The 115343-nt window shown below is 70.4% G+C and carries 101 protein-coding genes and 2 riboswitches (2 of these 103 only partly in view); of the genes, 35 read left to right on the forward strand and 66 right to left on the reverse strand.

Features of this window, described 5'->3' with window-relative positions:
* The 3 genes in view from ACIBK4_RS09160 to ybaK are tightly spaced (at most 15 nt apart) and all read left to right on the forward strand, a layout consistent with a single transcriptional unit that may run on beyond the window.
* On the forward strand, positions 1-24 hold the final stretch of the coding sequence (locus ACIBK4_RS09160; RefSeq protein WP_398993622.1) for a hypothetical protein. It extends 1110 nt beyond the left edge of the window; 24 of the gene's 1134 nt are visible here — the last part of the coding sequence; its start codon lies beyond the left edge, outside the window; its stop codon occupies positions 22-24.
* A gap of 11 nt (positions 25-35) precedes the next feature.
* Positions 36-779 (forward strand): LON peptidase substrate-binding domain-containing protein, encoded by a 744-nt coding sequence (locus ACIBK4_RS09165; protein ID WP_398993624.1) that lies wholly within the window; start codon positions 36-38, stop codon positions 777-779.
* Between the two features lie 15 nt (positions 780-794).
* Positions 795-1295 (forward strand): Cys-tRNA(Pro) deacylase, encoded by a 501-nt coding sequence (gene ybaK / locus ACIBK4_RS09170; protein ID WP_398993626.1) that lies wholly within the window; start codon positions 795-797, stop codon positions 1293-1295.
* A gap of 634 nt (positions 1296-1929) precedes the next feature.
* Here ybaK and ACIBK4_RS09175 read toward each other — a convergent pair.
* The 4 genes from ACIBK4_RS09175 to ACIBK4_RS09190 form a co-directional block, all read right to left on the reverse strand.
* Positions 1930-2661, reverse strand: a complete 732-nt coding sequence (locus tag ACIBK4_RS09175) for a DUF2567 domain-containing protein (protein ID WP_398993628.1) — start codon at positions 2659-2661, stop codon at positions 1930-1932.
* Between the two features lie 34 nt (positions 2662-2695).
* The gene (locus ACIBK4_RS09180; protein ID WP_328683907.1) at positions 2696-3523 is read right to left on the reverse strand and encodes an ABC transporter permease; all 828 of its coding nucleotides are present in this window, start codon (positions 3521-3523) and stop codon (positions 2696-2698) included.
* A 94-nt stretch (positions 3524-3617) separates the two neighbouring features.
* Positions 3618-4589 carry an ABC transporter ATP-binding protein gene (locus ACIBK4_RS09185; protein WP_398994386.1) on the reverse strand — a complete coding sequence of 324 codons (972 nt, stop codon included), beginning with the start codon at positions 4587-4589 and terminating at the stop codon, positions 3618-3620.
* A 152-nt stretch (positions 4590-4741) separates the two neighbouring features.
* The gene (locus tag ACIBK4_RS09190) at positions 4742-5965 is read right to left on the reverse strand and encodes an NYN domain-containing protein (RefSeq protein ID WP_398993630.1); all 1224 of its coding nucleotides are present in this window, start codon (positions 5963-5965) and stop codon (positions 4742-4744) included.
* A 224-nt stretch (positions 5966-6189) separates the two neighbouring features.
* On the opposite strand from ACIBK4_RS09190, the gene ACIBK4_RS09195 reads away from it, so the two are divergent.
* The gene (locus tag ACIBK4_RS09195; RefSeq protein ID WP_019067731.1) at positions 6190-6354 is read left to right on the forward strand and encodes a hypothetical protein; all 165 of its coding nucleotides are present in this window, start codon (positions 6190-6192) and stop codon (positions 6352-6354) included.
* A gap of 83 nt (positions 6355-6437) precedes the next feature.
* Here the strand turns inward: ACIBK4_RS09195 and dnaE are convergent, their stop codons facing one another.
* Positions 6438-9977: a DNA polymerase III subunit alpha gene (gene dnaE / locus ACIBK4_RS09200; RefSeq protein ID WP_398993633.1), complete on the reverse strand. Its 3540-nt coding sequence runs from the start codon at positions 9975-9977 to the stop codon at positions 6438-6440.
* A gap of 178 nt (positions 9978-10155) precedes the next feature.
* Here dnaE and ACIBK4_RS09205 point away from each other — a divergent pair, with 178 nt between their 5' ends.
* The 4 genes from ACIBK4_RS09205 to ACIBK4_RS09220 all read left to right on the forward strand — a co-directional run bounded on the left by ACIBK4_RS09205 (position 10156) and on the right by ACIBK4_RS09220 (position 14902).
* Positions 10156-11481 (forward strand): DUF2252 domain-containing protein, encoded by a 1326-nt coding sequence (locus ACIBK4_RS09205; protein ID WP_366435716.1) that lies wholly within the window; start codon positions 10156-10158, stop codon positions 11479-11481.
* A 68-nt stretch (positions 11482-11549) separates the two neighbouring features.
* The gene (locus ACIBK4_RS09210; RefSeq protein WP_398993635.1) at positions 11550-12239 is read left to right on the forward strand and encodes a hypothetical protein; all 690 of its coding nucleotides are present in this window, start codon (positions 11550-11552) and stop codon (positions 12237-12239) included.
* Positions 12240-12332: 93 nt separating this feature from the next.
* Positions 12333-13151 (forward strand): DsbA family protein, encoded by an 819-nt coding sequence (locus ACIBK4_RS09215; RefSeq protein ID WP_398993637.1) that lies wholly within the window; start codon positions 12333-12335, stop codon positions 13149-13151.
* An 89-nt stretch (positions 13152-13240) separates the two neighbouring features.
* Entirely contained in the window at positions 13241-14902 is a 1662-nt protein-coding gene (locus ACIBK4_RS09220; protein WP_398993639.1) for an alkaline phosphatase D family protein, read from the forward strand.
* A 31-nt stretch (positions 14903-14933) separates the two neighbouring features.
* On the opposite strand, the gene ACIBK4_RS09225 is transcribed toward ACIBK4_RS09220, so the two are convergent.
* Positions 14934-15503, reverse strand: a complete 570-nt coding sequence (locus ACIBK4_RS09225; protein ID WP_398993641.1) for a dienelactone hydrolase family protein — start codon at positions 15501-15503, stop codon at positions 14934-14936.
* 29 nt (positions 15504-15532) lie between these two features.
* Here ACIBK4_RS09225 and ACIBK4_RS09230 point away from each other — a divergent pair, with 29 nt between their 5' ends.
* A complete protein-coding gene (locus tag ACIBK4_RS09230) occupies positions 15533-16639 on the forward strand; it encodes a mechanosensitive ion channel family protein (protein ID WP_398993643.1) in 1107 nt (368 codons plus the stop codon).
* A 201-nt stretch (positions 16640-16840) separates the two neighbouring features.
* Here ACIBK4_RS09230 and ACIBK4_RS09235 read toward each other — a convergent pair whose 3' ends face one another.
* The 6 genes from ACIBK4_RS09235 to ACIBK4_RS09260 all read right to left on the reverse strand — a co-directional run bounded on the left by ACIBK4_RS09235 (position 16841) and on the right by ACIBK4_RS09260 (position 22809).
* Positions 16841-17581 (reverse strand): SDR family NAD(P)-dependent oxidoreductase, encoded by a 741-nt coding sequence (locus ACIBK4_RS09235; RefSeq protein ID WP_398993645.1) that lies wholly within the window; start codon positions 17579-17581, stop codon positions 16841-16843.
* 318 nt (positions 17582-17899) lie between these two features.
* Positions 17900-19486, reverse strand: a complete 1587-nt coding sequence (locus ACIBK4_RS09240) for a Na+/H+ antiporter (protein WP_398993647.1) — start codon at positions 19484-19486, stop codon at positions 17900-17902.
* Positions 19487-19602: 116 nt separating this feature from the next.
* A complete protein-coding gene (locus ACIBK4_RS09245; protein WP_398993649.1) occupies positions 19603-20073 on the reverse strand; it encodes a GNAT family N-acetyltransferase in 471 nt (156 codons plus the stop codon).
* Complete coding sequence (locus tag ACIBK4_RS09250; RefSeq protein ID WP_033284519.1) at positions 20070-21014, reverse strand: RluA family pseudouridine synthase; 945 nt, start codon at positions 21012-21014, stop codon at positions 20070-20072. The genes ACIBK4_RS09245 and ACIBK4_RS09250 overlap by 4 nt, the downstream gene beginning before the upstream one ends.
* 66 nt (positions 21015-21080) lie before the next feature.
* A complete protein-coding gene (gene lspA, locus ACIBK4_RS09255; RefSeq protein WP_398993651.1) occupies positions 21081-21659 on the reverse strand; it encodes a signal peptidase II in 579 nt (192 codons plus the stop codon).
* A 61-nt stretch (positions 21660-21720) separates the two neighbouring features.
* Entirely contained in the window at positions 21721-22809 is a 1089-nt protein-coding gene (locus ACIBK4_RS09260) for a TraR/DksA family transcriptional regulator (RefSeq protein WP_398993653.1), read from the reverse strand.
* A 604-nt stretch (positions 22810-23413) separates the two neighbouring features.
* Between ACIBK4_RS09260 and ileS the strand changes: the two genes are divergently transcribed.
* Positions 23414-26551: an isoleucine--tRNA ligase gene (gene ileS / locus ACIBK4_RS09265; protein ID WP_398993655.1), complete on the forward strand. Its 3138-nt coding sequence runs from the start codon at positions 23414-23416 to the stop codon at positions 26549-26551.
* 203 nt (positions 26552-26754) lie between these two features.
* On the opposite strand, the gene ACIBK4_RS09270 is transcribed toward ileS, so the two are convergent.
* From ACIBK4_RS09270 to rsmH, 16 genes are all read right to left on the reverse strand, one after another.
* Complete coding sequence (locus ACIBK4_RS09270; RefSeq protein WP_398993657.1) at positions 26755-27969, reverse strand: DivIVA domain-containing protein; 1215 nt, start codon at positions 27967-27969, stop codon at positions 26755-26757.
* A 52-nt stretch (positions 27970-28021) separates the two neighbouring features.
* A complete protein-coding gene (locus tag ACIBK4_RS09275; RefSeq protein WP_019062316.1) occupies positions 28022-28312 on the reverse strand; it encodes a YggT family protein in 291 nt (96 codons plus the stop codon).
* Positions 28313-28362: 50 nt separating this feature from the next.
* A complete protein-coding gene (locus ACIBK4_RS09280; RefSeq protein ID WP_019062317.1) occupies positions 28363-29004 on the reverse strand; it encodes a cell division protein SepF in 642 nt (213 codons plus the stop codon).
* 128 nt (positions 29005-29132) lie between these two features.
* Positions 29133-29852 (reverse strand): YggS family pyridoxal phosphate-dependent enzyme, encoded by a 720-nt coding sequence (locus ACIBK4_RS09285; protein WP_398993660.1) that lies wholly within the window; start codon positions 29850-29852, stop codon positions 29133-29135.
* A gap of 6 nt (positions 29853-29858) precedes the next feature.
* Entirely contained in the window at positions 29859-30587 is a 729-nt protein-coding gene (pgeF, locus tag ACIBK4_RS09290; RefSeq protein ID WP_398993662.1) for a peptidoglycan editing factor PgeF, read from the reverse strand.
* Entirely contained in the window at positions 30584-31771 is a 1188-nt protein-coding gene (ftsZ, locus tag ACIBK4_RS09295) for a cell division protein FtsZ (protein WP_318015777.1), read from the reverse strand. Before ftsZ ends, pgeF begins: the two co-directional genes overlap by 4 nt.
* 276 nt (positions 31772-32047) lie before the next feature.
* Positions 32048-32842, reverse strand: coding sequence for a cell division protein FtsQ/DivIB (locus ACIBK4_RS09300; RefSeq protein ID WP_398993664.1), 795 nt, complete (start codon positions 32840-32842; stop codon positions 32048-32050).
* A 25-nt stretch (positions 32843-32867) separates the two neighbouring features.
* A complete protein-coding gene (murG, locus tag ACIBK4_RS09305) occupies positions 32868-33959 on the reverse strand; it encodes an undecaprenyldiphospho-muramoylpentapeptide beta-N-acetylglucosaminyltransferase (protein ID WP_398993666.1) in 1092 nt (363 codons plus the stop codon).
* Between the two features lie 6 nt (positions 33960-33965).
* Positions 33966-35333 carry a putative lipid II flippase FtsW gene (ftsW, locus tag ACIBK4_RS09310; protein WP_398993668.1) on the reverse strand — a complete coding sequence of 456 codons (1368 nt, stop codon included), beginning with the start codon at positions 35331-35333 and terminating at the stop codon, positions 33966-33968.
* Between the two features lie 21 nt (positions 35334-35354).
* Positions 35355-36788 carry a UDP-N-acetylmuramoyl-L-alanine--D-glutamate ligase gene (murD, locus tag ACIBK4_RS09315; protein ID WP_398993670.1) on the reverse strand — a complete coding sequence of 478 codons (1434 nt, stop codon included), beginning with the start codon at positions 36786-36788 and terminating at the stop codon, positions 35355-35357.
* Positions 36770-37843 carry a phospho-N-acetylmuramoyl-pentapeptide-transferase gene (gene mraY, locus ACIBK4_RS09320; RefSeq protein WP_262059888.1) on the reverse strand — a complete coding sequence of 358 codons (1074 nt, stop codon included), beginning with the start codon at positions 37841-37843 and terminating at the stop codon, positions 36770-36772. Before mraY ends, murD begins: the two co-directional genes overlap by 19 nt.
* The gene (gene murF / locus ACIBK4_RS09325) at positions 37840-39255 is read right to left on the reverse strand and encodes a UDP-N-acetylmuramoyl-tripeptide--D-alanyl-D-alanine ligase (protein WP_398993672.1); all 1416 of its coding nucleotides are present in this window, start codon (positions 39253-39255) and stop codon (positions 37840-37842) included. Before murF ends, mraY begins: the two co-directional genes overlap by 4 nt.
* A gap of 4 nt (positions 39256-39259) precedes the next feature.
* Entirely contained in the window at positions 39260-40795 is a 1536-nt protein-coding gene (locus ACIBK4_RS09330) for a UDP-N-acetylmuramoyl-L-alanyl-D-glutamate--2,6-diaminopimelate ligase (RefSeq protein WP_398994387.1), read from the reverse strand.
* A gap of 185 nt (positions 40796-40980) precedes the next feature.
* A complete protein-coding gene (locus ACIBK4_RS09335) occupies positions 40981-42768 on the reverse strand; it encodes a peptidoglycan D,D-transpeptidase FtsI family protein (protein ID WP_398993674.1) in 1788 nt (595 codons plus the stop codon).
* A gap of 200 nt (positions 42769-42968) precedes the next feature.
* Complete coding sequence (locus tag ACIBK4_RS09340; RefSeq protein ID WP_398993676.1) at positions 42969-43598, reverse strand: septum formation initiator family protein; 630 nt, start codon at positions 43596-43598, stop codon at positions 42969-42971.
* A gap of 60 nt (positions 43599-43658) precedes the next feature.
* Complete coding sequence (gene rsmH / locus ACIBK4_RS09345) at positions 43659-44618, reverse strand: 16S rRNA (cytosine(1402)-N(4))-methyltransferase RsmH (protein WP_398993678.1); 960 nt, start codon at positions 44616-44618, stop codon at positions 43659-43661.
* A 428-nt stretch (positions 44619-45046) separates the two neighbouring features.
* On the opposite strand from rsmH, the gene ACIBK4_RS09350 reads away from it, so the two are divergent.
* From ACIBK4_RS09350 to ACIBK4_RS09365, 4 genes are all read left to right on the forward strand, one after another.
* Positions 45047-45595: a beta-class carbonic anhydrase gene (locus tag ACIBK4_RS09350; protein WP_398993680.1), complete on the forward strand. Its 549-nt coding sequence runs from the start codon at positions 45047-45049 to the stop codon at positions 45593-45595.
* A gap of 236 nt (positions 45596-45831) precedes the next feature.
* Entirely contained in the window at positions 45832-46857 is a 1026-nt protein-coding gene (locus ACIBK4_RS09355; protein ID WP_398993682.1) for an AAA family ATPase, read from the forward strand.
* Positions 46857-48212: a DUF58 domain-containing protein gene (locus ACIBK4_RS09360; protein ID WP_366435742.1), complete on the forward strand. Its 1356-nt coding sequence runs from the start codon at positions 46857-46859 to the stop codon at positions 48210-48212. The genes ACIBK4_RS09355 and ACIBK4_RS09360 overlap by 1 nt, the downstream gene beginning before the upstream one ends.
* The gene (locus tag ACIBK4_RS09365; protein WP_398993684.1) at positions 48209-50590 is read left to right on the forward strand and encodes a DUF3488 and DUF4129 domain-containing transglutaminase family protein; all 2382 of its coding nucleotides are present in this window, start codon (positions 48209-48211) and stop codon (positions 50588-50590) included. Before ACIBK4_RS09360 ends, ACIBK4_RS09365 begins: the two co-directional genes overlap by 4 nt.
* 116 nt (positions 50591-50706) lie before the next feature.
* On the opposite strand, the gene ACIBK4_RS09370 is transcribed toward ACIBK4_RS09365, so the two are convergent.
* The 3 genes from ACIBK4_RS09370 to ACIBK4_RS09380 form a co-directional block, all read right to left on the reverse strand.
* Positions 50707-51108 (reverse strand): DUF3040 domain-containing protein, encoded by a 402-nt coding sequence (locus tag ACIBK4_RS09370; protein WP_398993686.1) that lies wholly within the window; start codon positions 51106-51108, stop codon positions 50707-50709.
* Between the two features lie 277 nt (positions 51109-51385).
* A complete protein-coding gene (locus ACIBK4_RS09375) occupies positions 51386-52156 on the reverse strand; it encodes a methyltransferase (RefSeq protein ID WP_398993687.1) in 771 nt (256 codons plus the stop codon).
* Positions 52157-52316: 160 nt separating this feature from the next.
* Positions 52317-52856, reverse strand: coding sequence for an SAV_6107 family HEPN domain-containing protein (locus ACIBK4_RS09380; RefSeq protein WP_033284448.1), 540 nt, complete (start codon positions 52854-52856; stop codon positions 52317-52319).
* 186 nt (positions 52857-53042) lie between these two features.
* Between ACIBK4_RS09380 and ACIBK4_RS09385 the strand changes: the two genes are divergently transcribed.
* The 5 genes from ACIBK4_RS09385 (at position 53043) to ACIBK4_RS09405 (ending at position 59099) form a co-directional block, all read left to right on the forward strand.
* Positions 53043-53735, forward strand: coding sequence for an ATP-binding cassette domain-containing protein (locus ACIBK4_RS09385; protein WP_398993690.1), 693 nt, complete (start codon positions 53043-53045; stop codon positions 53733-53735).
* The gene (locus ACIBK4_RS09390; RefSeq protein WP_398993692.1) at positions 53707-55791 is read left to right on the forward strand and encodes a YhgE/Pip family protein; all 2085 of its coding nucleotides are present in this window, start codon (positions 53707-53709) and stop codon (positions 55789-55791) included. Before ACIBK4_RS09385 ends, ACIBK4_RS09390 begins: the two co-directional genes overlap by 29 nt.
* Positions 55792-55853: 62 nt before the next feature.
* On the forward strand, positions 55854-56483 hold the full coding sequence (locus tag ACIBK4_RS09395) for a TetR/AcrR family transcriptional regulator (protein WP_398993694.1): 630 nt from the start codon (positions 55854-55856) through the stop codon (positions 56481-56483).
* A gap of 389 nt (positions 56484-56872) precedes the next feature.
* Entirely contained in the window at positions 56873-57511 is a 639-nt protein-coding gene (locus ACIBK4_RS09400) for a DUF4126 domain-containing protein (protein WP_398993696.1), read from the forward strand.
* Between the two features lie 46 nt (positions 57512-57557).
* The gene (locus tag ACIBK4_RS09405; RefSeq protein WP_398993698.1) at positions 57558-59099 is read left to right on the forward strand and encodes a phytoene desaturase family protein; all 1542 of its coding nucleotides are present in this window, start codon (positions 57558-57560) and stop codon (positions 59097-59099) included.
* A gap of 60 nt (positions 59100-59159) precedes the next feature.
* Here ACIBK4_RS09405 and ACIBK4_RS09410 read toward each other — a convergent pair whose 3' ends face one another.
* From ACIBK4_RS09410 to ACIBK4_RS09435, 6 genes are all read right to left on the reverse strand, one after another.
* Positions 59160-60161, reverse strand: a complete 1002-nt coding sequence (locus ACIBK4_RS09410; RefSeq protein ID WP_366435751.1) for a hypothetical protein — start codon at positions 60159-60161, stop codon at positions 59160-59162.
* A gap of 56 nt (positions 60162-60217) precedes the next feature.
* Positions 60218-61141, reverse strand: coding sequence for a methylenetetrahydrofolate reductase [NAD(P)H] (metF, locus tag ACIBK4_RS09415; RefSeq protein ID WP_398993700.1), 924 nt, complete (start codon positions 61139-61141; stop codon positions 60218-60220).
* Between the two features lie 110 nt (positions 61142-61251).
* Positions 61252-61911: a thiamine phosphate synthase gene (thiE, locus tag ACIBK4_RS09420; RefSeq protein ID WP_398993702.1), complete on the reverse strand. Its 660-nt coding sequence runs from the start codon at positions 61909-61911 to the stop codon at positions 61252-61254.
* Positions 61912-62029: 118 nt separating this feature from the next.
* The gene (locus ACIBK4_RS09425; protein ID WP_398993705.1) at positions 62030-62401 is read right to left on the reverse strand and encodes an Rv2175c family DNA-binding protein; all 372 of its coding nucleotides are present in this window, start codon (positions 62399-62401) and stop codon (positions 62030-62032) included.
* A gap of 64 nt (positions 62402-62465) precedes the next feature.
* Positions 62466-63695 (reverse strand): NAD(P)/FAD-dependent oxidoreductase, encoded by a 1230-nt coding sequence (locus ACIBK4_RS09430; protein WP_398993707.1) that lies wholly within the window; start codon positions 63693-63695, stop codon positions 62466-62468.
* 44 nt (positions 63696-63739) lie between these two features.
* Positions 63740-64078, reverse strand: a complete 339-nt coding sequence (locus ACIBK4_RS09435) for a hypothetical protein (protein WP_398993709.1) — start codon at positions 64076-64078, stop codon at positions 63740-63742.
* Between the two features lie 51 nt (positions 64079-64129).
* Positions 64130-64241, forward strand: a riboswitch (TPP riboswitch).
* Here ACIBK4_RS09435 and thiO point away from each other — a divergent pair.
* From thiO to ACIBK4_RS09460, 5 genes are all read left to right on the forward strand, one after another.
* Positions 64239-65402, forward strand: a complete 1164-nt coding sequence (gene thiO / locus ACIBK4_RS09440; RefSeq protein ID WP_398993711.1) for a glycine oxidase ThiO — start codon at positions 64239-64241, stop codon at positions 65400-65402. It overlaps the preceding riboswitch by 3 nt.
* Positions 65399-65599, forward strand: a complete 201-nt coding sequence (gene thiS / locus ACIBK4_RS09445) for a sulfur carrier protein ThiS (protein WP_033284436.1) — start codon at positions 65399-65401, stop codon at positions 65597-65599. The genes thiO and thiS overlap by 4 nt, the downstream gene beginning before the upstream one ends.
* A gap of 3 nt (positions 65600-65602) precedes the next feature.
* Positions 65603-66397: a thiazole synthase gene (locus ACIBK4_RS09450; protein WP_398993713.1), complete on the forward strand. Its 795-nt coding sequence runs from the start codon at positions 65603-65605 to the stop codon at positions 66395-66397.
* Between the two features lie 260 nt (positions 66398-66657).
* Complete coding sequence (gene pknB / locus ACIBK4_RS09455) at positions 66658-68592, forward strand: Stk1 family PASTA domain-containing Ser/Thr kinase (protein WP_398993715.1); 1935 nt, start codon at positions 66658-66660, stop codon at positions 68590-68592.
* A gap of 34 nt (positions 68593-68626) precedes the next feature.
* On the forward strand, positions 68627-69553 hold the full coding sequence (locus ACIBK4_RS09460) for a deoxyribonuclease IV (protein ID WP_398993717.1): 927 nt from the start codon (positions 68627-68629) through the stop codon (positions 69551-69553).
* Positions 69554-69595: 42 nt separating this feature from the next.
* Here the strand turns inward: ACIBK4_RS09460 and ACIBK4_RS09465 are convergent, their stop codons facing one another.
* A complete protein-coding gene (locus ACIBK4_RS09465; protein WP_398993720.1) occupies positions 69596-70210 on the reverse strand; it encodes a sulfite oxidase-like oxidoreductase in 615 nt (204 codons plus the stop codon).
* A 160-nt stretch (positions 70211-70370) separates the two neighbouring features.
* Here ACIBK4_RS09465 and bfr point away from each other — a divergent pair, with 160 nt between their 5' ends.
* Positions 70371-70847: a bacterioferritin gene (bfr, locus tag ACIBK4_RS09470; RefSeq protein WP_019062355.1), complete on the forward strand. Its 477-nt coding sequence runs from the start codon at positions 70371-70373 to the stop codon at positions 70845-70847.
* On the opposite strand, the gene ACIBK4_RS09475 is transcribed toward bfr, so the two are convergent.
* A complete protein-coding gene (locus ACIBK4_RS09475) occupies positions 70844-71131 on the reverse strand; it encodes a bacterioferritin-associated ferredoxin (protein WP_398993722.1) in 288 nt (95 codons plus the stop codon). The two genes, bfr and ACIBK4_RS09475, sit on opposite strands and share 4 nt — an antisense overlap.
* 125 nt (positions 71132-71256) lie before the next feature.
* Positions 71257-72612 carry a class II 3-deoxy-7-phosphoheptulonate synthase gene (locus ACIBK4_RS09480; protein WP_033284430.1) on the reverse strand — a complete coding sequence of 452 codons (1356 nt, stop codon included), beginning with the start codon at positions 72610-72612 and terminating at the stop codon, positions 71257-71259.
* 96 nt (positions 72613-72708) lie between these two features.
* Between ACIBK4_RS09480 and ACIBK4_RS09485 the strand changes: the two genes are divergently transcribed.
* Together ACIBK4_RS09485 and ACIBK4_RS09490 are read left to right on the forward strand one after the other, a co-directional pair.
* Positions 72709-72765 (forward strand): trp operon leader peptide, encoded by a 57-nt coding sequence (locus ACIBK4_RS09485; protein ID WP_073735655.1) that lies wholly within the window; start codon positions 72709-72711, stop codon positions 72763-72765.
* Between the two features lie 96 nt (positions 72766-72861).
* On the forward strand, positions 72862-74742 hold the full coding sequence (locus tag ACIBK4_RS09490) for an anthranilate synthase family protein (protein ID WP_398993725.1): 1881 nt from the start codon (positions 72862-72864) through the stop codon (positions 74740-74742).
* Here ACIBK4_RS09490 and ACIBK4_RS09495 read toward each other — a convergent pair.
* From ACIBK4_RS09495 to ACIBK4_RS09515, 5 genes are all read right to left on the reverse strand, one after another.
* Entirely contained in the window at positions 74694-75689 is a 996-nt protein-coding gene (locus ACIBK4_RS09495; protein WP_398993727.1) for a 2-hydroxyacid dehydrogenase, read from the reverse strand. The two genes, ACIBK4_RS09490 and ACIBK4_RS09495, sit on opposite strands and share 49 nt — an antisense overlap.
* An 80-nt stretch (positions 75690-75769) precedes the next feature.
* Positions 75770-76798, reverse strand: a complete 1029-nt coding sequence (locus tag ACIBK4_RS09500; RefSeq protein ID WP_366435766.1) for a 6-phosphofructokinase — start codon at positions 76796-76798, stop codon at positions 75770-75772.
* A gap of 133 nt (positions 76799-76931) precedes the next feature.
* On the reverse strand, positions 76932-77609 hold the full coding sequence (locus ACIBK4_RS09505) for a response regulator (protein ID WP_398993729.1): 678 nt from the start codon (positions 77607-77609) through the stop codon (positions 76932-76934).
* Entirely contained in the window at positions 77606-78826 is a 1221-nt protein-coding gene (gene macS, locus ACIBK4_RS09510; protein WP_398993731.1) for a MacS family sensor histidine kinase, read from the reverse strand. Before macS ends, ACIBK4_RS09505 begins: the two co-directional genes overlap by 4 nt.
* Positions 78827-78858: 32 nt before the next feature.
* Positions 78859-79605 (reverse strand): lysophospholipid acyltransferase family protein, encoded by a 747-nt coding sequence (locus ACIBK4_RS09515; RefSeq protein ID WP_398994388.1) that lies wholly within the window; start codon positions 79603-79605, stop codon positions 78859-78861.
* A 192-nt stretch (positions 79606-79797) separates the two neighbouring features.
* Here ACIBK4_RS09515 and ACIBK4_RS09520 point away from each other — a divergent pair, with 192 nt between their 5' ends.
* Positions 79798-80610, forward strand: a complete 813-nt coding sequence (locus ACIBK4_RS09520; protein ID WP_398994389.1) for an alpha/beta hydrolase — start codon at positions 79798-79800, stop codon at positions 80608-80610.
* Positions 80603-81208: a hypothetical protein gene (locus ACIBK4_RS09525; RefSeq protein WP_398993733.1), complete on the forward strand. Its 606-nt coding sequence runs from the start codon at positions 80603-80605 to the stop codon at positions 81206-81208. Before ACIBK4_RS09520 ends, ACIBK4_RS09525 begins: the two co-directional genes overlap by 8 nt.
* Here ACIBK4_RS09525 and ACIBK4_RS09530 read toward each other — a convergent pair.
* From ACIBK4_RS09530 to ACIBK4_RS09555, 6 genes are all read right to left on the reverse strand, one after another.
* Entirely contained in the window at positions 81205-81951 is a 747-nt protein-coding gene (locus tag ACIBK4_RS09530) for an endonuclease/exonuclease/phosphatase family protein (RefSeq protein ID WP_398993735.1), read from the reverse strand. The genes ACIBK4_RS09525 and ACIBK4_RS09530 overlap by 4 nt on opposite strands.
* 163 nt (positions 81952-82114) lie before the next feature.
* The gene (locus ACIBK4_RS09535; RefSeq protein WP_366435771.1) at positions 82115-83068 is read right to left on the reverse strand and encodes an ROK family glucokinase; all 954 of its coding nucleotides are present in this window, start codon (positions 83066-83068) and stop codon (positions 82115-82117) included.
* Positions 83069-83216: 148 nt separating this feature from the next.
* Positions 83217-83714, reverse strand: a complete 498-nt coding sequence (locus tag ACIBK4_RS09540) for a DUF5304 domain-containing protein (RefSeq protein ID WP_033284420.1) — start codon at positions 83712-83714, stop codon at positions 83217-83219.
* Between the two features lie 81 nt (positions 83715-83795).
* On the reverse strand, positions 83796-84968 hold the full coding sequence (locus tag ACIBK4_RS09545; RefSeq protein ID WP_398993738.1) for an ArsA family ATPase: 1173 nt from the start codon (positions 84966-84968) through the stop codon (positions 83796-83798).
* A 168-nt stretch (positions 84969-85136) separates the two neighbouring features.
* Positions 85137-85580, reverse strand: coding sequence for an SRPBCC family protein (locus ACIBK4_RS09550; protein ID WP_398993740.1), 444 nt, complete (start codon positions 85578-85580; stop codon positions 85137-85139).
* Positions 85581-85707: 127 nt separating this feature from the next.
* Positions 85708-86463 carry a metallophosphoesterase gene (locus tag ACIBK4_RS09555; protein ID WP_398994390.1) on the reverse strand — a complete coding sequence of 252 codons (756 nt, stop codon included), beginning with the start codon at positions 86461-86463 and terminating at the stop codon, positions 85708-85710.
* A 338-nt stretch (positions 86464-86801) separates the two neighbouring features.
* On the opposite strand from ACIBK4_RS09555, the gene ACIBK4_RS09560 reads away from it, so the two are divergent.
* Positions 86802-88598: an AMP-dependent synthetase/ligase gene (locus tag ACIBK4_RS09560; protein ID WP_398993742.1), complete on the forward strand. Its 1797-nt coding sequence runs from the start codon at positions 86802-86804 to the stop codon at positions 88596-88598.
* A 22-nt stretch (positions 88599-88620) separates the two neighbouring features.
* Here the strand turns inward: ACIBK4_RS09560 and ACIBK4_RS09565 are convergent, their stop codons facing one another.
* Positions 88621-90207: a GMC oxidoreductase gene (locus ACIBK4_RS09565; RefSeq protein WP_398994391.1), complete on the reverse strand. Its 1587-nt coding sequence runs from the start codon at positions 90205-90207 to the stop codon at positions 88621-88623.
* Positions 90208-90932: 725 nt separating this feature from the next.
* Positions 90933-92075, reverse strand: coding sequence for a glycosyltransferase family 4 protein (locus ACIBK4_RS09570; RefSeq protein ID WP_398993744.1), 1143 nt, complete (start codon positions 92073-92075; stop codon positions 90933-90935).
* Positions 92076-92206: 131 nt separating this feature from the next.
* Here ACIBK4_RS09570 and ACIBK4_RS09575 point away from each other — a divergent pair, with 131 nt between their 5' ends.
* Positions 92207-93442 carry a glycosyltransferase 87 family protein gene (locus tag ACIBK4_RS09575; protein ID WP_398993747.1) on the forward strand — a complete coding sequence of 412 codons (1236 nt, stop codon included), beginning with the start codon at positions 92207-92209 and terminating at the stop codon, positions 93440-93442.
* On the opposite strand, the gene ACIBK4_RS09580 is transcribed toward ACIBK4_RS09575, so the two are convergent.
* On the reverse strand, positions 93403-94722 hold the full coding sequence (locus ACIBK4_RS09580) for an MATE family efflux transporter (protein ID WP_398993749.1): 1320 nt from the start codon (positions 94720-94722) through the stop codon (positions 93403-93405). The two genes, ACIBK4_RS09575 and ACIBK4_RS09580, sit on opposite strands and share 40 nt — an antisense overlap.
* Positions 94723-94822: 100 nt before the next feature.
* On the opposite strand from ACIBK4_RS09580, the gene ACIBK4_RS09585 reads away from it, so the two are divergent.
* A complete protein-coding gene (locus tag ACIBK4_RS09585) occupies positions 94823-95353 on the forward strand; it encodes a PadR family transcriptional regulator (RefSeq protein WP_398993751.1) in 531 nt (176 codons plus the stop codon).
* Here ACIBK4_RS09585 and ACIBK4_RS09590 read toward each other — a convergent pair.
* The 5 genes from ACIBK4_RS09590 to ACIBK4_RS09610 form a co-directional block, all read right to left on the reverse strand.
* Positions 95341-96498 carry a hypothetical protein gene (locus tag ACIBK4_RS09590; protein ID WP_398994392.1) on the reverse strand — a complete coding sequence of 386 codons (1158 nt, stop codon included), beginning with the start codon at positions 96496-96498 and terminating at the stop codon, positions 95341-95343. The two genes, ACIBK4_RS09585 and ACIBK4_RS09590, sit on opposite strands and share 13 nt — an antisense overlap.
* A gap of 63 nt (positions 96499-96561) precedes the next feature.
* Positions 96562-97584 carry an NlpC/P60 family protein gene (locus ACIBK4_RS09595; RefSeq protein WP_398993753.1) on the reverse strand — a complete coding sequence of 341 codons (1023 nt, stop codon included), beginning with the start codon at positions 97582-97584 and terminating at the stop codon, positions 96562-96564.
* Between the two features lie 235 nt (positions 97585-97819).
* Positions 97820-98857 (reverse strand): NlpC/P60 family protein, encoded by a 1038-nt coding sequence (locus tag ACIBK4_RS09600; RefSeq protein WP_398993755.1) that lies wholly within the window; start codon positions 98855-98857, stop codon positions 97820-97822.
* Positions 98858-99067: 210 nt separating this feature from the next.
* Entirely contained in the window at positions 99068-100411 is a 1344-nt protein-coding gene (locus ACIBK4_RS09605; RefSeq protein WP_398993757.1) for an NYN domain-containing protein, read from the reverse strand.
* Between the two features lie 38 nt (positions 100412-100449).
* The gene (locus tag ACIBK4_RS09610; RefSeq protein WP_033284410.1) at positions 100450-100689 is read right to left on the reverse strand and encodes a hypothetical protein; all 240 of its coding nucleotides are present in this window, start codon (positions 100687-100689) and stop codon (positions 100450-100452) included.
* A gap of 159 nt (positions 100690-100848) precedes the next feature.
* Between ACIBK4_RS09610 and ACIBK4_RS09615 the strand changes: the two genes are divergently transcribed.
* Together ACIBK4_RS09615 and ACIBK4_RS09620 are read left to right on the forward strand one after the other, a co-directional pair.
* Positions 100849-101634 (forward strand): rhomboid family intramembrane serine protease, encoded by a 786-nt coding sequence (locus tag ACIBK4_RS09615; RefSeq protein ID WP_398993759.1) that lies wholly within the window; start codon positions 100849-100851, stop codon positions 101632-101634.
* Complete coding sequence (locus tag ACIBK4_RS09620) at positions 101631-101912, forward strand: Lrp/AsnC family transcriptional regulator (RefSeq protein ID WP_019062383.1); 282 nt, start codon at positions 101631-101633, stop codon at positions 101910-101912. The genes ACIBK4_RS09615 and ACIBK4_RS09620 overlap by 4 nt, the downstream gene beginning before the upstream one ends.
* 10 nt (positions 101913-101922) lie before the next feature.
* On the opposite strand, the gene ACIBK4_RS09625 is transcribed toward ACIBK4_RS09620, so the two are convergent.
* Positions 101923-102888, reverse strand: coding sequence for a helix-turn-helix transcriptional regulator (locus ACIBK4_RS09625; protein WP_398993761.1), 966 nt, complete (start codon positions 102886-102888; stop codon positions 101923-101925).
* Between the two features lie 96 nt (positions 102889-102984).
* On the opposite strand from ACIBK4_RS09625, the gene ACIBK4_RS09630 reads away from it, so the two are divergent.
* Positions 102985-103350 (forward strand): VOC family protein, encoded by a 366-nt coding sequence (locus ACIBK4_RS09630; RefSeq protein ID WP_398993763.1) that lies wholly within the window; start codon positions 102985-102987, stop codon positions 103348-103350.
* Between the two features lie 62 nt (positions 103351-103412).
* Here the strand turns inward: ACIBK4_RS09630 and ACIBK4_RS09635 are convergent, their stop codons facing one another.
* The 6 genes from ACIBK4_RS09635 to ACIBK4_RS09660 form a co-directional block, all read right to left on the reverse strand.
* Entirely contained in the window at positions 103413-104135 is a 723-nt protein-coding gene (locus ACIBK4_RS09635) for a hypothetical protein (RefSeq protein ID WP_398993765.1), read from the reverse strand.
* 10 nt (positions 104136-104145) lie between these two features.
* Positions 104146-105507 carry an aminotransferase class V-fold PLP-dependent enzyme gene (locus ACIBK4_RS09640; RefSeq protein ID WP_398993767.1) on the reverse strand — a complete coding sequence of 454 codons (1362 nt, stop codon included), beginning with the start codon at positions 105505-105507 and terminating at the stop codon, positions 104146-104148.
* A 163-nt stretch (positions 105508-105670) separates the two neighbouring features.
* Positions 105671-105787, reverse strand: a riboswitch (SAM riboswitch).
* A 75-nt stretch (positions 105788-105862) separates the two neighbouring features.
* A complete protein-coding gene (gene trpD / locus ACIBK4_RS09645) occupies positions 105863-106927 on the reverse strand; it encodes an anthranilate phosphoribosyltransferase (protein WP_398993769.1) in 1065 nt (354 codons plus the stop codon).
* Positions 106928-107024: 97 nt separating this feature from the next.
* The gene (locus ACIBK4_RS09650; protein WP_398993771.1) at positions 107025-108215 is read right to left on the reverse strand and encodes a cytochrome P450; all 1191 of its coding nucleotides are present in this window, start codon (positions 108213-108215) and stop codon (positions 107025-107027) included.
* A gap of 18 nt (positions 108216-108233) precedes the next feature.
* On the reverse strand, positions 108234-109448 hold the full coding sequence (locus tag ACIBK4_RS09655) for a cytochrome P450 (protein WP_398993773.1): 1215 nt from the start codon (positions 109446-109448) through the stop codon (positions 108234-108236).
* A gap of 29 nt (positions 109449-109477) precedes the next feature.
* Positions 109478-115343 carry the 3' portion of an alpha/beta fold hydrolase gene (locus tag ACIBK4_RS09660; protein ID WP_398994393.1) on the reverse strand. Its footprint extends 2087 nt past the window's final position, so the window shows 5866 of its 7953 coding nt (coding positions 2088-7953); its start codon lies beyond the right edge, outside the window — the gene reads right to left on this strand; its stop codon occupies positions 109478-109480.

Here is a 115343-nt window from a genome sequence, read left to right on the forward strand (position 1 = left end):
CGTGCGCGCTCCGGCGACCATTAGGCTTTTGCGCCGTGACCACCGTCCGGCTGCCGCTCTTCCCCCTGAACTCGGTTCTGTTCCCGGGGCTCGTGCTTCCTCTGAACATTTTCGAGGAGCGCTATCGCGCCATGATGCGCGAACTGCTCAAGACCCCTGAGGAGGATTCGCGCCGATTCGCCGTCGTGGCCATCCGCGACGGCCACGAGGTGGCATCGACCGCCCCGGGCATGCCCGACCAGACGGCCGTGCCCGAACGCGGCCCCACGGCCGGCTTCGGCCCCGACCCGCTCAAGGCCTTCCACTCGGTGGGCTGCATCGCCGACGCGGCGACGATCCGCGAGCGCGCCGACGGCACCTTCGAGGTCCTGGCGACGGGCACGACCCGTATGCGCCTGCTCTCCGTGGACGCCTCGGGCCCGTTCCTGACGGCCGAGCTGGAGGAGCTGCCCGAGGAGAAGGGCGACGAGGCAGGCGCGCTGGCTGAAGGAGTGCTACGCGCGTTCCGCCAATACCAAAAACGCCTGGCGGGCGCCCGCGAACGCACTCTATCGACCGGCGAAGCCGAACTCCCCGACGAACCAGCAGTGGTCTCGTACCTGGTGGCGGCGGCAATGATGCTCGACACGGGCACAAAACAACGCCTCCTCCAAGCCCCCGACACCGCCTCCCGCCTGCGCGACGAACTGAAACTCCTTCGCTCCGAGACGGCCATCATCCGTAACCTGCCGTCCCTACCGGCATCGGAGTTGACCCGAGGCCCGACAAGCCTGAACTGACGCGGGAGTTCCCTGATGGCCAAGAAGCAGAAACAGCAACAGTCGGGCGGCACCCCGGCCACGGTCGCCCTGACGACCGCGGGGGTGCCGTACGAACTCCACGCCTACGACCACGACCCCTCCCACCCGTCCTACGGCGAGGAGGCGGCCGAGGCGATGGGAGTCTCCCCGGACCGAGTCTTCAAAACCTTGCTGGCAGACGTGGACGGCACTTTGACGGTCGCGGTCGTCCCGGTGTCGGGCCAACTGGACCTGAAGGCCCTCGCGTCAGCGGTGGGCGGCAAACGCGCCACGATGGCCGACCCCACCCTCGCCGAACGCACCACGGGCTACGTCCGAGGCGGCATCTCCCCCCTCGGCCAACGCAAAAAACTCCGCACGGTCCTGGACGCCTCGGCCACCACCCACCCCACGATCTGCATCTCGGCCGGCCGCCGCGGCCTGGAGGTCGAACTCTCCCCCAAGGACCTCACCAGCCTCACGGAAGCGGTACTGGCCCCCATCGGCCGTGCCTGACCCCTCGACGCCGCCTCGGTCCTCGGTTAAGAGGAAGAGACATGTCGAAGAAAACGCGGAAACGAAAGTGGCGCATCAGAAAACACAGGGCAAACCACGGGCGGAGGCCGGCGTAGGCGTTTCCGACGCCCGTCTGGGGTCTCTGGGGGCGGGCGTGACCTCTGAACGCGGGCCGGCAATATGCAGCCCGTCCGGCACCTGAGAACAAGGCTCCGCCATCCCGAACCCCCACCCGCTGGGGGGTAGTGCTCGAAGTGCCGACACCTCTCCAGCGCAGGCCGACACCATCAGCCCGTCTGGCGTTCGAGGACGAGGCTGCGCCATCCCGAACCCTCACCCACCCGCTGGGGGCGATGCCCGAAGTGACGGCACCTCTTCAGCACAGGCCGACACCATCAGCCCGTCCGGCGTTCGAGGACGAGCCCCCGCCATCCCGAACCCCCGCCCACCCACTGGGGGCGATGCCCGAAGTGACGGCACCTCTTCAGCAGAGGCCCGTAATTTCAGCCCGTCCGGCGCTTGAGGACGAGGCCGTTCAGGCCGATGGGGGTCCGGGGGCGCAGCCCCCGGGCGGGGTGGAAGGGGCAGCAGCCCCTGGGGATGGGACGGGTAGGGGCGGCGGGGGCGAGGAAACCTAGGACAGAGGAGCCCCGTACCCATCCGTGGGCCCAACCCCCTGCTGCACATACGCCGGCTCAGGATCCCGAGGCCCGAACAACGCCGTAAGCCCCAGATGAACGACCAGCGCGGCCACCGGCCAGGCCAGCAACGCCCCCTTCGCCCCCAACTTCAGCGGCGCGGAGAACGTAACCCCCTTACCCACAGCCTTGGCATGCGCGAGCACATCCTTGGTGGGCCCGAACCACATCCCCAGCCGCCAGGCGATGAACGCGGCGAGCAACCCACCCAGGGTCATTGCGGCGACGAGCGGCACTCCACCACGCCGCCGCAACAAAAACACGACAAGCGCGCTGACGACCCCAAAAGCGACGGCAAGCAGAGTGAACGTTCCATCCACCCCCACGGCCTGCTCTCCTTCGGAGTCCTTGAGGTAGACGACCCAGCTCTTGTCGACCACGTCCCCGACGAGCGGAACATGCGGCGCCAGCCACCACCACAACACCCCGAGCAACACCCCACCGACCGCCGAGGCAACCGTGACGACCACGGCCTCGATCAGCTCGGTCTTGATCCCGGGCCCGTCCGCCCCGTAGGACGCTTCCTGCGGGGCGTACACGGGATACCCGGCACCCGAGTCACGCAGGGCGTCCGAGGCACCCGGGGAATTCGGGTCACCCGGCGGCTGCCACGCATCGTGCGGGGACTGGTCACGCGGCGGCGGAGGCGGAGTCAGCGGTGCGGTCACAATGCCATCGTGCCAGGCCCGGCTGTGCGGCGCGTCACCGGACGGCAGCCCGACGGTACGCCCAGGCGGCGACGGCGAGCGAAACGACCCCGACCCCGGCACATACGGCGAGGTCACCGAGGACGAGCGCCCAGTCCGGATGCGCCCCGAACGTTTGCGCGAACGCCTCCACGCCGTACGTCGAGGGCACCAGATCCCGCAGGAACCGCACCGCGTCCGGCATCCGATCAGCAGGCAGCACGCCCAACAGCAAAGCCGCGGACATCCCCAACTGCCCGAGCAGCGTGGCGAGTTCGGGCCGAGGCGCGAGCAATCCCAGCGCCGCCCCGAGCCCGGCGAGCGCGGCCCCCGCGAGCGGAATCACCGCCGCCAGGATCCAGATGTTCCCCATCGGCAGCCCGAACAGCACGCACCCGAAGACGGCGGTGAGCGCGGTCCCCGGCACGGTGAAGGAGGCGTACGCCCCCGCCGCGCCCAGCACCACGGCCGCGGGCGGCACCGGCAGGGTGGCGTAGTGGTCGAGCCCGCCGCTGCCGCGCAGCTGCCCGAAGTACTGGGCGAGGAGGTTGAGCCCGACGTAGGCGACGACGAGCACGGACGAGCCGGCGACGACGAACTGGGCGTCGTGGCTGCCGCCGTCGACGACCCCGCGCATCATGATCAGGATGCCGACGGACTGGAAGGTCGCCACGAACAGCAGCGGAATCCGCGCGACCCGCGCCCGGGACAGCTGGGCCCGGTACACGGCGGCCATGGAGGGCCACAGCCTGGCCTTCGGCCCCAGCTCGGCCGCGCCCGAGGCGGTGGCCTCCGGCACGGCCAGGGGACCACTCGGCAGAACATCGGCGGATACGACACTCACGTCGCGCTGCTCCTCTCGACGCCGGAAGTCGTCCTGTCCGCTACGGATACAACGACATTCGCCCTGTCCCATACGGATACGACGGCTCGTGCACTCATGCCTTCACCAGCCCCTGCGCGTTCCCGCCCAGCGTCAGATACACATCCTCCAGGCTGGGCGTGGCCAGGGTGAAGTCGTCCAGGGCCGCGAACGCCGCCCCGCCGGTCACCGTGGCGACCGCGACCCGGGCCTCCTCGGGGGCCAGCCGCAGCGTCCAGCGGCGGCCGGACTCGACGGCCCGGTCCCGCAGCGCGGCGACCTCCGGGACGTCCAGCGGCGGCTTCTCCCGCCACACCAGCTCGACCCGCACCTCGCCCGCGACCTGTTCCTTGAGCCCGGCGGGGGTGTCGCAGGCGATGACCTTGCCCTGGTCGAGGACGGCGACCCGGTCGAGGACGGTCTCGGCCTCGATGACGTTGTGGGTGACGAGCAGCACGGTGGACCCGCGCTCGGCCCGGCGCCGGTCGACGGCGGACCACACGGCCCTGCGCGCGACCGGATCCATCCCGGTGGTCGGCTCGTCGAGCACCAGCAGCGGCCGCTCCCCGACCAGCGCGGCGGCCACACACGCCAGCCGCCGCTGCCCACCGGACAGCTTCTTCAGCGGCCGCCCGGCGATGGCCGTAAGCCCCAACTCGTCGAGTACGGCGTCCCGTTCGGCCCGTGCGTCACGCAGGTCCAGGCCGCGCAGCCGGGCGGTGGTCTCGGCGGCGAGCGACACGGTGAGTTCGTCGAGGGCGGAGGACTCCTGGCCGAGGTAGGCGAGGATCCGCGCGGCCCGCTCGGGGTGGCGGACGATGTCGTGGCCGAGGATCTCGACGCTGCCGGCGTCGGGCCGCATGAGCCCGGTCAGCTGGCGTACGAGGGTGGACTTGCCGGCGCCGTTCGGCCCGAGCAGTCCGAAGATCTCGCCCCGGCGGATGTCGAGGGTCACGTCGTCGGTGGCCCGCACCTCGGGGGTGCCCGGCGCACCGCGCCGGCCGCGCACCGGCGGATAGGTCTTGCTGAGCCCGCGCACCGCGCACACGACATCATCACCGTGTCGAAGTGCCACTCCCGCGCGCGTACTCACGTGACGAGACTACGGGGTCCGGGAGCCCCGCCCGCTCGCGGGTCGGTCGAGAACGGCACATTCGTCGGTAAAGCCGTCCCGCCGGCACGCGGCCCGGCCGGCTGCGATCACTCCCCGGCGGGCGCGTGCTCCGCGGCCGTCCGTACGTCGATCTCGCGCCAGAACCCGGCCCGGATCGCGTACCGGTCGTGCTCGTCGATCTGGTCGTCCTTGTGCGCGAGGAGGCCGAACCGGGCGGCGTAGCGCAGCAGTTCGCCGTCGATGCGGTGCGGGACGCGGGGGTACATCCCGGACAGTTTCTGCAGGTGGCTGCCGTGGTCGCCGAGGCGGCCCATCCAGCGGCGGGCGAAGACCTGGCCCACTTCGTAGGGGTCGCCGCCGACCGTGGTGATGTCCTCCTCGCGGTCGGCCCAGCGCTGCTCGGCGGTGGTCAGCTGGGCCAGCGTCGGCATTGAGGCGACCTCGGGCGGCTCGGCGGCGCCACCCGGCCGGTCGACCCACCCTTTGTCGGAGGACCAGCGCAGGGTCGCGCTCGCGGGCTGCTGTGCGGGCGCGGCGGCACCCGGGGCCTTCAGGCTCGCCAGGTCCTTGGGGGTGGGCACGCCCTTGGGCGCGGGCACCCGCTCCTGCGTGCCGTTCTCCGAACCGGCCTCCGCCGTCGCGTGCTCGCCCTCCTCGACGGGCCGCTCGCGCGCGGCCGGCGCGGACTCGGGCAGCGGCGCGGACAGGATCGCGGCGATCTCCGGCCGCGGCACGGGCGGCGGCGCGCACACGCCACCGAGATCCTTGGCCCGTACGGCCTTGGTGATCCAGGCCCGGTCCAGCACCCGCCGCTCGTCGGCCTCGGCGACCAGGTCCTCGGACTGGTTGTAGTCCCCGTCCGCGGCCTGCACGGCCCACAGGTGTACGGCGACGCCGTGCTCCTTGGCGGCCATCATGCCCGGCAGCAGATCGCCGTCGCCGGTGACGAGGACGACGTCGGAGCAGGCGCGGTTGCGGGCCAGCTCGGTCAGCTCGGCGTGCATGGCGGCGTCGACGCCCTTCTGCGCCCAGCGTCCGTCGCTGCGGGTCAGGGCGCCGAGGCGGACGGTGACACGGGGCATCACACGCAGCCTGCGGTGCTCGGGCTGGGGGACGCGGTCGGGGGCGCCGTCGAACCAGTAGATGCGCAGCAGGGGTCGTTCGGTGTCGGACTCGGCGCGCTCGCGCAGGCCCTGGATGAGGGCGGCGTGATCGACGGTGATCCTGGAACGCGAGGGCTCTCCGGCGAGGAGACTTGCTGCGGCCCCCAGCAGATACCCGGCGTCCACCAGGACGATGCAGCGGTCCACGCGACTCACCCTCTTCCCGGTCGGTTTGCTTCGGGCTTGCTTCGAGTCTGCCCGACCGCGCAGGGGTTAACGGCCCGAACTCGATCTTCGGCGTGGCGTTTCGGGACTTCTCTCTCGTACCAACCATGTCACACACGGTAATTATCCGAAATGCGTTCTTCGTCTGGCTATGTGAATCTGGTCGCGGCCCTGGCCCCTAGATCCCCCTCAGGAGGCAGATCACCATGGCCAAGAACAAGCACCGTGACCGTAAGCAGCCGCAGTCCGAGCGCGCCCAGGAGCAGGCCACGTCGTCCTCGATGGAGGCACAGGCCGAACAGCGCATATCCCAGGCGACGCCGAGCGACATGGCCCGCAAGGGCAAGCAGAAGCGCTTCGGTCACAACTGAGGCCTGCTTTAAGGGTTGTTGAACGACTGAGGGGCGCATCCGTCGACGGATGCGCCCCTCAGTCGTGGCTGTACGCCTGTCGCTCAGCCGGCCAGGCAGGCCGGGCCGAGCAGCACCTTCAAGTCGCCGAACAGGGCCGGGTCCGGCTTGACCCGGTGCCGGTCCAGGCGCAGGACGGTCGTCTTCGTCGGGCCCTGGAGCTTGATGCGGACCTCGCTGTCGCCCCGGTGGTGGCTGAGGATCTCACCGAGCCTGCTGACCATGGGCGGCGTGACCCGGGTCGCCGGGATGGTCAGGATCACGGGTGCGTTGGTGCCCACGTTCGACACGTCCGGGACCTGCATCTCCATCGCGACCAGGCGCGGCACGTCCTCGCGCTTGTCGAGGCGGCCCTTGACGAACACGATGGTGTCCTCGACGAGTTGGGTCGACACCAGCTGGTAGGACGCCGGGAAGAACATGCACTCGATGGAGCCCGCGAGGTCCTCGACGGTGGCGATCGCCCAGGCGTTGCCCTGCTTGGTCATCTTGCGCTGCAGGCCCGAGATGATGCCGCCGATGGTGACGACCGCGCCGTCCCCGTGCTCACCTCCGGTGAGCTGGGCGATGCCCGCGTCGGCCTTGTCGGACAGCACGTGCTCCAGGCCGAAGAGCGGGTGGTCGGAGACGTACAGACCGAGCATCTCCCGCTCCTGGGCGAGGAGATACGTCTTCTCCCACTCGTCGGTGGTGAACTCCACGTCGAGTCCGAAGCCGGGCTCGCTGGTGTCCTCCTCGCCCATGCCCCCGAAGAGGTCGAACTGCCCCTCGGCCTCCTTGCGCTTGACCGCCACCACGTTGTCGATCATCGGCTCGAAGTGCGCGGTGAGGCCCTTGCGGGTGTGCCCCAGGGTGTCGAACGCACCGGCCTTGATGAGGGATTCAGTGGTCCGCTTGTTGCAGGCGGCGGCCTCGACCTTGTCCAGGTAGTCGGGGAAGGAGTTGTACTTCCCCTTCGCCTTGCGGGACCTGATGATCGAGTCGACGACGTTCGTGCCGACGTTGCGCACGGCCTCCAGGCCGAAGAGGATCACGTCGTCGCCCTGGGCGGCGAAGTTGTGCACCGACTCGTTGACGTTCGGCGGGAGCACCTTGATCTTCATACGGCGGCACTCGTTGAGGTAGATCGCGGACTTGTCCTTGTCGTCCTTGACCGAGGTGAGCAGCGCCGCCATGTACTCGGCCGGGTAGTTGGCCTTCAGGTAGGCGGTCCAGTACGAGACCAGGCCGTACGCGGCGGAGTGCGCCTTGTTGAACGCGTAGCCGGCGAAGGGGACCAGGACGTCCCACAGGGCCTGGATCGCCTCGTCGCTGTAGCCGTTCTTCTGGGCGCCCGCCTGGAAGATGGTGAAGTTCTTCGCCAGCTCGTCGGGCTTCTTCTTGCCCATCACGCGGCGCAGGATGTCGGCCTCGCCGAGCGAGTACCCGGCGACGATCTGCGCGGCCTTCTGCACCTGCTCCTGGTACACGATCAGGCCGTAGGTCACCGCGAGGACCTCCTCAAGAGGCTCCTCCAGCTCCTTGTGGATCGGGGTGATCTCCTGACGCTTGTTCTTGCGCTCGGCGTAGTTGATGTGCGAGTTCATGCCCATCGGGCCGGGGCGGTACAGGGCCGAGACGGCGGAGATGTCCTCGAAGTTGTCGGGCTGCATCTGGCGCAGCAGCGAGCGCATGGGGCCGCCGTCGAACTGGAAGACGCCCAACGTGTCGCCGCGGCAGAGCAGTTCGAAGGTCTTGGGGTCGTCGAGCGGGAGGGCGAGCATCTCCAGGTCGATGCTCTTGTTGGACTTCACCATCTTGATGGCGTCGTCCATGATCGTGAGGTTGCGCAGGCCGAGGAAGTCCATCTTCAGCAGGCCGAGCGACTCGCACTGCGGGTAGTCCCACTGTGTGATGGTCACGCCGTCCGTGTGCCGGACCCACACCGGTGCGTGGTCGACGATGGGCTCGCTGGACATGATGACGCCGGCCGCGTGCACGCCCATCTGCCGGACCAGGCCCTCGACGCCCTTGGCGGTGTCGATGACCTTCTTGACGTCCGGTTCGTTCTCGTACATCCCGCGGATCTCGCCCGCCTCGCCGTAGCGGGGGTGCTTGGGGTCGGTGATGCCGGAGAGGTCGATGCCCTTGCCGAGGACGTCGGCGGGCATCGCCTTGGTGAGGCGGTCGCCCATCGCGTACGGGTAGCCCAGCACGCGCGCGGAGTCCTTGATGGCGTTCTTGGCCTTGATCTTGCCATAGGTGCCGATCATGGCGACCTTGTCGGCGCCGTACTTCTCCGTCACGTACCGGATCACCTCGACGCGCCGGCGCTCGTCGAAGTCGATGTCGACATCGGGCATGGAGACGCGCTCGGGGTTGAGGAACCGCTCGAAGATCAGGCCGTGCGGGATGGGGTCGAGGTCGGTGATGCCCATGGCGTACGCGACGATCGAACCGGCCGCGGAGCCACGGCCGGGGCCGACCGCGATGCCGTTGTTCTTCGCCCACATGATGAAGTCAGCGACTACAAGGAAGTAGCCCGGGAACCCCATCTGGATGATGACGTCCATCTCGTAGTCCGCCTGCTTCTGGCGGTCGTCGGGGATGCCGCCCGGGAAGCGGCGCTCCATCCCCCGGCGGACCTCCTCCTTGAACCAGGTGACCTCGGTGAAGCCGTCCGGGATGTCGAACTTGGGCATGAGGTTCTTGGCCTCGAACATGCCCGAGGTGTCGATCTGTTCGGCGACCAGGAGGGTGTTGCGGCAGCCCTCCTGCCAGGCGTCCGAGGAGTCCACGGCGTACATCTCGTCGGTGGACTTCAGGTAGTAACCGGTGCCGTCGAAGCGGAAGCGGTCCGGGTCGGAGAGGTTCTTGCCGGTCTGGATGCAGAGCAGGGCGTCGTGCGCGACGGACTCGTGGGCGTACGTGTAGTGCGAGTCGTTCGTCACCAGGGGCGGGATGCCGAGCTTCTTGCCGATGTCCAACAGGCCGTCACGGACCCGGTGTTCGATCTCGATGCCGTGGTCCATCAGCTCCAGGAAGTAGCGGTCCTTGCCGAAGATGTCCTGGTACTCGGCGGCCGCCTTCAGAGCCTCGTCGTACTGGCCGAGGCGCAGCCGGGTCTGGAGTTCGCCGGAGGGGCAGCCGGTGGAGGCGATGAGGCCCTCGGACCACTGGGAGATGGTCTCCTTGTCCATGCGCGGCCACTTCTGGAGCCAGCCCTCGGCGTACGCGTCCGAGGACAGCTTGAAGAGGTTGTGCAGGCCCGTCTTGTTCGCCGCCCAGATCGTCTTGTGGGTGTAACCACCGGAACCGGACACGTCGTCGCGCTTCTGGTGCGGCTGGCCCCACTGGATCTTGCGCTTGTTGCGCCGCGACTCAGGGGCGACGTACGCCTCGATGCCGATGATCGGCGTGACGCCCGCCTTCTTCGCCGTGTGGAAGAAGTCGTAGGCCCCATGGAGGTTGCCGTGGTCGGACATCGCGATATGGGTCATACCCATCTCGTTGCACGCGTTGAACATGTCCTTGAGCCGCGCGGCACCGTCCAGGAGCGAGTACTGGGTGTGGACATGCAGGTGCGTGAACGGCGGCTTTGACACGGCTTGGCCTCCAGGGGAAACAGTCGACAACAGACAGCGGGCGGTCTGGGGGGACGAGACCGAATCCTATGCCTGACCACTGACACACGGCGGGCACTCCCACGTACCTTCGAGCGTTGGAAGGTGACGACAGACCCGTCACATGTCACGCACCACCCGTACCAGGAGGCACAGAGCGATGTCGGTTCCGCAGCTCAACGACGAGCACCGCGGCGAGGAGATCCTTGCCGTCTTCGACACCGCCTTCGGCGAGCTCCTGGCCGCCGACCCGGCCGCGTTCCGCGTGAAGTTCCGGAAGATGGCGGCTTCGGCCTTCGCCTTCTACCGGGGCACGGCGGCGCTCTTCTACCACGACCTCGATGCCGAGAAGCGGGGCGGCCCGTACCTGGACGACCGCACGTCGCGCGTGTGGATCCACGGCGACCTGCACGCCGAGAACTTCGGCACCTACATGGACTCGAACGGCCGGCTGGTCTTCAACGTCAACGACTTCGACGAGGCCTACGTCGGCCCGTTCACCTGGGACCTCAAGCGCTTCGCCGCCTCCGTGGCGCTGATCGGGTACGCGAAGGCGCTCAGTGACGAGCAGATCACCGAGCTGGTGCAGGTCTACGCGGGCGCGTACCGCGAGCGGATCCACGCGCTGGCGACCGGCGCGAAGAGCGACGAGGTGCCGCCGTTCACGCTGGACACGGCCGACGGCCCGCTGCTGGGCGCGCTGCGCACGGCCCGCTCGCTGACCCGCTTCGAGCTGCTGGACTCGATGACGGAGATCCGTGACTTCGAGCGCCGGTTCGCGTCGGGCGGCGGCTCCATCGAGCTGGACGCGGCGACCCGCTACAAGGTCCTCGCGGCCTTCGACGGCTACCTGGAGACGCTTCCCGAGTCCTCCCTGGACCGCCCCGACTCCTACCGCGTGAAGGACGTCGTCGGCCGCCGGGGCATCGGCATCGGCTCGGCCGGGCTGCCGTCGTACAACATCCTTCTGGAGGGCAACAGCGACGCCCTGGAGAACGATGTGGTGATCTACATCAAGCAGGCCCAGACGCCGGCCGTCTCCCGGCACATCACGGACGCGGCGATCCGGGACTACTTCCAGCACGAGGGCCACCGCACGGTGATCTCCCAGCGTGCCCTCCAGGCGCACGCGGACCCGTGGCTGGGCTGGACCGAGCTGGGCGGGACCGGACAGCTGGTCGCCGAGGTGTCGCCGTACGCGGTGGACCTGGACTGGAGCGACATCGACGACCCGGAGGAGATCGCCGCCGTGGTCGCGGACCTGGGACGGGCCACGGCGACGATGCACGCGGCGGCCGACGACCAGTCCGGCGAGTCCCTGGTGCCGTTCTCCACGGAGCGGGCCATCGACGCGGCGATCGCGGCCGACGAGGACGGCTTCGCGGGCGTGCTCGTCGACTTCGCGCACAGCTACGGCGCACGCGCGCGTGCCGACCACCAGACCTTCGTCGACCTGTTCCGCAACGGCCGGATTCCGGGTCTGTAACCATCCGTACGCTCACAGGAACCCTTTAGGGGTCCCTTACCGGAGCACATGACAGACTCACCTCCGCTATGGACATATCCGGGATCCAGCTCAGGGCCGTACGCGCGGCGCTGTTCACGGCACTGGTCGTGACGCTCAGCACCGCGTCGCACGTGCTGCTGTCCCGGGTCCCGCTTCCCCTCGGCACGGTGGCGGCGATCGCCGCCACCGTGTTCGTCGTCGCCTTCGCCCTCGCGGGCCGCGAGCGCGGCTTCGGCCGGATCGCCGCGCTGCTGATCCCGCTGGAACTGGCCGCCGACACGGTCTTCACCACCGGCCAGCACGCCTGCTACGGCAGGGCGGGCGGCCCGGTCGCCGGACCGCTGCGCGCGGTCGGCCTGGACGTGCTGTGCAGCGGCGGCAGCGTGGGCACCCCGCTGGCCCGGATGACCGACGATCCCCATCAGGCGGCGGCGCTGCTCGCGCACACCGACGCCACCGCCGCCTGGCTGCTGCTCGGCGCGCACATCGGCGTGGGGCTGCTGGCCGCCGCCTATCTGCGCCGCGGCGAGCGCGCGATCTCCGAACTGCTGCGCGCGGCGACGGCGGTGGGCTTCCGCCCGCTGCTCCTGGCCGTCGCCGCGGTGACGGGCCGCCGCACCTCGCCGGTCCGCCGGCTGCCGCGCACCACGCGCCGGGCGGCCACCGTCCGTGAGCGGCTGCTGGTGCACTCCCTGGGACGGCGTGGACCGCCGCGCTCGGTCCTCCTCGCGGTCTGAAGCACCGCGCACCCGCACCGAGCACCCCAGTAGTCAGTCCCCCATACGTATTCCGCGCACGGCACGTGCGCGTCCTTGATGGAGACCACCACCATGAGCAAGCGGAACAGCGCGGCGGCGAAGACGGCGGCCCGTGAGCGGCTGCGCGCCGAGCGCGAGCGCCAGGCCAAGCGCGCGAAGGTCAAGCGGCAACTCATAGTCGCCGGTTCGGTCGTCGGCGTCCTCGCGATAGCCGGCGGCATCGGCTACGCCGTCGTGCAGAACAACAAGCCCAGCTACTGGGAGGGCCTGAAGGACGCCAAGGTCACCGCCCCGGCCAACACCTCGGGCACCAAGGGCACGACGGTGATCATCGGCAAGGCCAGCGCGAAGAAGACCCTCAAGGAGTACGAGGACCCGCGCTGCCCCGTCTGCGCCCAGTTCGAGCAGACCGTGGGCTCGACCGTCGTGAAGGACATCGACGACGGCAAGTTCAAGATCCAGTACATCGGTGGCACGTTCATCGACAACAAGGACAACGGCGTCGGCTCGAAGAACGCGCTGAGCGCCCTGGGCGCCGCGCTGAACGTCAGCCCCACCGCGTTCCTGGAGTACAAGACCGCGCTGTACTCGACGAAGTACCACCCGGACGAGACGACCGACAAGTTCAAGGACGACAGCTACCTCATCAAGGTCGCCGACACGGTCTCCGCCCTGAAGGGCAACACGAAGTTCCAGAACGCCGTCAAGAAGGGCACCTACGACGCCTGGGCGATGGCCATGTCGAAGACCTTCGACAACAACAAGGACGGCGTGACGGGCACCCCGAGCTTCGTCATGGACGGCAAGATGCTCACCGCCGACACCTCGGGCAACCCGCCCATGTCGGTGGCCGACTTCACCAGGGTGGTGGACGCGGCCCTGAAGGCCTGAGCCTTCCCGGACAACGCGCGGTGGAAGAGCGGGCGAACTTTTACGAGTTCGCCCGCTCTCGTTAATACCGATCAGTAACCTGGTCGCTCGTGACCAGTCGATACAGAGCAACCGAGGGCGTCAACTCGCTCTCCCCGCGCCGCCGTACGGTCGTCAAGGCCGCGGCCGCCACCGCCGTTCTGGCCGGCCCGCTCGTCGCCGCGCTGCCCGCAGGGGCCGCCACCGAGACGCCCGCCTTCCTGCACGGGACCGCCTCCGGGGACCCGCTCCCGGACGGTGTCCTGCTGTGGACCCGGGTGACGCCCACCGCCGAGGCGGTCCCCGGTTCGGGGCTCGGCCCTGACACCGAGGTGAGCTGGACCGTAGCCAAGGACAAGGCGTTCACGAACGTCGTCTCCCGGGGCTCCCTCACCGCGACCGCCGCCTCCGACCACACCGTCAAGGCCGACATCCGCGGCCTGGAACCGGCCACCGACTACTGGTTCCGCTTCTCGGCCGGCGGCACCGACTCCCCAGCGGCGCGCACCCGCACCGCGCCGGCGACGGACGCGACCGTGACCGGCCTGCGCTTCGGCGTCGTCACCTGCGCCAACTGGGAGGCCGGCTACTTCTCGTCGTACCGCCACCTCGCGGCCCGCAACGACCTCGACGCATGGCTGCACCTGGGCGACTACATCTACGAGTACAAGTCCGGCGAGTACGCGGCGCGCGGCACGGTCGTACGACAGCACGCGCCGACCAACGAGATCATCACGCTCGCCGACTACCGCACCCGGCACGGCAAGTACAAGACCGACCCGGACCTCCAGGCGCTGCACGCCAAGGCGCCGGTCGTCGCGATCTGGGACGACCACGAGTTCGCCGACAACGCCTGGTCCGGCGGCGCGGTCAACCACACCGAGGGCGCCGAGGGCACCTGGACGGCCCGTCAAGCGGCCGCGAAACAGGCGTACTTTGAGTGGATGCCGGTCCGCCCGGCCATCGCGGGCACCACCTACCGCCGCCTGCGCTTCGGCAAGTTGGCGGACCTCTCCCTCCTCGACCTGCGCTCCTTCCGTTCGCAGCAGGCGAGTTCGGGCAGCGGTTCCGTCGACGACCCGGACCGTACGATCACGGGACGCGCCCAACTCGACTGGCTGAAGGCCGGGTTGAAGGCGTCGGACACCAAGTGGCGGCTTGTCGGCAACTCAGTGATGATCGCGCCGTTCGTCATCGGCTCGCTCACCGCCGACCTGCTCAAGCCGCTCGCCAAGCTGCTGGACCTGCCGCAGGACGGCATAGGCGTCAACACCGACCAGTGGGACGGCTACACCGACGACCGCCGTGAACTCCTCGCGCATCTGCGGTCGAACGCGATCGGCAACACGGTGTTCCTCACCGGCGACATCCACATGTCCTGGGCCAACGACGTACCGGTGGACGCGGGCACCTACCCGCTCTCGCCGTCCGCCGCAACGGAGTTCGTGATCACGTCCGTCACCTCCGACAACCTCGACGACATCGTGAAGGTCCCCGAGGGCACAGTCTCCGCGGTCGCCGCACCGCTGATCCAGCTCGCCAACCGGCACGTCCACTGGGTCGACACGGACCGCCACGGCTACGGCGTCCTGGACATCACGGCCGACCGCGCGCAGATGGACTACTACGTCCTGTCCGACCGCACCTCGGCGACCGCGACCTCGTCCTGGGAGCGGTCGTACCGGACGCGGAGCGGCACGCAGAAGGTGGAGCGGACGTACGACCCGGTGTAGGCAAGGCCTTCAACCGGCGTAGGCAAGGCTTTTAGAGGGTCTCCAGGAAGCCGAGGGCCACTCGCCAGGTGGCCTCGGCGGCCTCCTCGTCGTAGTCCGGAAGGCCGGGGTCGGTGTAGAGGTGGCCGGCTCCGGCGTACCGGTAGATCTCCACATCCGCGCCCGCCCTGCCCATCTGGAGATACCAGGAGCTGAGCCAGTCGTCGGTCTCGAACTGGTCGGGCTCGGCGACGTGCAGCTGGACCGGCAGATCGTCGACGGAGGCGTTGGCCGCGATGTCCGAAGTGCCGTGCAGAAGCAGCAGCCCGCGGGCCTTCTCGTCGCCGAGGGCGAGGGTCTGCGCGACGGAGGCGCCGAGCGAGAACCCGGCGTAGACGAGCCCGCGCTCGGAGTAGGGGGCGGCGGCCAGCACGGCCCGCTTCAACACCTCATCCTTCCCGATCCCGTCGTTGAAGGCCATGCCCTCCTCGACCGTCTCGAACGTACGCCCCTCGAAGAGGTCCGGGGTCCACACCTCGTGGCCCGCGGCGCGCAGCCGCTCGGCGGCGTCCTGCACCGCCGGCCGCAGTCCGTACGTCGAGTGGAAGAGCATGATGTTCATGAAGCCATCGTGCCAGTACGGTCGGACACATGGAGAACGTACTGCGCCCGCTGATCGTCATCGGCGGCTCCGTCGTCCTCACGCTGCTCATCGGCTGGGTCACCGACCTGCTGCTGCGCAAGGCGGACGCCCGGCACGACGACACCACGTTGTGGGGCCTGCTGCGCCGAGGCCGGGTGCCCTACCAGCTGGTGATCTGCGCGGCTCTGCTCAGAGCCTCCTACGACCAGGCACAACTGCTGGAGGAACACCGGGTCGGCATCGGCCAGACCCTGACCCTGGTGCTGATCGGCGCCACGGCCTGGCTGATGATCCGGGTCGCGGCGGCGATCGTGGAGTCCTCCTACGCGCGCTACGCCCGCGCCTCCCGCGACGCGGCCCGGGTCCGCCGGGTCCGGACCCAGGTGACGCTGATCACGCGGGTGGTGGCCGCGGTCGTCGGCGTGGTGGCGGTCGCCGCGATGCTGCTGACGTTCCCGGCGATGCGCGCGGCCGGTGCGTCGCTGCTGGCCTCGGCGGGTGTCCTGGGCATCGTCGCCGGTGTAGCGGCACAGTCGACGCTCGCCAACCTCTTCGCGGGACTGCAGATCGCCTTCGGCGACATGGTCCGCATCGGCGACACGGTCGTGGTGGACGGCGAGTGGGGCACGATCGAGGAGATCACGCTCACCTTCCTGACGGTCCGCACCTGGGACGAACGCCGGATCACCATGCCGGTGTCGTACTTCACGTCCAAGCCCTTCGAGAACTGGTCCCGCGGCACCCCGCAGATGACCGGCATCGTCTACTTCCAGGTCGACCACTCGGCCCCGGTGGACGCGATGCGCACCCAGCTCCGCGAGATCCTCCGCGCATGCCCGGCCTGGGACGGCCGCAGCTACGGCCTCGTCGTCACCGACACCACCCCCAACACCATGGAGGTCCGGGCCCTGGTCACCGCGAAGGACGCGGACGACATCTGGACGGTACGGGTCACCGTCCGCGAGCAAATGATCCGCTGGCTGTATGTGGAGCACCCGTACGCACTGCCCCGCGTCAACACGGCGGACGCGGCGCCGATTCCGGGGGAGGATCCGTCACCGAACGGCGGGGGCGCCCATCCGGCGCATGAGCCTCCGGGTGCCAACCGGGGCTGAGGGCTGGACGGGGCGGGCATACCGGTCGGCTACCGGCCCACGGCTGAATTGCCCGCCTACGCCCACCTGTTCACCGTCGGTTGTGGGGTGGGCGTTTACCGTTAAGGGGCGCTGCTGACGGCTGGCCGGTTCAATGCCTCAACCCCCGCGCCCATCAACGCCGTTGACCGAAACCAACCCCCGCCACTCAGCCCCAGCCCCTCAACGCCCCCGCTCAGCCCCGCCGTTGACCTGGATCACCTGGGAGGTGACGTGGCCGGCTGCCGGTGAGGCCAGCCAGTGCAAGGTCGCCGCGACATCCCCAGGGGTACCCGCCCGCCCGGTCGACGTGTCGTTGATGAGCCGCTCACGCCGGGCCGGGTCGATCTGCGGCCCGAAGAACTCCGTGTCCTCGATGTACCCGGGTGCGACCACGTTCACGGTGATCCCGCGCGGCCCGAGATCCCTGGCCAGGTCATGGGCGTACGGATGCAACGCCGCCTTGGCCCCGCCGTACGCCCCGCTGCCCGAACCCCGGTACGCGGCGATGGAACTGACGAACAGCACCCGCCCACCCGGCTCCGCGAGCCGCGACTTCAGCGCCTCGGTGAGCAGCGCGGCGCTGAGGGTGTTGATACGGAAGTTGACCGTCCAGTCGTGCGCGACACGGTCCAGCGGATCACTGCTCGCGCTCCCCGGCTCCAACGCCCCGGTACCGCCCGCACCGTGCACCAGCACATCCACGGTCCCGAACTCCTCGGCGACGAACCGCCCGACCCCGCGCACCACTTCGGGCTCACTCAGGTCCCCGGCGTACGTCAACGCCCCTGGCACCCCCGCCTTCTCCAACACCTCGCGCCGCCGCCCCAGCAGCAACACCCGATCCCCGTCGGCCGCGAAGACATGCGCCGCAGCAAGCCCAATTCCCGTACCGCCACCACTGATCACAACGTTGCGAGCCATAAATCCGAGCCTACAAAAAGCCAAGACTGAAGGGCGAGGAACGGTACCCGCAGCCGCCAACGACGCCGCACCCCAACGGCAAACGCCCACCCCTCAATCGACGGTGAACGGGCGGTGCGCGGGTGGGCAAACATTGCAACCCGCAGCCGCCAACGGCGCTCGACCCCCAACGAGAAACGCCCACCTCTCAACGAACGGTGAACGGGCGGTGCGCGGGTGGGCAAACATTGCAACCCGCAGCCGCCAACGACGCCCAACCCCCACGGCAAACGCCCACCCCTCAACGAACGGTGAACGGGCGGTGCGTGGGTGGGCGACTCACCTCAGGCTACGAACGTCCAGGTGCCGAAGAACCCGGTCCACGATCTCCGGATCCGCCCCCGGTTCACTCCGCGCCGCCAGCACCTCATGACGCGCCGCACTCATCATCTCCCCCTGAATCCGCCGCATCCGCTTCACCCGCTTCACCCTCTTCTCGTACGCCTCCCGCCGCTCCCCGTCCCCCACCTCGGGAGAGATCCGCACCCCGATGTCGAACGCCCGCCGCAACAACTGCTCGGACACCTCCTCCGGCAGTTCCTCGACATCCTCGATCTCCCGCAACCTCCGCTTCGCGGCCTTCGCCGCCCGCACCGCCAGCTCCTTCTCGAACGCCTTCTCGCTGTCGGTGTCGGCCCGCACCCCGAGCCGTTTCACCAGCCACGGCAAGGTGAGCCCCTGCAGCACGAGCGTCGCCATGATCACCCCGAACGCGATGAACACGATCTCGTCCCGGTCCGGAAACGCCGACCCGTCGTCCATGGTCAGCGGAATCGCGAGCGCCAGGGCCACGGACGCCACCCCCCGCATCCCCGCCCACCACATGATCACGGTCTCCCGCCAGGACGTCGGGATCTCCTCGTCGTAGTCCCGCTTGGCGTGCAGCCGTTTGGTCAGCCAGGTCGCCGGCAACAACCACGCCAGCCGTACGACGACCACGACGCCCACGATCGCCGCGGCCCAGCCGAGCATCTCGCCCCACCGCCCGGACGCCGTACGGATCGCGTTGTGCAGTTCGAGCCCGATGAGCCCGAACGCGACCCCGGTCACCAGCGTGTCCACCACGTCCCACACGGTCGCCCCCGCGAGCCTCGTCAGCACATCATCGGCACCCAGCGAGTACTCGGCGAGGAACAGCGCGGTGGTGAGCACGGCAAGCACCCCGGACCCGTGCAACTCGTCGGCCAGGACGTACGAGGCGTACGGCACCAGCAGCGTCAGCCCGATCTGCAGGGTGGCGTCGTCGAGGGCAGACATCAGCTTGTTCGTGGCCCACCCCAGGGCCACTCCGACCACCACGGCGACGACGGCGGACAGCACGAAGTCGAGCCCGGCACGCCAGAAGTCGAAGCTCCCACTGACGGCGGCGGCGATCGCCACGTGGTACAGCACGATGGCCGTCACGTCGTTGAAGAGCCCCTCGCCCTCCAGGATCGACACCAGCCGCCGCGGCAGCCCGAGCTGGCCCGCGACGGCGGTCGCGGCGACCGGATCGGGCGGCGCCACCAGCGCACCGAGCGCCACGGCGGCCGCGATCGGCAGCCCCGGCACGATCGCGCTCGCGACGACGGCCACGGCAAGAGTGGTGACGAACACGAGCGCCACGGCCAGCAGGAAGATGGGCCGGATGTTCGCCGTGAACTGCCGCCAGGAGGTGCGCCGTACGGCCGCGTACAGCAGGGGTGGCAGCAACAGGGGCAGGATCAGCTCGGGCGGGACGTTCACGTTCGGCACGAAATCGGCCACCGCGAGGACTATCCCGAGGAGCGTCATGAGCACCGGCGACGGCAGACCGAACCGGTCCCCCAGCGGGACGCTCACCACGGCCCCGAGCAACAGGACGAAAAGCAGGGCCAATTGATCCACGGTCAGGGCTCCGGCGGGATCTCGACGTTCACACAACGGACGCCCAAGCCTGCCACGCCGCCCACCGGACCAGCTCTTTCGACGCCCTCAGGTTGTGGAGCCGGTCGCTGAGCTGGTCAGAGAGCGCGCCGCATCGCCCGGTGCGGAATCCCCGCGTCCGGAAACTCCGGCCCGTACGCCTCGTACCCGAGCCGTTCGTAAAACCCCAGCGCATGCGTCTGCGCATGCAGATCCACGGCGGCCAGCCCACGCGCGCGTGCCGCCTCCTCGATGGCCCGCACCAGCGCGACCCCGACCCCGAGCCCCCGCGCCTCCTTGGTCACGGCCAGCCGCCCCAGGGACCCCACGCCGAGGTCCCCGCCGGTCTTCGCCGCGGCCGCCTCGCCGTGCAACAGCCGCCCGGTCCCGAGCGCCACCCCGTCCTCACGAACGGCCAGCACATGCGTCGCCACGGCGTCGTAGTCGTCGTACTCGATCTCCTGGGCCACGCCCTGCTCGACCACGAAGACCTCCTTGCGCACCGCGAAGCAGGCCTCACGGTCGGCCGGATTTTCGGCGACGCGCACCGCGTAGGGCGTCGGACTCATGCGTACGTCTCCTCGCGCACCAGGTCCAGGGCCTGCTGGAGGTCGTCCGGGTAGCCGCTCTCGAACTCGACCCACTGGCCGTCCGCCGGGTGCTCGAACCCGAGCCGCACGGCGTGCAGCCACTGGCGGGTCAGGCGCAGCCGCTTGGCGAGCGTCGGGTCGGCGCCGTAGGTCAGGTCGCCCACGCACGGGTGGCGGTGGGCCGCCATGTGCACGCGGATCTGGTGGGTGCGGCCGGTCTCCAGCTTCACGTCGAGCAGCGAGGCCGCGCGGAACGCCTCGATGAGGTCGTAGTGCGTGACCGACGGCTTGCCCTCGGCGGTGACCGCCCACTTGTAGTCGTGGTTCGGGTGCCGGCCGATGGGGGCGTCGATGGTGCCGCTGGTCGGGTCCGGGTGGCCCTGGACCAGCGTGTGGTACCGCTTGTCGACCGTGCGCTCCTTGAACTGGCGCTTCAAGGAGGTGTACGCCCGCTCCGACTTGGCGACGACCATCAGGCCGGACGTGCCGACGTCGAGGCGGTGCACGATGCCCTGGCGCTCGGCGGCACCGGACGTCGAGATGCGGTACCCGGCGGCGGCCAGCCCGCCGATGACCGTCGTCCCGGTCCAGCCGGGGCTGGGGTGGGCGGCGACGCCGACCGGCTTGACGATCACGATCACGTCATCGTCGTCGTAGACGATCTCCATGCCCTCGACGGGCTCGGCGACGATCTGCACGGGCGCGGGCGCCTGCGGCATCTCGACCTCCAGCCAGGCCCCGCCGTGCACCCGCTCGGACTTCCCGACCACCGAGCCGTCGACCGTGACCTTCCCCGCCGCGGCCAGCTCGGCGGCCTTCGTACGGGAGAAGCCGAACATGCGGGAGATGGCGGCGTCGACACGCTCGCCCTCCAGGCCGTCGGGCACGGGCAGGTTTCGGATCTCGGGAACTGTGCTCACCCGGTCGAGTATGCCGGACGGGTCCGACACCGCCTTACCGGAGCCTGTACGGGCGGGCCCGTGCGCTCAGTCCTTGTGGACGGTGCCGTCCGGGTCCAGGCCGCGGAAGGAGAGCAGCACGATCAGGATGCCGCCGCACACGATCGCCGAGTCGGCGAGGTTGAAGACGGCGAAGCCCTTGGGCGCGATGAAGTCGACGACCTCGCCCTGGAAGATGCCGGGCGAGCGGAAGATCCGGTCGGTGAGGTTGCCGAGCGCGCCGCCCAGCAGCAGGCCGAGCGCGATCGCCCACGGCAGGCTGTAGAGCTTGCGGGCCAGCCGGGCGATCACCACGATCACGGCGGCCGCGATCATCGTGAAGATGACCGTGAAGGCCGCGCCGAACCCGAAGGCCGCGCCCGGGTTGCGGATGGCGTGGAACTCCAGCCAGTCCCCGAAGACCTCGATCGGCGCGTGGTGCTCCAGCTTGGCGACCACGAGCAGCTTGCTGACCAGGTCGAGGGTGTACGCGAAGGCGGCCACCACGAACAGGACGGCGATCCGGCGCTTCCCCCTGGGGGGCGACGCGGTGCCACCCTGCTCCGGCTCGGCCCCCGCCGCCTCTGGGGTATCCGGCGTACCGATGATGCGCTCCGCCTCTGCCACGTGAGTCCCTCGACCTAGGTACCTAACTCAGGATGAGGGTACGGCACACCTGTCGGGGGCTTCAGTACCGGCGTTCCTGCTTCTGCTTGCACTCGACGCAGAGGGTGGCCCGGGGGAAGGCCTGCATGCGGGCCTTGCCGATCGGGTTGCCGCAGTTCTCGCACAGGCCGTAGGTGCCGGCGTCCAGCTTCCCCAGGGCGCGCTCGGTCTGGATCAGCATCTCGCGCGCGTTGGCGGCCAGCGCCATCTCGCTCTCGCGCGTGATGTTCTTGGTGCCGGTGTCGGCGTCGTCGTCGCCCGCGCCGTCCCCGGAGTCCCGCATCAGACCCGCGAGGGCCTGCTCGGTGGACGTGATCTCCTCGCTCAGCCGCGCCGCGTCGGACTGCAGCTCGGTACGGGCCTCCTCGACCTCCTCGGGCGTCCAGGGGTCCTCGCCGGGGCGCACCGCGAGCTCGCCGGGCACCGCCGCGACCCGTGCCTTCGGAACGGCCGTCTTCGCCGCCGTGGCCGTGCCAGGAGTCTTCTTCGCAACCACCGTCGTGGCTCCCGTCTGCTCCGCGGCCTGCGCCGCGCCCGCCTTTGCCTTCTTGGCCGCGCTCTTCTTCGTGCCGGTCGTGCGACTCATCGCCGTGGTGCTCTTCGTGCCGGTCGTGCGATTCGTGCCCGCGGTGCTCTTCGTGGAACCACTCTTCGCGCCGACAGTGCTCTTCGTAGAACCGCTCTTCGCACTGGCGGTGCTCTTGGTAGGGCTGCTCTGCGTCGATACGCCCTCAGGGGCGACGGTCTTCTTCACGGCCGCCTTCTTTACGGCCGCTTTCTTCACGGCGGTCTTCTTCGTTTCCGTCGCCTTCGGAGCGGCCGTCGCCTTCGTGACCGCCGTCTTCGTAGTCGCCGTCTTTTTGGCTGCCGCCTTCGTAACGGTCGTCTTCGTTTCCGTCGCCTTCTTCGTCGCCGTGGATTTCGCGGTGCTCTTCCTGGCCACCGCTTCCTTCGCCACCGCTGCCTTCGTCTCCAGCCCCTCGGTCGCCGCCCCCTGCGCGGCCCCCGGTCTCTCGGCCCCTTCCGCGGTCGCCTTCTTCGAAGAAGCCGCCTTCGTAGCGACCGCCTTCTTCGTCGCGGTCTTCTTCGCTGCGGTCTTCTTCGCCACCATGGCCGCGGCCCCTTCACATTTTGTGATCACGCACGCGAATCGTGCTGGGACGATAAATCGACTTGAGTCCCGCGGCAACGGGGCACGCCGCCCGATTCGTCCACCCCCCTGGCCTCGCGCGGCAAGCCTTCATGCGTTGTGCCCAGCTCCCCGCCGGGTAATCCGCCGAGTCCGACACCCCGAACATCGAACGCGTGTTCAGCGCCATTCGGGTCACACAAAGGCTTGGCAAGCCTCCCGCCGGGACCCCCGGAAAACCGGTCGGCCGCTGTCCGTGCGGCCCCGTACACTGGGCGGAGCGAGAAGCGTGGATGGGGACGAGTAGCGGCGTACGCAGCCCAGAGCGACCCGGGGACGGTGGAAGCCCGGGGGCGAGCGCGACGCGAAGATCACCCCGGAGCCGCCGGAAGAAAGCCGCAGCCCACAAGCCGCGGTGAGTAGACCCGGTATCGCGACCCCAATGAGGGGGCTCACTGGTGTGCAAGGTGCACCGGGGAGCCAAGGAGGGTGGTACCGCGGGAGCGCGCCGCACACGGCGTACGGAAAGTCGTAGCTCTCGTCCCTCCGGACGGAAGGCAGAAAGTCCGCCGGAGGAAGCTCGCTGATGACAACGCCGACGTATCGCCAGGTGCCCGCCCAGGTCGACCTGCCCGCGCTGGAGCACGCCGTGCTCGACTTCTGGCGCGAGCAGAAAATCTTCGCCAAGACCCTGGACCAGTCCGAGGGGCGCCCCGAGTGGGTGTTCTACGAGGGCCCGCCCACGGCCAACGGCATGCCGGGCGCCCACCACATCGAGGCGCGCGTCTTCAAGGACGTCTTCCCCCGCTTCCGGACCATGCGCGGCTACCACGTGGGCCGCAAGGCCGGCTGGGACTGCCACGGCCTCCCGGTGGAGCTGGCGGTCGAGAAGGAGCTGGGCTTCACCGACAAGCAGGACATCGAGGCGTACGGCATCGCCGAGTTCAACGCCAAGTGCCGCGACTCCGTGACCCGGCACACCGACGCCTTCACCGAGCTGACGACCCGCATGGGCTACTGGGTCGACCTCGACGACGCCTACCGCACGATGGACCCCGAGTACATCGAGTCGGTCTGGTGGTCCCTCAAGGAGATCTTCAACAAGGGCCTGCTGGTCCAGGACTACCGCGTCGCCCCCTGGTGCCCGCGCGACCAGACGGGCCTCTCGGACCACGAGCTGGCGCAGGGCTACGAGACGGTCGTCGACCCCTCCGTGTACGTCCGTTTCCCGCTCACCTCCGGTCCGCTGGCCGGCCGTGCCGCACTCCTGGTCTGGACGACGACCCCCTGGACACTGGTGTCCAACACGGCCGTCGCCGCCCACCCCGAGGTCACCTACGTCGTGGCGACGAACGGCGAGGAGCAGCTCGTAGTCGCCGAGCCGCTGCTCGCCAAGGCCCTCGGCGAGGGCTGGGAGACCACCGGCGAGACCTTCACCGGCGCCGAGATGGAGCGCTGGACCTATCAACGTCCGTTCGAGCTCGTGGAGTTCCCGGAGCCCGCCCACTACGTTGTGAACGCGGAGTACGTGACGACCGAGGACGGTACGGGTCTGGTCCACCAGTCCCCCGCCTTCGGCGAGGACGACCTCAAGGTCTGCCGCGCTTACGGCCTGCCGGTGGTCAACCCGGTCCGCCCGAACGGCACCTTCGAGGAGAGCGTCCCGCTGGTGGGCGGTGTCTTCTTCAAGAAGGCCGACGAAAAGCTCACCGAGGACCTCAAGGACCGCGGCCTGCTCTTCAAGCACGTGCCGTACGAGCACAGTTACCCGCACTGCTGGCGCTGCCACACCGCGCTCCTGTACTACGCGCAGCCCTCCTGGTACATCCGCACCACGGCCGTCAAGGACCGTCTCCTCCAGGAGAACGAGAACACCAACTGGTTCCCGGACACCGTCAAGCACGGCCGGTACGGCGACTGGCTGAACAACAACATCGACTGGGCGCTGTCCCGCAGCCGCTACTGGGGCACCCCGCTGCCGATCTGGCGCTGCGAGGACAACCACCTCACGGTCGTCGGCTCCCGCGCGGAGCTGACCGAGCTGACGGGCACCGACCAGTCGGGCCTGGACCCGCACCGCCCGTTCATCGACGCGGTCACCTTCGCCTGCCCCGAGTGCGGCGAGACCGCCACGCGCGTGCCCGAGGTCATCGACGCCTGGTACGACTCGGGCTCGATGCCGTTCGCGCAGTGGGGATACCCGTACAAGAACAAGGAGTTGTTCGAGAGCCGCTACCCGGCGCAGTTCATCTCCGAGGCGATCGACCAGACCCGCGGCTGGTTCTACACGCTGATGGCCGTCGGCACCCTGGTCTTCGACAAGTCGTCGTACGAGAACGTCGTGTGCCTCGGCCACATCCTCGCCGAGGACGGCCGCAAGATGTCCAAGCACCTGGGCAACATCCTGCAGCCGATCCCGCTGATGGACCAGCACGGGGCGGACGCGGTGCGGTGGTTCATGGCGGCGGGCGGCTCCCCGTGGGCGGCACGGCGCGTGGGCCACGGCACGATCCAGGAGGTCGTCCGCAAGACCCTCCTGACGTACTGGAACACGGTCGCCTTCCAGGCCCTGTACGCCCGCACGTCCGACTGGGCGCCCAGCGCGGCGGACCCGGCCCCGGCCGACCGCCCGGTCCTGGACCGCTGGCTGCTGTCCGAACTCCACGCGCTCACCGACCAGGTGACACAGGCTCTGGAGTCCTACGACACCCAGCGCGCCGGCAAGCTCCTGTCGGCGTTCGTCGACGACCTGTCCAACTGGTACGTCCGCCGCTCCCGTCGCCGCTTCTGGCAGGGCGACAAGGCCGCGCTGCGCACCCTGCACGAGGTCGTCGAGACGGTCACCAAGCTGATGGCCCCGCTGACCCCGTTCATCACCGAGCGGGTCTGGCAGGACCTCATCGTCCCGGTGACCCCGGACGCCCCCGAGTCCGTCCACCTGTCGTCGTGGCCGGAGGCGGACCTCTCCGTCATCGACCCCGAGTTGTCGAAGCAGATGGTCCTCGTACGGCGCCTGGTGGAGCTGGGCCGGGCCACGCGCGCGGAGTCGGGCGTCAAGACGCGCCAGCCGCTGTCCCGCGCGCTGATCGCGGCGACGGGCTTCGGCGCCCTGGACCCGGAGCTGCACGCGCAGATCACGGAGGAGCTGAACGTCGAGGGGCTCGCCTCGCTGAGCGAGGTCGGCGGCTCGCTGGTCGACACCACGGCGAAGGCCAACTTCCGCGCCCTGGGCAAGCGGTTCGGCAAGCGCGTCCAGGACGTCGCGAAGGCCGTGGCGAACGCGGACGCGGCCGCGCTGTCCCTGGCGCTGCGCGAGGGCACGGCGTCCGTGGAGGTGGACGGCGAGACCATCACGCTGGCTCCCGATGAGGTGATCATCACAGAGACCCCGCGCGAGGGCTGGTCCGTGGCCTCCGACTCGGGGGCGACGGTCGCCCTCGACCTGGAGATCACCGAGGAGCTGCGGCAGGCGGGCCTGGCCCGTGACGCGATCCGGCTGATCCAGGAGTCCCGCAAGAACAGCGGCCTGGACGTCGCCGACCGCATCGCCCTGCGCTGGACGTCCACCGACCCGGCGGTCATCGCGGCCCTGTCCGAGCACGCGGAACTGATCGCCGACGAGGTCCTCGCCACGGACTTCGCCCAGGGCGAGGCGGACGACACCTACGGCACCCCGTTCACGGACGAGGGCCTGTCCCTGGTGTTCCGCCTGCACAAGGTGTAAGCACCACCACCGGCACGGGAAAGGGCCCGGCCTCCTTCGTGGAGGCCGGGCCCTTTCCCGTGTCCAACGGCACCCGACTCACGTGACCCAACGGTCAACTCACATGATCCAGCGCTCAACCCGCGTAAAAGGGCGGGGCCCCGGATCGAAATCCGGGGCCCCGCCCTGAACGCTGCCGACGCCGAAGGCGTACTAAAGGCCGATCAGTTGTCGTCCTCGTCGATCAGGAACCCGCGCATCGGCGAGGGAGCCTGACCCATCGGCGACGGGCCCTGCGGCCGTACCGGCGCCATCGGCTGGGTCATGGCCGGGGACATCTGCTGCTGGCCGCCGTAGGACGGACCGGCGGGCGGCGGGCCGCCCATGCCCTGATTGCCGCCGTACGACGGGGCGCTGGCGCCGGCCGGGGCCATGGAAGGCGCCGGGGACGGCGGAAGCGACGCGGTCGCCGGAGTGCGCGGCGGGGCCAGCGAGTCGTCGGCCTGGGTCTCCAACTGACGCAGCTGGGACTCCAGGTAGGACTTCAGACGCGTGCGGTACTCGCGCTCGAAGCCGCGCAGGTCCTCGACCTTGCGCTCCAGCGTGGCACGGGCGGACTCCAGGGAGCCCATCGCGACGCGGTGCTTCTCCTGCGCGTCCCGCTCCAGGGCGTCGGCCTTGGCACGGGCGTCACGCTCAAGACCCTCGGCGCGCGAACGGGCCTCGCCGACAATCTTGTTGGCCTCGGAACGGGCCTCGGCGATCGCCTGGTCGGCGGTCTGCTGAGCCAGCGAGAGGACACGAGCGGCGCTGTCGCCACCGGGGCCCTGCTGCGGCATGCCGCCCATCGGACCGCCCATGGGGCCGCCCATCTGCTGCTGCATCTGGGGCTGACCCTGCATCGGGCCCTGGCCCATCTGCTGCATCTGACCCTGCATCGGGCCGCCCTGGCCCATCGGACCCTGACCCATGGGGCCCTGCCCCATCGGACCCTGGCCCTGCGGACCGCCCTGGCCACCGGGACCGGCGGGCAACTGCGGGGCACCGCTCGGCAGCTGGGGCGGGCCGCCCATGGGGCCGCCCATCTGCTGCTGCGGCGGGCCCGATATGCCGGCGGGCACCGGGCCACCCGGACCGCGCATGCCTTGCGGGGGCATGCCCTGCTGGGGCATCCCCTGCTGCTGCATGCCGCCTTGTTGCTGCATGCCGCCCTGCTGCTGGTCCTGTTCGGGGGGCTTGCGCATGTTCTGTTGGTTCTGCGCGGCGGCGCGCGTGGCCGCGGCCAGCTTGGCGCGCAGGTCCTCGTTCTCGCGGAGCAGGCGCGTCAGTTCGGCTTCGACCTCGTCGAGGAAGGCATCGACCTCGTCCTCGTCATAGCCTTCTCGGAGGCGGACGGTCGTGAACTGCTTGTTCCGCACGTCCTCGGGGGTCAACGGCATCTCTTCACCTCAACGTAGTCATCGGCAGTCGGCAAGACCGTATCGTCCACTGTCACCTCGCGAGATTGCCCACGATAGAGATCAAGATGTAGACGATGATCATCAGGACGAAGAAGGACAGGTCGAGCGCCACGCCCCCGAGACGCAACGGCGGGATGAACCGCCGTAGAAGCTTCAACGGTGGATCGGTGACAGTGTAGGCGGCCTCCAGAACGACCACCATCGCCTTGCCGGGTTGCCATGAGCGGGCGAACTGGAAGACGTAGTCCATGACCAACCGGAAGATGAGCACGATGAGGAACACCATCAGCGCGATGTAGATCACCTGCGCGAACACGCTCATGGTCTGTCTTTCCCTCTCCCCTGTTCCGTGCTTTCTAGCGGCTGTCTGTCTCAGCTCTGATTGAAGAACCCGCCCTCTGCGATGCGGGCCTTGTCCTCCGCCGTGACATCGACGTTAGCAGGCGACAACAGGAACACCTTCTGCGTCACCCGCTCGATGCTGCCGTGAAGACCAAACACCAAACCGGCCGCAAAGTCGACAAGTCGCTTCGCGTCTGTGTCATCCATCTCAGTCAGATTCATGATCACCGGGGTGCCTTCACGGAAGTGTTCCCCGATGGTACGGGCCTCGTTGTAGGTCCGGGGGTGAAGTGTGGTGATCCGGTAAGGCTCTCGTTCCGACACGACCTTGGGCATGATCACCGGTGCGTTCTTCTCCAGGGACTGGCGTTCTTGTGTGATGGATGCCACGGGCGCGATACGCGCCGGACGCCCTGATTCCGCACCCAGTGAAGCGGAATGGGACACCGGTTCGCGAGGAGCCGGAGGCTGCACCACTCGTACCGGTTCGTCCCTTTGAGACTGATGCGGGCTGTGTGACTGGTGCGACGGCTCGTGCCGTCGACGGTCCCGCTCGGGCTCCGGGTCCAGTTCGGGTTCGAAGTCGTCATCGGGGTCGAAACCCCGGCCGTCGTACCCATCGTCCTCCACGAGGCCGAGGTAGACCGCCATCTTGCGCATCGCGCCGGCCATGCTCTGAGTCCTCCGCTCTGTGGTGGATCGGCTGACGACTGCCAAGTGCCCGCGATCCACGAGGTCGTTATGCCCGCCTTCGGCGGCATTGACCATATTTTCTGCTGTGGTCCGACTTCCTGGCGACGTTACCCGAGCCTGGGGCGCACGCCGAGTACCGCAGTGCCGACGCGTACATGTGTCGCTCCGGCTGCCACGGCCTGTTCGAGGTCCGCACTCATCCCTGCCGACACCATGTTCGCAGCAGGATGGGCTCGGCGCAGGTCAGTCGACAAATCCATCAACCGCCCGAACGCCTCCAGTTGGCGACCCGCGTACTCCCCGGTGAGCGGAGCGACGGTCATCAGACCGTCGAGCCGCAGCCCCGGGGACCGGGCGACGAGATCGGCCAACTCCCCGATCCCGCCCGGTCCGACGCCTCCGCGCTCGCCCCGCCCGCTCACTCCCGCGTCGAGTGCGACCTGGATGAGACAGCCCAGTTGGCGCCCGGACCGCTCGGCCTCCTTCGACAGCGCGGTGACGAGCCGGGACCGGTCGACCGACTGCACGACATCGGCGTAACCGACCACGGATCGCACCTTGTTGGTCTGCAACTGACCGACGAAGTGCCAACTCAGCGCCAGATCCGCACATTCGGCGGCCTTCGGGGCGGCGTCCTGGTCCCGGTTCTCGGCGACGTGCCGCACACCGAGTTCCGCCAACGTCCGCACGTCGTTCGCCGGATAGGTCTTGGTGACCACGATCAGGGTCACTTCTTCACGCTTGCGCCCGGCCGCCTCGCAGGCGGCGGCGATGCGCTCTTCAACTTTCGCCAGATTTGCGGCGAGTTCGTCCCTACGGTCCGTCATGTCCCGTCAGTCCAGCCAGACATAGCTCGCCAGCCGCCCGGTCGTCCGGTCGCGGCGGTACGAGAAGTGATCGCCCGATTCACGGGTGCACACCGGCGACTGCTCCCGGTCGCGCACCCCGAGCCGGTCGAGCTGCGCGTGCGCGCCGGCGGTCACGTCGACCGCGGGAGTGCCCCAACTCGTCTCGGCGTACGCCGCCGGTTCCACGGCGGCGACGTCGGCGCGCATGTCGGCGGGCACTTCGTAGCACCGGCCGCAGACGGCGGGTCCGGTGCGGGCGACGATCCGGGCGGGATCGGCGCCGAGTTCGACCATGGCCCGTACGGCGGCGGGGACGACCCCGGCGACCATGCCCGGGCGTCCGGCGTGGGCCGCGCCCGCGATCCCGGCGACCGGGTCGGCGAGCAGGACCGGCGTGCAGTCGGCGGTCAGCACGGCGAGGGCGAGGCCACGCCGTGCGGTGACGAGCGCGTCGACGGAGGGGATGTCCGAGGCGCCCCAGGGCCCCTCGACGACCGCCACATCGGCGCCGTGCACCTGGTTCATCCAGACCACCAGGTCCGGGTCCAACCCCAGGGACTTGGCGGCCAGTTCGCGATTGGTACGGACCGCGTCGGGGTCGTCCCCGACCGCGCCGCCGAGATTGAGCTCCTCGTACGGAACGGCGCTCACCCCGCCCCACCTGTCGGTGAAGGCGAAGTGCGCGCCGCTCACGGTGTCGAACTGTCCTATCACTTCAGGAAGTCCGGTACGTCCAGCTCCTCGGCGGCGCTGTCCGAGTACGTCCGCGACGGCGGGACCGGCGGGGCGACCGGGAGGTCGGCGACCGGCTCCGGGGCGGGCTCCGGGTCCTCCTTGGGCTTCACACTGCCGAGCGAGCCGAAGGACGGACGGCTCTCCTGCCGTACCGGGGTCGGCTCGTCGCGGCGGGCCGAGGACGAACTCGTGCCCGTCTCACGGCGGGTCGGCGGCTGGCCGCCGTCGAAGCCGGCCGCGATGACCGTGACCCGGACCTCGTCACCGAGGGCGTCGTCGATGACCGCGCCGAAGATGATGTTGGCCTCGGGGTGGGCGGCCTCGCTGACCAGTTGGGCCGCTTCGTTGATCTCGAACAGGCCGAGGTCGGAGCCGCCGGAGATGGAGAGCAGGACGCCGCGGGCGCCGTCGATGGAGGCTTCGAGGAGCGGCGAGGAGATCGCCATCTCCGCGGCCGCCACCGCGCGGTCGTCGCCGCGGGCCGAGCCGATGCCCATGAGGGCCGAACCGGCCTCGGACATCACGGACTTGACGTCGGCGAAGTCGAGGTTGATCAGGCCGGGGGTGGTGATGAGGTCGGTGATGCCCTGGACACCGGAGAGCAGGACCTGGTCCGCCGACTTGAAGGCGTCGAGGACCGAGACCTGGCGGTCCGAGATGGACAGCAGCCGGTCGTTCGGGATGACGATGAGGGTGTCGACCTCTTCGCGGAGTTCGGCGATGCCGTCCTCCGCCTGGTTCGCCCGGCGCCGTCCCTCGAAGGTGAACGGGCGGGTGACCACGCCGATGGTGAGGGCGCCCAGGGAGCGCGCGATGTTGGCCACGACGGGGGCGCCGCCGGTGCCGGTGCCGCCGCCTTCGCCTGCCGTCACGAAGACCATGTCGGCCCCCTTGAGGACCTCCTCGATCTCCTCGCGGTGATCCTCGGCGGCCTTGCGGCCGACGGCCGGGTTGGCGCCGGCGCCGAGTCCGCGGGTGAGTTCGCGGCCGACGTCGAGTTTGACGTCGGCGTCGCTCATCAACAGCGCCTGCGCGTCGGTGTTGATGGCGATGAACTCGACGCCCTTGAGACCGACCTCGATCATCCGGTTGATGGCATTGACACCACCGCCGCCGACACCGATGACCTTGATGACTGCGAGGTAGTTCTGCGGTGCTGCCACGTCGAAGGCCTCTCGCCTCGAATTACGTCGCCGTCACCGTGCGGTTCCGCGCGGGACGGCAGATGCCGAATGGGACGGTCCGTAGCGCCGACCCGAACCCTAACGTTGAAGTTTAGGGTTACCAGTGTGTCCGTTCCTTGAAGTCTTCTGAACAGGACACTAAGTCGACAAGTGGCGCACGTTCAACGAACACGCCGAACCTCCCGTTTTTCTTTTCACCCTATGTGATCAGCCGTAGCGCTGCCCAACCAGGGTGCTGGCCTGCGCGAATGTGCGTCAACTCCCGGCTGACGCAGGGGCGGTGGGAACGCTTACGTCGAAGTGCCGGGCGCCGGAAGCTGCTTTCATGAGAGCGGTGAGCGTACGCGCCTTCGCCGCGCCCTTGTCGCCACTTCCCCATGAGACGGTCCGGCCGCCGCTCAACTCCAGCGAGATGTCGTCGTAGGAACGGACCTTGACGACCTGGGTGACGCGTGCGACCCCGGCCGGAATGTCACCCGCGACGCGGACGGCCTCGCGGACGAGTCGACTCTCGCCGAAGCGGCGCAGGCCGGCCGCGGACGAACTCGATTGGGAGAGCGTCAATTCCAGGGTGGGGATGGACTTCGGCGGCGTGGAAACAGTGGCGAATCGCACGCCCTCGTCGTCCACTTCGACGAAGTTTCCGCCCTTTTTCACCACCAGGACCGGGCTGCGTTCGGTCACTTTCAGCCCGATTCCATGAGGCCAGGAACGGACTACGTCAACGGTGTCAATTCGGGGCAATTTCCTGCGGAGTCGGGCCTCGATCGCATCGGTGTCGACGGAAACGAGCGGTCCGCCGACCGGAACGTCGGCGGCTTCGCGCACCTGTTCCGGCGTCAGGACCTTCGTTCCGGAGACGGACACCTTCTCGACCCGCAGCCACTGCGAGCCGTAGAGGAGCCAGACCGCCGCCGCGCCCAACACCAGTACGGCCAGGGCGAGTACGACAATCAGACGAAGGCGTCTGGGGCCCAGACGCCGGACAAGGGGCGGGCCGGACGACTCCTGTTGGCGTTCACCGCGCTCGGCGGTCGTCGGTCCGGCCACGATCCCCTGCCTCTCTCACATAGGGCTAACGGTGCCGCGAGGCGATCGCCTCGTACACCATGCCGACGAGCAGGTCGTCGGCGTCCCGGCGGCCGAACTCGCTTGCCGCGCGCGACATTTCGTACAGCCGGTGCGGATCGGCGAGCACGGGCAGGACATTGCCCTGGACCCACTCGGGCGTCAGTTCCGCGTCGTCGACCAGGAGTCCGCCGCCGGCCTTGACCACCGGCTGGGCGTTCAGCCGCTGTTCGCCGTTGCCGATGGGCAACGGGACGTAGGCGGCCGGGAGTCCGACGGCGGAGAGTTCGGCGACGGTCATCGCGCCCGCGCGGCAGAGCATCATGTCGGCCGCGGCGTACGCGAGGTCCATCCGGTCCACGTACGGTACCGGGATGTAGGGGGGCATCCCCGGCATCTGGTGCACCTGCGGCAGTTCGTTCTTCGGGCCGACCGCGTGCAGGATCTGGATTCCGGCCTGTTGGAGGTACGGCGCGACCCGCTCGACCACCTCGTTGAGGTGCCGGGCGCCCTGCGAGCCGCCGGAGACCAGCAGGGTCGGCAGGTTCGGGTCGAGCCCGAACGCGGCCCGGGCCTGGGGCCGTACGGCCGCGCGGTCCAGGGTGGCGATCGAGCGGCGCAGCGGGATGCCGATGTAGCGGGCGTCGCGCAGCTTGCTGTCCGGGGTCGAGACGGCGACCCGGGCCGCGTACCGCGAGCCGATCTTGTTGGCCAACCCGGGCCGGGCGTTGGCCTCGTGGATCACGATCGGCACCCCGAGGCGCTTGGCCGCGAGATAGCCGGGCAGCGCCACATAGCCGCCGAAGCCGACGACACAGTCCGCCTTGGTGCGCTCCAGGATCTGCTCGGCCGCCTTGATCGTGCCGCGCAACCGGCCCGGCACGGTGATCAGTTCGGGGGTGGGCTTGCGCGGCAGGGGTACGGCGGGGATCAGCGCGAGTTCGTAGCCCCGCTCGGGTACGAGACGGGTCTCAAGGCCGCGCTCCGTACCCAGGGCCGTGATCCCAACAGTGGGGTCCTGCCTGCGCAGGGCGTCCGCGAGGGCGAGCGCCGGCTCGATGTGGCCGGCGGTCCCCCCACCGGCGAGTACGACATGCACCGAAATTCACCGCTCTCCGGACGTACGCGCCACCGAGGCACGCCGTCGCATCGTGTTCCATCTCCGGGGCCTCTGACCGGAACCGGGTCCCCTGCCCCCCCGTTTTCTACCAAAGCGGGGTTGCCGCATCGCAAGCGCCGCCCGCGCAGCGGGGTCGTCGCGCGCGAAGGCGATCAGCAACCCGATGGCGAACATGGTCGGCAGCAGGGCGGAACCCCCGTAGGAGAACAGCGGGAGCGGGACGCCGGCGATCGGCAGCAGGCCGAGCACCGCACCGATGTTGATCACCGCCTGAGCGATGATCCAGGTGGTCACGCCTCCCGCGGCATACCTCACGAAGGGGTCCTCCGTGCGTCCGGCCACGCGGATACCCGCATAGCCTAGAGCCGCGAAGAGGGCGAGCACGGACAGTGTGCCCGCCAGACCCAGTTCCTCACCGGTGACGGCGAAGATGAAGTCGGTGTGGGCTTCGGGGAGTTGACCCCATTTCTCCACACTCGCGCCGAGCCCGGAGCCGAAGATCCCGCCCGATGCGAGCGCGTAGATCCCGTGCACGGCCTGCCAGCAGTCGGCGACCCCGGTCTTGGGCTCGGTCGCGCCGATGCAGGCGAGCCGGGCCATGCGGTTGGGGCTGGTCTTGATGAGGATCACACCGATCGCGGCCGCGATCGAGAGAACGCCGACGAAGAGCCGGGTCGGCGCACCCGCCAGCCACAGCAGGCCGAACAGGATCGCGGTGAGGATGATCGCCGTACCCATGTCGCCGCCGAGCATGATCAGCCCGAGCAGCATGAACGCGACCGGCACCAGCGGCACCAGCATGTGCTTCCACTGCGCCAGCATGCCCTTGTCCTGCTTGCGGGCCAGCAGGTCGGCGCCCCACAGGACCAGGGCCAGCTTGCCGAACTCGCTGGGCTGGATCTGGAAGGAGCCGCCGAGCGAGATCCAGTTGCGGTTGCCGTTGACCGACATCCCTATCCCCGGCAACTGCACCAGCGCCATCATGAAGACGGCGCCCGCGAGGATCGGATAGGCCAGCGCCCGGTGCAACTTGACCGGCATCCGCGAGGCGGCCAGCGCCAAGACCCCGCCGATACAGGCCGCGAGGAACTGTTTGCGGAAGAAATACGAGCCGGGCAGCGAGAGTTGGAGCGCGGTGATCTGGGAGGCCGAGTAGACCATCACCAGACCCAGCACGGTGATCAGCACGCTGCCGCCGGCGATCAGGTAATAGGCCGTCAGCGGACGGTCCCAGGCCCGGCGCGCGTTGGCGTAGAGCCGTCGTACGGGGTTGTCGCGGACGGTCCTGGCGGCGGCGGGACGTCTGGGGGTCCGCTGCTGCACGGGCGGCCGGCCGGTACGGCTACTGGGCATCAGCGCCTCCGCTTGCGTCGGTCAGGCGCCGAGTTCGCGAACCGCCTGGGCGAACGCGTCACCGCGCTTGTTGTAGTTGGCGAACATGTCCATGGAGGCGCAGGCCGGGGCGAGCAGCACCGTGTCGCCGGCGGCGGCGAGTCGCTGTGCCTCCTGGACAGCCGCGAGCATCGCCCCAGTGTCGGTCCGGTCGAGGTCGACGACGGGTACTTCCGGCGCGTGTCGCGCGAGGGCTTCGCGGATCAGCGCGCGATCGGCGCCGATCAGCACCACGCCCCGAAGATGCTTGGCCGACTTGGCGACGAGTTCGTCGAAGGTGGCGCCCTTGGCGAGTCCGCCGGCGATCCACACGATCGACTCGTAGGCCGCCAACGAGGCTTCCGCCGCATGGGTGTTGGTGGCCTTGGAGTCGTCGATGTACGCGACACCGTCCACATCGGCGACGTGCGCGATGCGGTGCGCGTCGGGCGTGAAGGCCCGCAGCCCGTCCCGTACGGCCTTGGCGGGCACCCCGAAGGCGCGCGCGAGGGCAGCTGCGGCAAGGGCGTTGGCGATGTTGTGCGGGGCGGGCGGATTGACGTCGGAGACTTCCGCCAGCTCCTGCGCGTTCTTCTGCCGGTCCTCGACGAAGGCACGGTCCACCAGAATGCCGTCCACGACGCCGAGTTGGGACGGCGCGGGACTGCCGAGGGTGAAGCCGATCGCCCGGCACCCCTCCTCGACATCGGCCTCGCGGACGAGGTCCTCGGTGGCCTTGTCGGCGACGTTGTAGACGCAGGCGACCCGATTGCCTTCGTAGATACGGCCCTTGTCGGCGGCGTACGCCTCCATCGAGCCGTGCCAGTCGAGGTGATCGGGCGCCAGATTCAGTACGGCGGCGGAGTGGGCGCGCAGCGAGGGCGCCCAGTGGAGCTGATAGCTCGACAGTTCCACGGCGAGGACGTCGTACTGCTCGTCCCCGAGGACGGCGTCCAGGACCGAGACGCCGATGTTGCCGACCGCCGCCGTGCGCAGGTCCGCCGCTTTCAGGATCGAGGCGAGCATCTGGACGGTGGTGGTCTTGCCGTTGGTGCCCGTGACGGCCAGCCAGGGGGCCGCATCGGGGCCGCGCAGGCGCCAGGCCAACTCCACGTCCCCCCACACCGGAACGCCCGCCTCACGCGCCGCCGTGAACAGCGGCTTGTCGGGCTGCCAGCCGGGGGTGGTGACGATCAGTTCGGTGCCGTCGGGCAGGGTCGCTCCGTCGCCGAGGCGCACGGTGATGCCGAGCGCCTCCAGGTCGGCCGCCTGGGCGCGGGAGCGCTCGTCGTCGCCGTCGTTGACGACCGTGACGAGCGCGCCGAGGCCGTGCAGGACCTTGGCCGCCGGGATGCCGGAGACTCCGAGCCCGGCGACGGTGACGTGCTTGCCCTCGAAGGAGAGCCCCTGCCCATCGGTCACTTTTCCGCTGCCCATCCCGCGTAGAAGAGGCCCAGGCCGACGATCACGCAGATGCCCTGGATGATCCAGAAACGGACCACCACGAGCACTTCGGACCAGCCCTTGAGTTCGAAGTGGTGCTGGAGCGGGGCCATTCGGAAGACCCGCTTGCCGGTGAGCTTGAAGGAGCCGACCTGGATGACCACCGACATGGTGATGAGGACGAACAGACCACCCATGATGGCGACCAGCAGCTCGGTGCGGGAGAGGATCGCCAGACCGGTGAGGACACCGCCGAGGGCGAGTGAGCCCGTGTCCCCCATGAAGATCTTGGCCGGCGAGGTGTTCCACCACAGGAAGCCCAGGCAGGCCCCCATCAGCGCCGAGGCGATGACCGCGAGGTCCAGTGGATCGCGCACTTCGTAGCAGGCGTTCGGGTTGGTCAGGGTCGTCGCGTTGGCGCAGGACTCCTGGAACTGCCAGACACCGATGAAGGTGTAGGCGCCGAAGACCAGCACGGAGGCGCCGGTGGCGAGGCCGTCCAGACCGTCCGTCAGGTTCACGCCGTTCGACATCGCGAGGATCATGAACAGCGCCCAGATCACGAACAGGATCGGGCCGATCTTCCAGCCGAAGTCCGTGATGAACGACAGCTTCGTCGAGGCCGGGGTGTTGCCGCGGGCGTCCTGGAACTGGAGGGCAAGCACCGCGAAGCTGATGCCGACGATCAGCTGGCCGGCCATCTTCGCCTTGGCCCGCAGGCCCAGCGAACGGCGCTTGACGATCTTGATGTAGTCGTCCAGGAAGCCGACCAGGCCCATGCCCACCATCAGACCGAGCACCAGCAGACCCGAATAGGTCGGCGTGTAACCGGTGATGACCTTGGACAGGAAGTACGCGGCGACCGTCGCGAAGATGAACGCGATACCGCCCATCGTCGGCGTACCGCGCTTGCTGGCGTGCTCGCGCGGGCCGTCGTCACGGATGTACTGGCCGTAGCCCTTGCGGGCCAGCAGCTTGATCAGCAGCGGGGTGCCCACCAGGGTCAGGAACAGGCCGATGACTCCTGAGAACAGGATCTGCTTCATCATCGGGCGGCAACCTCACCCTCGGTACCGGCCTCGACGAGCGCCTGCGCCACGCTCTCCAGACCGACCGACCGGGACGCCTTCACGAGAACGACGTCTCCCGGGCGCAACTCGCTGCGCAACAGGTCGACCGCCGCCTGTGCGTCGGACACGTGCACCGACTCCTCACCCCACGAACCCTCGTTATATGCGCCCAGTTGCAGCCAGGACGCTTCCCTGCCCCCGACCGCGACGAGCTTGCCGACATTGAGCCGGACGGCGAGCCGTCCGACCGCGTCGTGCTCGGCGAGCGCCTCGTCCCCGAGCTCGGCCATCTTGCCGAGCACCGCCCACGTCCTGCGTCCCTTGCCCATGGCCGCGAGCGCGCGCAAGGCGGCTCGCATGGACTCGGGGTTCGCGTTGTAGGCGTCGTTGACGATGGTCACGCCGTCCGGTCGCTCGGTGACCTCCATCCGCCAGCGGGAGAGGGAGCCCGCCTCGGAGAGCGCGGTGGCGATCTCGTCTGCGGACATGCCCAGCTCATGGGCGACGGCGGCCGCGGCGAGCGCGTTCGACACGTGGTGCTCACCGTACAGGCGCATGGTCACTTCGCTGCACCCGGAGGGTGTGCGAAGGCTGAAGGCGGGCTGTCCGCTGTCCGTGAGTCTCACGTTCTCGGCCCGTACGTCCGCTTCGCCGGACTCTCCGAAAAGGATCACCTTCGCCTTCGTACGGGACGCCATGGCCCGTACGAGCGGATCGTCCGCGTTGAGAACCGCGACGCCGCCGTCTTCAACTGAAGGCAGCGCTTCTACGAGTTCACCCTTTGCCTGTGCGATCTGCTCCCGGCCGCCGAACTCGCCGATGTGGGCGGTGCCGACGTTGAGGACGAGGCCGATCCGCGGGGGCGTCAGATCCGTGAGGTAGCGGATGTGACCGATGCCGCGGGCGCCCATCTCCAGGACGAGGAACCTCGTCTCGGCGGTGGCGCTCAGCGCGGTCAGCGGCAGCCCGATCTCGTTGTTGAACGATCCCGGCGTGAACACCGTGGGCGCCTTGCGCGAGAGCACCTGCGCGATGAGGTCCTTGGTGCTGGTCTTGCCCGCCGAGCCGGTGAGGGCCACGAGGGTCGTGCCGAGTCGTCGTACGACATGACGGGCGAGGGCGCCCAGGGCGCTCTGGACGTCGTCCACGACGATCGCGGGCACGCCCACCGGCCGGGACGCCAGGAGGGCCACCGCGCCGGCCTCGACGACCGCGTTCGCGAAGTCGTGGCCGTCGACGTGCTCGCCGACGAAGGCGACGAAGAGGCTGCCTGGTTCCACTTCCCTGGAGTCGCGGACCACCGGGCCGGTGACCTGGACGGACGGATCCGGTATGTCGTGCGTCTGCCCGCCGACGACTTCTGCGATCTCGGCGAGGGAGAGGGCGATCACAAGTTCATCCCTGGGTCTTCTGGATAGCTTCGCGAAGCACCTGGCGGTCGTCGAAGGGACGGACCACTCCGGCGATGTCCTGGCCCTGCTCGTGGCCCTTGCCCGCGACCAGCACGGTGTCCCCCGGCTGTGCGCGGGCGACGGCGGCGGCGATGGCGGCGGCCCGGTCCTCGAAGACCTGGACCTCGCCGCGCTCGTGCGCGGGCACGGAGGCCGCGCCCTGGAGCATGGTCGCGAGGATGGCGAGGGGGTCCTCGGAGCGGGGGTTGTCCGATGTCAGTACGGCGGTGTCGGCGAGCCGGGCAACCGCGGCGCCCATCGGCTCGCGCTTGGTCTTGTCGCGGTCTCCGCCGCAGCCGAGCACGACGTGTAGCTTGCCCTCGGTGACCTTGCGCAGCGCGCGGAGAACCGATTCGACGGCGTCCGTCTTGTGGGCGTAGTCGACGACCGCGAGATACGGCTGTCCGGCGTCCACGCGCTCCAGCCTCCCCGGCACGCCCGGCACCGCGGCGATGCCGTCGGCGGCGAGCTGCGGGGCGAGGCCCGCGGTGGCCAGAGCGGCGATCGCGGCGAGGGTGTTGGCCACGTTGAAGGAACCGGCGAGCGGCGAACGAGCCGTGATCAGCTCGCCCTTGGGGCCCACGGCGGTGAACGTCGAGTCCATCGGGCCGACTTCGACGTCCTCGGCGCGCCAGTCGGCGTCCGGGTGGCCCTCGGCGGAGTAGGTGACCACGGGGACCGTGGCCTCCACGGCGAGCCTGCGGCCGTAGGCGTCGTCGAGGTTGACCACGCCCTGGCGGCTGCGCAGCGGGGTGAACAGCTGCGCCTTGGCCTGGAAGTAGTCCTCCATGCCCGAGTGGAACTCCATGTGTTCCGGGCTGAGGTTGGTGAAGACCGCGATGTCGAAGATGCAGGCGTCGACCCGGCCGAGGACCAGCGCGTGGCTGGAGACCTCCATGGCGACCGCGTCGACCCCGCGCTCCAGCATGACCGCGAACAGGGCCTGGAGATCGGTGGCTTCGGGGGTCGTGCGCTCCGACTTGATGCGCTCGTCGCCGATGCGCATCTCGACCGTGCCGATCAGCCCGGTGGAGCGGACCGTCTTCAGGCCGCCTTCCACGAGGTACGCGGTGGTGGTCTTGCCGGAGGTGCCGGTGATGCCGATCTGGAGGAGATCGCGGCCGGGGTGGCCGTAGATCGTGGCCGCCAGCTCGCCCATCTGTCCGCGCGGGTCCTCCACGACCAGGACGGGCAGGCCCGTTGCGGCCGCGCGGTCGGCGCCGGCCGGGTCCGTCAGGACGGCGACGGCGCCGAGGCCGGCCGCCTGGGTGACGAAGTCGGCGCCGTGCAGACGGGCGCCGGGCAGTGCGGCGTACAGGTCGCCGGGGCGGACGGCTCGCGAGTCATGGGTGATGCCCGTGACCCCTGCTGTCGCACTAGGCGCTGTCGTGGTCGGCGCGGTGGCGCCCAGTTGGTCGGCGAGTTCCGCGAGGGGTGTGGCGGAGATCTGCGCCGGCCTGGGCGGCCCCGGGTAGGTCACGGATGCGCCCTTCTGGGGGGTTTGGGAGTGGTCGGCGGGTGGCACGGCGGTGAGCGTACCGGGCGCACCGGCCCCGGGGCCAAGTGAGGGGCTGGGCCTGCTGTCCTGCTGGCCCTGGTTCCCGGACTGGTTCCCGGACTGGGAGGTGATCATGGTCACGGATCGGTTCCTGGCTGTTGCGCTGATCAGGGCGTGAAGGTCACGGGCAGATTCGCGGCCTTGGCCCCGGTGGGCGGGACCTGGAGGGTCTTGAGGGCGAACTCCATCACCTGCTTGTAGATCGGTCCGCAGATCTGACCGCCGAAATAGCTTCCGCTGGTGGCGTTCTGGATCGCGCAGTAGACGGTGATGCGGGGGTTGTCGGCGGGCGCGAACCCGGCGAACGACGAGGTGTAGCCCTTGTACTTGCCGGTGGCCGGATCCACGCGGTTGGCGGTGCCGGTCTTGCCCGCCACCCGGTACCCGGGAATCGCGGCCTTACCGCCCGTGCCCTGCTCGTCGTCCACCACGGACTCCAGCATCTGGGCGAGGGTCTTCGCCGTCTTCGCACTGATGACCCGGGTCTTCTTGGGCGTCGCCGCAGGCGTGAAGCGGCCGTCGGGCCCCTTCGTGCCGCGCACCAGGGTGGGCTCGATCCGGACCCCGCCGTTGGCGACCGTCGAGTACACGGAGGCCGCCTGGAGGGCGTTGAGGGACATGCCCTGGCCGAAAGGAATCGTGTACTGCTGCGAGGTCGACCACTTGTCGGCGGGCGCGAGGATGCCCTTGGTCTCACCGGGGAAGTTCAGCCCGCTGTAGCTGCCGATACCGAACTTGCGCAGATACGAGTACAGGACCTGGTTGGCCTCGGGCTGCGTCTTGCCGAGCTGGCCGGCCGCCTCGATGGTCCCGATGTTGCTGGACTTGGCGAGCACGCCGTTGAGGGTGAGGTTCCAGGTCGCGTGGTCCACGTCGTCCTGGAAGAGCCGGTCACCGCGGTGCAGCCGGTTCGGCACGACGACATGCGTGAGCGGGGTGGCCGCGTTCTCCTGGAGTACGGCGGCCATCGTCATGACCTTGGCGGTGGAGCCGGGTTCGTAGGCGTCCTGGAGGGCCGCGTTGCCCAGGGAGGCCGCGTTCGCCTGCGCGAGGTCGTTCGGGTCGAAGCCGGGCGCGTTGGCCATGGCGAGGATCTCGCCGGTGCGGGTGTCCTGCACTATCACGTACCCGCGGTCCGCCTTGGACTTCTTGACCTGCTCGGTGATGGCGTTCTGCGCGGCCCACTGGATGTCACGGTCGATGGTCAGTTCCACGTCGGAACCGGGCACCGCCGGCGTCTCCGTGGACCCCGCGGTGGGCACCTGGACACCGCCGGACTGGGCGTAGCGGACCTTGCCGTCCTTGCCGGTGAGGTCCTTGTTCAGCTGCTGCTCGACCCCGCCGCCGCCCTTGCCGTCGGCGTTGACCCAGCCCAGTATCCCGGCGGCGAGATCGCCGTTCGGGTACACGCGCTTGGTGGTGGGGACGGCGAGGACACCGGCGATCACATTGACCGTGGTCGGGTCGGTCGAGGCCTTCGTGTTCAGCGCGCTCTTCAGGTCCTTGATCTGCTTCCAGACCTGCGGGGTCTGCCGGTTGGCGAGCACTACGTAGCGCAGGTTCTTGTTCGCGGGCCTGAGCTTCTTGACGATCGACTCCTGGTCCACGCCGAGGATCGGGGCGAGGAGGGCGGCCGCCTGTTCGGGCCCGTCGTCGATCTTGAGCTGCTTGCGGGTGAACAGCGTCGGGTCGGCGGTGATCGTGTACGCGTCCACGCTGGTCGCGAGGGCCACCCCGGAACGGTCGGTGATCTCACCGCGCTCGGCGGCCAGGACGTAGTCGACGTACCGGTTCTGCGCGGCCTTGGCGGCGTACGCGCTCGCGTCGACCGCCTGCACCTGCAGCAGCCGTACGACGAAGGCGATCAGGACGAGGGTCAGCCCCAGGCTGATCATCCGCAGCCGGGGGCGGGGGCTGCCGAGGCGGAGGGAGCGCGGGCCTCCCGGGCGAGCGGCAGGAGGGGCCGCTGGCGGGCGGCGGGCCGGGCGGGCACCGGGGCCGGGGCGGCGCCGGGCAGCGCTACCTCCTTCTGGCCGTTCGGGCCTGGCCGGTCCGGGCACGCGGCGGCGCGGCGGTTCCCTGTCGGACACTTCCGTCACCTGCCGGGTGTAGTCGGGGTGGAGGACTGTGCTGTGGAGGACTGTGCTGTGGATGACTGCGCGGTGGAGTTGCGGGTTGTGGCGGTCTGGGTGGTAGCGGTCTGTACGGGCTGGGTCGCGACCGGGGTGGCCGCGGGCGCCGGTGCCGGTACGACGGCCGTGAGGCCCGGGCTCGAACTGGGGCTCGGGCTCGGCCTGCTGACGAGTGCTTCGGGGGCGAGGACCGCCGGTGTGGTCACGGTCTTCGCGGCTGCCTGCTCCGGGACACCCTTCACGGTGCCGTTAGGGTCGAGGAAGGCGGGGTCCCCGCCGGGCACCATGCCCAGCTCGTGGGCGCGGCGTTGAAGGGCGTCGGGGGCGGAGTAGGCGTCGACGTCCCGCTGGAGGGCCTGTTCCTCGTCGGTGAGGCTCTTCGTCTGCTTCTGGAGGTCGTCCAGCTTGAACTGCCCTTCGCTGAGCGCGGAGTTCAGCACGAGCAGCGCGATCAGGCCGCCGCCGAGGAGGAGCACGACAAGGAGGACGAACGGGGTCCGGGCCGCCTGGATCCCGTTCGACTGCGCGGGGCCGGAGGGGAAGAGCCGCGCGAGACGAGCAGCCCTGCCCCTCAGTTCAGGTTTCCTACTCACCCAGACCCCCGAGTTGGAATATCAAACCCACCCGCTTCTCGCAGCGGACCAACCCCGTGCTCACTCAACGACGTCCTCCCTGATGCGCTCGGCCCCCCGCAGCCGCGCGGGTGCCGCTCGTCGGTTCTCGGCGACCTCTTCCTCGGTGGGAAGTTCGGCACCGCGCGTCAGGAGCTTGAGCCGGGGCTGGTACTGCTCGGGCACTACCGGCAGCCCAGGAGGCGCGGTGTTGGCGGCGCCGGCCGCGAACACCTGCTTGACCAGGCGGTCTTCGAGCGAGTGGTACGACAGGACGGCGATCCGGCCGCCCACGGCAAGGGACTTCACGGCGGCGGGGATCGCGCTCTCCAGGACGGACAGTTCGCCGTTGACCTCGATGCGCAGCGCCTGGAAGGTCCGCTTGGCCGGGTTGCCGCCGGTGCGCTTGGCGGCCTGCGGCAGCGAGTCGCGGATCAGCTCGACGAGCCGCGCGCTGTTGCTGAACGGCTCCTTGTCGCGCTCGCGGACGACCGCGGAGACGATCCGCTTGGCCTGCTTCTCCTCGCCGTACGCCCGCAGGATGCGGACGAGTTCGCCGGGCGCGTAGGTGTTGAGGACCTCGGCGGCGCTGATGCCCGTCGTCTGGTCCATGCGCATGTCGAGGGGGGCGTCCTGGGCGTAGGCGAAGCCGCGGTCGGCCTCGTCGAGCTGCATGGAGGAGACGCCGAGGTCGAACAGGACGCCCTCCACGCGCGGGATGTCCAGGCGGTCGAGCACGTCGGGCAGTTCGTCGTAGACGGCGTGCACGAGGGTGGCCCTCTCCCCGAAGGGGGCGAGGCGCTCGCCGGAGAGGCGCAGGGCCTCCTTGTCGCGGTCCAGGGCCACGAGGTGCGCCTCGGGGAACCGGGTGAGCAGTGCCTCGCTGTGGCCGCCGAGGCCGAGGGTGCAATCGACGACCACCGCGCCCGGCCGCTCCAGCGCGGGGGCCAACAGGTCCAGGCACCGCTGGAGCATCACCGGGACGTGTCGACTGTTGCTCAAGGGGCCCTCTCAGGTCCGGCGGGCCGTACGCACCGCCGGGTCCCCGCCCGCTGATGAAAGGGAGGCCCGCCGGCGCCGAAAGCGTCAGCCGACCGGGAGCGGGAGGAGGCCGAGCCGTATGTACGCGCCGCGCACGTGTCGTTCAAGCTGGGGGAGAATCCGGAAAGTCGCCGGCGTCTCCGGGAAAAGTCCAGCAGGGAGAGCCTCGCCTCCCGCTTCGCGCAACTTTAGTCCACGCTGTCTCACGGTCAATCAACCGGCCTGCGCGTCGCGGGCCCGGGTGCGTGCGAAGCCTCAAAACGGGAAGAATCACCCGGACGGGTGCACCCCCGCCACCCGTGTGGGTTACCTCACAAGAGGACGCAATGACGCTCTTTTTCCCGTCCCGTACCAAGACCGCACCGCCGGTGACCAGTACCGTCATAGGTATGACGACCTCCGCATCCGTACCCACAGAGTCCGAAGGCGCCATAGCTGACGGCGGGACCGTCACGGACCGCCTCGTCGAGGCCAACGCGCGGTACGCCTCCGCCTTCACCGATCCCGGGATGGACGCCCGTCCCGTTCTGCAGGTGGCCGTAGTGGCCTGCATGGACGCCCGTCTCGACCTGCACGCCGCGCTCGGCCTGGAACTGGGCGACTGCCACACCATCCGCAACGCGGGCGGCGTGGTCACCGACGACGTGATCCGCTCCCTCACCATCAGCCAGCGGGCGCTCGGCACCCGCAGCGTCGTTCTCATCCACCACACCGGCTGCGGCCTGGAGTCCCTCACCGAGGAGTTCCGGCACGACCTGGAGATGGAGGTCGGCCAGCGCCCCGCCTGGGCGGTGGAGGCCTTCCGGGACGTGGAACAGGACGTACGGCAGTCCATGCAGCGTGTGCGCACCTCGCCGTTCCTGCTGCACACTGACGATGTGCGCGGCTTCGTCTTCGACGTGAAGACGGGTCTGCTGCGCGAGATCGACCCCGCCTGACGCACCCGCCCGCCCCGAAACTTCGAAAAGTTCGCCCCTCGGACCGCCTAAAAGGTCGTAAGACCCGACAAAGCGAAGGCAGTTGTCCACAGGCGAGTGACACGAACCGGTAACGGCAACAAGAATGCGGGTGTGGCGTCGCGCGGAACTTTTTCCGCGCGGTGTCCGTGTTTCGGGGTGGGCCGGTCCGCATCACAGGCGCCGGCCCATGGAAAGAACGGGCCGAGGAGGGCCGGGTGACGACCTATGACGATCGAGCGAGCCTTACAGATCTGACCGCCACTGTGGAGCGAGTCCGCAGTTCGGTGGAAGGAGTGATCGAGGGCAAGCCCGAGGTCGTACGGCTTTCGCTGACCGTGCTGCTCGCCGAGGGACATCTTCTGATCGAGGACGTTCCGGGTGTGGGCAAGACAATGCTGGCCAAGGCGCTGGCGCGGTCGATCGACTGTTCGGTGCGGCGAATCCAGTTCACGCCCGACCTGCTGCCCTCGGACATCACCGGTGTGTCCATCTGGGACCAGCAGCAGCGGGACTTCGAGTTCAAACCGGGCGCGATCTTCGCGCAGATCGTGATCGGCGACGAGATCAACCGCGCCTCGCCGAAGACCCAGTCCGCGCTCCTGGAGTCCATGGAGGAGCGGCAGGTCACCATCGACGGCCAGACCTACGAGCTGCCGAGCCCCTTCATGGTGGTCGCCACGCAGAACCCGGTCGAGATGGAGGGCACCTATCCGCTGCCCGAAGCCCAGCGCGACCGCTTCATGGCGCGGGTCTCCATCGGCTATCCCAGCGCGGAGGCCGAGCTGCAGATGCTGGACATCCACGGCGGGGTGAACCCGCTGGACGACCTCCAGCCCGTGGCGCACGCGCACGACATCGTCAAGCTGGTCGAGGCGGTCCGCGGCGTCCACGTCGCCGACCCGGTGCGCAGGTACGCGGTGGAGCTGGTCTCCGCCACGCGCAACCACGCCGACCTCAGACTCGGCGCCTCCCCGCGCGCGACGCTGCACCTGCTGCGCGCGGCGAAGGCCTCCGCCGCCCTGAGCGGCCGTGAGTACGCGCTGCCGGACGACATCCAGGCGCTCGCGGTCGCGGTCCTCGCGCACCGCCTGCTGCCCACCGCCCAGGCCCAGCTGAACCGTCGTACGGCGGAGCAGGTCGTCCAGGAGATCCTCCAGCGCACCCCCGTGCCCGCGGCGCCTGCTCAGCAGAGCGGCCTGGGTCTCGGCGGGTACGGCCAGCAGCCGCCCCGGAGGCTGTGATGACCACCGGGGAGGCGGAGACCGACCGGGACGAGAAGGGCGGTGTCCGTACGGCCCTGGCCGGGCTGACGACCCGTGGACGCTCCTTCCTGGCCGCCGGTATCGCCGCCGCGGTCTGCGCGTACGTCCTGGGGCAGAGCGATCTGCTCCGGGTCGGGCTGCTGCTGGCCGTGCTGCCGCTGGTCTGCGCGACCGTGCTCTACCGCACCCGCTACCGGGTGGCCGGCAGCCGCCGGCTCTCCCCCGCGCGCGTGCCCGCAGGCTCCGAGGCCCGTGTCCATCTGCGGATGGACAACGTCTCGCGGCTGCCCACGGGCCTGCTGATGCTCCAGGACCGGGTGCCGTACGTGCTCGGCCCGCGTCCCCGGTTCGTCCTGGACCGGGTCGAGGCGGGCGGCCGGCGCGAGGTGTCCTACCGGGTTCGCTCAGACCTGCGCGGGCGCTACCCCCTGGGCCCGCTCCAGCTCCGCCTGACGGACCCCTTCGGCATGTGCGAACTGACCCGCTCCTTCTCGACCTTCGACACCCTGACGGTCATCCCGCGCGTGGAGGCCCTCCCCCCGGTCCGCCTCAGCGGCGAGGCCAAGGGCTACGGCGACGGGCGCAACCGCTCGCTGGCCCTGGCGGGCGAGGACGACGTGATCCCGCGCGGGTACCGCTACGGCGACGACCTGCGCCGCGTGCACTGGCGCTCCACCGCGCGCTACGGCGAGCTGATGGTGCGCCGCGAGGAGCAGCCCCAGCGCGCGCGGTGCACGGTCCTGCTCGACACCCGAGGCATCGCCTTCGCGGGCCAGGGCCCGGACTCGGCCTTCGAGTGGGCCGTCTCCGGCGCCGCCTCCGTCCTGGTGCACATGCTCGAACGGGGCTTCTCCGTACGGCTGTTGAGCGACACCGGGAACTCGGTGCCGGGCCAGGACGCCGACGGTTTCGCGGGCGCGAGCCAGGAGTCGGCGGACGCGGCCGGGCTGATGATGGACACCCTCGCGGTGATCGACCACTCGGACGGCGCGGGCCTGTCCCGGGCCTACGACGTCCTGCGCGGCGGGAACGAAGGGCTGCTGGTGGCCTTCTTCGGCGACCTCGACGAGGAACAGGCGGCGATCGTCGCCCGGATGCGGCAGCGCAGCGGGGGCGCCCTCGCCTTCGTGCTGGACAGCGCCGGCTGGGTGCGTGAGTCGACCGATGTCCCCGGTCCCGGGGACGAGCAGGAGGAGCGGCTGCGGATGCTGCGCGACGCGGGCTGGACCGCCGTGGGCGTGCCGCGCGGCGCGTCCCTGACCGATCTGTGGCAACAGGCGGACCGGGAGCGGAACGGCATCACCGCGACCGGCCTCGGGGAGGGATGGGCATGAGCGGGCGGGCACGACTGGCGATCTGCGCCTGGGTGGCCACACTGCTGGCGTCCTGCGCGATGCTGCCCTTGGTCTCCCCGGCGACCTGGTTCGTCCAGGGCGCCTTCATGCTGGCGATCCAGACCGGTGTGGGCGCGGCGACCCGGCGAGTACCGCTGGCCCGGCCGCTGACCGTCGCGGCGCAGGCCCTGGTCACGCTGCTGATGCTGACCCTGGTCTTCGCGCACGCGCAGGCCGTCGCCGGGTTCGTCCCGGGCCCCGAGGCCTTCCAGCACTTCGCCGACCTGCTCCAGCAGGGCTCGGACGACGTCTCCCGGTACGCGATCCCGGCACCGCTGCACGACGGCATCCGGCTGATGCTCATCGGCGGTGTCCTGGTGATCGGGCTCGCGGTGGACACCCTGGCCGTCACCTTCCGCAGCGCGGCCCCGGCCGGACTGCCGCTGCTCGCGCTGTACTCGGTCGCCGCCGGGCTGTCCGAGAGCAGCGTCAGCTGGCTGTGGTTCCTGCTCGCCGCCGCCGGCTACCTGATGCTGCTGCTGGCCGAGGGCCGGGACCGGCTCGCCCAGTGGGGCCGGGTCTTCGGCGGGGCTCCCCGTGCCAACGCGGGCCCGGAGTCCTCGGGACCGATGGCCCCGGTGCGCACCGGGCGGCGGATCGGCGCGGTCGCGATGGCCATCGCCCTGCTGCCGCTGCCCACCATCTCAGGCGGTCTGCTGGACGCCGCCGGGACCGGCGTGGGCGCGGGCACCGGAAGCGGCGGCACGATCTCCGCGGTCAACCCGCTGGTCTCGCTGCGCGACAGCCTGAACGTGGACGAGAACCGCCAGGTCCTGTCCGTCGACACCAGCACGACCGACCTCTCGGACATGTATCTGCGGATCGTGTCCCTGGACGACTTCGACGGCACCACCTGGAAGCCGTCCCAGCGGCACATCGAGGGTGTGCCGAACCAGTTCCCCACCCCGACCGGCCTCGGCGCCGACGTCAAGCGCTCGAAGATCCTCACCAAGATCTCGGCCGCGGACTGGTACGCCCAGGACTGGCTGCCGATGCCGTACCCGCCCAGCCACGTGAGCATCGACGGCAGCTGGCGCTACGAGCCCGTGGGCATGACGGTCGTGGGCGACCACGGCCAGAACACGCGCGGGGTGACCTACACGGTCACCAGCCTGGACGTGGAGCCGACCGCGGAGCAGCTGGCCTCGGCGCCGGAGCCGTCGTCGGCCCTGCGGAACCAGTACACCAAGGTGCCGAAGTCGCTGCCGGCGGTGGTGGCCGACACTGCCCGCAAGGTCACCGCGGGTGCGACCAGCCACTACGAGCAGGCGGTCAAGCTCCAGGACTACTTCGCGGTGAACGGCGGCTTCCAGTACGACACCCAGGTGGACGTCGGCACCGGCCGCGACGCGATCGCCAAGTTCCTGAAGGACAAGCAGGGCTTCTGCGTCCACTTCTCCTTCGCGATGGCGGCGATGGCCCGCACCCTGGGCATCCCGGCCCGGGTCGCGGTCGGCTTCGCGCCGGGCACCCAGGAGCCCAACGGCACTGTGTCGGTGGGCCTGAAAGACGCGCACGCCTGGCCCGAGCTGTACTTCGAGGGCGTGGGCTGGACCCGCTTCGAGCCGACCCCCAACCGGGGCTCGGTGCCGTCGTACACCCAGTCGACCACGCCCGGCAGCGACGTCCCGGACCCGAGCAGCCCCTCGACCTCGACGAGCACGGCGCCCTCCGCGGCCCCCTCGGCGAGCGAGAGCTGCACGGCCCAGATGCGGAAGCTGGACGGCTGCACGAGCCAGGCCCCGGCGATCGTGGCGGGCGACGACCACCAGGGCCCCTGGTGGTACGTGCAGCTGGCGGCGCTGGCGCTGGGCGCGCTCCTGCTGCTGACGGTCCCGTTCTCACCGATGCTGTGGCGGACCCGGATGCGCACCGTACGGCTGGGCGCGCACGGCCGTACGGAGGCGGATGCGGCGGTCCACACGCTGGCGGTGTGGGAGGAACTGACCGATACCGCCTGGGACTTCGGGATCTCGCCCGACGAGTCGCTGACCCCGCGCAAGGCAGCGGCCCGGATCGTGGCACTCGGGCATCTCGACCCGTCGTCGGCCGCCTCGGTGCACCGGGTGGCGGACGCCGTGGAGCAGGTTCTCTACGCGCCCCGGCCGCAGCTGACGGCGGGGCTCGCGAAGGACGTGCGGCAGGTGGTCGTCGGGTTCCAGGACACGGCCGGCCGGGCCGCGCGGCTGCGCGCACTGGTCGTCCCGCGCTCGACCGTCCGGGTGGTGTGGGCGCTGTCGGCCTGGTGGACGTCGGTGACGGCACGGGCTGCGGCGCTGCGGCCGACCCTGCGCAAGCCGTCCGGGCAGCAGGGCTGAGGCCTCCTCCTCGGAGGGGCAGGGCATACGGGAGGGGGTGACCACCGGTTGGTGGTCACCCCCTCACTCGTCTTCGAGGAGCGGCGCGTGTGCTGCTTCCGCGGGGCCGGGTGCTGCTACTGGCCGCCGCCCTGTTGCTCGTCGCGGCGGCGCTGCCAGCGCTGTTCGATACGGTCCATCACCGAGCGCTTCTGCCGTGCCTGACGGCCTGCGTGCGGAGCGCCCGCGGCGGGCTGTTCGCCGGGCTTGGGGGCCTTGCGCCAGCCGGTCACGGCGAGTACCGCACAGCCCAGCATGACGAGGAATCCCACCACGCTGACCCAAATCTGCAGCGTGACCATGCCGGCGATGAGGAGCGCGATACCTACGAGGAAGCCGGCCACCGCTTGGTAGACCCGTCGCCGGGTGTACGTGCGCAGGCCGCTGCCTTCGAGCGCTGTCGCGAACTTGGGGTCTTCGGCGTACAGCGCTCGCTCCATCTGCTCAAGCATTCGCTGCTCGTGCTCCGAGAGCGGCACGGAGTCCTCCTCATCGTGCAGTCGCCGGGGCGACCCGGGGGGTCCCTTCAGGATAGGCAGGGAATCGCCCCCGTGAAACCCGCCCCTCTACGCCAATTGGCCAACCGGAACCCGCCATGGCCGTTCCGACTCGCTGAGGCTTCCATTCCCCAGGAGCCGTCCCGTCATGCCGGGCGGTCTCCCTCGATCATACGGCGCCGGGCCCGCGATCGGGGGGCCTGTGGCGTACTCCATGTGCGGCCGAGCCCCTGATCAGGGGTCCGGCACGGGAGGCCACTCACGCCTCGGTGGCACCCCGCGTCTCGCCGAGCACATGAAGCTGCGTGGCCACGGAGTGGAACGCCGACAGCTCGGCGGCCGCGGCCTCCAGCTTCAGCAGCGCGTCCAGGGCGCCGGGCTCGGTGTCCACGAGGACGCCGGGAACGAGGTCGGCGAAGACCCGCACCCCGTGCACGGCGGCGACGTCGAGGCCCGCGCCCTCGACGAACGCGGCGAGCTGCTCGGCGGTGAAGCGGTGCGGGACGGGGTCGGCGTCGCCCCAGCGGCCGTTCGGGTCGTCGAGCGCCTGCCGGGCCTCCTTGAAGTGGCCGGCGAGGGCGCGCGCGAGCACGGCACCGCCGAGCCCGGCGGCGAGCAGGCTGAGGACGCCCTCGGGGCGCAGGGCGGCCACCACCGTGCGGACGCCCTCGGCGGGGTCGTCCACGTACTCCAGGACGCCGTGGCACAGCACCGCGTCGTAGCCGCCGCGCTCGACCACGTCGAAGAGGCCGTGCGCGTCGCCCTGGACGCCCTGCACGCGGTCGGCGACACCGGCCTCGGCGGCGCGGCGCTCCAGCGCGAACAGCGCGTTCGGGCTGGGGTCGACGACGGTGACGCGGTGCCCGAGGCGGGCGACGGGCACCGCGAAGTTGCCGCTGCCGCCTCCGGTGTCGAGGACGTCCAGCGCGTCCCGACCCGTGGCCTTGACCCGGCGATCGAGGGCGTCCTGAAGGACGTCCCAGACCACGGCGGTACGGAGGGAGGCGCGGGGGCGGCTCGGGTCCGACACGGCAGTTGACTCCTCGGCGCGGCACCGCCTGTGCACGGCGGAGCGAACGGGCTGCCTCCCCGGTCCCGACGGCTGACGGAGGGAGGGCTTCAGGCGCCTTCCACCCTATTGCCTCCGCTGCCGTACCTGGTCATGTGTCTCGCGGGGCGACACCCCGCGCTCACCCGGCGCGGTCCCCCGGCCGCTCCGGGTCCTGGCGTGGCTGGGGCAGGACCGGCTGGAGGACGAGCATCCGCTCGACCAGGCGCAGGAACATCGCCACGTCGCGTATGAGGTCGTCGGCGTCCCGGCGGGTCGCCGCGCCCTGGATGCCCGCCTCGGCCCGCGCGCGGCGCCGGGCGCCGGAGGCGAACAGGGCGCTCCACTCGGTGAGTTCGGGCGCTATCTCGGGGAGCACTTCCCAGGCGCTGCGGATACGGCCGCGGCGGCGGGCGGTGGGCTCCGGCTGGACGCGCGCGGCGAGGACCGCGGCGGCGGTGCGCAGGGCGGCCAGGTGGGCCGTCGCGTACCGCTCGTTCGACGTTTCGAGGACGGCTGCCTCGTCCAGTCCGGCGCGGGCCTGGGCGAGGAGGTCGAGGGCGGCTGGTGGGGCCGTGGCCCGGCGGAGCACGGGGTGCACGTCGCTCGCCGGGCCGGTCAGTGAGGGGGCAGGGCCGGAGGCGCGGCGCCGACGGGCGGCGGCTGCGGACGAGTTGGCCATGACGAACCTCCTGTCGTCGTGTGACGGCACGCCCAGTCAGGTAGTGCCGTATGTGACCCATCGTGGGGTATGGCACTGACAATCCGTTCTGACCTGCGCTTTTGCTTCGATCGAAGGTTCGGGTTACTTTTTGCACTGACCAGTCAGTTCAAAAAGCTCGATTCAAGGGGCAGGGGGCGGGGAACCGTGGGCGGGGTCGGTGTCACGGCCGAGGACTTCGGGGTGAAGGGGCCGCGCGGCTGGGCGTTCCGGGGAATCTCCCTGGACGCCGGGCCCGGGTCGCTGATCGCCGTGGAGGGGCCGTCCGGGTCCGGGCGTACGAGCCTGCTGCTCGCGCTCACCGGGCGGATGAAGGCCTCCGAAGGGACCGCCGCCGTGGGTGGGTTGACGCTCCCGAAGCAGGCGGCCGCCGTACGCCGGGTCAGTGCGCTGGCCCATGTCGCCGGGGTCACCGACCTCGAACCGGCGCTGACCGTCGGCGAGCAGTTGCGCGAACGGGCGCTGCTGCAACGGCGGTTCGGGGATTCCGTACGCGGGCTGCTGCGACCGCGATCCGAGCGGGCCATTGAGGCGGGGCTGCGGATCGAGCGGGCGCTGACCGCCGCCGGGCTCGACCGCGAGGCGCTGCCCAAGGGCGCCCGGACGGCCGTACGGGATCTGGAGCGGACGCAGGAGGTGCGGTTGTCCATCGCGCTGGCGTTGATCGGGCGGCCCACGCTGCTGGGTGTGGACGATGTCGATCTCAAGCTCTCGGATGCCGAACGGGCGGAGATCTGGGACCTGTTGAGGTCCATCGCAGATTCCGGAACGACGGTCGTGGCGGTGTCCACCGAGGGGACGGAGAAGGCCGATGCACGCGCCACGACTGGCCGCGCTTGAGCTGAAGCGCTTCGGGAGGGGGAAGCTGCCGCGCGCCGCGCTGGTCGCCCTCCTGTTGCTGCCGCTGCTGTACGGCGCCCTGTACCTGTGGTCCTTCTGGGACCCGTACGGCCGCCTGGACCGCATCCCCGTGGCGCTCGTCAACGACGACAAGGGCGCGAGTGCCGAGGGGAAGAAGGTCACCGCGGGCGACGACATCACCAAGGGGCTGCGGGAGAGCGGGACGTTCGACTGGCACGAGGTGAGTGCGGCCACCGCGCGGAAGGGTGTTGAGGACGGCACTTACTACTTGTCGTTGACCATGCCGGCCGACTTCAGCAAGCGCATCGCCTCCAGTGCGGGCGACTCCCCGGAGACGGGCGCGCTCCAGGTGCGGACGAACGACGCGAACAACTACATCGTCGGGCAGATCTCCAGGACGGTGTTCAGCGAGGTGCGGTCGGCCGCGTCCACGAAGGCCTCGCGGACCTTCCTGGACCGGATCTTCGTGTCGTTCTCCGACATCCACGGCCAGACCGTGAAGGCCGCCGACGGCGCCGACCGGCTCAAGGGCGGCATCGGGACGGCCGAGCAGGGTTCCAAGGATCTCGCCGACGGCCTGAAGGACGCCAAGAAGGGCAGCGGCAAGCTCTCCAAGGGCCTGAAGAAACTCGACACGGGCGCGGGCACCCTGGCGAACGGCTCGGCGCAGGTGGCGGCGGGCACGCAGACCCTCGCGGACAAGGTCAACGGGGTCGCCGACAAGGCGGGGCCCTTCCTCAAGGACAACGAGAAGACCATCGGGGACACCGCCCAACTGGTCGCCGATTCCGCCAAGACCATCCGTGCCAACCTCGACGTCCTGGTGAAAACGGCCCCGGTCGCCGCCAAGGGCGCTCACGCGGCCTCGGACACCCTGGACGAGGTCTACAAGGCGCGTTGCGAGAACGTCGTCCTGAAGGATGACGCCTGCCCCGACCTGAAGAAGGCCGCCACGGCCGCCTCCGACGTGGCGAAGGTCGCCGACGACGTGAACACCCTGGTCGTCGATCAGCACGGCGACCTGAAGAAGCTCGACGCCGACCTGGCCACCCTCCAGACACAGGCCCAGGCGCTCGCCGACCGCGCCCCGCACCTCTCCGAGGACCTCGACGACGCGGTGGCCAAGGTCGACAAGCTGAACGACGGCGCCATGAAGGTCGCCGCGGGCGCCAAGACCCTGCACACCGGGCTCGGCACGGCCAGCACGGGCGCCACCGACCTGGACACGGGCGTCGGCAAGCTCAGGACGGGCGCCGTGGACCTCAACGGCGGCCTGTACAAGCTCGTCGACGGCTCCGGGAAGCTGGCCGGCGGTCTGCACGACGGCGCCGCGCAGATCCCGGACTACGACCGGCAGGACCGCGACCAGCGCACCGGGGTCATGTCCGACCCGGTCCACCTGGCCTCCCAGGACCTGCACAAGGCGCCCAACTACGGCACCGGGTTCGCCCCGTACTTCATCCCGCTGTCCCTGTGGGTGGGCGCGATGGTGGCCTACATGCTGATCGCGCCCATGAACCGGCGCGCCCTCGCCGCCGGCGCCTCGGCCTGGCGGATCGCGCTCGCGGGCTGGCTCCCGGTAGTCGCGGTCGGGGTGCTCCAGACGGTGGCCCTGATGGCCGTACTGCACTGGGCGATCGGCCTGGAGATGGCGCGGGCGGCCGGCACGGTCGGCTTCCTGTTCCTGGTGACGGCGTGCTTCGGAGCCATCGTGCAGTGGCTGAACGCACGCTTCGGGGCGGCGGGCCGCATCCTCGTACTCGCCCTGCTGATGCTCCAGTTGACGTCGGCGGGCGGCACCTACCCGGTGCAGACCAGCCCGGGCTTCTTCAACGCGATCCACCCCTTCCTGCCGATGAGTTACATCGTCGAGGCCCTACGGAGGCTCATCACGGGCGGTGGCCTGGGACCCGTGTGGCACGCGTGCGTGGTGCTCGTCGCCTTCACCGCGGGGGCGCTCGCGCTGACCGCGCTGTCGGCCCGCCGCCGCCAGGTGTGGACGCTGGACCGGCTGCATCCGGAGCTGAGCCTGTGACCCCGCCCAGGACCTCGACACCCGTGCCCACGGCGGGAGGCGGGCCTGTGACAATCAGGCCCATGGAAAGCAGCAACACCCCGTCGGGCGGCAGCACGCGCCGCGAGGCCACCCGGCAGAAGCTCTACGAGGCGGCCGTCACGCTCATCGCCGAACAGGGCTTCTCCGCCACCACGGTGGACGAGATCGCCGAGCGCGCCGGGGTCGCGAAGGGCACCGTCTACTACAACTTCGCCAGCAAGTCCGTCCTCTTCGAGGAACTGCTGCGACACGGCGTGGGCCTCCTCACCGCCTCACTGCGGGAGGCGGCCGAGCAGACGGCCCGGGACGGCGGCAGCAAGGTGGACGCCCTGGACGCGATGATCCGCGCGGGCCTCGGCTTCATCGCCCGCTACCCGTCCTTCACCCAGCTCTACGTGGCGGAGCTGTGGCGCACCAACCGCTCCTGGCAGCCCACGCTCATGGTGGTGCGCCAGCAGGTGAACGCGGCCATCGAGGACGTGCTCCACGCGGGCGTGGACAACGGTGAGTTCAGCCCTGAGATCGATGTCAGGCTGACGGCGGCCGCGCTGGTCGGGATGGTCCTGGTGGCCGCCCTGGACTGGCAGTCGTTCCAGCCGGAGCGCTCCCTGGACGACGTCCACTCGGCGCTGTCCCGGCTGCTCCAGGGGCGGGTCAGCGGGGGCAGCTGACAAGCGGGTCGCACCTGACGACAGGTCACAAGCAGAAGCGCCGGTCCGCTGTGGCCGCGTCCCCCGCGGGCCACCTCGAACCGGCGCTCCCTTGTGCTTCCCCCGTACGTTCCCCCTGTTGAAACCCCCGTTGGTCAGTCCCCCAGGGTTCCCCCGTGCCTCGCTTCCGCCGAGAATCCGGCGGAAGGAGCGGCCAAGGGCGCGGGCCCCGTTCCGCCGCCCCGTGTCGGCGGTACCGGAGCCGCGCCCCTTTCCGTGGCTCCACTCTCTCGTTCGCGCAGGTCGCGGCCCATCCGCGCGCGTACTCATCTCACTCCCTAGGTACGGATACTCAGCCGTACGCACTCAGGCCCAGGACGCCATGTTGCCGAGTGGTTACTATCGCCTCCGTGTCCGTACTCCCCCTGGTCTTCACCAGCGGCTGGGCCAGCGGCATCAACGCGTACGCGGTGGTGCTGCTGCTCGGGATCTTCGGCGCGACCGGAGTGACCGACGCGGTCCCCGAGTCGCTGCAACGCCCTGAGGTCCTCGTCACAGCGGGCGTCCTGTTCCTGTGCGAGGCGGTCGCCGACAAGATCCCCTACGTCGACTCCGTGTGGGACTCCGTGCACACGGTGATCCGGCCGGCCGCCGGGGCGTGGGTCGGGGCGGTGCTCGCGGGCCACAGCGGTTCGATGAACGATGTCGTGGCGGGGCTGATCGGCGGTTCGTCGGCGCTGGCCAGCCATACCGTCAAGGCCGGGACGCGGATGGCGATCAACACCTCGCCGGAGCCGTTCAGCAACGTGATCATGAGCTTCGCGGAGGATCTCGGGGTCGGCGGGATCGTGTCGTTCGCGATGTTCCATCCCCAGGCGGCGGCGATCATCGCGGCCGTGCTGCTGGTGGCCGGGCTCACGGTCCTGTTCTTCCTGATCTCCCGGATCCGGCGCTTCCTGCGGCGGAGAGCCCAACGCCGGGAGGAGAAACGCCTCGCCGCGCAGGTGGGACATCCGCCCGGACGGCCACCGGACCAAGATCCCTGGTGACCGCCCGCGGCCGGGACTGTCAGTGGCGGCCGATACAGTCGCAGGCATGGCACGGATTGCGGTGATCGGCGCCGGGATGGGCGCGATGGCGGCCGCTGCCCGGCTGGCCGTCGCGGGCCACCGGGTGGCGGTGTACGAGCGTACGGAGACGTACGGCGGTGCGGTGCGCCGCTTCGAGCGGGACGGGTTCTCCTTCGACACCGGCCCCGGTCTGCTGCCCGTGCCCGCGGTCTACCGCGATCTGTTCATCAAGACCGGCAAGGAGCCGCTGGAGGACCTGGTCGAGCTGGTCCAGGTCGACCCGTCGTCCCGGCACGTCTTCGCGGACGGCACGGCGGTGTCGTTGCCGAACGCCTCCCGCGCGGGCGTCGTCACGGCCCTGGACGACGCGCTGGGCGGCGGCGCGGGCCAGCGCTGGGGCGACTTCCTGATCCGGGCCCGCGAGGCCTGGGACCGCACCCGCAGGCCCCTCCTGGAGGAGCCCCTGTGGCCCAACTGGTCGGTGCTGGCCGACCAGGAGCCCTATCCGTCGGTCCCGCACAAGAAACTGCTGCGCACCCGGCGCGCGAGCACCCTCGCCGAGATCGGCGCCTGGGAGCTGCGCGACGACCGCCTCACCGCCCTTCTGGAGAGCCACGCGCTCGCGTACGGCCTCGAACCCCGCACCGCACCGGCGAGCGCGGCCGTGCTGCCGTACATGGAGCACGCCTTCGGTACCTGGTATGTGCGGGGCGGTATGCGGGAGTTGGCGCGCGCGGTGTACGAGCGGTGTCTGGCGAGGAGGGTCGAGTTCGTCTTCGGGGCCGAGGTCGTCCGGGTGCTGGAGAAGGACGGGCGGGCGGCGGGAGTCGAGCTGGCTGGGGGCACCTCCCAGGCTTTTGGCTCTGGGGGACGGACCGTGGTCGACGCGGACCATGTCGTCGCGGACGTGGACCCGGCGCGGCTGCGGGCCCTGACGGAGCGTCCGCTCGACGAGGACGGTGATGTGCGGGCCGACCCGGACGCGCCCCGGCCGGTGCGGTTCACGCTGCTGCTCGCCTTGCGCGGCCCGCGCGAGGGCGGGGCCGTTCACCGGACGGTGGTCCATGCCCCGGACCGCGAGGCCGAGTTGGACCTCCTGGCCTCCCCCGGCGGCGACCGGCCCGTCTGTCCCACGGTGACGGTGCTGCGCCCCGACGACCCCGCTCTCACGCCGGACAGTGAGCACGAGTCGGTGGTGGTGTCCGCCGTGCTGTCGGGCGACGCCGGCTGGGACGACGGGACCACGGTCCGGCAGTACACGGACTTCCTCCTCGAAGCCGCCGGACGGGCCGTACCGGGGCTGCGGGAGCGCCTGTTGTGGCACGAGGTGCGCACTCCCGGGCACACGGAGGGTGAGACGGGTGCGCGATGGGGTGCCGTACCCGCTCCCTCGCTCGCCGCCGGGCGGGGCCGTTTCCTGCACCCGGCGAACACCACGCGCGTGCCCGGCCTCTACCGGGTCGGCGGCTGGTCCCACCCCGGCGGCGGACTCCCGCACGCCGGTATGTCGGGGGCGCTGGTCGCCGGACTGATCGTCGAGGGACCCCAGTTCAGGGGGTCTCAGTGAGCGGGGCCCAGTAGACAGCGCTCAGTAAGCGAGTCCCGGTGAGCGGGGCTCGGTAGGGCTTCAGAAACGGTACTGCTCGTCGTAGCCGGGCCCCGACTGCGGCTGCTGCTGCGGCTGTTGCTGGCCGGTCGTGTCGTAGCCGTACTGCTGCTGGTCCGCCGGCATCTCGCCGCCGTAGGTCTCGTCGTTGCGCTGCTGCGGGACCCACACCCCGCCGGCCGGGGTCTCGCCGGCGTAACCGGTGTTGCCGTACTGGTCCTGCGTGTAGCCCTGTTGGGGATACTGCTGCTGGCCGTCGTAACCAGTGTCGTAGCCGGTGCCGCCGTACGTCTGGGTGCCGATGTACGGGTCGGAGTAGGCCGCGTACTGCTGCTGGCCGGTCGTGTCGTAGCCGTACTGCTGCTGGTCGTAGCCCGAGTAGGTGTCGTAGCCGTAGTTCTGGCCGTCGCCCTGGGCCGCCGCCGCGTAGGCCTGGTCCTGGGACTGGCCGGCGTACGCCTGGTCCGCACCGGCGAAGTCGGGGTCGGTGGCGTTCGCGTAGGCGGCGGCGCTGTACACGCCGTAGGAGCCGGTGTCGTCCGGGAGGGGCTGCGGCTCGTAGACCGAGGTGGTCTCGGCGGCCGTGGGGGTGAGGGGGCGGTTCGGGGTGAAGACGTCGTCGCGGTCGTAGTCGTCGTCCTGGCCGTAGGCGGCCTTGTTGCCGTCGTACTCCTGGAAGCCGGCATCCGCCGACTCGGGGCCGGAGGCGTCCAGGTTCGGGTCCTCGTCCGGTTCGCCGCGGCGGCGCTTGAAGCCGCCCGCGCCCGGTCGGCCGGAGACCGCCCAGCCGGCTTCGAAGCCGCGGCGGAACGAGAGGGTGACATAGGTCTGGCCGACGGCGAAGGCCACCGCGCCCAGTCCGATCACGACGACGGAAGGAATCAGCACTCCGAGGACGACGCCCAGGAAGCCGACGAATGCGAGCAGCCGCCAGCGCAGGCGTGCCTTGTACTGCAGCAGCACCTCACCGAGCAACCACAGTGCGACGATGCCGAACGCGATGTAGAGGACCGTCCAGCCCATGTACGCCCCTCTCCCAGTGGCCGCTACGCAGTGTGTCGTATGTCCGGGCGGCCGGTCTAGGCCCGCGGTGGATGGTGCAGGCCCAGGTTCTCGTAGATTTCCAGCGTCGCCGTGGAGTTGTTGAGCGTGATGAAGTGCAGTCCTGGCACTCCTTCGGCCAGCAGCCGGGCACAGAACTCCGTGGCGAAGTCGATCCCGATCGAGCGTACAGCCGCCGGATCGTCTTTGGCTGTGAGGATTCGCTCTTTCAGAGCGGCCGGGATGTCGGCATTGCTGAGCTGCGGCAACCGCTCCAGCATCCGCACGCTGGTCACCGGCATGACCTCGGGGATGACGGGCGTCGCGCAGCCCGCCGCCTCGACACGGTCGCGCAACCTCAGGTACGACTCGGGTTCGAAGAACATCTGCGTGATCGCGTAGTCGGCGCCGGCCCGGCACTTGTCGACGAAGCGCGCGACGTCCGTGTCCCAGTCCGGGGAGCGCGGGTGCATCTCCGGGAAGGCGGCGACGCCGACGCAGAAATCGCCCGACTCCTTGATGAGCCGCACCAGTTCGGCCGCGTACGTCAGCCCCTGGGGGTGCGCCACCCACTCGGCCATGGGGTCGCCGGGCGGGTCGCCGCGCACCGCGAGGATGTTGCGGATGCCCGCGTCGGCGTACTGGCCGATGATGTTGCGCAGTTCGGCGACGGAGTGGTTGACGGCGGTGAGGTGGGCGACCGGGGTCAGCGTGGTGTCGGCGACGATCTGCTCGGTCTCCTTGACGGTGCCCGCGCGGGTGGAGCCGCCGGCGCCGTAGGTCACGGAGACGAAGTCGGGGGCGACGGCCTCGACCCGCCGCAGCGCGCTCCACAGGTTCCGCTCGCCCTTGGGGGTTTTCGGCGCGGAGAACTCGAACGAGTACGTCCTCTTGCCGGTCGCGAGCATGTCCCGCACGGTGGGTGCGCGATCAGTCCTGGTGGATGCGGTTCCGAAGGCCATACCCGCAGGTTAGTCAGGGGGCGCCGGTCACCCAACCGGAACCGGAAATTTGCCTGTTTTGTCGCCCTGCTGTCCACCCATCGGACAACAGACCGCCCACCGTACGGCCGTCAGGCCTGCCGCAGCCGCTTCGCGAACTCCGCCGCCGCCGCGCCCGGGTCGTCGGCCTCGGTGATGGCCCGTACGACGACGACACGGCGGGCGCCCGCTTCGAGGACCTCGTCGAGGGTGCCGAGGTCGATGCCGCCGATGGCGAACCAGGGGCGGTCGGTGCCGAGGGCGGCCGTGTACCGGACGAGGTCGAGGCCGGGGGCGTGGCGGCCGGGCTTGGTGGGGGTGGGCCAGCACGGGCCCGTGCAGAAGTAGTCCACGCCCTCCTGGACGGCGGCCGCGGCGGCCTCGGACTCGGCGTGCGTGGAGCGGCCGATCAGGATGTCCTCGCCGAGGATCGCGCGGGCCGCGGGCACCGGGAGGTCGCCCTGGCCCAGGTGCAGTACGTCGGCTCCGGCGGCGTGGGCGACGTCCGCGCGGTCGTTGACCGCGAGGAGTCTGCCGTGCCGGGCGCAGGCGTCGGCGAACACCTGGAGGTGCTCCAGCTCCTCGGCGGCCTCCATGCCCTTGTCGCGCAGCTGCACGATGTCGACCCCGCCGGCCAGGACCGCGTCCAGGAACTCCGCGAGGTCGCCCTGGCGCCGGCGGGCGTCCGTGCAGAGGTAGACCCGGGCGTCGGCGAGTTCCGCGCGGGCGGCGGCTGCGGCGGTGTCGGGCATGCGTGTGTCCCCCGTTGTCCTGCTGGTCGTGTGGTGGTGTCGCGCACGGGCCGCGGGCAGGGCCTGTGCAGGCAGACCCTCGCGTCGCCGCGGCCCGTACGCCTCTCGGTCGTGCGGGTCAGACGGCGAGCGCCTGGGCGCGGCGCTTCACCTCCGTGCCGCGATTCTCGCTCAGGGCCTGCGCGGGGGTGCCGGGCAGGCTGGGGTCGGGGGTGAAGAGCCATTCGAGCATCTCTTCGTCGGAGAAGCCGTCGTCCCGCAGGAGCGTCAAGGTCCCCGTGAGGCCCTTGACGACCTTCTGCTCGGTCCCGTCGATGAAGGCGGCGGGGACGTGCAGCGCGCGGTTCTCACCACGGCGTACGGCGATGACTTGGCCGTCCTTGACCAGCTGCCGCACGCGTGTCACCTCGACATCGAGCAACTCTGCGATGTCGGGCAGCGTGAGCCAGGCGGGGACGAGAGCATCGATCTTTGCGTCAATCTCGGTCACGTAAACAGCGTGCCATCCCGGACTGACAGTCGGAAGTCGGGCCGGTCCGACCCGGGGGGACGAACTAGGTGATAGCCGCCTTCATCGGGAGAGAAGCATCCGCCAGCAGCGTGTGATCCATCGGCGTGCCCGACTCGATCAGCCGGCGGCCCTGGGCCAGGTCACGGGGGCGGCCGACCGCCAGGAGGGCCACCAGACGGTCCCCGCGCAGCCAGCAGACGCTCCACGCCGGGGTCGACGGGTCGCCGCGCCACAGGGTGGTGTCGGCGGACGCGTGATGGCCGGCGTACTGGACGAACCGGCCGAACTGCTCCGACCAGAAGTACGGCACCGGGTCGTACACCGCCGGGGTCTCCCCCACGATGTTCGCGGCGACCGTGCGCGGCCCCTGGAGGGCGTTGTCCCAGTGGTGGACGAGAAGTCGCTCGCCGTACCTTCCCGAAGGGAAGGAGGCGCAGTCGCCGACCGCGTACACGTCCGGCACCGAGGTGCGCAGGTGGTCGTCGGCCAGGACCTCGCGGTGTGCGCCCAGTTCGATGCCGGAGCCGGTCAGCCAGGCGGTGGCGGGGCGGGCGCCGATACCGACCACGACGGCGCCCGCGGGCAGCCGTGAGCCGTCGTCGAGAACCACCTCGCCGGGCTCGACGTGCGCCACGCGTGCGTGCGTCCGCAGGGTGGCTCCGGCGGCGGCGTACCAGGCGGCCATCGGCGCGGCCACCTCGGCGGGCAGCGCCCCCGCGAGCGGCCGGTCCGCCGCTTCTACGACGGTGACCGCGCAGCCCGCCTCGCGCGCGGCGGTGGCGAACTCGGCGCCGATCCAGCCCGCGCCGACGACCACGATGTCGTGCTGCCGCGCGAGCACCGGGCGCAGCCGCTCGGCGTCGTCCAGGGTGCGCAGCAGATGCACTCCGGGGATGCCGTCGGCGCCCGGCAGCCGGATCGGTTCGGCACCGGTGGCGAGCACGAGGACGTCGTAGGGCACCGGGCCCTCGGCGGTGTCCAGTTCGTGGTCGGCGGGGCGCAGCCCCAACACCTCGCGCCCCAGCCGGACTTCGATGCCGAGCGCCTCGAAGTCGACGTCGAAGGCGGAGCCCTCGGCCTTGCCGAGCAGGACGGCCTTGGAGAGCGGGGGCCGGTCGTACGGCTGATGGGGTTCGGCGCCGAGGAGCGTGACGGTGCCGGTGAAGCCCTGCTCCCGTAGCGCGACCGCGGTCTGCACCCCGGCCATGCCCGCGCCGACGACGACCACGCGCCGCCCTGTCACCGTGCCCTGGTCCCGCGTCTGCTCGCTCACTCGATCACCATAGACACCTGACAAATTGTCAGGCAGTGGGCGCGTCAGGTGACCTGTTCCACAATGCTGGTCCCGTTTCCCTCCTGGGACTCCCACTCCCAGGTCTCCTCCAGGCGCACGCGACCGTCGGGCAGCTCGATCACATCGGACACGCAGTGCCCGGAGGACGTCGTCCCGTCCGTCTTCAGCTGTACGTACCGGAAGTCGATCCGGTCCCCCGCGCGCGTGCCGACGAGACGCCCCCGTACGACGTCACCGCCCGCGTACTCGGCCCAGATCTCGCCGTCCTTCTCGTGGTACGCGAACCGGGTGCGGGTGCCGACCTGACCTGGGGCCTGGTCCGCGACGGGGGCGAGGACGAGACCGTCGAGCGAGCGGGCCATGGACGGAGGCTCCCTTACTGGCGCACAAAGCACGGGCTAGGGTGGCCAAGGTAAAGCACTCGCGGGAGTCCGGACGCACCGGGCTGAGAGGGAGGCTGGCGGCCTCCGACCGTACGAACCTGATCCGGGTCATGCCGGCGAAGGGAGGGGCTGGACGCCCATGCCTGCACACACCTCAGACGTCCTCGTCGTCGGGGGCGGGATCATCGGCCTGGTCACGGCCTGGCGCGCGGCCCAACGCGGCTTCTCCACGGCCGTATTGGACCCCGAGCCGGGTGGCGGGGCCGCCCAGGTGGCCGCCGGGATGCTGGCCGCCGTCACCGAGCTCCACTACGGCGAACAGACCCTGCTCGCCCTCAACCTCGCCTCGGCGCAGCGCTACCCGGACTTCGCGGCCGAGCTGACCGACCTCACCGGCCTCGACCTCGGCTACCGCCGCTGCGGCACGCTGGCCGTCGCCCTGGACGCCGACGACCGGGCTCATCTGCGTGAACTGCACGCCCTGCAGCACCAGTCGGGGCTCGACTCCGAGTGGCTGTCGGGGCGCGAGTGCCGGCGCCTGGAGCCGATGCTCGCGCCGGGCGTGCGGGGAGGGCTCCGGGTGGACGGGGATCACCAGGTGGACCCGCGGCGGCTGGCGGGCGCGCTGGTGGCCGCCTGCGAGCGTGCCGGGGTCGTCTTCCACCGGACGTGGGCAAAGCGGCTCACGGTCGGGCGGGACCGCGCCACGGGGGTCGTCACGCGCGAGGGCGAGGTGCTGGGCGCGGACCAGGTGGTGCTCGCGGCCGGCAGCCTCAGCGGGCGGCTGGAGGGCGTCCCTGCCGACGTCCTGCCGCCCGTACGGCCCGTCAAGGGGCAGGTGCTGCGGCTGACCGTGCCGGAGCGCCACGCGCCGTTCCTGAACCGGACCGTGCGCGCCATGGTGCGCGGCAGCCAGGTCTATCTGGTGCCGCGCGAGACCGGCGAGCTGGTCGTCGGCGCGACCAGCGAGGAACTGGGCTGGGACACGACCGTCACGGCCGGCGGGGTCTACGAACTCCTGCGCGACGCCCACGAGTTGGTCCCCGGGATCACCGAACTGCCGCTCACCGAGACCCGGGCCGGACTGCGCCCCGGGTCCCCCGACAACGCGCCGCTGCTCGGCCCGACCGCCCTGCCGGGACTGCTGCTGGCCACCGGGCACTACCGCAACGGCGTGCTGCTCACGCCGGTCACCGGCGATGCCCTGGCGCATGCGCTGAGCACCGGTGAACTGCCGGACGAGGCACGCCCGTTCACCCCGAAGCGGTTCGCCCGCACGCACCTCGTGGAGCAGCCCGCATGAACATCTCCGTCAACGGCGAGCACCAGGAGATCGCTCCCGGCACGCCCCTCGACGTGCTCGTACGGTCCCTCACCCCGGCCCCCTCCGGAGTGGCCGCCGCCCTCAACGAAACCGTCGTCCCGCGCGCGGAGTGGACATCGACCTCCCTCTCCGAGGGAGACCGCGTCGAGGTCCTCACCGCCGTCCAAGGAGGCTGACCCATGGCCGACGACCCCTTCGTCCTCGGTGATACGTCCTTCACGTCCCGGCTGATCATGGGCACCGGGGGCGCCCCCAGCCTCGACGTCCTGGAGCGCGCGCTGGTGGCCTCCGGTACGGAACTCACAACGGTCGCGATGCGGCGCGTAAACGCTTCCGTGCACGGTTCGGTGCTGTCCGTGCTGGAGCGGCTCGGGATCCGGGTGCTGCCCAACACCGCGGGGTGCTTCACGGCGGGCGAGGCGGTGCTGACGGCGCGGCTGGCCCGGGAGGCGCTGGGAACCTCGCTGGTCAAGCTCGAAGTGATCGCGGACGAGCGCACGCTGCTGCCCGACCCGATCGAACTCCTCGACGCCGCCGAGACGTTGGTCGACGACGGGTTCACGGTGCTGCCGTACACGAACGACGATCCCGTGCTGGCGCGGAAGCTGGAGGACGTCGGGTGTGCGGCGATCATGCCGCTCGGGTCGCCGATCGGTTCCGGGCTCGGGATTCGCAACCCGCACAACTTCCAGTTGATCACCGAGCACGCGCGTGTGCCGGTGATTCTGGACGCGGGGGCGGGTACGGCGTCGGACGCGGCGTTCGCGATGGAGCTGGGGTGTGCGGGGGTGATGCTTGCGTCTGCGGTGACGCGGGCGCGGGAACCGGTGCTGATGGCCGACGCCATGCGGCACGCGGTGGAGGCGGGGCGACTCGCACACCGGGCCGGCCGTATCCCCCGCCGGCATTTCGCCGCAGCGTCTTCTCCTGCGGAGGGCCTTGCCGCGTTGGATCCCGAACGGCCTGCTTTCTAGGCACCCCGCGCTGCCCAACCGTTTCCTCTCCCACCCGTGCACCACCCGTTTCCAGTCGGCCAAGAGGTGGACCGCCCCCGTGGGAGTCCTCACCGTCGGCGGCTGCCGGTGCGCGGGTGGCCGTCCGCCGTGCCCCGTCTCACAGCTCAGCCGCAGACAGCCGCCCCGCCATGAGGTATCCGTCACAGCTCGGCTGCAGTACCGCCCCGAAACCGGCCGAAAACGTCGTGGTGTCAGCCTCGGCTCGTACACTCACCTGCGTGGATACGACCCTTCATGACCCTCTCGTCGGGCAGTTGCTCGACGGCCGGTATCGCGTCGACGCGCGGATCGCCGTCGGCGGGATGGCCACGGTCTACCGGGCCGTGGACACCCGCCTGGACCGGGTTCTCGCGCTCAAGGTGATGCACCCGACGCTGGCGGCCGACGGCCACTTCGTGGACCGGTTCATCCGCGAGGCGAAGTCCGTGGCACGGCTGGCGCATCCGAACGTGGTGCAGGTCTTCGACCAGGGCGCCGACCGGTCGTACGTCTATCTGGCGATGGAGTACGTCGCCGGCTGCACCCTGCGGGACGTGCTGCGCGAGCGCGGGGCGCTGCAGCCGCGGGCCGCCCTCGACATCCTGGAGCCGGTGCTGGCCGCGCTGGGCGCCGCGCACCGGGCCGGGTTCGTGCACCGGGACATGAAGCCGGAGAACGTGCTCATAGGGGACGACGGCCGGGTCAAGGTCGCCGACTTCGGGCTGGTCAGGTCCGTGGACACGGTGACCAGCACCACCGGGTCCGTGCTCGGCACGGTGTCGTATCTCGCGCCGGAGCAGATCGAGGGCACCACCGCCGACCCCCGGGTCGACGTGTACGCGTGCGGTGTCGTCCTCTACGAGATGCTCACCGGCCAGAAGCCGCACGACGGGGACTCCGCCGCGATCGTGCTCTACAAGCACCTCCACGAGGACGTCCCGCCGCCCTCGGCCGTCGTGCCCGGGCTGGCGTACGAGCTGGACGAGCTGGTCGCCACCGCCACCGCGCGCACCCCGGACCTGCGGCCCTACGACGCGGTCGCGCTGTTCGGGATGGTCCGCGAGGCGCGGGCGGGGCTGAGCGACGCGCAGCTGGACGCGGTGCCGCCGCAGGCGCTGACCTCGGAGCATCCCAACGCCGAGAACCGTACGAGTGTGATCCCGCGCTCGCTGACCGTGCCGCGTCCGCTGCCCGTCAACGAGGACGACGGGCCCGGCGGCCCGTTCAACCGGACCAGCCGGTTCGAGAGCGGTCCGCCGCTGCCGCCCCGGCGGCGCGAGGCGCGGCGCCCCCGGCGCGGGCTGCTGGCGATCGTCGCCGCCCTGCTGCTGATCGTCGGGGTCGGAGCGGGCGTCTGGTACATCAACTCCGGCCAGTTCACGAAGGTCCCGCCGCTGCTCGCGAAGACCGAGGCACAGGCGAAGGACCGGCTGAAGGACGCCGGTCTCGACGTCAAGAAGGTCGACCACGCGTACAGCGACACCGTGAAGCGCGGCACCGTCATCAGCACCGATCCGGTGTCCGGCGCGCGCATCCGGGACAACGACTCGGTGGCCCTGACCATCTCGGACGGCCCGGAGACCGTGAAGGTCCCCGACCTGACGGGCACCCGCCTGGCCAAGGCGCAGACCCTGCTGAAGCAGGACGGACTGGCGGCCGGCATGGTCACCAGGGAGTTCAACGACGACGTCCCCAAGGGCTTCGTGATCAGCACGGACCCGGAGGCGGGCACGAGCCGCCACGCGGGCTCCGCGATAGCCCTGACCGTCAGCAAGGGCAGCGCGGTCGACGTGCCCGACGTCACCGGTGAGGACCTGGAGGACGCGAAGTCCGACCTCCAGGACGCCGGTCTCAAGGTCACGGTGTCGGCCACCGAGGTCACCTCGGAGTACGACGCGGGCCAGGTCGCCCAGCAGACCCCGGCCGGCGACAGCCAGGCCGCCGAGGGCGACACGGTGACGCTGACGGTGTCCAAGGGCCGGGAGATGGTCGAGGTCCCGAGCGTGGTCGGCGCGAGCGTCGACGCCGCGACGAAGCTCCTTGAGCAGTCCGGCTTCGAGGTCAAGGAGGACCGGGGTTTGCTCGGCCTGTTCGGCGACACCGTGAAGAAGCAGTCCGTGGACGCGGGCGAGCAGGCTCCCAAGGGGTCGACGATCACGATCACCATCCGGTGACGGGGGCGGCACGCACGCGTGACACCCTGGACGGGTGAGCAGCGAGTCCCCTTCCAGCGCCCCCGGATCCTCTTCCAGCACCCCCGAGTTCCCCTCCGGCGTCCCTTCCCGCAACCCCGTCGGCGGCCACGTCCCCGTGGCCGGCGGCCTGAACTCCGTGGGCCTGTCCTACGCCCGTGAGCTGGCCGCCGAGACCGTGCAGGTCTTCGTCGCCAACCCGCGCGGCTGGGCCACCCCGGTCGGAAACCCGCGCCAGGACGAGGAGTTCCGCGCGGCCTGCGAGGCCGAGTCGATCCCGGCGTACGTGCACGCCCCGTACCTGATCAACTTCGGCTCGCACACCGAGGCCACGGTGGAGAAGTCGGTGGAATCCCTACGGCACTCGCTGCGGCGCGGCCGGGAGATCGGCGCGCTCGGTGTCGTCGTGCACACCGGGAGCGCGACGGGCGGGCGCGAGCGGTCGGTGGCGCTGGCCCAGGTGCGCGAGCATCTGCTGCCCCTGCTCGACGAGTTGACGCACGACGACGACCCGTTCCTGCTGCTGGAGTCGACGGCCGGTCAGGGTGCCTCGCTCTGTTCGCGGACCTGGGACTTCGGGCCGTACTTCGAGGCGCTGGACGCCCATCCGAAGCTGGGCGTCTGTCTGGACACGTGCCACATCTTCGCCGCCGGGCACGATCTGACCGGCCCGAGCGGCATGCACCAGACCCTCGACCTGCTGGTGGACACGGTCGGCGAGGGACGGCTGAAACTGATCCACGCCAACGACTCCAAGGACGTCGTCGGCGCCCACAAGGACCGCCACGAGAACATCGGCTCCGGCCACATCGGCGAGGACCCCTTCCGCGCCCTGATGACCCACCCGGCGACCGCGGGCGTACCGCTGATCATCGAGACGCCCGGCGGCAAGGAGGGGCACGCGGCGGACGTGGAGCGGCTGAAGAAGCTCAGGGACTCGTAGCCCCCTCAATTGCCCTGAGAAGGCTCACGGTCTCGAAGAGGCCTACAACTCCGGCCCGTCCTCGGGCCCTTCCTGGTACGAGTACCGCTGCTCCTGCCAGGGATCCCCCACGTTGTGGTACCCCCGCTCCTCCCAGAACCCCCGCCGGTCCGCCGTCATGTACTCGACGCCCCGGACCCACTTCGGACCCTTCCAGGCGTACAGGTGGGGGACGACCAGGCGGAGCGGGAAGCCGTGTTCCGCGGTGAGGAGTTCGCCGTCCTTGTGGGTGGCGAAGATGGTGCCGTCGGCGGCGAAGTCGGCGAGGCGGAGGTTGGCGCTGAAGCCGTACTCCGCCCAGACCATGACGTGGGTGACGGCCGGTGCGGGCGGGGCGGTCTCCAGGATCGTGCGGGCGGGGATGCCGCCCCATTCGGCGCCGAGCATGCTGAACTTCGTGACGCAGTGCAGATCGGCCACTACGGAGTCGTAGGGCAAAGCTGTGAACTCGTCGTGGTTCCAGCAGTGCTTGTCGCCGTCGGCGGTGGCGCCGAAGACCCTGAACTCCCAGCGCTCGGGGCGGAACTTGGGCACCGGTCCGTAGTGCGTGACCGGCCAGCCGCGCTGGAGCCGCTGGCCCGGTGGAAGCTCGGGCTGTTCGACCCCTCTCTGACCCATGACTCCATCCTGACAGACCGGGGGCGGTGCACATGACCGGCTCTGGGCGGATTCGGGCAACTCCTACTAAGCATGCACTTACTGGACGACATCTGAGCGCCGGTGCAATCATGCGGCGCAACCCGCCAGTCCCCCCCCGTTTCTGGAAGGAGCCTCTGCGATGCAGGGCGACCCCGAGGTCCTTGAGTTCCTGAACGAGCAGCTCACCGGCGAGCTGACCGCGATCAACCAGTACTGGCTGCACTACCGCATCCAGGACAACAACGGCTGGACCAAGCTCGCCAAGTACACGCGTGAAGAATCCATCGACGAGATGAAGCACGCGGACAAGATCACCGAGCGCATCCTGATGCTCGACGGTCTGCCGAACTACCAGCGACTGTTCCACGTCCGGGTCGGCCAGACGGTCACCGAGATGTTCCAGGCGGACCGGCAGGTCGAGGTCGAGGCGATCGACCGCCTCAAGCGCGGTATCGAGGTGATGCGCACCAAGGGCGACATCACGTCGGCCAACATCTTCGAGGACATCCTTGAGGACGAGGAGCACCACATCGACTACCTCGACACGCAGCTCCAGCTGATCGAGCAGCTCGGCGAGGCGCTGTACATCGCGCAGCAGATCGAGCAGCCCAGCTAAGCAGCGTCTTCGAGTCCGGCCAGCTCGGTCAGTCCGGCCATCTCGGCGAGCATCGGCTCGCCCCGGTCGGCCGACTCGCGGCGCGGGCAGGCGCCCCGGCCCAGCAGGGCCTGGATGCGCCGTACGCACGACCCGCAGTCGGTGCCCGCCTTGCAGGCCGACGCTATCTGCCGGGGGGTGCAGGCACCGCCCTCCGCGTGCTTCGCCACCTGCGCCTCGGTCACACCGAAGCAGTTGCAGACGTACACGCGGGTCACCTCCCGGGCGGGATCGAAGGTCGTCATGCCATCCCGATAGTCGGTGAGGCTAACCTAACCTTACCCGTCACGCCGGAGCTGTAAAAGTGCTGTGGGGCGGGGATCGTATGTGATCCCCGCCCCACGGCACACTGCTGTAACAGGTGAAGCGGTTACTGGTCCCTGTACATCTCGGCGACGAGGAAGGCCAGGTCAAGCGACTGGCTGCGGTTGAGGCGCGGGTCACAGGCCGTCTCGTAGCGCTGGTGCAGGTCGTCGACGAAGATCTCGTCGCCGCCGCCCACGCACTCGGTGACATCGTCGCCCGTGAGCTCGACGTGGATGCCGCCCGGGTGGGTGCCGAGGCCCTTGTGGACCTCGAAGAAGCCCTTCACCTCGTCGAGCACGTCGTCGAAGCGGCGGGTCTTGTGACCGGAGGCCGCCTCGTACGTGTTGCCGTGCATCGGGTCGGTGATCCAGGCGACGGTCGCGCCGGAGGCGGTGACCTTCTCGACCAGCTCGGGCAGCTTGTCGCGGACCTTGTCGGCGCCCATACGGACGATGAAGGTGAGGCGGCCGGGCTCGCGGTCCGGGTCGAGGCGCTCGATGTACTGCAGCGCGTCCTCGGCGGTCGTCGTCGGGCCGAGCTTGATGCCGATCGGGTTGCGGATCTGGGAGGCGAACTCGATGTGCGCGCCGTCCAGTTGGCGGGTGCGCTCGCCGATCCACACCATGTGCCCGGAGACGTCGTAGAGCCGGCCGGTGCGCGAGTCGACCCGGGTCAGGGCCGACTCGTAGTCCAGCAGGAGCGCCTCGTGCGAGGAGTAGAACTCGACGGTCTTGAACTCCTCCGGGTCCGTGCCGCAGGCCCGCATGAAGTTCAGCGCGCTGTCGATCTCGCGCGCGAGCTGCTCGTAGCGCTGGCCGGACGGGGACGACTTCACGAAGTCCTGGTTCCAGGCGTGCACCTGGCGCAGGTCGGCGTAACCGCCGGTGGTGAAGGCGCGGACCAGGTTGAGCGTGGAGGCGGACGCGTTGTACATCCGCTTCAGGCGCTCGGGGTCCGGGATGCGGGACTTCTCGTCGAAGGCGAAGCCGTTGACGGAGTCGCCGCGGTAGGTCGGCAGGGTCACGCCGTCGCGGGTCTCGGTGCCCTTGGAGCGCGGCTTCGAGTACTGGCCGGCGATGCGGCCGACCTTCACGACCGGCACGGAGGCGGCGTACGTGAGGACGGCGCCCATCTGGAGCAGGGTCTTCAGCTTGGCGCGGATCTGGTCGGCGCCGACGGCGTCGAAGGACTCGGCGCAGTCGCCGCCCTGAAGGAGGAACGCCTCCCCCTTGGCGACGGCCGCCAGACGGGCACGCAGCTGGTCACACTCACCGGCGAAGACCAGCGGAGGATACGACTCCAGCTCGGCAATCACCTTGCGCAGAGCCTCGGAGTCGGGGTAATCAGGCTGCTGCGCCGCGGGCAGGTCGCGCCAGGTCGCCTGAGCGGCGACGGCTTGGGAATCAGCGTTCACGGTCACTCAGTAAACATTACGGGGTCGTGTCGAGTCGTTTTCCTGCGGCTCGACAGGTGAGACGCCCCAATGCTCACCTGTGCGTGCGGTAGGGTGCGCTCCATGTTCGCGCATTCGACCCGTAACTGGTGGTGGACCGCTCATCCGGCGGCCCACTGACTGCGCGTACTCCCAGTACTCCGCGAAGGCCGCCCGAGGGGCGGCCTTCGGTGTGTCCGGGGTCCGTTCCTCTCCACGAGAAGGAACCAAGGACCCATGCATCTGGACGACCTGCTCAGCGATCCCCGCCCGTTCGCCCTGCTGCGCCGTCGCACCCCGGGCCACGACCAGGACGTGATCGAGATCATGCTCGGCCCGGTCGCCTCCTACGACCGCCTCGCCGACCTCCCCGACGAGGGCCTGGCCCTGATCCCCTTCCGCCAGATCCGCGAACGGGGCTTCGACGTCCGCGACGACGGCACCCCGCTGACCTTCCTCACGCCCGAGGAGTCGTACGCGATCCCGCTCGCCGACGCCCTGGCCCAACTGCCCGCGCACGACGTCCGGGTCGAGGGCGGTGGCTTCGACGTCGACGACGAGGCATACGGCGAGATCGTCGGGCGCGTGCTGCGCGAGGAGATCGGGCGGGGCGAGGGCGCCAACTTCGTCATCCGGCGGACGTACGAGGGCGAGATCCCGGGATACGGCAGGGCCGAGGCGCTGGCGCTGTTCCGGCGGCTGCTGGTCGGGGAGCGGGGCGCGTACTGGACGTTCGTCGTGCACACCGGGGAGCGGACGCTCGTGGGCGCGAGCCCTGAGGTGCACGTCCGGATGTCCGGCGGGACCGTCGTCATGAACCCGATCAGCGGGACGTACCGCTATCCCGCCGAGGGGCCGACGCCCGAGCATCTGCTGGATTTCCTGGCCGACGGCAAGGAGATCGAGGAGCTGTCGATGGTCGTCGACGAGGAGCTCAAGATGATGTGCACGGTGGGCGACATGGGCGGGGTCGTGATCGGGCCCCGGCTGAAGGAGATGGCCCATCTCGCGCACACCGAGTACGAGTTGCGCGGCCGGTCCTCGCTGGACGTGCGCGAGGTGCTGAAGGAGACGATGTTCGCGGCGACCGTCACCGGGTCTCCGGTGCAGAACGCCTGCCGGGTCATCGAGCGGCACGAGGTCGGCGGGCGCGGCTACTACGCCGGTGCGCTGGCGCTGCTCGGCCGGGACTCCGGGGGCGCCCAGACCCTCGACTCCCCCATCCTCATCCGCACCGCCGACATCGACTCGGGCGGGCGGCTGCGAGTGCCGGTCGGTGCCACGCTCGTCCGCGGTTCGAACCCGGCGAGCGAGGTCGCGGAGACCCACGCGAAGGCGGCGGGGGTCCTGGCGGCTCTGGGCGTACGACCGTCCCGGCCGCGTGACGAGAGCACGCGGCCCCGGCTCGCCGACGACCCACGCGTGCGTGCCGCGCTCGACGGGCGCCGCTCCTCGCTCGCCCCGTTCTGGCTGCGGATGCAGGAGCGGTCCGAGGAACTCACCGGGCACGCGCTGGTCGTCGACGGGGAGGACACCTTCACGGCGATGCTCGCGCATGTGCTGCGGTCGAGCGGCCTTGAGGTGAGCGTGCGGCGGTACGACGAGGAGGGGCTGCGGGAGGCGGTGCTCGCGCACGAGGGGCCGGTGGTGCTGGGGCCCGGGCCCGGTGACCCTTCCGACATGAGCGACGCCAAGATGCGGTTCCTGCGCGCGCTCACCGCCGAGGTCCTCCGGGCGAACCGGCACGGTGTCCTCGGCGTCTGCCTCGGGCACGAGCTGATCGCGGCGGAGCTGGGCCTGGAGATCGTACGGAAGGAGGTTCCGTACCAGGGGGCGCAGACGGTGATCGATCTGTTCGGGCGGGCGGAGACCGTCGGGTTCTACAACAGCTTCGTGGCGCACTGCGACGACGAGGCCGCCGTCGAGCTGGGCGCCCATGACGTGGAGGTCAGCCGGAGCGCGAGCGGTGAGGTGCACGCGCTGCGGGCGCCCGGCTTCGCGTCCGTCCAGTTCCACCCGGAGTCGGTGCTGACCCTCAACGGGGCTGCTGTCGTACGGGAGTTGGTGGGTCAGCTGCGGGGGACGAGCACGTTCTCGGAGCGGCGGCCCTCCGTGTAGTCGAGGACGTTCTGGACGGTGGCCTCGATGATCTGGCCGACGGCGTCCTCGGTGTAGTACGCCTGGTGGGAGGTGACCAGGACGTTCGGGAAGGTGACCAGGCGGGCCAGGGTGTCGTCGTCGACGGCCTCCAGGGACTTGTCGAGGAAGAACAGGCCCGCCTCCGCCTCGTAGACGTCCAGGCCCACGCCCGTGAAGCGGCCCTCGCGGAGTTCGGCGACGAGGGCCGCGGTGTCGATCAGGCCGCCGCGGCTGGAGTTGACGAGGATCGCGTCGTCCTTCATCAGCTTCAGGGCGTCCGCGTCGATGAGCCGCTGGGTCGCCGGCATCAGCGGGACGTGCAGGGTGACCAGGTCGGACTCGGCGAGGAGCTGGTCCTTGGGGACGTAGGTCATGCCGAGTTCCACACAGGCCGGGTTCTCGGTGACGTCCCAGCCGAGCAGGCGCATGCCGAAGCCGTGGGCGATCCGGGTGAACGCCTCGCCGATCTTGCCGGTGCCGAGGACGCCGACCGTGCGGCTGCGCAGGTCGCGGCCCATCAGGCCGTCGAGGCGGAAGTCGAAATCGCGGGTGCGGGTCGCCGCGCGGACGATACGGCGGTTCACGGCCATCGCGAGGGTCCAGGCGAACTCGGCGACGGAGTACGGGGAGTAGGAGGAGACGCGGGCGACCGTGAGGCCGAGGCGTTCGGCGACGTCGAGGTCGATGTTGTTGAAGCCGGTGGAGCGCTGGGCGATGAGCTGGGTACCGCCGGCGGCGAGGGTCTGGAGGACGCGGGGGTTCAGGTCGGCGTTGACGCTGGTGGAGATGATCTCGTGGCCCGCGGCGATGGGGGCGGTGTCCTCGTCGAGGAAGACGCTCAGGCAGTGGATGTCGTGGTGGCCGGCGAAGGCGCGCTCGATCAGCGGCTTCTCGTCGGCCTGGACGCCGAAGGCAAGGATCTCCACGACCGCTCCCGTTCTGTGGGGTTATGGGCCGAATATAAGACCCATAACCCCACAGTGCCGGTCCAGCTGATGCGACCGGTTCAGCCGAAGAAGACGCCGACCTCCTCGTACAGCTTCGGGTCGACCGTCTTCAGCTGGGCCGTGGCCTCCGCGATCGGTACGCGGACGATGTCCGTGCCGCGCAGGGCGACCATCTGGCCGAAGTCGCCGTCGCGCACGGCCTCGATGGCGTGCAGGCCGAAGCGGGTGGCGAGCCAGCGGTCGAACGCGCTCGGCGTGCCCCCGCGCTGGATGTGCCCGAGGACGGTGGTGCGGGCCTCCTTGCCGGTCCGCTTCTCCAACTCCTTGGCCAGCCACTCGCCCACCCCGGAGAGCCGGACGTGTCCGAAGGAGTCGAGGGTCCCGTCCTTCAGCACGACATCGCCGTCCTTGGGCATGGCCCCCTCCGCGACGACCACGATCGGGGCGTACGACGCCTTGAAGCGGGACGTGATCCAGGCGCACACCTGGTCGACGTCGAAGCGCTGCTCGGGGATGAGGATGACGTTGGCGCCGCCCGCGAGGCCGGAGTGGATGGCGATCCAGCCCGTGTGCCGACCCATGACCTCGCAGACCAGGATGCGCATGTGCGACTCGGCGGTGGTGTGCAGCCGGTCGATCGCCTCGGTGGCGATGCCGACGGCGGTGTCGAAGCCGAAGGTGTAGTCGGTGGCGGACAGGTCGTTGTCGATGGTCTTCGGTACGCCGACGCAGGGCACGCCGCTCTCGTCCCAGAGCCGCGCGGCCACGCCGAGGGTGTCCTCGCCGCCGATCACGATGAGCGCGTCGACCTCCTGCGCGGCGAGGTTGGCCTTGATGCGCTGGATGCCGTTCTCCAGCTTCAGCGGGTTGGTGCGGGAGGAGCCGAGGATGGTGCCGCCGCGGGGCAGGATGCCGCGCACCGCGGGGATGTCGAGCCGGACGGTGTCACCTTCGAGCGGGCCTCGCCAGCCGTCCCGGTAGCCGACGAAGTCATAGCCGTACTCCTGTACGCCCTTGCGGACGATGCCCCGGATGACGGCGTTGAGTCCGGGGCAGTCGCCGCCTCCGGTCAGTACTCCGACGCGCATGGAAATATCCCTTCGCCGCGGTTTCCTGTGAGAGCCACGCTAATGGTGATCCAGGTCACAGAGGGATGGGCGGGAAGGTCAATTCCGAGATCAAGTGCGGTGAATTGTCGGGTAGTTGATCTACCCGGTCGACCTACGCGTCGTCGAGGCCGCGCTCTATGGCGTACCGGACCAGCTCGACCCGGTTGTGCAACTGCAGCTTGCCCAGGGTGTTCTGGACGTGGTTCTGGACCGTGCGGTGCGAGATGACGAGGCGCTCGGCGATCTGCTTGTAGCTCAGGCCCTTGGCGACCAGGCGGAGCACCTCGGTCTCGCGGTCGGTGAGTTGGGGCGCCTTGGGCTCGTCACTGTCGGCGGTCGGTGCCGGGTCGGAGGCCAGGCGACGGTACTCACCGAGGACCAGTCCGGCGAGCCCCGGGGTGAACACCGGATCGCCGACCGCGGTCCGCCGTACCGCGTCCAACAGCTCTTCCGTGGAAGCCGACTTGAGCAGATAGCCGGTCGCTCCGGACTTCACCGCCTCCAGCACGTCGGCGTGCTCGCCGCTCGCGGAGAGGACCAGGACGCGCAACGCCGGGTTGGCGCCCACCAGTTCCTTGCAGACCTGGACGCCGGGCATGGCCGGCAGGTTCAGGTCGAGGACGAGGACGTCGGGGGCGGCGGCCTTCGCTCGCCGCACCGCCTGCTCACCGTCCCCGGCGGTGGCGACCACGTCGAAGCCCGACTCGGCCAGGTCGCGGGCGACGGCGTCGCGCCACATCGGGTGGTCGTCCACCACCATGACCCTGATCGGGCCCTGCTGCTCACTCATCGTGTCCCCGCCTTCCCCCGCGCTTTCGGTACCTTCAGCTCAACTTCCGTGCCCTGCCCGGGAATCGACACCAGTTCGGCACTGCCCCCGAGGTCCCGCAACCGCCCCCGGATCGACAGCGCGACCCCGAGCCGCCCCTCCCCCTCGGCCTGCGCGAGCCGCCCCTCGGGAATCCCGGGCCCGTCGTCCCGCACGGTCACCACGACCTCCCGGGGTTCGTCCTCGACGAGGATCCACGCCCGAGCGTCCTCCCCCGCATGCCTGCGCACATTGTCCAGCGCGGCCCCGACAGCCGCGGCCAACTCCTTCGCCGCGGGCGCGGGCAACGGCACCGGAGCCCCGGGCTCGGCAAAACTCACCTTGGCGGCGGCATACGGCGCGAGCAACGCCCGCAGATCGACCGGCCCGTCGTCATCGGGTTCTTCCACTTCTTCTACGGCCCTCACGACCGCGCCCTCCGCCGCGTCCAGCGAGACCCGGGACACGGGCACCAGGGCGCCGGAGACCAGGGTGCGCAGCGCGATCTCCTGCTCACCCGCCATCCGGCCCAGTTCGCCGGCCTCGCCGCCGAGGACGGCACCGCGTCGCTGGACCATCGCCAGGACCTGGAGGACGCCGTCGTGGATGTCGCGGGCGAGGCGCTCCCGTTCCCGGGTGGTGGCCTCGATCTCCAGGGCGCGGGCGAGGGTGCGCTCGGAGGCGCGGGCGACCTCGACTACGTAGCCGATGGCGATGGAGGCGACCCAGACGAGGACCACGTTGTGGACGGTGTCGCGGGCCGGGGAGCCGCGCTCGATCAGGTTGGCGACGGCGACCGGGGTGGACGCGAAGGCGGCCCAGCGCCAGCCGCCCTTGATGGCGTAGGCGAGGACCGAGCCGGCGGTCCATATCGACGGGAGGGTGGGGCCGCCGCTCTGTATGTGGTGGTCGTCGGCCGCGAGCGGGGTGAGGACGATGCCGGTCAGCGCGATCGCGAGGTCGACGGCGAGGAAGCGCTTGGTGCAGGCGACCGCGCTCTGGACGCGGGGCAGGGTGGCGAGCGTCCAGACGAACAGGACGACGTAGAAGGCGATGGCGATGACGGGTCGGTCGAACTCGTCGTAGGCGGAGGCGAACAGGCCGATCGCGTACAGCATGGTCAGCACGCGGTAGCCGCTCAGGGCGCGCCAGAGCGGCTGCTCGACTGACATTCTGACGACACGTACCTGCTTGGCCATCTCCCCCACCCCCGACACAGACTCCGGCCCGCCTAGGGGCTGGTCTGCTCCTTCTCCGTCTGTGCGAGTGCGGCCTTGGCCGCCTTGTCCGCTTCCTTGTCGGCCTTCGCCGCGTCCGCGATCTGCCGCTTGGCGGCGGTCGCGTAGATGTCGACGTACTCCTGGCCGGAGAGCTTCATGATCTCGTACATGACCTCGTCGGTCACCGCGCGCAGCACGAAACGGTCGTGCTCCATGCCGTTGTACCGGCTGAAGTCGAGCGGCTTGCCGATCCGGATGCCGGGCCGCATCAGCTTCGGCATCACCTTCCCCGGCGGCTGGATCTTCTCCGTGTCGATCATCGCGACCGGGATCACCGGGGCGCCCGAAGCGAGCGCCACGCGCGCGAGGCCGCCGGGCTTGCCCCGGTAGAGCCGGCCGTCCGGGGAGCGCGTGCCCTCCGGATAGATACCGAACAGTTCGCCGCGCTCCAGGACGTCTATGCCGCTCTTGATCGCGGCCTCGCCGGCCCCGCGCGCACCGGAACGGTCCACGGGGAGCTGGCCGACGCCCTTGAAGAACGCGGCCGTCAGCTTGCCCTTCACCCCGGGTGTCGTGAAGTACTCGGCCTTCGCGATGAAGGTGACCTTGCGGTCCAGGACCGCGGGCAGGAAGAACGAGTCCGAGAACGAGAGGTGATTGCTCGCCAGGATGGCGGCACCCTCGTCCGGAATGTTCTCCAGGCCCTCCACCCAGGGTCGGAAGGCGACCTTCAGCGGTCCCCCGATGGCGACCTTCATCGTGCCGTACAACAAGCGAGTGCCTCCCGTATCCGTCGATCAGACCTTAACCCGGAGCACTGTCAAAGGACCCGACGACCCTGGTCGGTGTCAGTGCGGTCGCGTACGGTTAACCGCACCTGGACTTGTTCAGACCCCTCTCATGAACACGCGTCTCACCACCACGCCCTTCTCATGAACAGGAGACCGAAGGTGCCGGTCCTCCCCGGAGCCGAGCCGTACCGCCACGAGGGCGGGGAGGTCGGAGTGCTCCTCTGCCACGGCTTCACCGGTTCCCCGCAGTCGCTGCGCCCCTGGGCGGAGCATCTGGCCGAGCGCGGCCTCACCGTGTCGCTGCCGCTGCTGCCCGGGCACGGCACGCGCTGGGAGGACATGCAGCTCACCGGCTGGCAGGACTGGTACGCGGAGGTGGACCGCGAGCTGCGCGCCCTGCGCGAGCGCTGCTCGCAGGTCTTCGTCGCGGGCCTGTCCATGGGCGGCGCGCTGGCCCTGCGGCTGGCCGCGAAGCACGGCGACGAGATCAGCGGTGTCGTGGTCGTCAACCCCGGCATCAAGGTGCACGGCCTCGCGGCGTACGCCCTTCCGGTGGCCCGCCATCTGGTGCGTACGGCGCCGGGTATCGCCAGCGACATCGCGAAGGAGGGCAGCGAGGAGGTCGGGTACGACAAGGTGCCGCTGCACTCCGCGCACTCCCTGCGTATTTTCTTCCGGCTGGTCGACAGCGAGCTGCCGCAGGTCACCCAGCCGCTCCTGCTGCTGCACAGCCCCCAGGACCATGTGGTTCCGCCGGCCGACTCGGCTCGTGTCCTCAGTCGGGTTTCCTCGACCGACGTGACGGAGATCCTGCTGGAACAGAGCTACCACGTCGCGACGTTGGACCACGACGCGGACCGGATTTTCGAGGAGAGCTTCGCGTTCATCGGCCGGCTCGCACCCAGTGCCGGCAAGCAGGTGTCCGACACGGGCCGGGTGAGCGAGCAGGAAGGGACGGCCACAGGTGGCTGAGCACGACTCCGACCGCGAGGGCCTCGAACCGGACGAGCAGGGCGTCCCGTTCGACGAGGAGGCCGCGTGGGCCGCGATCGTCGCCGGGTACGGCGAGGAGCCCAAGGATCCGCCGGGCGCCAAGCCGTTCAAGTCGATCGAGGATCTCGCGCTGCTCGATCCCGAGAAGAACGACGAGAAGCCGAAGGCCAAGGAGCCGGACAAAGACACCGGCAAGGACAAGACCGCGGAGGAACCACCCGCGCCCGCCAAGCCGCTGGGCAGCTCGGTCTCCTTCGCGCCCGGTGTCGGCGGACCCCGTGACTACACCTCGCCGGACTCCTCCGAGGAGGACTTCGACGAGGACGACGAGGGGCACTTCGTTCCGCCGGAGCCACCGCCGCTTCCGGATGCCGATACGACCGCCAAGTTCGCCTGGCTCGGGGTGGTCGGCGGGCCGATCCTGTTGCTGCTGGCGGTGCTGCTCGGCTGGGACATGACCTGGTGGCTGGCGACCATCGGGATCGGTGGGTTCCTGGGCGGGTTCGCCACGTTGGTGATGCGGATGCGGACGGATGAGGAGGACGGGGACGATCCCGGACGCGGGGCCGTCGTCTAGTTCGCGGGAATTCTGAGGGCGGCCAGCACCGGGAAGTGGTCGGTGGCCGCCCTCAAGTCCGTTTCCGTGACGCCTGGTTGGCCGAGCGGTACCCCGCAGCCCAGCACCTCGATGCCCTGTGTGGCGAAGATCGCGTCGATGCGCTGGAAGGGGTTGCCGGGGGTCCAGGTGTGCTCCTCGCCCCACGGGGCGGTGGCCCAGCAGTCCTGGAGTTCCTTGGCCAGGCGGCCGAAAGTCCGGCCGTCGGGGCGGTCGTTGAGGTCGCCGCCCGCGATGACGTGGTCCACTCCCATGCCGGCCAGCCGGTCGAGCAGCATGCCGGCCTGTTCGTAGCGTTCGTCCTGGTGGAGGCTGAGGTGACAGCTCAGGACGCCCAGGCGGGTGCCGCCGATCCGTACGACCGCGGTGGCGAAGCCTCGTCGGTGTTGGCCGGGGGTCAGGGGCAGGAGGACGTCCTCTGTGCGCTCGACCGTGGCCCGGAGTGAGCACAACAGCGCCGGGCCGGCTGCGGTGCCGCCGCCGGAGAGGACGACCAGGTCCGAGGCCGAGGCCAGGCGGGCCAGTTTTTTGCGCCAGCGGAAGAAGAGGGGGGCCTCTTGGATCAGGACGAGGTCCGGGGCGCAGGCTCTGATCACCCTGGCCAGGGCGGCTGTGTCGTCGCGCATCGAGCGGATGTTGTAGCTCAGGACGCGGATGACTGCCGAACCGTCGGGTTCGGTGCGGGAGTTGGGGAGCGGCGCCATGTGGATCAATCTACGCCTGACAGATCGGGGCGCGAGGTACGTGGGCGACTGCCGGTCGTGCGTGGCTGGTCGCGCAGTTCCCCGCGCCCCTTAAGAGCGGTGGCTCGCGGCGCTTCCAAGGGCACGGACTCCCCGCGCCCCTAAAAGCGAAAAGCCGCGTGGGTTACATGATCGGGTCCGGTTCCCTTGCCAAGTCTGCTGCGCCTACCATGCCCGCCTTGTTGCCCAGTTGCGCTGCGATCACGTCGGCGACCGGGCGCCAGTTGCCGCCCACCAGCCAGCGTTTGTAGGACTTGCGGATGGGGTCGAGGACCAATTCACCCTCGTCGGAGAGGCCGCCGCCGACGATGAACGCGGAGGGGTCGAAGAGGGAGGCGAGGTCGGCCAGGCCCGCGCCGGCCCAGCGGGCCAGCTCGCGGTAGGAGTCGACGGCGACCGGGTCACCCTGGCGGGCGGCCATGGAGATGTGCTTGCCCTCGATGCCCTCGGGGGTGCCGTCGCCGAGCGAGAGGAGCACCTCCGCGGACTCGGGGGTCGCGTTCGCGCGCTGCTTGGCGTAGCGCACGAGGGCGCGGCCCGACGCGTACTGCTCCCAGCAGCCCTGTGAGCCGCAGCCGCACAGCAGGCCGTCCGGCACCATGCGGATGTGGCCGAACTCCGCGGCCACCCCGAAGTGCCCGCGGCGCAGCTTGTTGCCGATGATGATGCCGCCGCCGAGGCCGGTGCCGAGCGTGATGCAGATGACGTTGCGGTGGCCCTTGCCGGCGCCGAACTTGTACTCGCCCCAGGCCGCGGCGTTCGCGTCGTTCTCCACGACGACGGGGAGGCCCACGCGGGCCTCGACCTTCTCCTTCAGCGGCTCCTGGCGCCAGTCGATGTTCGGCGCGAAGTAGACCGTGGAGCGCTGACGGTTGACGTATCCGGCGGCACCGATGCCCACGCCGACGATCTCGTGCCCGGCGCGTGCTCCGTCGACTGCGGCGGCGATGGCGTCCACGATGCCCTCGGGCGTACCCGGGGTCGGCACCTTGTGGGTCGAGAGGATGTTGCCTTCCTCGTCGACCACCCCGGCCGCGATCTTGGTGCCGCCGATATCGACGCCGATGGTGAGTCCCATGAATCCCTCAGTTTCGGTCGAGCCCCGCTACGGCCCACCGTACCCGAGGGGCTGCCGTCGGAATCGCGGCGTTCGCCCGTAGGACGGCCCGACGACAACGCCTGGCCGCCGGGCGGACGCGAATCCGGCGGCGGGCCCTCAGGGGCTTCTAGTCCAGGTCGATGCGCTCTCCGGGGCCGGAGTCGTCTCCCCGGTCTCGGCGGTCGTTCTTCAGGTCCTTCAGCTCGCTGTCGCGGGCCGTCCAGCGCTGCTCCTGGGCCTGGACCGCGGAGCGGTACGCGGCGAGGAGTTCGTTTCCGGCCGCCGCGAGGTGGTCGAAGACGTCCGGGTTGCGTTCGATGACGGGCTCGACGGCGGCCTTGGCCTGCTGGACGACCTGCTTCACCACCTGCTGGGCGGCCGGTCCCGCGACCTGGCCGAGCAATGGGGACTGGAGGCCGGACAGCTTGTCCGCGACGGTGTCGACGAGCTTGCGCAGTTCCTCGGCGGCCGAGACCGGCGGCTGGCCGTACTGGGTGCGGCGGCGGGCCTTCTCCGCCGCGAGGTCTTCGGCGGCCGCCGTCGCCCAGGCGTCGGCGTCGGTCGCCCGCACCTCGTCGAGCGCCTCGTCCTTGCGGGCGTCGGACGGGGGGAGCTCTTCGCTCATGACGGACTCCTGACTACGGTTCGTCTCTACGACGTTACCCGAATGGGCGTACGTGCTTCACGGCTCCGCACGCACCAATCCTCATCTTCCCTGCGGCCACAGATCCGGGTCGGGCGCGAACCGGATGCGCAGTTCGCCCTCGCGCAGGGCCGCGCCGGCCACGGTGCAGCGGCGCAGGGCCGACGGCAGCGGCACGATACGGCGGAACCGGCCGACCGTGACGACGAGTTCGTCGCCGCGCCGGACCAGGTCGAGCTCGTCCCGTATCGCGCCGGGCAGCGGGATGCCCCAGACCAGCACACCGTCCTCGGCCAGCCGGTCGGTCACCGGCCACTCGACCGTGGAACCGGCCGCGTTGACACCGGGCACAGCGAGCGCGGCGAGGTCGTCGGTGCCGCGGGGGTCGTGGCCGAGGTGCGGGACGTGATGCACGTCGTCGTACGTCCCCTGCCACTCGTCCAGCGTCTTGCGCTGCTGGGCGTTCAGGCCCGCGAGCCAGGTGTCCTCGACGGACTCGGGCAGCACCCGGTTGGCGACCAGCACGTCGGGGCGCAGGCCGCGCAGGGCGAGCGCGAGTCCGGCGGCGCGCACGGCTTCGGCGCCGGCCGGTCCGGGCTCCGCGACCAGTCGTACGGAGGTGTGGCGGTCGGCGAGGACCGCTTCTACGGCGGCCAGTTCCACGTCCCAGCGGCCGGCCGTGTCGTAGAGCCACTCGGAGGGCATCGGGACGCCGGCGAGGCGGCCGAGGACCGGGCGGAGGGCGCGGGCCGCTTGCCGCTCGGCCGGGAGGAGACGGCGGAGGTAGCGGCGGAGTTCCTCGGGGAGCGCGAGGAGGGCCAGTGCGTGGGGAGTGGGTGGGAGGTCTACGACGAGGAGGTCGTAGGCCTCGGACAGGGCCGCGTCCCTGAGCGCCCGGAGGAGGGCCAGTTCCTCGGCGCCGGGGAGGGGGGTGAGTTCTTCCGCGTCCAGGCGTGCGGCGCCGAGGAGTTCGAGGGCGGTGGAGGCTCGGTCCTGGAAGGCGGTGAGGTCCGCGCGGAAGGATTCCGTGGCGTCGGGGCGCCATGCCGTGAGGTTCTCGGCGGCTTCCACGGGGGCCGCTCCCGTCACCACGCCCAGGGCGGCGCCTAGGGTGTCGCCGCGGTCGGAACCGAGGACCAGGGTCCGGGTGCCGGTGCCTGCGGCGGCTTGTGCGGTGGCTGCGGCGATGGTGCTGCGGCCGCTGCCGCCTGGGCCGGTGATCAGGATGGTACGCATATGAGTGAACGGTAGTCGCTCGGCGAGGGTGGGGGCCGGGCGCCGTTGCCGGGGGCTCCGCCCCCGGACCCCCGTCGGCCCTGAAGGGGCCTCGTCCTCAAACGCCGGACGGGCTGAGTTGTACCGGCCTGTGTGAGAAGGGACCGGACGGGCTGTCAGGCACCCCTCCTACTGCTCGCCCGACTCCACGCGCTTCTTCAGTCCCGCCAACGCCCGGTCGATGATGACCTTCTCGGCCTTGCGCTTGATCATGCCCAGCATGGGGATCTTGACGTCCACCGTGAGGAGGTACGTGACCTCCGTGGCGCCCGCGCCCGTGGACTTCAGGACGTACGAGCCGTCCAGGGAGCGCAGCATCTGGGACTTGACGAGGGTCCAGGAGACCTCGTTGTCGCTGGTCCAGGTGTATGCGAGGACCTGGTCGTCCTTGATCGCTCCGGCGTCCATGACGAGGCGGACCTGTTCGGCGCGGCCGCGCTCGTCGGTCTTGAGGACGTCCGCCTCCTTCACCTCGCCGGTCCAGTCCGGGTAGCGGGCGAAGTCGGCGATCACTTCCATCACTTCGGCCGGTGCCGCCTCGATCGTGATGCTCGAACTGGTGTGTTCCGCCATCGCTGTGGCTCCTCCAGATGCGGACCGGCAGGGCGTCGTCGTCGTGCGCGTGTGCGTGCAGCGTGAAGGCTACCGCGCGGTCGACCGCCCCACTTCACCCCCTACCTGCGGACATCGAGGGGGACGGTCACCATTCCAGCGCCCACGGCTTGCCGCTGCTCGCGAAGTGCCCCACGTTCACACACTCGGTCGCCCCGATCCGCATCCTGCGCACCAACGGCTGGTGAACGTGGCCGAACAGTGCATAGCGGGGCCGGGTGCGGCGGATGGCGTCCAGGAGGGCGCGGCTGCCGCGTTCGAAGCGGCGCGCGACGGTGTCGTAGACCAGCTCGGGGACCTCGGGTGGGATGTGCGTGCACAACACGTCCACCTCGCCCACCGCCTCGATCTTCGCCGCGTACTCCTCGTCGCTGATCTCGTACGGGGTGCGCATGGGGGTGCGGAGGCCGCCGCCGATGAAGCCGAAGGTGCGGCCGCCGATCTCCACGCGTTCGCCGTCGAGGACCGTCGTTCCTGGGCCTGCGTACTCGGGCCACAGGGTCGGCATGTCGACGTTGCCGTAGGTGGCGTACGTCGGGGTGGGGAAGGCGGCGAACATCTCGGCGTACTGTTTGCGGACCGCCTTCTCGATCAGGGCCGCTCGGTCGCCGCCGACGCCGGACCAGAGGCGGGCGCCGAGTTCGCGGGCCTCCTCGAAGCGGCGGGCGGTGCGCAGCTCGACCAGGCGGTCGGCGTTCTCCTCGCCGAAGAGTTCGGGGAAGATGCCGCGCGCGTGGTCGGCGTAGTCGAGGAAGAGGACCAGGTCGCCCAGGCAGATCAGGGCGTCGGCACCCTCGCCGGATCTGGCCAGGTCACGGGCGTTGCCGTGCACGTCGCTGACCACATGGATGCGCGTCCCGGAGTTTCCGGGTGGTGTGGGTGCCATGACGATCAAGCGTAGGCGTGTGCGCCAAACGTGAACAGTGGCGGCGGACCTTGCGGTTACTGGCCAGTTAAGAAAGGCGTGGACTACTGTGCGCGAGGAAACACCAATCTGTGTGACGCAGCGAACATCTCGCCGGACCCCCCTGTCGTAGGACCCATACCGGCGGGTAACGTCCGGGCAGTCCAGTCGTGCTCAGGATTTCAACCACCGGTTCCTGACGCACCTGCCCGAGCCGTGGACCGGACCGTCGCATCACACAACGTCGTGGCGCCGGCGCCCTATGAGGAGCAGCAGTCTTGCGCGAGTTCAGCCTTCCGGCTTTGTACGAGGTCCCCGCGGACGGCAATCTGACCGACATCGTCCGCAGAAACGCCGCGCAGCACCCAGAGGTCGCCGTGATCGCCCGCAAGGCGAACGGCGCGTGGCAGGACGTGACCGCCACGGTCTTCCTCGCCGAGGTGCACGCGGCCGCCAAGGGGCTCATCGCCTCCGGCGTCCAGCCCGGCGACCGGGTCGGCCTGATGTCCCGCACGCGCTACGAGTGGACCCTGCTCGACTTCGCGATCTGGTGCGCGGGCGCGATCACCGTGCCGGTGTACGAGACCAGCTCGCCGGAGCAGGTGCAGTGGATCCTCTCCGACTCGGGCGCCACCGCCGTCATCGTCGAGCAGGACGGGCACGCCGCCACCGTCGAGTCGGTGCGGGCGCAGCTGCCCGCGCTCAAGCACGTGTGGCAGATCGACGCCGGCGCCATCGACGAGCTGGACCGGGCCGGCAAGGACGTCACCGACGCGACCGTCGAGGAGCGCAGCTCGCTGGCGAAGGCCGACGACCCGGCGACCATCGTGTACACGAGTGGCACCACCGGGCGGCCAAAGGGCTGCGTGCTCACCCACCGCAGCTTCTTCGCGGAGTGCGGCAACATCGTGGAGCGGCTGCGCCCGCTGTTCCGTACCGGCGAGTGCTCGGTGCTGCTGTTCCTGCCGCTCGCGCACGTCTTCGGGCGGCTGGTGCAGATCGCGCCGATGATGGCGCCGATCAAGCTGGGCCTCGTCCCGGACATCAAGAACCTCACCGATGAACTCGCCTCGTTCCGGCCGACGTTGATCCTCGGTGTGCCGCGCGTCTTCGAGAAGGTCTACAACTCGGCGCGCGCCAAGGCGCAGGCGGACGGCAAGGGCAAGATCTTCGACAAGGCGGCCGACACCGCGATCGCGTACAGCCGCGCGCTGGACACGCCCTCGGGTCCGTCGCTGGGTCTGAAGATCAAGTACAAGACGTTCGACAAGCTCGTCTACAGCAAGCTGCGCGCGGTGCTCGGCGGCAAGGGCGAGTACGCGATCTCCGGCGGCGCCCCGCTGGGCGAGCGGCTCGGGCACTTCTTCCGGGGCATCGGCTTCACGGTCCTTGAGGGCTACGGGCTGACCGAGTCCTGCGCGGCCACCGCGTTCAACCCCTGGGACCGGACGAAGATCGGCACGGTCGGCCAGCCGCTGCCCGGCTCGGTCGTGCGCATCGCGGACGACGGCGAGGTGCTGCTGCACGGCGAGCACCTGTTCAAGGGCTACTGGAACAACGAGGCGGCTACGGCCGAGGCGCTCGCCGACGGCTGGTTCCACACCGGCGACATCGGCACCCTCGACGAGGACGGCTACCTCAGCATCACGGGCCGCAAGAAGGAGATCATCGTCACCGCGGGCGGCAAGAACGTCGCCCCGGCTGTGATCGAGGACCGCATCCGCGCGCACGCGCTGGTCGCGGAGTGCATGGTCGTCGGCGACGGGCGGCCCTTCGTGGGCGCGCTGATCACGGTCGACGACGAGTTCCTGGGCCGATGGGCCGCCGAGCACGGCAAGCCGTCGGGTTCCACCGCGGCGTCGCTGCGTGACGATCCGGATCTGGTGCAGGCGATCCAGGACGCGGTCGACGACGGCAACGCCGCGGTGTCGAAGGCGGAATCGGTGCGGAAGTTCCGCATTCTGTCCTCCCAGTTCACGGAGGAGTCGGGCCACCTGACGCCGTCCCTGAAGCTCAAGCGCAATGTGGTGGCGAAGGACTACGCGGACGAGATCGAGGCCATCTACCAGAAGTAGCGGGCCCGGTACGGGAGTCGGTCTATGACGCGGTGTCCTCGGCGAGGACCCGCGTCATCGTCCTTTCCGCGAGCGCGGTGATCGTCACGAACGGGTTGACCCCGATCGAGCCGGGCACCAGCGAGCCGTCGGTGATGTACAGCTTCGAATACCCCTTCACCCGGCCGTAGTTGTCGGTCGCCTGGCCCAACACGCAGCCGCCGAGCGGGTGGTAGCAGAAGTCGTCGGCGAAGACCTTGCTGGTGGTGCCGAACAGGTCGTACCGGTAGATGGTCCCGTTCGCCGCGTTGATCCGGTCGAACAGTTTCTTCGCCATGGCGACCGAGACCGCGCTCTGCGCCGCGGTCCAGCCGAGTTTCACGGTCCCGGAGGCGGAGTCGTACGTGAACGACGCCCGCTGCGGGTTCTTCGTGATCGCCAGATACAGGCTGATCCAGTGCTCGATGCCCATCGGCAGCGGGGCGATCTCCGCGAAGACGGGGTTGTCGGTGTTGGCCCAGTCGTCGATGCCCATGACCGGCATCGTCGACTCGTTGGCGCCGACGGTGTCCCAGACGTGGTTGGCACGCCCGACCATCGTGTTGCCGTTGGTCCCCCAGCCCGCCCCGACGCTCGCGTTCAGAGCGGGAAGCGTGCCTGTGTCCCTTGCGCGGACGAGGAGTTCGGTGGTGCCGAGGCTGCCGCCGCCGAGGAACAGATAGGTGCAGCTGTACTGCTTGGTCTCGACGACCGTGCCGGTGTCGTCGATGCGGTCGACGGTCAGGACGTACGACCCGTCGCTCGCCCGCGTGACCCCCTTCACCTTCTCCATGGTGTGGATGGTGACCTTGCCGGTGCCGAGCGCGGCGGCGAGGTAGGTCTTGTCGAGGCTCTTCTTGCCGTAGTTGTTGCCGTAGATGACCTCGGCGGCGAGCGCGGACTTGGTGGCGGTGCCGGCGGCCTCCTTCTGCATGTAGCCGAAGTCGTAGACGTTGGGCACGAAGGTGGTCTTGAGGCCTGCGGTGGTGGCCGCCTTCCGTGAGGTGCGGGTGAACTGGTACCACTCCGTCGACTCGAACCAGGTCGGGTCGACGGTGTTGACGCCGAGCATGGTGCGGGCGCGCGGGAAGTACGTGGCGTACATCTCGGTGGCGTCGACGGTGGGGAACTGCTCGGTGAAGTACGACTGGAGCGGGGTGACGGCCATGCCCCCGTTGACCAACGACCCCCCACCGACACCACGCCCCACATACACGGACATGTTGTCGTAGTGCACGCGGTCCAGGACGCCGGGATACAGGCCGATGTCCTTGTTGACGACGTCCAGCCACAGGAACGTGGCGAGCGGGGCCTCGGTGCGGGTCTTGAACCACATGGACCGCTGGTCCGGCGCGGAGGTCGAACAGAAGACCTTGCCGTCCGCACCCGCCGTGTTCCAGAGCTTGCCCATCTCCAGAACGAGGGTGGTGATACCGGCCTGCCCGAGCCGAAGCGCGGCCACCGCACCGCCGTAACCTGACCCGACGACGATCGCGGGGGCGGTCTGGACGGCCGCGGGTTCGACGGCCTGCGCGGACTGCAGACCGATACGGGTGAGACCGGCGGTGGCGGCGGTCTGGAGGGCGATCATGCCCAGGATTTGACGTCTCGTCAGCTGATGCTGCGTCAGTTTTGCTGTCATGCGCGCAGCATGTGCGGATTATTGGGTTCCGCCAAGGGGATGCGGCGGTTTTGGGGCGGGGTGGGGGTGCGGGGTGCGGTGAGGGGTGCCGGGTGCGGTGGGTGGGCGGGTGCGGGTGGGTGGGGGCTGGTCGCGCAGTTCCCCGCGCCCCTAAAAAACAGGGGGTTCGCCAAGCAGCCGCGCTGGACCTGAGGCGCCAACCGGAGTGCCACATCAGCTGATTGGGCGGGTGACGGTCGTGTGTGGCTTCGCGCGCAGTTCCCCGCGCCCCTGAAAAGCAGGGGGTTCGCCAAGCAGCCGCGCTGGACTTGGGGCGCCAACCGGGGTGCCACATCAGCTGATTGGGCGGGTGACGGTCGCGTGTGGCTTCGCGCGCAGTTCCCCGCGCCCCTGAAAAACGGGGAGTTGACCACGCGGCCGCGCTGATCCTTGGGCGACTGGGGCACGTCCGCACAGTGGAACCCCCTGCTTTTAGGGGCGCGGGGAACTGCGCGACCAGCCCCCACGGACCCGCACCCGCCCAACCACCCCACTCGGCGCCCCAGTTGGCGCCCCAAGCTCAACACGCGCGCCCGGCGAACCCCCCGTTTTTCAGGGGCGCGGGGAACTGCGCGACAAGCCCCCACCGACCCGCAGCCACCCCACCACCGCACCCGGCACCCCGGACCGCACCCCTACAGCAACGCCCTCAGCCGCTCCGCAAGCAGATCCCACCGCCACCTCTCCTCGACCCACTGCCGCCCCCGCTCCCCCATGTTCCGGCGGAGCTCCGCGTCGCCGAGGAGCGCGAGGATGCGGTCGGCGGCCTCCTCCGGGGAGCCACCCCGGACGACCCAGCCGGTCTCGCCGTCGAGGACCGCGTCGGGCGCGCCGCCGGAGTCGCCGGCGACGACGGGGAGGCCGGTGGCGGAGGCCTCCAGGTAGACGATGCCGAGGCCCTCTACGTCGAGGCCGCCGCGCCGCGTCCGGCAGGGCATCGCGAAGACGTCACCCGCGCCGTAGTGGGCAGGGAGCTCGGACCAGGGAACGGCGCCCGTGAAGCGGACGGAGTCACTCACACCCGTCTCCCGCACAAGCCGCCGCAGATCCTTCTCGTACGGACCGCCCCCCACGATCAGGAGAACCGTCTCCGGCTCGCGGGCCAGGATGCGCGGCATCGCGAGGATCAGCGTGTCTTGCCCCTTGCGCGGGACCAGGCGGGAGACGCAGACGACCACCGGCCGGTCGGTCAGCCCGAGGCGGGACCGGACCTCAGCGCCACCCGAACCCGGGTGGAAGACCTTCTCGTCCACACCCGGCGGGAGTTGGACCATCCGCCCCGCCGCCTCCGGGCTCAGCGCGCCGGCGATCCGCGAGCGCGTGTACTCCCCGAGGTAGGTGATCGTGTCCGTGGACTCCCCGATGCGGTGCAGGAGTTGACGCGAGGCGGGCAGTTGGGCCCAGCCCGCCTCATGGCCGTGGGTCGTGGCGACCAGCCGTTCCGCGCCCGCCTTCCGCAGCGCCGGCGCCATCAGCCCGAGCGGCGCCGCCGCCCCGAACCACACCGCCGTACACCCGTGTTCACGCAGCAGCCCCACCGCCCGACGGGTCGCCGCGGGCGTCGGGAGCAGCATGGTCGTGGTGTCCCGCACGACGGTGAAGGGCTGCTCGGCGTCGAACGCGGCCGTCGCCTCCGCGCCCTCACGCCCGCGCTTCCACGTCGAGGCGTAGACCACGAGCCGCTCGGGATCCAGCCGTAGCGCCATGTTGTGCAGGAACGCCTGGATGCCACCGGGCCGGGGCGGAAAGTCATTGGTCACGATCAGGGTCTTGCGCACGCGGCAGACCCTACCGGCCGCACCGGACGACGACTCACAGGCCCACACGGCCGCGCTTGATGGCCGTCGCACAGCAGATCGGGAGAACATGTGAGCCACATCGGCAGGCACGGCACGGAACAGGGGCTCAGGTGGAGATCGCGGGCGCGGGACGGCGACTGGCGCCGCTGCTGGGAACCTGGGGCCTGACCCGAGTCGTACTCCTGCTGTTCGTCTTCAAGGTGCTCGTGTTCCCGGGCCCGGACGTCACCAGCGACGTCTCGGTGATCTACCAGGGCTGGTACGAGACGCTCCGCCACGGCGGCTTCCCGCTGGACGACGTCACCTGGCAGTACCCGCCCGCCGCCGCCCTCCCGATCCTCTCCCCCGCCCTGCTGGGCTTCCTGGACTACGCGTCGGCGTTCTTCGTCCTCGCCTTCCTCGCCGACCTGACCGTCCTGGCCCTGCTCCTGTACACGGGCCTGCGCCCCGGCCGCACCCTCCGCGGCGCCTGGGTCTGGATCGCGGGCGTCCCGCTGCTCGGCCCGACCGTGTACGCGCGCTACGACGTGATGGTGACCGCGGTCGCCGTCGCCGCGCTGCTCGCGGGTGCCCGCCACCCCCGCGTGATGGGAGCGCTGGCCGGCTTCGGAGCCCTCCTGAAGGTGTGGCCGGCGCTGCTCCTGCTGGGTGCGGTCAAGTGCCGCGCGTGGGGAGCGGCGGCGGTGACGGTCGTGGTCGTCGCGTCCCTCTTCGCGGTGTCGATGCCGGGCGCGTTCGCCTTCCTGACCTTCCAGCGCAACCGGGGCACGGAGGTGGAGTCGCTGGGCTCGCTGGTCTTCCACGTGGCCCGGCACTTCGGCTGGCCGGGTCAGGTCCTCCTGAACTACGGCTCGGTGGAGTTCGTCGGCCCGTACGTCAACTGGGTCAGCACGGCCGCCCTGGGCCTCACGGCGATCGCCTTCGGCTGGATCGTGCTCTGGCGCCTGATGGCGGCCCGCTTCCTCCCGCACACCCTCGCGGACGCGGCCTTCGTCGCGGTCCTGATGTTCACGGTCACCAGCCGGGTGATCAGCCCCCAGTACGTCGTCTGGCTGATCGGCCTCGCCGCCGTGTGCTCCTGCTTCCGCGCCAGCCGGATGCGACTCCCGGTCGCCCTGGTCCTGGCCGCCGCCTTCGTGACGGTCCTGGAGTTCCCGATCTGGTTCGCCCACGTGGTCGCCAGCGACAACCTGGGCGTGACCCTCCTGATCGTCCGCAACGGCCTGCTCGTCGCGGCGACCCTCATCGCCGCCCGCGAGCTGTGGCAGGCGTCCGTCACCTGGGCGGACGTACCGCCGCTGCCGAGTCAGGCGACCCGGTCGAAGGCGCCTTCCACGTCCTCCTGACACCGCACCCGCCGCCGGAACAGCACGGCGACGACCGCGCACTGCACCCCCATCGAGAGCGCCAGCGCCAGGCACACCCCGGGCAGTCCGAGCCCCAACAGCCCGTACGCCAACGGGAGTTGGACCGCCGTGCCGAGCACCGTCACCCGGAGCAGCGCCGGCGCTCCCCCGCTGCCCTCGAAGACCCCGCCGAGCGCGATGAAGCAGGCCAGCAGGAGCAGGTAGGGGCCGACGCAGCGCAGGAACAGGACGCCCTCGTGGGCGACTTGGGGACCGGCGCCGAAGGCGGCCATGATCCAGGGGGCGGTGAGGAGGAGCAGGACGGCCGCCCCGGCTCCCACGGTCCCGGACACGAGCATCGCCTCCCGCCCGATCTCCCGCCGCGCGTCCCTTCCCTCGCCCCGCAGGTGCGAGGTGTGGATGGCGGCCGCCTGCCGCACGGAGTAGAAGGCCATCGTCGCCACGTACAGCACCTTGTAGCCGATGGCGTACGCGGCCACCGCCGTCACCCCGAGCCGCGCCACGATCGCGATCAGCACCAGCGTTCCGGCCTGCCGGACGGTGAAGTCGGCGGACATGGGCAGGCCGGTGGTCACCGTCCGGCGCAGGGCGGCGGAGACGGACTCGGCGGGGGCGGCCTTCGTGCCGCGCAGCAGGGCATTGCGGCGCAGGGCGCGCAGCCCCACCCCCAGCGCCACCAGCCGACACAGCACTGTGGAGGCCGCTGCGCCCTGGACGCCGTAGAGGTGGATGAGGAACGGGTCGCAGACGAGGATGAGACCGTTGGCCAGCAGGGCCAGGCGCATCGGGGTTCTCGTGTCGCCGGTGCCCTTGAGGATGCCGTCGACGAGTTGCTGGACGTAGAAGACGGCGATGCCCGGCAGGGAGATCGTGAAGTAGGCGACCGTGAGCGGGAGTTCGGGTCCTGTATCGCCGAGGATCAGGCGGGCCAGCGGTTCGCGGAGCAGGAAGCCGGTCGTGACGACCACCGGTGTGACCAGCGCGCAGAGGGCCAGGCCGCCGCGCAGGGCGGACCGTATCGCGGCGGGGTCGCGGGCTCCCCGGGCGTGGGCGATCAGCACGGTGGTGCCGGAAGCGAAGACCAGGGCGACGCCCAGCAGCACGTTCTCGGTGTTGGTCGCGACGGCCACGGCGGCGACGGCCGGGCCGCCGAGCCGGGAGACCCAGACCGTGTTGATGATCCCGGCGGCGACGGAGGCGAGGAGCGAGAGGTAGACGGGGTGGGCGAGGGAGACGAGCTGCCTGCGGTGGCTGTTCACGGACGGGCCCTCCTCGGTAACCGGGTACCTCTAATCGAGGTAGCTCGATTAGAGGTACCATGGCCGTACGAGGTCCGCAAGAACCGGGCGAAGGAGGACCATGCTGGAACTGTCGATCCTGGGGTTCCTGGCCGAACAGCCGCTCCACGGCTACGAGTTGAAGGAACGCATCAAGGCGCTCAGCGGCCATGTCCGCCCGGTCAGCGACGGCGCGCTCTACCCGGCGATCACCCGCCTGGTCACCGCGGGCAAGCTCGACCAGCACACGGAGGAGGGCACGAGCGCGGCCCCGCGCCGGGTCCTGTCCCTCACCGGGAAGGGTCGCGAGGACCTCCTGGAACGACTCCGGCACCCGAAGCAGCCCGAGATCACCGACCACGTCCGCTTCAACACGGTCCTGGCCTTCCTACGGCACCTGCCCGACCCGCACGAGCAGGCCGCCGTGCTGCGTCGTCGGCTCAACTTCCTTGAGACGCCCGCGAGTTTCTTCTATCGGGACGGCGAGCCGGTGCGGGCGGAGGACAGCGGGGACCTGTTCCGGCAGGGCATGTTGCGGGTCGCGCGGGCGACGGGGGCGGCGGAGCGGGAGTGGCTGGCCGAGGCCATCTCCCTGTTGGATCAGCCGAGTTGAGCCGTGAGATAGTCCCGCCACTGCGCGGTGAAGTCCTCCAGCGTCACCCCGAGCACGCTCTTCATCGCGTCCTCCACCGCCCCTGCCCGCTTCTTATGCGCACCAACTGCCCGGTAGAACTTGCCCAGTTGACCGACTCCCCACCGGTCCTCGATCATCCGGCAGGCCATCCACCCGCCCTCGTACGCCTGCGCCAGCTTCGTCGGATCGCTGCTGAAGCCGAAGTCCTTGTCGGTGGGGAGGGCGCTCGGGAGACTGCCGTCCTCGACGGCGCGGTGCAGCTCGGGGGCGGCCTGGGTGGGGGTGCGGCCGGTGCCTCGGTAGCCGATCCAGTCGGCGTAGCCCTCCGAGAGCCAGAGGGGGGTGGCCGAGGTGGTGTGGGCTCGGGTCGCCACGTGGGTCGTCTCGTGGGTCAGGACGACCTGTTTGCCCACCGCTCCGAGCATCGCGTACGCGTCCGGGTTGACGATGATCCGGTCCGCCGGCGCGTTGCCCGAACCGCCCGCCTCGCCCGTCGTCACCGCGGCGATGCCCCGGTAGGAGGCCGCCGGTGAGCCCAGGAGGCCCGCCATGCCGTTCAGGGAACCGGGGACGAGCACGACGACGTGCCGGGTCCAGTCCGTGCCCCAGGCGGCCGACACGGCCGGTACGGCGTGGTCCGCGAGGGTGCGGTAGTCGCGCAGGCCGGCGGCGGACTGCCCGACCCCCATCACCAGGCTGTGCGCGCCCTTGACGACGCTCACCCTCCCCTGGTCCCACAGCTGTTGGCCGGACTTCTTCGCGGGCTTGTCCGAGGCGACGTACCACTGCGCGTCGGCGGTGAGGCGGAGCGTGAGGGTACGGCCGACGGTGACGGGTGAGGTGTCGTAGCCCTTGACCTTGTAGCTGAGTTCGGCGTCGGCGGTCGCGGTGGCGCCGCTGCGGTGCAACGAGGTGAGCCGGTAGGACCAGGACGCCAGCGGTACGGCGCGCAGGTTCTCGTACGCGGTGCGCGCGCCGGTCCTCGTGTACGCCGGTTCGTCGTGGTGCAGGACCGCCGCGGACTGGCGGTCGAGGAGGCTCTGGACCTCGGCCTTCGCGCTGTTCGCCGCCGGCTGTCCGCCGCACCCCACCAGCGAACCGAGCAGCAGACACAGCGCGAACACTCCGGAGCGCGACGCCCGCCTACGACCAGTCACTTCCCGATCGTACGACCCTTTCGGGCGGGTTCAGACCCTCGTGACCGACGAGATGGGCATCATGCCGACCGGGTCGTAGCGGACCGGCGCGCCGGGGTAGGGGGCGTGGATGACCTGGCCGTTGCCCACGTACATGCCGACATGGCTGGCGTCGGAGCGGTAGACGACCAGGTCGCCGGGCTGGGCCTGGGAGAGGGGGATCTGGTGGCCGGCGTAGCGCTGTTCCTGCGAGGTGCGCGGGAGGTGGACGCCCGCGTGGGCGTACGACCACTGCATGAGGCCGGAGCAGTCGAAGCCGCCGGGGCCGTTGGCGCCCCAGATGTACGGCTTGCCGAGGGCCGACCGGGCGGCGGCCACCGCGGCTGCCGCGCGGCCCGAGGAGGGGACGCCGGCGCCGAGGTCGGGGATGTCCTCGCGGGTGGAGCGGGAGGCCCGGTCGAAGGAGGCCCGTTCGGCGAGCGGCATCCGGTTGAGCAGTTGCCGGGCCTTGGCGAGTTTCCGCTCGACGGTCTTCTTGTGGGTGGCGACGGCCTTGCGGCTGCGCTCCAGTTCGGCGAGGTGTCCGGCGGCCTCGGTGCGTTCCTGGGCGAGTTCGCGCATGGCCTCCTGGAGGTCCTTGAGCTGGCCCGCCTGCTGGGTGGTGATGCGGTCGAGGACGGACGCCTTGTCGAGGTAGTCGGCCGGGTCGTCGGAGAACAGCAGCGCGACGGTGGGGTCGATGCCGCCGGAGCGGTACTGGGCGCCGGCGAGTGAACCGAGCGCGTCCCGCATGGTGTTGATGCGCTGCTGCTGCCGGGCGATCCGGTCCTGCGCGTCGCTGACCTGCCGGTGCAGCTGCCCAGCGCTCTCGTCGGCCTTGTCGTAGGCCTCGGTCGCCTGCTCCGCCTCGTGGTAGAGCCGGTCCACCTCGGCCTTGGAGTCGTCGTGCGGCGCGGCCACGGCGGAGGTGGCCGGCAGGGCGCCGAGGGCCGCCGCGGCGGCGCTCAAGACGCAGACCGCGGCGCTGGCGCCTCGGTCGAACCCGGACGGTGCAGGGCGGCGACGGGATCCCACGGGGAGTCGCACTCCTTCCGCTGGCGGACACGGACCGCTCCCCCGGAGCGGGGAAACGCGCCAGACAGTAGCTCTGTGAAGGGGTGCGGGCCAAAGACCTCCGCGGACACATACCGTGACGCCCCGCCTATGACGCAGGTCATGGGCGGGGCGTGGGGTCAGCGTGGTGTGTCGCAATTCGCCCGTTCGGGCGGTCCGGAAGGACCGCGCGAGGACGGGGACAGCCGCGGTCGGATCAGATCCGGACGCCGAACTCGAAGGTCATGTTGCCGATTGCCTCGTAGCGGACCACGGCACCGGTGTGCGGGGCGTGCAGCACCTGGCCGTTGCCCGCGTAGAGGCCGACGTGGTGGTAGTCGCCGTAGAAGATGACGAGGTCGCCGACCTTGAGGTCGCTCTCGCTGTAGATGCGGGTGCCGGCGTTCGCCTGCGCCTCGGAGGTGCGGGGGATCGAGACGCCCGCCTGCGCGTAGGCCCAGGACGTGAGGCCGGAGCAGTCGAAGGAGGAGGGTCCGGAGGCGCCGTAGACGTACGGCGAGCCGATCACGGACTGGGCGGCGGCGAAGGCGGCGGCGGCACGGCCGGAGGCGGAACCGGTGTTGCCGAGGTTCACGCGTGAGCTGGAGCGGTTGGCGGCCTGCGCCTGCTCCTGGTCGAGCGCCGCCTTCTCCTTGGCGGTCAGGGTGTTGAGCAGCTTCTGGGCCGTGGCCAGCTTGGCCTTGACCTCGTCCTTCTTCTTCTTGAGCTCGGTGCGGGTGGCGGAGAGGTCCTTGAGCTTGGTGCTCGCCTCCGCGCGCTCCTGGGCGAGTTCGCGCTGCTTGCCCTGGATCTTCGTGAGCGCCTCGACCTGCTGAGCGCTCAACTGGTCCATCGTGGACGCCTTGTCGAGGTAGTCGTCCGGGTTCGAGGACAGGAACAGCTGGATCGAGGGGTCGATGCCCCCGGTGCGGTACTGGGCGCTCGCCATCGTGCCGAGGCCGTCCCGGAGCTTGTTGAGCTCCTCCTGGCCGCGGGCGACGTTGTCCTGGATGGTGGAGATTTCCTTCTGGAGCTTCTGCTGCTTCTCCTGGGCGCCGTCGAGCTTCTCGGTGGCCTGCTCGGCCTGCTCGTAGAGGGCGTCGACCTTCGCCTTGACCTCGTCCGTCTTGCTGGGCTTCTCGCTCGGCGCGGCATTGGCGGCCTGAGCGCTGAAGGCAACGGCGGCTGCGGCTGCGGTGGTCAGCACAGTCACACGCGTGCGGCTCGGCTGCTTCGGTCGACGATGGGACGCCACGGAGTCGAGCTCCTTCTATTGAGTGATCACCCGTTCGGAGGTTCGAGGCCTGACCCTAGTGATGTTTCTGTGATCAGTTCAAATCCTCACACGAAAAAATGCCGTCACTCAAAGCATTCTTTGCACATAACCAACGTGCAGTGATGGTCGATTGACGCTACGTTGCGTGACAGTTCGGCCAATTCAGGCATTAAACCTGTACGTTGACCTTCACGACAGTCGCTTGAGGAGTACCGCAGAAGCGACGGGCCGGGCACCCGCCTTGGCGATGCCGTCGGCGACCTCGCGGTCGGTCGAGGCGACGATCACCGGCCGGCCCGGCGGCTCGGCGCGCACCAGCTGGCGGATCAACTCGTCGGCGGTCACGCCCGGTTTGGAGAACAGCACCCGCACTCCGCGCGGCGGCGCGAGCAGCACCGGCGCGGCCAGCTCGGCCCCGTCGAAGACACAGGTGACCTCGGCACCGGTCTGCGCGGCGAGCTGCGAGAGCTGGCCGAGGAGCCTCAACCGCTGCTTCTCCAAGGGCATTTGGGGATAACCGGTCTTGGTGACGTTGTAGCCGTCGACGACCAGATGGGCCTGCGGCAGCGCGAGCAACTGGTCGAGGATCGCGGGGTCGTTGTCCGACAGCGCCCGCGCCGCGATGTCTTTCGGGGTCATTCGTCCCGGTTCGACCGCGTCGACGGTCTCGGCGGGCCGTACGGAGACGGGCGGCAACGCCAGTTCGCGGCGCAGCCCTTGGGCCGCGTCCAGCACGGTGTCGAGCAGCAGCCGTACCCGCATGTCCTCGACGCTGCGCCCCTCGCGGGCGGCCTTGCGGGTGGCCTCCAGGGCCGCCTCCGCCTCGCCCAGCCGTGACTTGAGGCGGCGGCTCTCGCTCTCGGCGGCGGACAGCTGGACCTGGCTCTCGGCGCGCGTGGTGTCCGTCTCGGCGCGCAGCTTGCGCAGGGCGGCCTCGCCGCGCTTGACGTCACTGTGGGCGGCGCGGAGCTTACGGTGAAGCGATTCCGCTTCCTTCTTCGCCGCCTCCAGCTCGGTGCGCAGCCGCTCGGTCTCGGTCCGGGTCGCGCTCCGCGCCTGCGCCAACTCCTCGCGCAGCCGCTCCAGTTCGGCCCGGCTCTCCTCGTCGGCGCGCTCGGCGTCGGCACGCAGCGCCTCCTCGCCGGCGGCGGTCACCAGCTTCACCCAGCCGGTGGGGCGCAGAACATAGGCCGCGGCCGCCACGTCGAGCGGATCCGCGGCCGGGGGCGGCGAGCCGGAGTCGAGCGCTCCGGCGAGCTCCGACTGGGCCTCTCTGAGCTTCTCCCCGATCCGCTGCCTGAACAGCGGATCGGTCTCCAGCGCGGCGGCCATGGCATTGCCCGCGAACTTGGCGCGCCGGTTGGGGGCGAAGCGGGCGTACTGTCGTAGCTGCGCGGGCAGTTCGGCGACGGTGAGGCCGCCGAAGCCGTCGGAGACGATCTGTACGACTCGCCTCCGCACGCCGTCGGGCAGCGGGCGGTCGAGCACCTCGGCGGCGCCGTCGCCCGGCCCCCCGCCTGAGTTCTCCACCATCCCTCACACCCCAACCATGTGTGCGGGGCCACTCCCTCTCAGGAGCCGGCGCCCGGCCTGTCCACGAGTTCCACCTGATCCACGGCGTTGCACCAGCGGCAGCGCACCGACTCGATGGTCTCACTGACCACCTCGCGCTCCTCCACCTTCGGCTCACCCGCCAGGTCCAGGTGGAGGTACTCCACGACCTTCGACGAGCGCGTCACGTCGAAGCGCGTGAGGTTGCCGCAGAGGGTGCAGCGCCACCGCGTGGAGCCGGTCGGCAGGGGAACCGTCATCGTGGCTGTCCGCTTCCTTCGTTCCAGTTTCCGTGATCGCCGGTTTCCCCGGCGAGTGTGGCTCGTAACCCTACGGCCTGGCGGGTACTCGCCGCTCGGCCGTCCGCGGCGGCGATTCACCCTGTCCCGTTGCATCCCGTTACGTCATGCTCTGTAACCATGATCAGCAACTGGGGCCCGGCCCTCGCCAGGACGTTCCGCGGCACCTCGGCGCCCATGACCTACGTCCTGATCGGCCTGTGCTGCCTGATCTTCGTCCTGGGCCCGGCCTCGGGTTTCGTCCCGTCCTACGGCACCGGGGACACGCTGCTCGCCGTGCAGCGGGCGTACTTCCGCCGCTGGGGAGTGGTTCCGGCCGAACTGTTCGACCACCCCACCTGCGAGGCCCTGACCCCCGTCACGGCCCTGTTCATCCACGGCAGCTGGATCCATCTCCTCGGCAACATGCTCTTCCTCTACGTCTTCGGAGCGATGACCGAGGAACGGCTGGGCCGTGTCGAGTTCACCCTGTTCTACCTGGTCTGCGGCTACCTCGCGCTGCTGGGCTACGCGGTGGCCAACACCGGCTCCGAGCAGTCGCTGGTCGGCGCGTCCGGGGCGATCTCGGCGGTCCTCGGGGCGTTCCTGTACTTGTTCCCCCGGGCCCGCGTGACGAGTCTCCTTCCCTTCCTCTTCTTCCTGCCGCTGCGCTTCCCGGCGTGGGTGGTCCTGCCGTTCTGGGCGGCCCTGCAGTGGCTGGCGGCGGGCCAGGCGGCACAGGGGCCGGGGGTGGCGTACCTCGCCCACCTGGTGGGCTTCACGCTCGGCTTCGGCTACGCGTGGGTGAGATTCAGGAAAAAGAAGGGCCCGAAGGGCGGCCTTGGAGGGGCGGTGGTGGGAGACGGGCGGGCGACTAGAGTTGGGGCCGCCCCAGCAACGGTCCCCGAGGGAGAGAACCAGCCGTGATCACCGCGATCGTCCTCATCAAGACCAGCGTGGACCGGATTCCGGAGATCGCCGAGTCGATCGCCGCGCTCGAATCCGTGAGCGAGGTCTTCTCTGTCACCGGTACGTACGACTTGATCGCGATGGTGCGGGTCCGGCAGCACGAGGACCTGGCCGAGGTGATTCCCGGGCGGATCAGCAAGATTCCCGGGGTGGAGGGGACGGATACGCACGTGGCGTTCCGGACGTACTCGCAGCACGACCTGGAGGCCGCGTTCGCGATCGGGCTGGACTCCTAGCCGTCGCGGGTCAGGGCGTCGGCGACGGCGCATAGTGGTGGGCGAGGCTGGCGGCGAGGTCGCTGAGGTGGGCCCTGGCTTCGGTGGGGCCGTGCACAGTGACGGCGCTCCCGAACGGCAGGAGTGCTCGCACGTCCTCCAGATGCGGGAAGCGGATCGTCACCTTGTGGCCGGTGGCGGAGTCTTCCTGCTCGTCCCGGACGAGTCGTAGGCCGAAGATCCGTCGCGCCCGCTCGATCTGGGCCTGGTCGATGGTGGCGCTGACCTCTATCGCGTGCCTGTGCTCCCACTGATCGACGAGCGCCGCGGCGACGGTGGCCAGGGTCTGGCCCTCGCGGATCCGTCGTGGCCGGTCGACTTCTTCCCACGTCGTGATGCGTTCGAGTCGGTACATTCGCGGCTCCCGGGCGCGGTCGGCGACGAGGTACCAGACGCCGGCCTTGGCCAACAACCCATAGGGGTCGACGACCAGTTCGCGCGGGCCTGACTCGCGTGGGCTGTCGTACTCGATCCGTAGCCGACGACCTCGCCGCACTGCGCCGATCAGCGCAGCCGGGGTCGTGCCGGAAGCTCGCGCCCGGCCCCAGGGACGGCTGTCCACGTGCACGACGTCGGTGAGCGGCAGGAGCTCATGACCTCGGCGTGGCTGTGCAGCGGCGATCTTGGAGAGCGCGCGCCGGCTTTCGGCCGATGCGTCGAGCTCCGCACGTTGCTTCTCGTCCAGCCCGGTGAGCGACAGCTGATCCCGCTCGCCCGGTGTGAGTCGCGTGAGGTCGAACCCGGACCCGGGCAGCATGGTCACGCCTCCGAGGCGGCCACGTTGTGCGGTCACCGGCAGTCCGGCGTCGCGGAGCCAGTTCAGGTCCCGGGTGATGGTGCGAAGGGACACCCCGAGCGCCGAGGCGAGTTCCCGCGTGGTGACGGCATCCCTCGATTCGAGGAGCAGCATCAGGGAGAAGAAGCGGTCCGGGGTCACCCGCCAAGTTTTTCAGGAATGTGCGACACGATGCGGCGCATATCCCGGTCAGGCTGGTGGACACGCATCTACCGGGACCTGCGAGAAGGAACAACCATGACCACGTCCGTCGTGTCCATCGTCTACGTGAACGACGCTCCCGCCGCAGCTCGTTTCTACGGCGACCTCCTCGGCATGAGCCCCTCGCTCGAGACGTCGGGATACGTCACGTTCGACCTCGGGCCCGGTGCCCAACTCGGTCTGTGGTCGGGCCAGTTCGAGGATCTGTCACCGGACGTTCCGCGTACCGGTGAGGTGTGCGTGGCGATCGGCGGTGGACCCGACGAGCTGGACGCGATCTACCAGCGGTGGCGGGCCAAGGGCGTCACGATCCTGCGCGAGCCTCATGACGCGGGGTTCGGCCTGACCTTCCTCGCAGCCGATCCCGACGGGAACCGTATCCGCGTCGCACCGCGGGACTGAAAGGCGGCTACGGCTACGGCGACATCGCCCGCGTCGCCCGCGTCGCCCGAGCCCTCCTGCACCTAGCGGGCGCGCAGCCGCTTCCACAGGGTGACCAGGGCGCACCAGTTCACGACCTCCCAGGCCGGTACCTCGGTGCGGTGCGGGTCGCCGTGTCCGTCCTTGCCCCGCAGGGAGAATCGGGCGTCCCGCGGCCGAAGCCACCAGGACGACGGCACCGGCCAGTCGGGCACGTCGATGTCGAGACACGGCTCCCGCAGGTCGGCCCACCGGTGGACCGGCCGACCGCCCGGGACGAACACCCCGTGCGCGTCGGCCGTGAGCGGGCCGAAGGTGACCTGCCGGCCCGCCTCGATCCGGTCCAGCAGCGCGGGCACCTGAGCGTCGGCCACCCGCTGCCGTACGTGGTCGACGACGAACCGTATCCGCCGGCTCTCGGGACGCTCCTGGTCCGCCGCCCCGACCTCGATCTGCCACTCGTCGAGAAGGAAGCCCTGTTCCGTCCCGTCGCCGAAGCGCAGCCGGTGTCGGTGGCCCAAGGTGTACCAGGCGATGTCGTGGCGCTCGTCGGCCACTTTGATGTGCACGTCGACGGTGGAACGCCAGTGCGTCACGTCCGCCCAGCGACGGACCCGCGCACCGCGTACCAGGACGAACCCCTCCTCGTACAGGTGGACGGGCCTGCCGCCGAGGAGCCGCGGCGCACGTCGCACGACCGCCTCGATCAGCGGCTCGCCCAGCCCTTCGGCTGCCGCCGCCGCACTCACCCCCGGTGGAATCCCCACCCCTGGATGGTCACACGGCAGGCACGCAACGGCCGTCCTCCGTGCGGTAGTTCCACTTGGCGCCGTCGGTCACGAGCTCCCGTACGGCCGTGATGAAACGGTCGACGTGCTCGTCCGGGGTGCCCGCGCCGAAGCTCACGCGGATGGCGTTGAGGGACTTCTCGCCCGGGGTCGCCTCGGGGGCGCCGCACTCGCCCTGGGTCTGGGGGTCGGTGCCGAGGAGGGTGCGGACCAGGGGGTGGGCGCAGAAGAGGCCGTCGCGGACGCCGATGCCGTACTCGGCGGAGAGGGCGGCGGCGAAGTGGGAACTGTTCCAGCCGTCGACCACGAAGGAGATCACGCCGACGCGTGGGGCGTCGTCGCCGAACAGGGACAGGACCTTGACCTGCGGGACCTCGGCCAGGCCGGCCCGCACCTTCCCGATCAGGTGCTGCTCGCGCGCGACCAGCGTGTCGAAGCCGGCCTCGGTCAGGGCCTTGCAGGCCGACGCGATGGAGTAGGCGCCGATGACATTGGGTGAGCCCGCTTCATGCCGCGCGGCGCTCTCGTGCCACTCCACGTCCACTCCCCCGTCCTCGCGCCGGGTGACCTTGCGGCTGGCGCCGCCGCCCGCGAGGTAGGGGTCGGCGGCCTGGAGCCAGTCGGCGCGGCCGGCGAGGACGCCCGAGCCGAAGGGGGCGTAGAGCTTGTGGCCGGAGAAGGCGATCCAGTCGACGTCGAGGTCCTGGACGGAGACCGGGTGGTGCGGGGCGAGTTGGGCGGCGTCGAGGACGATCCGGGCGCCGTGGGCGTGGGCCGCGGCCGCCAACTCCCGTACGGGCCACAGCTCGCCGGTGACGTTCGAGGCGCCGGTGACGCAGACCAGGGCCGGGCCCTGGGGGTCGCGGGCGGCAAGGGCCTGCACCAGGGTCTCGACGGCCTGGGCCGGGGTGCGCGGGGCGTTGAGGTAGGTGACCCGGGCGTCCTTCCAGGGGAGCAGGGACGCGTGGTGCTCGGTCTCGAAGACGAAGACCTGGCAGTCGGCGGGGAGGGCCGCGGCGAGGAGGTTCAGGGAGTCCGTGGTGGAGCGGGTGAAGATCAGCTGGTCGTCGGGGCGGCAGTCCAGGAACTCCTCGACCGTCTTCCGCGCGTTCTCGAACAGGTCCGTGGAGAGCTGCGAGAGGTAACCGGCGCCGCGGTGCACGCTGCCGTAGTACGGGGCGTAGGCCGCCACGTCGTCCCAGACGCGCTGGAGGGCGGGGGCGCTGGCCGCGTAGTCGAGGGCCGCGTAGGTGACTTCGCCGCCCGTGACGAGCGGGACGGTGACATCCCGGCCGAGAACGGGCAGCGGGGCACAAATAGTCGTAGCGGCGGCAACGGTGGAGACAGACATGGCGAACTCCCGTGAGAGGCAGGCGAATTCACTGCGCGAGCGGACAGGCTTCGGCGCAGGAAAGAGTGAAGGGGATGTGCGGAGTGGGGGCTTCGCGCCCTATCGCATTCGCTTGCTCACAGAGAGCTCCCTCGATGACCAGGACCCCTGGTGTCTTTCGAGGGGCCCGCGCTTGCCGCAGACCTCGCTGCCTACGGCCTGGTCTTCACCCGGGGCACCCCGCCACGGACGGAGGGTTGCCGGACAGTCGGCCGGGGCCTCATGACTGTCACTCATGACCTGGTCGGAAAATTTACGTGAGGTGATCGTCGTCCCGCAACCCGTGTCCGGATCGCGGGACGACGACCGCCGGCGGCTACCTGTTGGTGGCGGCCGCCCACCGCTCCAGCGTGCGCTTGGCCGCCCCCGAGTCGATCGACTCCGCGGCCTTGTCCATCCCGGCCCGGATCCGGTCCGCCAACGGCCCGTCCCCGGCCTCCAGGGCCACCAGCGCGGCCGCCGAGTTCAGGAGTACGGCATCCCGCACGGGGCCCGTCTCGCCGTCCAGGAGACGGCGGGCGACGCCGGCGTTGTACTCGGGGTCGGCACCGCGCAGCGCCTCCACCGGGACCAGTTCGAGGCCTACGTCCCTCGGGTCGAAGGTCTCCTCGGTGACCTTGCCGTCGCGGACGATCCACACCCGGGAGGTGGCGGTGGTCGTCAGCTCGTCGAGGCCGTCGTCGCCGCGGAACACGAGCGAGGAGTTGCCTCGCTCGGCGAAGACGCCCGCGATGATGGGTGCCATCCGCGGGTCGGCGACCCCGACCGCCTGGGCGCGCACCTTCGCGGGGTTGGTCAGCGGGCCCAGCGCGTTGAACACCGTGCGGATGCCCAACTGGCCGCGCGCGGCGCCCGCGTGACGCAGGGCCGGGTGGAACTTGATCGCGAAGCAGAAGGTGATCCCGGCCTCCTCGGCGACCTCGGCCACCCGCTTGGGGGTCAGTTCCAGGTTGACGCCGAGCCGCTCCAGGACGTCGGAGGCGCCGGACGCGGAGGACGCGGCCCGGTTGCCGTGCTTGACGACCTTCGCGCCCGTGCCGGCGATCACGATCGAGGACATCGTGGAGATGTTCACCGTCTTCGCGCCGTCGCCGCCGGTGCCGACGATGTCCACCGTCTCCCCGGACACGTCGATCACGTTCGCGTGCGCGTACATCGCGCGCACGAGACCGGTGATCTCCTCGACGGTCTCCCCCTTGGCCCGCAACGCCACCACGAACCCGGCGATCTGCGCGTCCGTCGCCTCGCCGCGCATGATCTGGTCCATCGCCCAGAACGTGGCATCGGCGTCCTGGTCCTGGCCGTACAGCAGCGAGTTCAGTACCTCGGGCCAGGAACGGGCCGCCGCGGTGTCGCCTCCAGCGGGGGTCACAGCGCTCATGGGGCCGCTCCTGATGGTCGTAGACAAAGTGTGACCCCACCCTATCCAGCCCCGACGGCGCCGAAGGGCACTGTCCGCACACCGGACCGCGGTGCGGTCAGCCGAAGGTGACCGGGAGGTGGTGGAGTCCGCGGAGCATCAGGCTGGGGCGCCAGACGAGGGCGTCCGGGTCGGTGTCGAGTGCCAGTCGCGGGCAGCGCTCCAGCAGGGTGCGGAAGGCGACCGCGGCCTGCATCCGGGCCAGTGGTGCGCCCAGGCAGTGGTGGATGCCGTAGCCGAACGCCATGTGGCCGCGGGCGTCCCGCCGGATGTCGAAGCGGTCGGGGTCCGCGAAGCGCCCGGAGTCGCGGGAGGCCGCGGCCAGGACCACGGCGACCGATTCGCCGCTGTCGACGAGCGTCCCGCCGATCTCCACCGGTTCCTTGGTGTAGCGGAACGCCGTGGTCTCCACCGGGCCCTCGTAGCGGAGCATCTCCTCGACCGCTTTCTCCATCAGCGACCAGTCGGCTCGCAGGGCCGCCAGTTGATCGGGGTGCCGCAGCAGGGCGAGGGTTCCGCCGGAGAACAGATTGGCCGCCGTCTCGTAGCCCGCCACCAGCAGCAGGAAGGCCATGCCCAGCATCTCCTCGGCGGTCAGCCGGTCCTCCCCGTCGCCCGTGTCGCCGGCCAGCGCGCTCAACAGGTCGGTGCCCGGGGTGAGTTGCTTGGCGGCGATGAGGTCGGCCAGATAGCCGGTCATCGCCTGCGCGGCGGCACCGGCCACTTCGGGGCGGGTGAAATCGGTGCTCTCCAAGTACCAGTCGTGGAAGGCCTTGCGGTCGCCGGCCGGCACGCCGAGCAGTTCGCAGATCACCGCGAGGGGCAACGGCAGCGCGAACGCCTCGACCAGGTCCGCCCGTCCCGACGGCAGCATGGCGTCCACCAGCTCGTCCGCGATCTGCTGGACCCTCGGCCGCAGTGCCTCGATCCGTCGTGTCGTGAAGTTCCGGGCCACCAGTCCGCGCAGCCGGGTGTGCTGCGGCGGGTCCGTCTGCACCATGTTCAGGCCGATGGAGTTGCCTCCGTCGTCCTGCCACGCGGCCGAGTGCCGGATGTCGTTCGACAGCCGCGGATCGGTCAGGAGGGCGCGCGCCTCCTCGTGGCCCACGACGAGCCAGAACTCGCCCGACGCGGCCGTTCGCACCCGGTGCACCGGCCCCTGCTCGCGCATGCGGGCGTAGACCGGATAGGGGTCGTCGACGAAACCCTGGCCGTGTGCCGACAGGTCTTCGAAGTGTGTCAAGGGCATGGCGTTTCCTCACTCACATCAGTTCGCGGGCCAGGTGACGGGAAGGGCCAGCAGTCCGTGCAGGACGAGCCCGCCCGGGAGCCGGTGCGGTTCGAAGCCGGGGGCCAGGTGCAGGTCCGGCACGGTGGTGGTCAGGGTTTCCAGGGCGATACGGCCCTGCAGCCGGGCCAGGTCCGCGCCCGGGCAGGTGTGCGGGCCGTGGCCGAACGCGAGGTGGCCCGTCGGGGCGCCGCGGTCGAGCCGGAACGCCTCGGGGTCGTCGGCCGTCTCGGGGTCCCGGCCCACCGCGGCGACCATCGCGTACACCTTGGCGCCGGCCGGGATCCGTACCCCGCCGACGGCCGTGTCCTCGGTGGCCGTGCGGAGCGCGCTCTGGAGCGAGGCGGAGTGCCGGAGCCCCTCCTCCACGGCGGCCGGGACCAGGCCGGGGTCGGCGACGACCGCCTCCCACCGGTCCCGGTCCGCCAGCAGCCGGTGGACGGTGTTGGTGATGAGGTGGCCGGTGGGCTCGTGGGCGGACGGGAGCAGGCTGAGGAGGGCGGCCACGGCGTCGTCGGGCGGGCAGTCGGCCGCGGCGAGGGAGCCGAGCAGATCGTCGGCCGGGTGGCGCCGCCGGTCCTCCAGCAGGGCCCGGAAGTACGCCTCGTACGCCAACACGCTCTTCGCGCAGCGGAGTTGGTCCTCCTCGGGCAGCGGGAGGACCTGCATGAGGAGCCAGTCGTCGTTCCACGCCTTGACCATGGTGCGGTCCTCGGCCGGTACGCCGATGATGTCGCAGATCACCGCGAGGGTCAGGGGGTGGGCGAAGGCGGCGAACAGGTCGGTCTCCCCCTTGTCCCTCACCTCGCCGAGAAGCGCCTCGGCGTGTGCGCGGATCGCCGGTTCCCGCGGGCGCAGGGCGTCCGGGGTGAGCGACTGCTCCACGAGGGCGCGGAATCGGCCGTGGTCGGGCGGGTCCGTGTGGAACGGCGGCACCCGGTAGTACACCGAGTCGGCGAGGAGCTCCCGGCACGCGTCGGTGAACTCGTAGGCGCCGCGGGTGTTCTCCCGGCAGGTGAAGCGGACCGGGTCCGCCAGCACGGCGGTCACCTCCGCGCGGCCCGTCACGGCCCAGGGGCCGTGCGCGCTCAGCGGGCAGACGGGTGCGCTGTCACGGGCGGCCCGGTAGGTGTCGTACGGGTTCGCCGTGTATCCGGGGTCCGAGAGGTCGAACAGCGGGGTGGCTTCGGTCATCTGTGTCTCCTTCGTGCGGCGCAGGGGGATCACAGGCCGCGTTCGGCCATCCAGTCCTCGATGGCGGCGGTGGTCAGCGGCAGGTTGTGTTCCATGATCGTGAAGTGGTCGCCGGGGGTGGCCCGTGCGGTGTGCGGGAGCGGCCAGGCCGCCCGCCAGCCCCCGTCGTCGAAGCCCTCGTCCTGGTGGGGCATGGGGTCGGCGGCGCTCAGGAAGAGCGTCGGGGCCTCGATCGGGCCGAGCTCGCACTCCCGCATGAACAGGGCGTTGTAGCGGCCCATCGCGGTCAGCTTCACCCCGTTCAGGGCGAGCGGGCCGAGGAGTTGCTCGCGGGAGTCCAGGCCCTCGTTCATCGCGATGGTGGTCTTCTCGGAGAACTGGTGCGTGGCCTGGAAGGTGTCGAGCAGCACCACCGCGGCGGGCCCGAGCCCCGCCTCCTCGGCCCGCATCGCCAGGGCGTGGGCGATCAGGCCGCCCATGGAGTGCCCCAGCAGCACGAACGGCGCACCGCCGACGGTCTCGCGCAGCTTCGCCAGATGGACCTCGACCAGGGCGGCGAACGAGTCCGCCACCAACTCCCCTTCGCCATAACCGGGGTTGACCAGCGATATGACGTCCCGGCGGCCCTCGAAGTGCTGCGCCATCATGCCGTACTGGATCGGCCCGGCGGTGGCGGTGATCGCCGGCAGGCACACCAGCATGGTCCGGCCGCCGTCGCCGGTGGCCATGCGGACGGGGGGCAGTGCGTGGTCGGGCGCGTCCTCGACGGTGAAGGAGGGGCGCAGCCAGCCGGCCGCCTGGATGAGGTCCATGCCGACGGATCCGGCCCGGCCGAGGGCGTACGACTGGTGGTAGAGGGAGGTGATGCTGTCCAAGGGGTCGGTCGCGGGCACGGCGAGTGGCTCCGGGTCCGGTGCCGCGGCGGGCTCCATCAGCTCGCCGAGCCGGGCGGCGAGCCGGGACGTGGTCGAGTGCTCGAAGGTCGTCGTCGACGGGAGCCGCAGGTCCAGCAGGGTGCCGAGGCGGTCCCTGAGGGCGATCCCCGCGATCGAGTCCATCCCGAGGTCCAGGAACTCCACGTCCTCGGCGATGTCCGTGGCGTCCTGGCGCAGTACGGCGGTCAGTTGGTCGCGGACGAGCCGTGCCAGCAGCCCGGGGCGCTCCTCGGGCGCGGCCTCCCTGACCAGGCGGGCGGCGGCGCTGTCCGCGGGGGCGGGGGTGCGCCGGGGGTTCTCGGGCCGTGCGGCGGATGTCTCCGCGGCCGTCCGGAAGCGGTCGGCGGACACCGTGCGCAGGGTCAACCCACCGATCGTCGCGACCGGTTGGCCGATGCTGCCCGCGACGAGGACCCGCAGGGTGTCGCCGTCGGGGGCGGTCAGCCGGACCCGGAGCGTGCTGGTGGGCGCGGAGTGCAGCCGGATGTCGGACCAGGAGAACGGCATCCGGAGCCGGCCGTCCTCGAAGGGGCCGCCCGGCACGCCCGCCGCGTGCAGGGACGCGTCCAGGAGCGCCGGATGCAGGACGAAGCCGTCGGCCGAGCCGGTGTCGGCCAGGGACACCTCGGCGAAGACCTCGTCCCCGCGCCGCCAGACGGCACGCAGGCCGCGGAAGGCGGGCCCGTACGCGTACCCGCGGGCGGCCGACGCGTCGTAGAAGCCGTCCAGGGGAAGGGCGGTGGCGCCCGGCGGCGGCCAGGTTCCGGAGAGGTCCGGGGGCGTGGTGTCCGCGGCCGGTGGTGCCAGGAGCGCCCGCGCGTGGCAGGTCCATCCGGTCTCGGTGTCCGCGGCGGCGGTCTCGGCGCGGGAGTGGACGGTCAGTGCGCGCCGCCCGTCGGGGTCCGGCCCGGTCACCTGCACCTGGACGTGGACGGCGGCGTCGAGGAACAGCGGTTCCTCCAGGGTGAGTTCGGCGATACGGGGGCAGCCGGACGCGTGGCCCGCGTACAGCGCCCAGTCGACGAGGACGCTGCCGGGCAGGACGACGGAGTCCAGCACCGTGTGGTCGCCGAGCCAGGGGTGGGCCGTACGCGAGAGCCTTCCGGTGTAGACGACCGTGTCGCTGCCGACGGGGGCGAGCGCGCCTGCCAGCAGGGGGTGTTCCGGGGTCGTCAGGCCGATGCCGCTCGCGTCGTCGGAGTGTTCGGGGGCGTCCAGCCAGTAGCGCTGCCGCTGGAAGGCGTAGGTCGGCAGGTCCACCGGTCGCCCGCCGCGGAAGGTCCGGGTCCAGTCGACCGGGGCGCCGACGACGAAGGCCGCCGCGAGCGCGATGAGCAGCTGCTCCCGGCTGTCCTCGGCGCGGCGCAGTGTCCCGGTGACGGCGGCGGGAGCCGCGTCCTCCAGGGTGTGCTCGATCGCGCCGGTCAGCACCGGGTGCGGGCTGACCTCGACGAACAGGTCGTGTCCGGCGTCGGCGAGGGCGCGGGTCGCCGAGTCGAACCGTACGGTCTCGCGCAGGTTGCGGTACCAGTAGTCCGCGTCCAGGGACGCGCCGGCGACGAGGCCGGCGGTGACGGTGGAGTACAGCGGCAGTTCGCCCGGGCGGGGCAGGACCGGTGCGGCGAGGGCGAGGAGCGGTTCGCGCAGCCGCTCGACCTGCGGGGTGTGCGAGGCGTAGTCCACCGGGATACGGCGGGCCCGCACCCCGTCCCGTGCGCACACCTCCATCAGCTCGTCCAGCGCGTCGGCCGCCCCGGCGACCACGGTGGCCGTCGGCCCGTTCACGGTGGCCACGCAGATCCGCTCGTCCCACGGCGCCAGCAGTGCGGCCGCCCTGTCGGCGGGCAGGGCGAGGGACACCATGCCGCCCCGACCGGCGAGTTCACGAGCGATCACCTGACTGCGCAACGCCACCAAACGCGCACCGTCCTCCAGGGACAGCACACCGGCGACACACGCGGCCGCGATCTCCCCCTGCGAATGGCCGACGACGGCAGCAGGCTCGACGCCGGACGACCGCCACACCTCCGCGAGGGAAACCATCACCGCCCACAGAGCGGGCTGCACGACATCGACCCGGTCCAGCGCACCGCCCCGCAGGACATCCAACAAGTCCCAGTCCGTGTGCGGGGCAAGCGCCCGAGCGCACTTCTCCGCCGACTCGGCGAACACCGGTGAACTGTCGAGGAGTTCGGCGGCCATACCGACCCACTGCGAACCCTGCCCCGGGAACACGAACACCGTACGGGGGCTGCGGTCGCCCCGCGTTCCCCGGACCAGGCCGGTCTCCGGTTCGCCGCGCCCCAACGCCGCCAGCCGGTCCAGGAGTTCGGCGCGGGTCCGCCCGACCACCACGGCACGGTGGGTGAACAGCGGCCGGGAGAGCAGGGTGCGGGCGACGTCGGCGGGGTGCAGGTCCGGGTCGCCGCTCACCCGCTCGTGCAGGCGGCGGGCCTGTTCGGCGAGGCTGTCGGGATGCTTCGCCGAGAGGACCCAGGGCACCGGGGCCGGTTCGGCCTCGACGGGGGCGGGCTCGGGCTCGGCCGGTGGCTCCTCCAGGATCACGTGCGCGTTGGTGCCGCTGATGCCGAAGGACGACACGGCACCCAGCCTCGGCCGCCGCGACCGGGGCCAGTTCAGGTTCTCGTCGGCCAGGCGCAGCGCCCCGGACTCCCAGTCGATGTGGGTGGCGGGCCGCTCGGCGTGCAGGGTGCGGGGGACGACGCCGTGGCGCATCGCCATGACCATCTTGATCACACCGGCCACACCCGCCGCCGCCTGCGTATGACCGATGTTCGACTTCAACGACCCCAACAACAAAGGCCGTTCAGCGGGACGACCCTGACCGTACGTCGCCAACAGCGCGCCCGCCTCGATCGGATCCCCCAACGAGGTCCCCGTACCGTGCGCCTCCACGACGTCCACATCGGAAGCCGCGACCCCCGCACCCGCCAGCGCCTGCCGGATCACCCGCTCCTGCGCCGGACCACTCGGCGCCGTCAGACCGTTCGACGCACCGTCCTGGTTCAGGGCCGAGCCGCGCAGCAGCGCGAGGATCTGGTGGCCGTTGCGCCGGGCGTCCGACAGTCGCTCCACCACGAGCATGCCGACGCCCTCGGCGAAGCCCATGCCGTCGGCGTCGGCGGAGAACGCCTTGGAGCGGCCGTCGGGGGCGAGTCCGCCGACCCGGCTGAACTCGATCATCGGCCGGGGTGTCGACATGACGGTCACCCCGCCCGCGACCGCGAGCGTGCAGTCGCCCTGCCGCAGTGCCTGTGCGGCCAGGTGCAGGGCGACCAGCGACGACGAACACGCCGTGTCCACGGTGATGGCAGGTCCTTCGAGGCCCAGCGTGTACGCGATGCGCCCGGAGGCCACGCTGTTGGCGCTGCCGTTGCCCAGGTACCCCTCGAACCCGTCGAGCAGCTTGGGGAAGCGGGCCGCGTAGTCGTTGTAGATCAGGCCCGCGAAGACGCCGGTCGGGGTGGAACGCAGCGATGCCGGGTCGATGCCCGCGTGTTCCACGGCCTCCCAGGTGGTCTCCAGGAGGAGCCGCTGCTGGGGGTCGGTCGCCAGCGCCTCCCGGGGTGAGATCCCGAAGAACTCGGGGTCGAAGTCGGCCATGTCGTGCAGGAATCCGCCGACCTGCTGGAAACGGTCCTCCTCGGTGCCGGGGGTGCCCAGCTCGACCTGCCAGCCGCGGTCGCCGGGGTAGGCGCCCATCGCGTCCCGTCCGTCGGCGAGCAGCTGCCACAGATCCTCGGGCGAGCGCACCCCGCCGGGGAACCGGCAGCTCATGCCGACGATCGCGATCGGGTCGTCGTCGTCCGCCGTGCGGGGCAGGGCCGGTACGGCGCCGGCAGCGCTCTCGGGTACGAGTCGCGCGCCGAGCGCCGCCGCCAGCGCGGCCGGGGTCGGGTGGTCGAAGACGAGGGACACCGGGAGCCGCAGCCCGGTGACGGTGCCGAGCCGGTTGCGCAGCTCGACGGCGGTCAGCGAGTCGAAGCCGAGGTCCTTGAAAGCCCGGTCGGCGGCGACCACGTCATCGGCTTCGTGGTCCTCGTGTCCCAGGACCGCGGCGGCCTGGACGCGCACCAGGTCGAGCAACGCCCGGTCGCGGTCGGTCGGCGCCATCGCGGCCAGCCGGGCCCCCAACTCCCCGCTGCCGGCAGTGGTGTTCACCGCCGCGCGCCTGGCCGGCGTACGCACCAGGCCGCGCAACAGCGGCGCCGGGGTCCCCGGGCGGCGCAGGTCCAGGGCGACGGGGACGCTCAGCGCGCGGGGCGAGCGTACGGCCGTGTCGAAGAGGGCGAGGCCCTCGGCGGTGGAGAGCGGGCGGATGCCGAGACGGCGCATCCGGTCGAGGTCCGTTTCCGTCAACTCGCCGGTGAGCGCGCTGCGTTCGGCCCACAGTCCCCAGGCGAGCGAGTGGGCCGGCAGACCCTGGGCGCGGCGGTGGCGGGCGAGTTCGTCGAGGAATGCGTTGGCGGCGGCGTAGTTGCCCTGGCCGGCCGCGCCGAGGACGCCGGCCGCGGAGGAGAACAGTACGAAGAAGGCGAGGTCGCGGTCCCGGGTGAGCTCGTGCAGGTGCCAGGCCGCGTCCGCCTTGGCCCGCAGGACGGTGTCCAGCCGTTCGGGGGTGAGCGCGGAGACGACGCCGTCGTCCACGGTGGCGGCCGCGTGCACCACGCCCCGCAGACCGGGAATCCCGTCCAGCAGGGCGGCCAGCGCGGCGCGGTCGGACACGTCGCATGCCGACACGCGCACGGTGGCACCCAACTGGGCGAGTTCCGCGGCGAGTTCGGCGGCTCCGGGCGCCTCGTCGCCCCGGCGGGAGACCAGGACGAGGTCGGTGACCGCATGCGCGGTGACGAGATGCCGGGCCACGGCCGATCCGACGACACCGGTTCCGCCGGTGACCAGGACCGTCCCCTCGACCGCCGCCGCGGGCGTGGTCAGC

Source organism: Streptomyces sp. NPDC050528, assembly GCF_044457795.1.
GTDB lineage: Bacteria > Actinomycetota > Actinomycetes > Streptomycetales > Streptomycetaceae > Streptomyces.

Bases quoted from the DNA above. Each gene is read 5' to 3' on its own strand.
- bfr (WP_019062355.1), top strand. From the start codon at position 70,371: ATGCAGGGCGACCCCGAGGTCCTTGAGTTCCTGAACGAGCAGCTCACC.
- ACIBK4_RS09195 (WP_019067731.1), top strand. From the start codon at position 6,190: ATGGCCAAGAACAAGCACCGTGACCGTAAGCAGCCGCAGTCCGAGCGC.
- murD (WP_398993670.1), bottom strand. From the start codon at position 36,788: ATGGGCAGCGGAAAAGTGACCGATGGGCAGGGGCTCTCCTTCGAGGGC.
- ACIBK4_RS09450 (WP_398993713.1), top strand. From the start codon at position 65,603: ATGGCCGACGACCCCTTCGTCCTCGGTGATACGTCCTTCACGTCCCGG.
- ACIBK4_RS09365 (WP_398993684.1), top strand. From the start codon at position 48,209: ATGAGCGGGCGGGCACGACTGGCGATCTGCGCCTGGGTGGCCACACTG.
- ACIBK4_RS09270 (WP_398993657.1), bottom strand. From the start codon at position 27,969: ATGCCGTTGACCCCCGAGGACGTGCGGAACAAGCAGTTCACGACCGTC.
- ACIBK4_RS09280 (WP_019062317.1), bottom strand. From the start codon at position 29,004: ATGGCCGGCGCGATGCGCAAGATGGCGGTCTACCTCGGCCTCGTGGAG.
- ACIBK4_RS09490 (WP_398993725.1), top strand. From the start codon at position 72,862: ATGCATCTGGACGACCTGCTCAGCGATCCCCGCCCGTTCGCCCTGCTG.
- ACIBK4_RS09650 (WP_398993771.1), bottom strand. From the start codon at position 108,215: ATGCCCTTGACACACTTCGAAGACCTGTCGGCACACGGCCAGGGTTTC.
- ACIBK4_RS09515 (WP_398994388.1), bottom strand. From the start codon at position 79,605: ATGAAGGTCGCCATCGGGGGACCGCTGAAGGTCGCCTTCCGACCCTGG.
- ACIBK4_RS09360 (WP_366435742.1), top strand. From the start codon at position 46,857: ATGACCACCGGGGAGGCGGAGACCGACCGGGACGAGAAGGGCGGTGTC.
- ACIBK4_RS09390 (WP_398993692.1), top strand. From the start codon at position 53,707: ATGCACGCGCCACGACTGGCCGCGCTTGAGCTGAAGCGCTTCGGGAGG.
- ACIBK4_RS09405 (WP_398993698.1), top strand. From the start codon at position 57,558: ATGGCACGGATTGCGGTGATCGGCGCCGGGATGGGCGCGATGGCGGCC.
- ACIBK4_RS09585 (WP_398993751.1), top strand. From the start codon at position 94,823: ATGCTGGAACTGTCGATCCTGGGGTTCCTGGCCGAACAGCCGCTCCAC.
- mraY (WP_262059888.1), bottom strand. From the start codon at position 37,843: ATGATGAAGCAGATCCTGTTCTCAGGAGTCATCGGCCTGTTCCTGACC.
- ACIBK4_RS09550 (WP_398993740.1), bottom strand. From the start codon at position 85,580: ATGGCGGAACACACCAGTTCGAGCATCACGATCGAGGCGGCACCGGCC.
- ACIBK4_RS09395 (WP_398993694.1), top strand. From the start codon at position 55,854: ATGGAAAGCAGCAACACCCCGTCGGGCGGCAGCACGCGCCGCGAGGCC.
- ACIBK4_RS09380 (WP_033284448.1), bottom strand. From the start codon at position 52,856: ATGGCCAACTCGTCCGCAGCCGCCGCCCGTCGGCGCCGCGCCTCCGGC.
- thiO (WP_398993711.1), top strand. From the start codon at position 64,239: ATGCCTGCACACACCTCAGACGTCCTCGTCGTCGGGGGCGGGATCATC.
- ybaK (WP_398993626.1), top strand. From the start codon at position 795: ATGGCCAAGAAGCAGAAACAGCAACAGTCGGGCGGCACCCCGGCCACG.
- ACIBK4_RS09225 (WP_398993641.1), bottom strand. From the start codon at position 15,503: ATGAACATCATGCTCTTCCACTCGACGTACGGACTGCGGCCGGCGGTG.
- ACIBK4_RS09530 (WP_398993735.1), bottom strand. From the start codon at position 81,951: ATGGCGCCGCTCCCCAACTCCCGCACCGAACCCGACGGTTCGGCAGTC.
- ACIBK4_RS09565 (WP_398994391.1), bottom strand. From the start codon at position 90,207: ATGATCGCCCTCCAGACCGCCGCCACCGCCGGTCTCACCCGTATCGGT.
- thiE (WP_398993702.1), bottom strand. From the start codon at position 61,911: ATGCCCGACACCGCCGCAGCCGCCGCCCGCGCGGAACTCGCCGACGCC.
- ACIBK4_RS09260 (WP_398993653.1), bottom strand. From the start codon at position 22,809: ATGGTGGCGAAGAAGACCGCAGCGAAGAAGACCGCGACGAAGAAGGCG.
- ACIBK4_RS09350 (WP_398993680.1), top strand. From the start codon at position 45,047: ATGACGACCTCCGCATCCGTACCCACAGAGTCCGAAGGCGCCATAGCT.
- ACIBK4_RS09235 (WP_398993645.1), bottom strand. From the start codon at position 17,581: ATGGCTCGCAACGTTGTGATCAGTGGTGGCGGTACGGGAATTGGGCTT.
- trpD (WP_398993769.1), bottom strand. From the start codon at position 106,927: ATGAGCGCTGTGACCCCCGCTGGAGGCGACACCGCGGCGGCCCGTTCC.
- ACIBK4_RS09275 (WP_019062316.1), bottom strand. From the start codon at position 28,312: ATGAGCGTGTTCGCGCAGGTGATCTACATCGCGCTGATGGTGTTCCTC.
- metF (WP_398993700.1), bottom strand. From the start codon at position 61,141: ATGGCCTTCGGAACCGCATCCACCAGGACTGATCGCGCACCCACCGTG.
- ACIBK4_RS09475 (WP_398993722.1), bottom strand. From the start codon at position 71,131: ATGACGACCTTCGATCCCGCCCGGGAGGTGACCCGCGTGTACGTCTGC.
- ACIBK4_RS09610 (WP_033284410.1), bottom strand. From the start codon at position 100,689: ATGACGGTTCCCCTGCCGACCGGCTCCACGCGGTGGCGCTGCACCCTC.
- ACIBK4_RS09505 (WP_398993729.1), bottom strand. From the start codon at position 77,609: ATGAGTGAGCAGCAGGGCCCGATCAGGGTCATGGTGGTGGACGACCAC.
- ftsW (WP_398993668.1), bottom strand. From the start codon at position 35,333: ATGCCCAGTAGCCGTACCGGCCGGCCGCCCGTGCAGCAGCGGACCCCC.
- ACIBK4_RS09640 (WP_398993767.1), bottom strand. From the start codon at position 105,507: ATGTCTGTCTCCACCGTTGCCGCCGCTACGACTATTTGTGCCCCGCTG.
- macS (WP_398993731.1), bottom strand. From the start codon at position 78,826: ATGGCCAAGCAGGTACGTGTCGTCAGAATGTCAGTCGAGCAGCCGCTC.
- ACIBK4_RS09245 (WP_398993649.1), bottom strand. From the start codon at position 20,073: ATGAGTCCGACGCCCTACGCGGTGCGCGTCGCCGAAAATCCGGCCGAC.
- ACIBK4_RS09215 (WP_398993637.1), top strand. From the start codon at position 12,333: ATGAGCAAGCGGAACAGCGCGGCGGCGAAGACGGCGGCCCGTGAGCGG.
- ACIBK4_RS09630 (WP_398993763.1), top strand. From the start codon at position 102,985: ATGACCACGTCCGTCGTGTCCATCGTCTACGTGAACGACGCTCCCGCC.
- ACIBK4_RS09410 (WP_366435751.1), bottom strand. From the start codon at position 60,161: ATGGGCTGGACGGTCCTCTACATCGCGTTCGGCATCGTCGCACTGTGG.
- ACIBK4_RS09615 (WP_398993759.1), top strand. From the start codon at position 100,849: ATGATCAGCAACTGGGGCCCGGCCCTCGCCAGGACGTTCCGCGGCACC.
- ileS (WP_398993655.1), top strand. From the start codon at position 23,414: ATGACAACGCCGACGTATCGCCAGGTGCCCGCCCAGGTCGACCTGCCC.
- ACIBK4_RS09540 (WP_033284420.1), bottom strand. From the start codon at position 83,714: ATGAGCGAAGAGCTCCCCCCGTCCGACGCCCGCAAGGACGAGGCGCTC.
- thiS (WP_033284436.1), top strand. From the start codon at position 65,399: ATGAACATCTCCGTCAACGGCGAGCACCAGGAGATCGCTCCCGGCACG.
- ACIBK4_RS09535 (WP_366435771.1), bottom strand. From the start codon at position 83,068: ATGGGACTCACCATCGGCGTCGATATCGGCGGCACCAAGATCGCGGCC.
- ACIBK4_RS09545 (WP_398993738.1), bottom strand. From the start codon at position 84,968: ATGCGTACCATCCTGATCACCGGCCCAGGCGGCAGCGGCCGCAGCACC.
- ACIBK4_RS09205 (WP_366435716.1), top strand. From the start codon at position 10,156: ATGTCGGTTCCGCAGCTCAACGACGAGCACCGCGGCGAGGAGATCCTT.
- ACIBK4_RS09605 (WP_398993757.1), bottom strand. From the start codon at position 100,411: ATGGTGGAGAACTCAGGCGGGGGGCCGGGCGACGGCGCCGCCGAGGTG.
- ACIBK4_RS09210 (WP_398993635.1), top strand. From the start codon at position 11,550: ATGGACATATCCGGGATCCAGCTCAGGGCCGTACGCGCGGCGCTGTTC.
- ACIBK4_RS09465 (WP_398993720.1), bottom strand. From the start codon at position 70,210: ATGGGTCAGAGAGGGGTCGAACAGCCCGAGCTTCCACCGGGCCAGCGG.
- ACIBK4_RS09435 (WP_398993709.1), bottom strand. From the start codon at position 64,078: ATGGCCCGCTCGCTCGACGGTCTCGTCCTCGCCCCCGTCGCGGACCAG.
- ACIBK4_RS09655 (WP_398993773.1), bottom strand. From the start codon at position 109,448: ATGACCGAAGCCACCCCGCTGTTCGACCTCTCGGACCCCGGATACACG.
- ACIBK4_RS09500 (WP_366435766.1), bottom strand. From the start codon at position 76,798: ATGCGCGTCGGAGTACTGACCGGAGGCGGCGACTGCCCCGGACTCAAC.
- ACIBK4_RS09335 (WP_398993674.1), bottom strand. From the start codon at position 42,768: ATGATCAGCCTGGGGCTGACCCTCGTCCTGATCGCCTTCGTCGTACGG.
- ACIBK4_RS09285 (WP_398993660.1), bottom strand. From the start codon at position 29,852: ATGACGGACCGTAGGGACGAACTCGCCGCAAATCTGGCGAAAGTTGAA.
- ACIBK4_RS09230 (WP_398993643.1), top strand. From the start codon at position 15,533: ATGGAGAACGTACTGCGCCCGCTGATCGTCATCGGCGGCTCCGTCGTC.